This window comes from Enterococcus sp. AZ194 (genome assembly GCF_051713825.1).
Classification (GTDB): domain Bacteria; phylum Bacillota; class Bacilli; order Lactobacillales; family Enterococcaceae; genus Enterococcus_K.
This window is the reverse complement of sequence record NZ_JBIOQR010000001.1, coordinates 1,805,001-1,920,343: the sequence shown is the minus strand read 5'-3', so window position 1 is coordinate 1,920,343 and position 115,343 is coordinate 1,805,001. Positions and strand designations below refer to the sequence as shown.

Here is a 115,343-nt window from a genome sequence, read left to right as displayed (position 1 = left end):
GTCAGTGCCGCGGTAGCAATGATTTTGGCGAATGCCTTACAGTTATTATATGCGCCTTCAGCGGGAATCATTGCTGTATTAAGTGTCACAAATTCAAAAAAATCCTCTTTACAGACGGGGATTTATCGCTTATTGTCATTGACGTTGGCGACGGTTTTAGCTTTTATCTGTTTCTCTTTGTTAGGTTATCAAGCGATTGCGTTCGGTGTCTTTCTACTGTTATTTATTCCTCTTGCGGTCTCATTTGGGCTGTCTGATGGAATTGTTGTGAGTTCCGTATTAGTCACACATTATTTAGTAGAAGGTTCAATGCATTGGTCATTGATTGTTAATGAATACTTATTGATGATCATTGGTGTGGGTCTGGCTTTGTTAGCTAATTTGTACATGCCTAATTCTGAAAATCGTTTGAAAGAAGATCAGCTAGTCATCGAAACGATGTTTAAAAAATTGCTGGCGGAAATGGCTTTGTATTTGAATCAAGAAGTAACAGAACAAAAACTTTTAGAAAATTGTCAAGGTCTGTTTGCTTTCATTAGAGAAGGACAGCTGCGTGCGCAAACCTATCAAGAGAACCAATGGGTGGTTCGTAATGTCTACTATGGGTCGTATTTTGCGATGCGTCGGACACAGATTAGTGTCTTGAACGATATGATTGAAAGTTTGGATAGAATTGAGTTGTTTGGTATTCAAGTGGAGAAAATGGTGGCTTTACTCGAATACACTTCAGAGACTTTTGCTGAAGAAAATGATGGACAAGAGCTACTGGAGAGGATTTTTGAAGTGTATGAAGAGTATCGGGAAATGCCTCTTCCAGAAAGTCGCGAAGAATTTGAGAATCGGGCAGAACTCTTCCAGTTTTTGCAGTCTTTTAAAAGCTTTATCGAAATTAAAGCAGAATTTGCTCAAAAGCTGCCAAATGGAAATGTCTAATTACAGGATAGGTTATCTGTTTTGACAATAAAAGCAGTAACTATGAAAGAATTGAAGGCTTCGTTTTGTAGGAAGTCCTATTCATAAGATACATAAAAGAGGTTGGAACAGAAGTGTTTAACTCCGAGAACCGGGTAGGTACTGTGCAACATCAACTCATACTTCGTTGTGTTTTACAGCAATAAGAACCTTCAACTCTAGCATGTCTCATGCGTAGAAGTTGTTGAGAGCGGAACGCAGTCCTTCAATTCTTAAGGTGTTTCACCTTTAGAAATTGATGAGATCGGAGTGTAGATGGAATTCACGGAAATGACAAGAAACACGAAAGCCTTTCTTTCGATGTTGATTGATTCCTACGTGGTGCTCTTCAAATTTTTGTGACCAGGTAGGTACTGTTCTACATCTATTTACTTTGTAAATAGTGTTTCACAGCAATTTCAGCTTATTTTTCGAACCTTCAACTCTAGCATGTCTCATGCGTAGAAGTTGTTGAGAGCGGAACGCAGTGAAGATGGAGTTGCTTCTGTACCCACCGTTTATTCGGGAAATAAGAGCATGGGACATAACTTTTTGAGTTATGATATGCTACCCCTATACAGGACACTGAAACATAATAAGTCCAGTATGGGGGTATTTATTATGACTAAAAGATTGATGAAGCTAAAAGTAGAAGAGCGTGTGAAACTAGTAGAAAGCTGTCTAAACAATGAACTAAGTCTTTCAGAGGCAGCGAGAGAAGGAAATGTTTCTTTGCCTACCATTGTCAGATGGTTGAGACTTTATGAAAATGATGGAGGAACAGCCCTATTGACTGCGCCCAAGAATAGGCACTATTCAGTAGCGTTAAAATTATCCGCCACCATAGATTATCTCAATGGAAAAGGAAGTTACGAGGAATTAGCCAAAACATACAAACTTAGGAGTAGTAGCCAACTAAAAAAATGGGTACAGGTGTATAATACTCATGGAACCTTCAAATCAGAAAGTGGTGGAAGTTACATGAGAAAAGCAAGAGAAACCTCGACAGAAGAACGTTTAACCATCGTCTTAGACTGTCTAACACAAAACAAAAATTATGGTGCAATGGCTTTGAAATACCAAGTTTCTTATCAACAAGTGAGAAATTGGGTCAAAAGATATGAGGAGAAAGGTGCTGCTGGATTAGAAGATCGCAGAGGTCGCCGGATTGGCACACAACCTAGTCGAACACCGGAAGAAGAATTACGAAACCGTCTCGCACAATCAGAAAGTAAAAACCGACAACTTCAAATGGAAAATGACTTGTTAAAAAAAGTAAGAGAATTAGAAAGGAAGTGGGAATAAGCTTTACCCGACACTTATTTGAGTATGAAGCTATCAAAAGCTTACACGAAGAGAAAAATTATCCAATTCAGCCAATGTGTCATTTCTTGCATGTTTCTCGTTCTGCCTACTATAAATGGTTGAAACATCCTGTAAGTCCCAGAGCCTATTTAAACACTGAGCTTGCCCAAGAAATCAGAAAAATATATGACGAACACCCTGACATGGGCTATCGTAGACTAGATGATGAAATTAGTACACGCTATCACCACAAGTTCAACGATAAAAGAATCTTGAGAATTTGCCGAGCTTTAGGGATTCAATCGACGATTAAACATTGGGCGAACAGTATCACACGTAGAGGTAAGAGACCTTACCACACGGCAAAAAATGAGTTAAACCGGGATTTTCATGCCGACAAACCAAATGAAAAATGGTTGACTGATGTTTCTGAATTTAAGTATTACGTTGGTATGGACATACACAAAGTCTATCTTAGCGCTATTCTTGATTTGTATGATCGTCGCATCGTGTCCTTCGTTATTAGTGACCGTAACGATAATCCGTTGGTCATGAACACTTTTGATCAGGCAATTGCACTAGAACCTCATGCGCATCCTTTGATGCACAGTGACCGCGGCTTTCAGTACACTAGCCAACAATTTTGTGTACGTTTAAAAAATACAGGAATGAAGCAGAGTATGTCTCGCGTAGCCCATTGTATCGACAACGGACCAATGGAAGGATTCTGGGGCATGATTAAACGAGAAAAGTATTACGGGCGGAAGTTCACCAACCGTGAAAGCCTAGTATCTATGATTTCTGATTATATAGATTACTACAACAACAGAAGATTACAACGTAAATTATCTGTTATGACACCAATGGCTTATCATCAACACTATCTGGAGGTGCGTCTCATAAGCGAAATGGGCTTCGTTTCACTTGTGAGACGGACAGGCAAGTTAAGCGGTAGCGCGACTAGTCTTAGAAATAGAAATCAAAAAAGTCTGCCAAAAAAATGACAGACAATTGATAAAAATTTTATTATTTTTCACTGTCCACTTGACGGGGAGCACACCATTACGTCCCATGCTCTTTTTGTTTGCAGCTGTCAAAGTCATGATAGCGTTTTGTTTTAGTTTGCTTGAGTCGCCCAAGCGTTTTGCATGGCATCTAATAGTTGAATCACATCAATAGTCAATGGTAGGGATGTGTTGGGTTTTGTCCCTTCAATAAAAGCAACCATGTTTTGAATTTCATAATTCATCGCTTCTTGTGTGTCACCTGATTCAATAAATTCTTTCGTCCCATCGTTATAAAGAATCTCAGCTTTATCCGCTCGTGGATACTCAGGAACGGTGATATAACCATTTTCAAAAGCAACGATCCCGGTTTTGGGCATTTTTGCTTGGAAGGTTAAAGTGACTGAGGCCATCTCATTTTTGTGGTTTCTTAGGATTGTCACAGATTGTTCATCAACACCTGTTTCAAAAGGAAGCACATTGGAAGCAATCACTTTTGGCTGAGCGTTTAAAAAGTAGCGAGCAAATGAGACAGCATAGGTGCCAATATCAAGTAACGCGCCACCTGCCAGATCAGGGTTAAAGAAACGGTTTTTTGGATCAGGTTCTTTATAACTGCCAAAAGGTGCCTGAACCATTTTTAATTTGCCTAGTTTGCCAGAATCAGCCAATTTACGAAGTTGGTGATACAAGGGCATATTAAAAATAGTCATAGCTTCAGCTAAAATGAGGTCTTTTTGTTCAGCTAGTTTGACTGCGCTGAGTAGTTCTGCTTGATTCATCGTGATGGCTTTTTCGCACAACACATGTTTGCCCGCTTCTAATGCTGGTAAAATATAGTCAATATGCTGACGGTTGGGCACAGCTATATAAATGATGTCAATCTCAGGATCGGCTAAAAGAGCAGTAAAACTTCCATAAGCCTTTGGAATTTGATATTGTTTCGCAAATTCATCTGCTTTTTCCTGTGTTCTTGAAGCAACAGCTAAAAGTTCACTGTCTGGATTTGAAAATGTTTGTGCAAACTGGTGAGCAATATCGCCTAAGCCCACAATTCCCCAATGATAAGTTTTCAAAATAATCGGCTCCTTTAAAGATAGATTTTTTACAATACACATAAAATCTACATGTAATGTACACGTTTAGTATAGCAGAAAAGAAAATTTTTTTAAAAAAAAGGAAAATAAGATGAAAAAAGATGATTTTTAACCTATTTTTAAGTAAAATACTTTAGGAGGGTGAAGAGAATGCATCGCGTATATATTGATATTATTATTAGTGCAATTATTGAACAATATGGAACAGAAGCTTATTTTTATAAAGAACAACTGCAAATTGAAGAAGAGTATTGGGAAGCCTGGAAAAGAGGGCAACGAACCTTTTCTTCAGAATTGATGCAAAAAGTCAAAAATCTGTTTAGTGATTACGAATGGATGTTGATGAATAAAGTCCTACGACAAACAGCCTTGTTTCCAGAAAAAAGAAATTTAGCTGTGTCAGAGTACAAACGACTAAAAACGAAGATAGCACAAAAGTGGTTACAGGCAAAAATCGGGGAGGTCGAGATGACTCCTTTTCAGACAGAGGTTCAAAAAGAGCGTGGGTTTATTAATTTGAAGGTTAGTATTCATTATGATGAATGGGGCTTTGACGATAGCGTAAGCTTCCGGCTACCGGCCAATATTCAGCAACAAATTGAAGGCTCGCCAATTGGACTATTAGAATGGGTTAATGAGAATTTAGAAGAAACTTATACGAAAGATCAAGAGAATTAACTTGAGAGGATACAACTCGTGAATGAGAATAAACAACTAGCAGCGGCAATCAGCTTCCTCGTGGTTTCATTAGTGATTTTTTTTAGTGTAACCAATCTAAATACTCAAGGGAAAACGACTGACTCGACTGCTACTATGCATCAATCAACGACCAACACAGATACCGCAGCCAAAACAAAAACAACGCCGTCGACTAGTGAAAAAAAAGTGGCATCAAAAACAAGTAGCAGTAATTCAGTAAAAAAAGCAAGTACAGCCACTTCGACAAAAGAAACGCAAGCAACCACAGAGGCATCGACTAAAAAGGCTACATCTAAAAAGGCAACCAGTGAGACATCAACTACAGAAACAACGGATAAAAAGGCAGACCTCCCGAAAGCTTCCAAAACGGATTGGAATCTTGTCCTTGTGGGGCCCAAGAATAAACTACCCTCAGAAATCAAAGACAGTCAATTAGTCTCGCTGTCTAATGGTTTTGAAGTTGATAAACGAATCGCCAAAGAATTTGCCGCCCTTGAAGACGCCGCTAAAAAAGCAGGTTATCCACTAGTAACTATTTCGGCCTTTCGTTCAGTAGCCTATCAAGAAGAAGTTTTTGCTGAAGGCGTCACACAAAATATGAGCAAGCTAGGTATCTCAGAAGAAGAAGCCAAAAAAGAAGCCAAAAAAACGATGACTGAACCAGGTTATAGTGAACATCATACAGGGCTTGCTTTAGATGTTGTGGATGAACAGTGGAATAAAAACTATGTTGGTGGGGTTTTAGATGAACGTTTTGGCGATCAGCCTGGCGCTAAGTGGTTAGCTGAAAATGCCTCTAAGTTTGGGTTTATTATTCGCTATCCAAAAAATCAAGAAAAGATTACCTCGATTACGTATGAACCTTGGCATATTCGGTATGTAGGTAAAGAAAATGCAGAATACATTAGCAAAAACCAATTGACATTAGAAGAGTATCTTGGCTTATTAAAATAAATTCATGTCACAAACTTAGGAGTTAGAACAATCAAACCTAAACAAATGATTCCCTCAGGAAAAACAATCACTGGCATTCTCGCTGTAGGTATCTTACTATTTGTTACTTTTCTCAGTCTTACTGGAGGGTTTGCTGAGAAAAAAACGACAGCTACAAGTGAAACCAAAGAAGAGCAGACAAAAGTAGCAACAACTGATACAGAGAACCCAAAAAGAGACCTCCCGAATGTTTCTGTTAAAGATTGGTCACTCGTCTTAGTTGGACCAGAAAACAAATTAACAAATGAAGTCAATGAAAACAATTTAGAAGCTTTAACGGACGGGCATCAAGTTGATAAGAGAATTGTCACAAGTTTTGAGGCCTTAGAAGAAGCGGCCCAAAAAGCGAAACATCCATTAGTCGTGATTTCGGCCTTTCGTTCGGTAGCGTATCAACAAACTGTTTTTGACCGAAACGTGACGAGTGAGATGTCAAAAGAAGGAATAAGTGAAGAGGAAGCAATTGCTGAAACCAAAAAGACGGTGACTGAACCAGGCTACAGCGAACATCATACAGGCTTAGCAGTCGATGTTGTCGACGAATCATGGTATAATAACTATCCAGATGAAGTGTTGGAAGAAGGCTTCGGTAAAGAGGCAGGTGCTAAATGGTTAGCCGAAAATGCACCCAAATATGGGTTTATTATTCGCTATCCTAAGGGAAAAGAAGCAATTACAAAGATTGATTATGAACCATGGCATTTAAGATATGTTGGGGAAGAAAGTGCAAAGTATATAACAGAACACCACTTAACACTGGAAGAATATCTTAAGTTGTTTTGAGAATAGGAGCAGTATGAGCGTACGAAAAAAATATAAAAAGAAAAAACAAACGCTAAGCTTTCCTAAGTTATTACTGGGATTGCTCTTGATTGGGGCGGCGTTTGTCTTTTCGATAAAGAGTTTAGCAGATCCATTACTAAAGAACGATACACCAGAAGCTTCTGAAAATGTGACGATGAGCCACGAAGAGTTTATTGACAAATTGGTACCTCATGCTCAAGTCTTACAAGAGGGATATGGTGTTTTACCAAGTATTATATTAGCTCAAGCCATTCTTGAGTCCAATTGGGGGCAAAGTTCCTTAGCGAGTCAATACAATAATTTGTTCGGAATGAAATCTTTTGGTAATGAGAAAAAGGTTAATTTGGAAACAAAAGAATTTGTCAACGAGGAATGGATTGTCATTCAAGGAGACTTTAAAGTTTATGATTCGTGGGAGCAGTCAATGGATGACCATACCATGCTTTTTGTAAACGGGGTGACTTGGAATCCTCAACAATATGAAAAGGTTCTTTTGGCAAAGGATTATAAGCAAGCGGCAATTGCCTTACAAGAAGGTGGTTACGCAACAGACCCGACCTATGCCCACAAAGTCACAGAAGTTATCGAGACCTATAACTTAGATCAATATGATCGCCGTTAATTTTAGCCCATTTTTTTGAGAGGAGTAATGACGATGACAACAACAGATGGATTTGTTCCAGAAATTACGACTGAGTTAAGAAAAGATATTGTTCGTGTGCCAGAAGTGATCTCAAAAGCCAGTGGTATTCGTGTCTTTGGTAAGAAGATTCGTTCTATTATATTTACAACGGATATTGCGATTGTTTGTAACAATAATGCCAATGCGGTGATTGCTGTGTACCCATTTACCCCGCACCCAGCGATTACAAAAGGGATTATTGAATCGGCCAATATTCCGGTGTTTTCTGGAGTTGGTGGTGGCTTAACGCAAGGAGCTAGATCTGCTTACATGAGTATGTTTGCCGAAGCACAAGGCTCAATCGGTGTCGTGTTAAATGCACCAACACCGATTGAAACAGTTCGACAGGTCTGTGAAGTAGTGGATATTCCGGTGATTAGCACGGTAACGTCAATCTATACATTGATTGATGAAAAATTAGAAGCAGGTGTCTCAATCATTAACATTAGTGCAGGTAAAAAAACAGCTGAAACCGTCGCTTATTTTAGGGGGAAATATCCAGACTTACCTATTATTGCAACTGGTGGACCAACAGATGAAGGAATTTTAGCAACCATTGGAGCAGGGGCCAATGCAATCACTTATACGCCACCTAGTAATGGGCAGCTGTTCAGCAAAAAAATGGAAAAATATCGGGCCGAGGAACAAAAGGAAACCGAATAATTTTTCAGATTATCAAAAAAACATTAAGTTTTTTTAGAAAGCAAGGGCTTACACCTCTTGCTTTTTTTTGCAATTAAATAGATAATAGACATATCATTTTTTTAGAAGTTTCACTTATATATCGTCGAAATAAGGTCGACAGTCTCTACCCAATACCGTAAATATTGGACTATAAGTAAAAAAACGTGTTATTTGTGCACCTTTTTTGCTTACGCAAGAGAGGTTTTTTTGCTTAAATTAAGCAGAGATTGAACAAGTAAAGGATAAAAAAACATTCTTTATTTGAAGGGCTTTATGAGGCCGATAATTAAATTGATAGGAGAGAATGAAATGAAAGAGCTAGTGGAACGTATCAAGGAAGACGGACATATTTTGGGTGAAGGAGTTTTAAAGGTTGATAGTTTTGTTACCCATCAGGTGGATCCGATGTTGATGGAACAAATGGGACAGCGTTTTGCAGAAGTCTTTAAAGAGGCTGGTATCACAAAGGTTGTAACCATTGAAGCTTCAGGAATTGCCCCAGCAGTATTCGCAGCCAAAGAACTTAACGTTCCTATGATCTTTGCACGAAAAGCCAAAAGCTTAACGATGGATGAAGAGTTGTTAACATCGTCCGTGTACTCATTTACCAAACAAGTGACGAGTACAGTTTCTATTTCCAGAAAATTTTTATCCAAGGAAGATAAAGTTTTAATTATTGATGATTTCTTAGCAAATGGTCAAGCTGCAAAAGGGTTGATTGAGCTTTGCCAACAAGCGGGCGCTGAAGTTGAGGGGATTGGCATCATTATTGAAAAGTCATTCCAAGATGGCCGCAAATTAATCGAAGATATGGGGCTTAGAGTTGTATCATTAGCACGAATTGCTTCATTAACAAATGGACAAGTAGAATTTCTTGAGGAGGACGCATAGTTTGGAAAAGGAAACACAAAATGGTCGAGCGGCCGTATTAGGATTACAGCATTTATTAGCAATGTACGCAGGAGCAGTTGCCGTACCGTTACTTATTGGGACAGGTTTAAACTTTAATGAGCAACAAATGACGTATCTTATTTCCATCGACATTTTTATGTGTGGAATTGCAACATTACTACAACTAGCCGTTAACAAGTTTTTTGGGATTGGTTTACCAGTTGTATTAGGGTGTGCAATTCAAGCGGTGGCACCGTTAATCTTAATTGGAAATAATAGCGGCATTGGCGCAATTTACGGCTCAGTTATTGCATCAGGTATTTTTGTGGTCTTGATTGCAGGAGTCTTTTCGAAAATCAAAAAATTATTTCCTCCTTTAGTAACTGGAACCGTGATTACTGTCATTGGTTTGACGCTGATTCCAGTAGCGGTAGAAAAAATGGGTGGCGGCTTAAAAACGGATCCAGAATTTGGTTCTCCTACGAATCTATTATTAGCTTTTGTAACGATTGGTTTAATCATCGGGATTCAAATCTTTGCAAAAGGTTTTATTCGTTCAATTGCCGTTTTAATTGGTTTAGTAGGTGGAACAGCACTTGCTGCGGTCTTGGGTCAGGTTGATTTGGCTGCAATCGGTCATGCACCTGTATTCCATGTTCCTCAACCTTTCTATTTTGGAATGCCAACCTTTGATATTTGGTCAATTCTTTTAATGGTGATTATCTCGATTGTCAGCATGGTAGAATCAACGGGTGTTTATTTTGCATTGGGTGATATTACTGGGAAAAAAATTGGCGAGGACGACTTGAAACGTGGTTATCGTGCAGAAGGTCTAGCTGTTGTTTTAGGGGGGATTTTTAACACATTCCCTTATACAGGTTTCTCACAAAACGTTGGTTTGGTTCAACTCTCAGGTATTAAAACACGCAAACCGATTTATTTTACAGCCTTTTTCTTAATTGCCTTAGGTCTGTTTCCTAAAGTAGGAGCATTAGCACAAATTATTCCTGAATCTGTCTTAGGTGGCGGAATGCTTGTGATGTTTGGGATGGTTGCAGTCCAAGGAATGCGGATGCTTTCAAAAGTCGATTTCAACAACGATAAAAACTTGTTAATTATTGCTGTCTCTATCGGCTTTGGGCTTGGCTTTAACGTGCTGCCAGGTTTGTTTAGTCAAATGCCTGAAACCTTGCAAATGTTTACAGGTAACGGAATCGTGATGAGTAGTTTGACCGCGATTGTGCTGAATTTATTATTCAATGGTCTAAAATCAGAAGAAGAAATTTAAGTGATACAATCAATTTTATAAAAGAAGAAACGTTGCTTTTAGTGGCGTTTCTTTTTTATAGGTATTTTAGAGAAAGGTTAAAAACTTGTAAATTAGTCACTATGTTCCTTTCTTAAGATAAACAGTTAATAATACACGTTATAATTGCGTGGATTATTAGCATAAGAGACAGGAAAGTAAAGGGACGAAGTATAATAGAAATTTTGAGTCTGTTTACTTTGTGATGGAGATCAGAGAATTGCAAGAGAACACAAAGGATTGTGCGAAATATAAGAAGATGTATCAGAATCGTCTAAAAAAATATTCAAAAAATGATATGTAACTTGCTGTTTTTGTGATGGACAGTAAGGAGGAAATTGCAGCTAGTTAGGCAAAAATAAGTGGGTTTTAGGGAACATTTTTGCATGTGCATATCGAATTGATGGCAGCAGGATTAGGAATTGTAAAAATGAGATAGTGGGGTTACATAGGATAACAAGTATATTAGATTAATTAGGGGGCTTTATTTGGAATATGGAAACGAACTCATTCGGCAACGGATAGACATTGAATTGGACGAATCTTTGAGCTTTATTTTTATTTTATGTCTATGTATCATAAGAAACATTAGTTGAGATAAAACACGAATGATAACTAATAAATAGATAATAATATTCGAAAATTCTTTGACACAGAAATCAGCACTTGATAAAATGAAGTCGAATAAAAGAGAGAGAGGCAAATCAATGACCATTTTAGTTTCGGTAATTATGGGAAGTCAGTCTGACTGGGAAACAATGAAGTACGCATGTGAAAGTTTGGATGAGTTAGCGATTCCTTACGAAAAAAAAGTTGTTTCAGCTCATCGAACGCCTGATTTGATGTTTGAATTTGCAGAAAATGCGCGTGCTCGTGGCATTAAAGTGATTATCGCTGGAGCAGGTGGAGCCGCGCATTTGCCAGGGATGGTTGCTGCTAAAACGACCTTGCCAGTTATTGGTGTTCCGGTTCAATCACGAACATTAAACGGCTTAGACTCATTGTTGTCGATTGTTCAAATGCCAGGGGGGATTCCTGTGGCGACGACAGCAATCGGAAAAGCTGGGGCAATTAACGCGGGATTACTTGCGGCGCAGATGCTTTCCATGTATGATTTAAAGGTAGCGGAAAGACTTGAAGAAAAAAGAAGAGTCATAACGGAAACTGTAATGGAAAGTAGTGATCAACTTGGTTAAACCTTTATTACCCGGTTCGGCAATTGGCATCGTTGGCGGCGGACAATTAGGACGAATGATGGCACTTAGTGCAAAAGAAATGGGCTTTCGAGTGGGGGTTTTGGACCCGACAGAAGATTGTCCGGCTTCACAAGTTGCTGATTGGCAAATTGTTGCAGAATATGATGATAGCTTAGCCTTAGAGGAAATGACAAAACGAGTAGATGTGATTACCTACGAGTTTGAAAATGTGAGTGTAGAAGCTTTAAATGCGATTCTACCAATGACATCAATTCCTCAAGGAACAGATTTACTAGCAATTACACAGGATCGATTAATGGAAAAATCTTTCTTAGAATCGAATAACATTGTGATTGCCCCTTATGCTACGATTATTAGCCCAACTGATATTCAAGAGGCTATTGAAAGTATTGGGTATCCTTGTGTCTTAAAAACAACACGTGGAGGCTATGATGGCAAAGGACAGTATGTCTTATATGGGATGCAGGATCTAGCTCCTTCGATGAACCTTTTACGTGAAGGAACCTGTGTGCTTGAGGCGTGGATTCCGTATGAAAAAGAATTATCGGTCTTGGTTGCAGGTGATGGTGAAGGAGAGTACACTGTTTTCCCAGTTGTTGAAAACAGGCATCGAGAGAATATTCTTCATGAAACGATTGCTCCTGCCGATGTGTTAACTGAAGTGGCAGAAGAAGCGCAGCGAATTGCCAAAGTGATTGCCGAAGCGATTGGATTAGCTGGGACATTAGCTGTGGAGATGTTTTTAACGGAGAGTGGGAGTATCTATGTCAATGAGATGGCACCAAGGCCGCATAACTCAGGACATTATACGATTGAAGCTTGTTCAGTTAGCCAATTTGATGCACATATTCGTGGGATTGCGGGATGGCCGTTACCGAAAGTGCGTTTGTTAAGTGAGGCAGTTATGGTGAATATTTTAGGGGATGAGTTACTCAAAACCTACAATTTGGTGGCAGAAAAACCTCAATGGCAATTCCATTATTATGGTAAGGCAGAAGCAAAATCAGGACGGAAAATGGGGCACATTACCATTTTGACTGAAAATATAGAAGAAACGTTAGCAGAAGTCGAAAAGACAAACATTTGGAATTAAGATGGGAGAATCTATTTATGTTAGATCGTTATACAAGACCAGAAATGGGTCAAATTTGGACAGATCAAAATCGTTACCAAGCATGGTTAGAGGTTGAGATTTTAGCCGACGAGGCATGGGCTGAATTAGGCGAAATTCCTAAAGAGGATGCCAAAAAAATTCGTGAAAATGCTCGCTTTGATGTTGACCGTATTTTGGAGATTGAAGAACAAACACGTCATGATGTTGTAGCATTTACTCGTGCTGTTTCAGAATCTTTGGGCGAAGAGAGAAAGTGGGTTCATTATGGTCTAACGAGTACGGATGTGGTAGATACTGCATATGGGTATTTGATTAAACAGGCGAATGATATTTTGCGAGAAGATTTGCAACGATTTACGGATATTATTGGTGAAAAAGCCAAAGAACACAAACGCACCGTGATGATGGGGCGCACGCATGGTGTTCATGCTGAACCAACAACATTTGGTCTTAAATTGGCCTTATGGTATTCTGAGATGAAACGTAATATGGAGCGTTTCGAACATGCAGCAAAAGGTGTTGAAGCAGGGAAAATTTCGGGAGCAGTGGGAACATTTGCGAATATTCCACCGTTTGTAGAGGCATATGTTTGTGAAAAATTAGGAATTCGAGCGCAGGATATTTCAACGCAAGTTTTACCTAGAGATTTGCATGCAGAATATTTTTCTGCGATGGCGTTGATTGCAACAAGTATTGAAAAATTTGCAACAGAGATTCGTGGGCTACAAAAATCAGAAACGCGTGAAGTTGAGGAATTTTTTGCGAAGGGGCAAAAAGGTTCTTCTGCGATGCCTCACAAACGGAATCCGATTGGTTCTGAGAATATGACTGGTTTGGCTCGAGTGATTCGTGGGCACATGATTACAGCTTATGAGGATGTATCCTTGTGGCATGAACGGGATATTTCTCATTCTTCTGCGGAACGAATTATTTTACCAGATACAACGATTTTATTAAACTATATGTTAAATCGTTTTGGTAACATTGTAAAAAATCTAACAGTCTTCCCTGAAAACATGAAGCGGAATATGGATGCGACATTTGGTTTGATCTATAGTCAACGTGTCTTGTTAAAACTAATTGATCACGGGATGTCTCGTGAAGAAGCCTATGATTTAGTGCAGCCAAAAACGGCTTATGCATGGGATAACCAAACAGCCTTCAGACCGTTACTAGATGCGGATGAAAAGATTACTTCTGTCTTATCAAAAGAAGAGCTGGATGATGCATTTGACTACAATTATCATTTGAAAAATGTTGAGACAATTTTTGAACGTGTTGGGTTAGGGGAATAGATTTCTGACTAGCACAGAAAATTAAGGATACAATTGAATAAGGAATATCAGTCGATTGCTGATGTATTATTAAAGCGTACTAAACGTCATGAGCCTAACAAAAAAAGCTTGAGAAAATTTCTCAAGCTTTTTTTGTTAGGCGTAATTTATTTTTAATTCATCTGTATGAACTAAGTTTTCTTTTCTGAGTGCTTCTATCAGCTCAGAGACGAATCTAAAATCGTACTCATGCAGATTATAAAATACTTGCATACGATAGTGATTCTTAAAAATATGCTGTTCATGTAGTTGATGAATAATCAATTCATTATTTTTTTTATTCATGTAGCGTAAGGTCCGCTTGCGGCATTCAAAGTGCCGGTGGGTGGCGCGCTTTAATTTGCGGAAAGTATAGAAGCTTGCGTGTTCATTTAAGTGATGGACAGCTTCTAAAGCGAGTAAGTCATTATATAAACGTATCTGTTCTTCTGCATCAAGATCTTCTAAAAACTGCTGCACCATTGTTTGTAAACTCGTCATCCAAGTTTCCTCCTCTAGAGCATTATCGCTATTTTTGGATAATAAAAATCCGTTTGTAATTCTATGATTTTACTATAGCACTACTTGGTTCAAATGTAAACGCTTCTTGAATAAGGGGCGTCTCTCTAATTTACTGAATAGTTAGCAAAAGACGAACATTTGTGTTAATTTATTAAATAATTGAACGGAAAATATTGACCGATAAAAAAATGCTTGTTAAACTTGGTACAAACATTGAGGTGAACGTTTTTGATGTTTTATATTTAAAATGTTCGAATAAAGGAGAGGTCAATCGGTGGGAAAACAAGCATTGCTCTATGAAGGAAAAGCGAAAAAGCTTTATAAAACAGGAGAAGAGGGCGTTCTTTGGGTGGAATACCTGAATCAAGCAACTGCTCTAAATGGGGCGAAAAAAGATGAAGTTTTAGGTAAAGGCGAACTAAATAATCAAATTACTTCTAAAATTTTTGAGAAGTTGAAGAAATTCGGGATTCTAAGCCATTTTATCGAAAAAGTGTCAAAAACCGAACAATTAGTTAAAGAAGTTACCATCGTTCCTTTAGAAGTTGTGGTTCGTAATGTAGCGGCAGGAAGTTTTTCTAAACGTCTAGATGTACCTGAGGGCCAACCGCTAAAATTCCCGATTGTCGAATTTTATTACAAAGAAGACCGATTGGATGATCCATTAATTAATGAAGATCATATTCTTGCTTTAGAGATTGCCACAACGGAACAAATTCAAGAAATTAAAACTCTTACTCAACAATTAAATCAGGCTTTATTAACCATTTTTAAAGAGCTATCTATTCGACTCATCGATTTCAAAGTAGAGTTTGGATTGGATAGTCGGGGCAAGATTCTATTAGCAGATGAAATCTCTCCAGATACTTGCCGTTTATGGGATTTAAAAACAAATGAACATTTAGACAAGGATATTTATCGCAGAGATTTAGGAGATATTGTTCCTGTATATAAAGAAGTTTTACGACGATTAGAAGAAAAAGAATAATTTATAATAAAGTTGGCGAAACATTGGCTAGTTCAATGAATCTATCTATTTAATTTTATCAATCAAAGGAATAAACGAAACGACGAATAAAAATAATGAATAGAGAAGGAGTAAGTAAAAATGTATTTTGTAAAAGTGTATGTCACCTATAAGGATTCAGTTTTAGACCCACAAGGAGAGGCTGTCAAAGGAGCGGTTCACCGTATGGGTTATTCTGAGATTGAAGAAATCCGTATTGGGAAATACTTTGAGATGAAAGTTGTCCAGTCTGATCGACCAATTGAAGCGATGATCGAAGAGGTTTGTGATAAATTATTGGCCAATGTCAACATGGAAACCTATCGTTACGAAATTACAACAATGGAGGAAGTCTAAGATGAAATTTGCTGTCATTGTCTTTCCTGGATCAAATTGCGATATGGATATGCTTTGGGCAGTCAAGGAGGTTATGGGCGCTGAGGCAGAATATGTTCGTCACGACGCACAGTCGCTATCGGGCTTTGATGGTGTACTGCTTCCAGGAGGCTTTTCTTATGGTGATTATTTACGTTGTGGGGCGATTGCCCGCTTTTCTAAAATTATGACAGAAGTGATTCGTTTTGCAAAAGAAGGCAAACCAGTATTTGGTACGTGCAATGGTTTTCAAGTATTGACGGAGGCTGGGTTGTTACCGGGGGCTTTGAGAAGAAATGATTCGTTACATTTTGTCTGTAAAACAGTAGCACTAAAGGTGGTCAATAATCAAACAAAATTCACCTCAGAATATCAAAAAGAGGAGATCATTCAAATTCCAGTCGCTCATGGTGAAGGAAATTACTATTGTGATGAAGCGACTTTACAGGAATTAAAAGACAACCACCAAATTGTTTTTACGTATGCAAATGAAAATGTTAACGGCAGTATTGAACAAATAGCTGGAATCACAAATAAAGCGGGGAATGTTTTAGGAATGATGCCTCACCCAGAACGAGCGATGGAAGATTTGCTTGGTTCGTCTGACGGGAAGCGGTTCTTTTCTGCCATTCTAAAAAATTTCGGAAAGGTGACTGCAAGCAAATGATGAAAGTGACTGAGCCAACACCACAAGAGATTAAAGAACAGAAAATCTATGCAGAGTGGGGATTGACAGATGAGGAGTATCGTCTTATCTCCGAGGAAATTTTAGGGAGATTACCCAATTATACAGAGACCGGCTTGTTCTCTGTGATGTGGAGTGAACATTGTTCCTATAAAAATTCTAAGCCTGTTTTAAGGAAGTTTCCGACTTCAGGCCCACAAGTGTTACAAGGGCCTGGAGAAGGTGCCGGTATAGTTGATATTGGCGATGGGCAAGCGGTTGTGTTTAAAGCGGAAAGTCATAACCACCCATCTGCTGTGGAGCCTTATGAGGGAGCCGCGACCGGGGTCGGTGGTATCATTCGTGATATTTTCAGTATGGGGGCCCGTCCGATTGCTATTTTAGATTCTTTACGATTTGGTGAGCTAGATAATGATCATACCAAATATTTACTCGAAGAAGTGGTCGCTGGAATCAGTGGTTATGGAAACTGTATTGGTATTCCAACAGTCGGCGGTGAAGTGGCTTTTGATGCTTGTTATGCAGGAAATCCGTTAGTAAACGCAATGTGTGTCGGTTTGATTGACCATAAAGATATTCAAAAGGGTCAAGCAAAAGGGATTGGCAATGCAATCATGTACGTGGGTGCAAAAACCGGCCGTGATGGGATTCACGGAGCGACGTTTGCTTCAGAAGAGTTTGTCGAAGGTGAGGAACAACAACGTTCTGCGGTTCAAGTTGGTGATCCATTTATGGAAAAACTATTACTTGAGGCTTGTTTGGAATTGATATTGGCGCATTCAGATATCCTAGTAGGGATTCAAGATATGGGCGCAGCAGGTCTGGTTTCTTCTAGTTCAGAGATGGCTTCAAAGGCTGGGTCCGGCTTGCAGCTTTATTTGGATGAGGTGCCTCAACGGGAAACCAATATGACACCTTATGAGATGATGCTGTCAGAATCGCAAGAAAGAATGCTAATTTGTGTAGAAAAAGGACACGAAGAAGAAGTGGTGGCGCTGTTTGACAAATATGATCTAGATGCCGTAACGATTGGCCAAGTAACAGATGATGGGTTATATCGTTTGTATCATCGCGGGGTAGAAGTGGCTAACTTACCAGTTGATGCATTAGCTGAAGATGCGCCGGTCTATAACAAAGCTCGTCAAGAACCAACGAGAATTCAAGAATTTGCTAAGATGAGTGATTTTCAACCGGCTATTTCAAATGGTTCTGAAACACTTTTGGCACTGTTGCAACAACCAACGATTGCTTCCAAAAAAAAGATTTATGAAACCTATGATTCACAGGTTCGAACGAATACTGTGGTTAGACCAGGAAGTGATGCAGCCGTCCTGCGTGTACGTGGGACGAACAAAGCTTTGGCGATGACCACGGATTGTAATGCGCGCTATTTATATTTGAATCCTGAAGTTGGCGGCCAAATTGCAGTAGCGGAAGCGGCAAGAAATATCGTAGCTAGTGGTGGTCGCCCGTTAGCAATTACAGATTGTCTAAACTATGGTTCGCCTGATAAACCAGAGGGCTTTTGGGAGTTGTGGACGTCTGCTGATGGAATTTCAGAAGCGTGTCGTGTCTTAAATACCCCAGTTATTTCTGGAAATGTTTCGATGTATAACGAAACAGATGGCAAAGCAATTTATCCAACACCAGTGATTGGAATGGTCGGACTGATCGATCACTTAGAGGATATTACTACTCAAGACTTTAAAGAGGCTGGTGACATGATTTATCTAGTAGGGGAGACCTATGCGGATTTTAATGGCTCTGAGTTGCAAAAAATGCAGTTGGGCCGTATCGAAGGTCAACTGATGCAGTTTGATTTAGCGGTTGAAAAGGATAATCAAGAAGCGGTCTTAGCGGCAATTAAAGCAGGTTTGGTGAAGAGTGCGCATGACAGTGCAGAAGGCGGTCTTGGCGTAGCTTTGGCAGAATCAGCATTTAAACATAACTTGGGGATTGATGTAAGCCTTGAAATGCCTGTAGAAAATCTATTTTCAGAGACACAATCTCGATTTGTTTTATCAGTCGCTACCGAAAATAAACAAGCCTTTGAACAGTTAATGGGAAACAAGGCTCGTGCAATTGGAATGGTAACCGCAACGAATCAATTAATTATCCAGACTGCAAATGAAACAGTCACTGTTGACACCTCGTTTGCTAAGCAATTGTGGGAGGATGCGATTGAATGTCTTATGAAGTAAAAAGCCTAAATGAAGAATGTGGGATCTTTGGCGTATGGGGGCATCCTGATGCGGCTCGTGTGACTTATTTTGGGCTTCATAGCTTGCAGCATCGTGGCCAAGAGGGAGCCGGTATTGTGGTCAATAACGAGAGCCTTTTGAACGGGTATCGTGGATTGGGTTTGTTATCAGAAGTTTTTAAAGACGAGCGTCAGTTAAATCATTTGGAAGGAACGGCGGCTATAGGGCATGTGCGTTATGCAACGGCTGGAAACGGGAGTGTCGATAATATTCAACCCTTTTTGTTTAAGTTTTATGATACATCTGTCGGGCTTGCGCACAATGGCAATCTAACGAATGCGCGGACCTTACGACGTGAATTAGAAAAGGATGGGGCGATCTTTCATTCGAATTCGGATACAGAGATTTTGATGCATCTTGTTCGCCGAAGTAAAGAGGCGACCTTCATTGACCAGCTAAAAGAAGCGTTGAATACAGTCAAAGGTGGTTTCGCATATCTTTTGATGACCGAAAATGCAATGATTGCGGCGCTTGATCCTAATGGCTTTCGCCCGTTGTCAATTGGTCAAATGAAAAATGGCGCGTATGTTGTTGCTTCTGAGACGTGTGCCTTAGAAGTGATTGGCGCAAAATTCGTACGCGATGTTCAGCCTGGTGAACTGGTGATGATTAACGATCAAGGAGTCAAAATTGAACCATACACGACAGAGACGCAACCAGCTATTTGTTCGATGGAATATATATATTTTGCTCGACCTGATTCAAATATCGCAGGGGTCAATGTACACACAGCTAGAAAAAATATGGGACGCCAATTAGCAAAGGAAGCGCCTGTTGAGGCAGATATGGTTGTGGGCGTTCCGAATTCTTCCTTGTCTGCAGCTAGTGGTTATGCTGAGGCTAGTGGGATTCCTTATGAGATGGGGTTGGTCAAAAATCAATATGTGGCACGAACCTTTATTCAACCAACCCAAGAGTTACGAGAACAAGGGGTACGAATGAAATTATCTGCGGTTCGTGGGGTCGTGGAAGGCAAAAAGGTTATCATGGTTGATGATTCAATTGTACGTGGGACAACGAGTCGACGAATTGTTCAATTGTTAAAAGAGGCGGGTGCAAAAGAAGTACATGTACGAATTGCTGCGCCACCTCTGAAATATCCTTGTTTTTATGGGATTGATATTCAAACGAGAAAAGAGTTAATTGCGGCCAACTATTCAGTGGCTGAAATTAAAGAAGTTATTGGCGCCGATTCACTGAGTTTTCTTAGTGAAGATGGCTTAATTGATGCGATAGGGTTACATTTTGATGCACCGTATTCAGGACTCTGCATGGCCTATTTTAATGGCGACTATCCAACGCCACTCTATGACTATGAAGAAAAGTATCTAGCGTCACTCAAAGAAAAGACGTCCTTTTATTAGGACTGAAATAGGAGCGAAAAAAATACATGAAGAATGCATATGCTAAAGCTGGTGTAGATGTAGAAGCGGGCTATGAAGTAGTCGAACGGATTAAAAAGCATGTGAAACGAACAGAGCGTCTGGGCGTTATGGGTGCGATTGGTGGATTTGGTGGTTGTTTTGATTTAAGTCAATTTAAGGTATCAGAGCCTGTCTTGATTTCGGGAACAGACGGGGTTGGTACAAAATTAATGGTGGCCTTTCAAGAGGATAACCACGCAACGATCGGGATTGATTGCGTGGCGATGTGTGTGAACGATATCGTAGCACAAGGGGCAGAACCTTTGTATTTTCTGGATTATATTGCAACAGGTAAAAATCTACCTGCTCGTTTAGAACAAGTAGTAGCTGGAGTTGCAGAAGGCTGCGTGCAAGCAGGGGCAGCTTTGATTGGTGGAGAAACTGCTGAAATGCCCGGCATGTATGCTGAAAATGAGTATGATTTGGCAGGCTTTGCAGTTGGAATTGCTGAAAAAAGTCAATTAGTCACAGGTGAAAAGATTCAAGCAGAAGACGTTCTGTTGGGTCTGCCCTCTAGTGGCATTCATTCAAATGGGTACTCTTTAGTCCGTAAGATATTTTTTGAAGAACAGGCGTTTACAGGTGCTTCTAAGTTACCGGAGTTGGGCGAAAGTCCTCTAGGAGAAGAGCTATTAGTTCCTACAAAAATTTATGTTCAAGCCTTACTTCCTTTAGTGAAAAAAGAGTTGGTTTCAGGAATCGCTCATATCACAGGTGGAGGGTTTATTGAAAATATTCCGCGGATGGTTTCAAAAGAATATAGTGTTGAAATTGAAGTTGGCAGCTGGCCTGTTTTACCTATTTTTCAGGCGCTACAAACGTATGGTGAAATCCCAGAAGCAGAGATGTATGAAATCTTTAATATGGGTATTGGAATGGTGCTGGCAGTTTCACCAGAAAAGTTAGCTGAGGTCCAACAGGTCTTGGCAGAATCTGGTGAGAAGAGTTATGTTATTGGCCGTGTCACTACAAAACAAAAACAGCCAGTTGTGCTAAAAGGAGTTTAATGATGAGAGCAGCAATCTTGGCTTCTGGAAATGGTAGCAACTTTGAGGCAATTATCACAGCCGTAAAAAAACAGGAAATTGCGATGGAGGTAGCCTTCGTTTTCTCAGATAAGAAAGAGGCATTTGTTCTTGAACGGGCAAAAAATCATCAAGTACCAGCTGTCAGTTTTTCACCAAACGAGTTTTCTTCAAAGGAACTTTATGAAACAGAATTACTTCGATTGCTAGAAAAACATCAAGTAGAATGGGTCATTTTGGCAGGGTATATGCGAATTGTTGGTCCGTGTCTATTGACGGCTTTCCCTCAACGAATTATCAATATCCATCCCTCGTTATTGCCTGATTTTCCAGGCTTACATGGGATTAGAGATGCTTTTTTTGGAAAGGTCGCTCAAACGGGCGTCACGATTCATTATATTGATGCGGGGATTGATACGGGGCCTATTATTGCCCAAGAGGTGGTTGAAATCTTACCGAATGAAACATTAGAAAGTCTAGAAACAAAGATTCATCAAGTCGAGCATCGACTCTATCCAAAAGTTCTTGCTGAAATTTCAGATAACTATAAAGGAGCGGTAAAGTAAGTTATGAAAAGAGCATTGATTAGTGTGTCAGACAAAACAGGAATCGTTGATTTTGCCCGAGGTTTAGTGGCGCAGGGTGTTGAGATTATCTCAACTGGAGGAACAAAAAAAACGCTCGATGAAGCGGGAATTCCCACGCTCTCCATTGATGAAGTGACTGGTTTTCCAGAAATGATGGATGGTCGTGTAAAAACTTTGCATCCCAAAATTCATGGAGGGTTACTTGGTCGACGTGATTTACCTATGCATATGGAAGCGATGAAGGAGCATGGTATCGCACCGATTGATTTTGTTTGTGTTAATTTGTATCCCTTTAAGGAAACTATTTTGAAACCAGATGTGACCGAAGTACAAGCGATTGAAAATATTGATATTGGTGGACCAAGTATGCTTCGTTCAGCTGCTAAAAACTTTGCCTCTGTGACCGTTGTGGTGGATCCAAAAGATTACGAAACGGTTCTTCAGGAGTTAAAAAATGTTGGAGAGACGACACTTGATACACGTAAACGATTTGCTGCAAAGGTCTTTCGTCATACAGCCGCGTATGATGCTTTGATTGCGGAGTATTTAACTGATTTAGTGGATGAAAAAACACCTGAAACACTGACCTTTACTTATAATTTAAAACAAACCTTACGTTACGGTGAAAACAGTCATCAAGAGGCGGCCTTCTATCAGGAGGCCTTACCTAAAGCCTTTTCGATTGCTAGTGCGTATCAGTTACACGGAAAAGAACTTTCTTATAACAATATCAAGGATGCTGATGCTGCGCTTCGGATTATTCGTGAGTTTACAGAGCCAGCAGTGGTCGCTTTGAAGCATATGAACCCTTGTGGTATAGGGACAGGAAAGACGATTTTTGAGGCCTATACTTCAGCTTATGAAGCAGATCCTGTTTCTATTTTTGGTGGGATTATTGTCTTAAATCGGCCAGTTGATTTGGCGACGGCTGAAAAGATGCATCAATTATTTTTGGAAATTGTTATTGCACCCGGTTTTAGTGAAGAAGCCTTTGTGTTGCTTTCAAGTAAAAAGAATCTACGGTTGCTAACCTTGGATTTCTCTGCTCAAAAAGAAGAAAACAAACCAGAGACAGTCTCTGTGATTGGTGGATTACTCATTCAAGATCAAGATGTGATTGAAGAAGTGCCTTCTGAGTGGAAGGTCGTGACCCAAAGACAACCGAGTGAAGAAGAATTAGCGGCCTTAGCCTTTGCTTGGAAAGCCGTAAAACACGTTAAATCCAATGCGATTGTGGTAGCAAATCAACAGCAAACACTGGGCGTTGGTGCGGGCCAAATGAATCGGGTGGGTTCTGTCAAATTGGCTATTGAACAAGCGGGTGAGAGGGTTTCAGAAGCGGTACTTGCTAGTGATGCGTATTTCCCTATGAGCGATTCGGTGGAATATGCAGCAACACATGGCATTCAAGCGATTGTTCAACCGGGAGGAAGTATAAAAGACCAAGAATCAATTGATATGGCTGATAAATATGGACTTGCTATGGTCTTTACTGATATCCGTCATTTTAGACATTAATAGATAAACGGTTGAGTGAAGCTTATTCTTAGGATAAATGAAAGGGTTGTGAACCAATCAATCGTTTATCCAAGTATTCACTCGCCGATTTTTTTGAAAAAAGAGCAGAATCTAGGAGGAACTCATGAAGAAAACGGTTTTAGTAATTGGCAGTGGGGGACGTGAACATACGCTGGCCCAAAAGTTTTTAGAAAGTCCGTTAGTTGAGCGTGTGTTTTGTGCACCGGGGAATGCTGGAATGAAAAAAGATGGGGTTGAATTAGTTGCAATCAACGAATTAGACAATGAGAGGTTAATTCGTTTTGCTAAAGAAAATCAAGTTGATTGGACATTTGTTGGCCCCGAGATTCCTTTGTTGAACGGAGTCGTTAATGCTTTTTCCGATGCGGGATTAAAAGCATTTGGTCCGACTCAAGAAGCAGCACTCATTGAGGGGTCAAAAAAGTTTGCGAAAGAAATAATGGTTACTTATCAAATTCCAACCGCTGATTACCAAACATTTACGCAATTTGAAGAAGCAAAGGCTTATGTGGCAAAAAAAGGCGTCCCGATTGTGATTAAAGCAGATGGATTAGCTGCTGGAAAAGGGGTCGTTGTTGCGTTGTCGATGGAGGAAGCTATTGCTGCACTAAAGGAAATGCTTGAAGAAAATAAATTTGGTGCGAGTGGTGCCCAAGTAGTGATTGAGGAGTTTTTAGATGGACAAGAGTTTTCTTTATTGGCATTTGTTCGTGGGGAAGAAGTTTATCCAATGGTGATTGCTCAAGACCATAAGCGAGCCTTCGACGGGGATAAAGGACCAAACACTGGGGGGATGGGTGCGTATTCTCCTGTCCCTCAAATTCCTCAAGAAATGGTTGATCAGGCAGTAGAAGAGATTTTAGTTCCAGCAGCAAAAGGATTAGTAAAAGAAGGACGTTCATTTACTGGTATCTTGTATGCCGGCTTAATTGCTACCAATGAAGGAGCGAAAGTCATTGAATTTAACGCGCGCTTTGGAGATCCCGAAACACAAGTGGTGCTTCAACGTTTAGAAAGTGATTTAGCTGAGATTGTGGATGACCTACTAAACGCCCGGATTCCAACTATTGAATGGAAACAAGAAGGAGTTAGTTTAGGCGTGGTAGTAGCGGCTAAAGGGTATCCTTCAGCCTATCAAAAAGGGGTCAAAATACCAGAGCAGCTAGTGATAGAAGGGGGCCACGTTTATTATGCGGGTGTGGCTGAACAAGATGGCAAACTAGTTACAAATGGAGGTCGTGTATATTTGGTTGAAGCACAGGGCCAAACACTTCAAGAAGCACAAGAGAAAGTCTATCACCTGTTAGAAAATTGTGAGACTACGGGAACCTTTTACAGAAAGGACATTGGTGACAAGGCAATTCAAGAGTCGGCACGTTAAACTCATTTATTACTCATTTTTAGTCTATATTTTAGCTCATATAATAAAGCCTTTTCAAAAAAGGTGTGGTAAACTAGAGCTTGTAGTAAGAAAATGGAGGGATTTTATGAAGCAAGTAAAATTTGGTTCAACTAATCAAGATGTTTCGTCAGTTATTTTAGGCTGTATGCGTATAAATAATGCGGAAAATCCAGTAGAAGTCCTTGAGACAGCTGTAGAGAATGGGATTAACTTTTTTGACCATGCAGATATTTATGGTGGTGGGGAATGCGAGTCAATTTTCGCTAAGGCGTTAAAAGAAAGTTCAATTCGTCGGGAAGAATTATTTATCCAAACAAAATGTGGGATTGTTCCAGGGAAAATGTTTGATTTCTCAAAGGAACATATCATCCAATCAGTTGAGGATAGTTTGACTAGATTAGGCCTTGAACAAGTGGAGGCGCTATTGTTGCATCGTCCAGATACTTTAGTGGAGCCAGATGAAGTAGCTGCGGCGTTTGACCAGTTAGAAACACAAGGCAAAGTGAAATACTTTGGTGTTAGTAACCAAAGTCCAATGCAAATTGAGTTGTTGAAAAAATCTGTTAAACAACCTTTAGTAGCTAATCAGCTTCAGTTTGGGATTATGCACACAGGAATGATTGATCAAGGGATTCATGTGAATATGACTGATGCTGGAAGTGTGGATCATGATGGCGCGATTTTGGACTATTCTCGTTTACATGATATGACGATTCAAGCATGGTCACCGTATCAATATGGGTTCTTTGAAGGGGTCTTTATTGGAAGCGAAAAATTCCCGGAACTAAACAAAAAGTTAGAGAAGCTTGCCGCTAAATATCAAACAACACCAACAGGGCTAGCTTCTGCTTGGATTCTGCGTCATCCAGCCAATATGCAAGTAATTGCTGGAACGATGAACACAGGACGTATAAAAGAGATTGCTAAAGCAGCCGATATTCAAATCAGTCGCGAGGATTGGTACGATATTTATATGGCAGCAGGCAATATTTTACCATAGGCTAGAGGATAGAGTTGAGAATCGAGTAGTCTTAATAAGGAAACTATATACAAAAATAAGCGCTCAATGGAGATAGACACGAAGATTGTCTATGTTCGTAGAGCGCTTTTTTATGTTTTGTTAAATGGAAACGAATGTTTTTTTGCTCAAAATACGAAATGTTTCGTGAAAATCGTAAAAACTTAACGAAAAATGCTTGATTTTATAGAATATCTGTTGTAAATTACAGATGGTGCCCTGAAAAGCATCGGAAAGATAATTAATGTTCGTGTTTTGCTGAAAATGAACATCAGGAGGAAGTTCTTATGAAAGTTTTTGATTATGAAGATATCCAATTAGTTCCAAACAAATGTATTGTAAATAGTCGTTCAGAATGCGATACAGTTGTGACACTAGGCAAGCATTCATTTAAAATGCCGGTTGTTCCTGCCAATATGCAAACTATTATTGATGAAAGTATTGCAGAATTTTTAGCTGAGAACGGTTATTTCTATATTATGCACCGTTTTGATGAAGCGGCACGCATTCCGTTTATTCAAAAAATGAAAAAACGTCAGTTGATTTCTTCTATTAGTGTGGGTGTAAAAGAAACCGAGTATACGTTTGTTGAAGAATTAGCTAATTTGCAATTAGTGCCAGATTACATAACGATTGATATCGCTCATGGGCACGCCAATTCAGTGATTCAAATGATTCAACATATTAAAAAGCATTTGCCTGAAACGTTTGTAATTGCGGGGAATGTCGGGACACCTGAAGCTGTACGTGAATTAGAAAATGCCGGGGCAGATGCGACCAAGGTGGGGATTGGGCCTGGTAAGGTGTGTATTACCAAAATAAAAACAGGTTTTGGAACAGGTGGATGGCAGTTGGCGGCGCTACGCTGGTGTGCCAAAGCGGCTCGTAAACCAATAATTGCGGATGGCGGAATTCGGACACATGGAGATATTGCCAAATCAGTACGTTTTGGTGCTACGATGGTGATGATTGGCTCTTTATTTGCTGGTCATGAAGAATCTCCTGGTGAAACAAAAGTGGAAGATGGCGTGATGTACAAAGAATATTTTGGCAGTGCGTCTGAATTCCAAAAAGGCGAAAAGAAAAACGTTGAAGGAAAGAAAATCTGGATCCAATATAAGGGTTCATTAAAGGATACCTTAACAGAGATGCAACAAGATCTGCAGTCAGCGATTTCTTATGCTGGCGGACGTGACTTAGAAGCAATCCGTAAAGTGGATTATGTAATTGTTAAAAACTCGATTTTTAACGGAGATACTATCTAATTATTGGCCTATTGTAAGTGGAGAGTGAACTAAGTGTAAAATATATTGCGGTAAGATTTGAAAAAAAGAAAGAAGACCATTATTCTAATTGTTAGGTTTAGCGGCCAATAACAATAAGAGGATGGTCTTCATGGAAACTATTGTAAACGAAATTGCAGAAATTTTAAAGAGTGAATCGCATTTTATTGCAAAAGAAAAAGCATTAGTCATTTATCTTGCCAATTTGATCCGAGAAATCATCACAATGGCCTTTGAACAAATAGATGATGATTTAATTGGAGAATACAAAAAACAAGGGTATCAAATAGAAAAAAAGAACGATCGGAAATTATTGACAGTATTCGGCGAAATTCAATTCCGTAGAAGGCGATACATCAAGGAAGGCGAGTCTTCAGTTTATGCGTTAGATGTCTTTTTAGGATTGAAAAGCCATGATAGGTACAGTCATTTACTCAAACGAAATGTTGCGGAGCTTGCCAGCAAAATGACGTATCGGAATAGTGAGAAAGCCATAGAACTCTTGACTTCCTTCACCATGAGTCATCGAAAAATAAACCGGTTGGTCTTACAGGTGGGTGAAGAAATTAAAAGCCAACAAACGGCGGAAGAACGCTATGATGAAAGAAAAGATAAAAAGAGAAGACCTTCAGCGATTTACATTGAAGGAGACGGTATTCAAATTAAAGGTCAGAAAAAAAACCAATTAGAAATTTATCGATTTCAAGTATGTGAAGGTTCAAGACCAGTCGGGAAAAATCGAAGACAGTTGAAAAATTATCATGAGTTTGTAAGCCTTAGCCGTAAGCAAGCACTAAAAGAAACACAAGAGTACCTAGCAAACACGTATCGCCTTGAAAAAACCATTGTCATCAGTAATAGTGATGGTGGTTCAGGCTTTGAAAAAAATGTATTTGAAGAGCTAGCGGGAAATTGTAGACGGCATGAATTCTTTTTAGACGCGTACCATGTTAATCGAAAAATTAAAGAAAGACTCTCTAACTTCAAAGATTTACAGCCGTATCTAATGGAGGCTATTTGGCAAGCTTATAGTTGGGACAAGGTCGTTGTAGCGTTAGATACGGTGGCGAGCCTGTTAGTGGACGAGCAAGACACAGAAAAAAACCGAGAATCTCTGCGTCTATTAGAAAACTACTTAACTAGAAACTGGAAGTGGCTACAACCTTTTGAACAACGAAATTTAGCTGGGATTCAAAAATGCATAGGCACCTGTGAAAGCAATCATAGAGTGTACAGCTATCGAATGAAACGACAAGGACGCTATTGGACAAAGAGTGGAGCTGAAGCCATGGTGCGAGTGATATCAAGTATAAAAAACAAAGAAATTGAACAATGCTTGATGACAGATTATGCACCAGCAGAACCGGAAGACGCGTTGAAGAAACGCTGCCAACAAGCATTAAGAAATACGACTAGTAAGCGTTGGAATCGTTTTGAAGAGCATGTAGGCATTCAATACGGACATGTAACAGGAAAAGAAAAAACATCAACGGGCATGGGAAAACTGATTCGCGGATTATGTAGTTAAAAAAATTCATAATGCCCTACCAAATGGCAATTGTGTCAAGTAAATTATTTTTAGCAAAAATGATTTACTTGACACAATTCAACCAAGCGAAGCGCGGTAGGAAAGTGAAATAATATAAATAGAGCCGTACCTATCACTCTAAAATAATGGTTACCGCAAAATACTTGACACATACGAGAGTGAATTAGGGCTAGCCGTAAGTTTACAAATATGGTAAACTAATTGAAACGACGAATGAAGGAGGGAACGATGATGGTGAGCATGCAAAAAATAACAACTAAAGAACATATCGAGATGTATTATCTCAATTTTTGTCATGCAATCGTTTTTACTTTTGCGACTAAAGGGACAAGTGTGTCCAAATTTAGCAAAAATAAAATAAATCGATGACCATTTCAAAGTTCTATTCTTTTATGAATAATTGAAATAATAACAAGAGGTCACGGAATATTTGTGGTCTCTTGTTTTTCTTTGGAATGGGTCCAAGGAGAGAATGTTCATGCTTATTCAAGTCAATCAGGTAACCAAAAATTATGGTGGTATGCCAGTATTAGAAAATAGTTCATTAGAGATTCATGAAGGTCGTAAAGTAGGTTTAATCGGCAATAATGGTTCTGGAAAATCAACGCTGCTCAAGATTATGGTGGGACGTGTTGGCGTCGATTCAGGAAGTGTCAGTCGGAAAAAGAATTTAGTGATTTCTTATGTGCAACAACTTCCAAAAGAATCAAGTCAGTCGGTCTATTCCTATCTATTAGAGAGTTTCCCAGAAATCCAAGAGATTAGAGACTCTTTACGTTATTTTGAAACATTATTTGCAGAACAAGAGGTCACAGAAAAACAGCTGTTACGATATGGTCAAGTTCAAGAGCAGTATGAAGCTATTGGCGGATACACACTGGAGGATCGTCTAGACACGATGCTCAAAGGAATGAACTTTCAACAAAAGAAAACGGCTGCGTTATCGACTTTAAGTGGGGGCGAAAAAGTTCTTGTGGAAATGATTCGTATCTTGTTAACAGAGGCGGATGTTTATCTGTTGGATGAACCAACGAACCACTTAGACAAGGAAGCGATGAATTGGCTGGAAAGTTTTATTCGAAATAGTAAAAAGACATTTATCATCGTTTCGCATGATCGTTATTTCTTGGACGAGGTTGTGCAAGAAATTATTGAGATTGAGGATGGTCAGCTTCGTTTGTATCGAGGCAATTATAGTTTTTATAAAAAGGAAAAACAGTTACAAGAGGAGAAGCTTGCGAAAGACTATGCCTTACAACAAAAAGAAATCCAGAAGATGATGGCTGCTATTCGTCGTTTCCGTCAATGGGGAAATGAGGCAGATAATGAGAAGTTCTTCAAAAAAGCGAAAGAGCTTGAACATCGTTTGGCAAAAATGCAACGAGTGAAACGACCAGCTACAGAAAGAAGAACGATTCATGGCACGCTGATAGAAAGTGCGCGATCAGGTAAAGAAGTGGTCAAAGTTGAAAACCTTTGGAAATTTTATGGCGAACAAGTACTATTTGAAGAAGCCAGTTGTACGATTTATTTTAAAGACCGTTTGAATTTAGATGGCAAAAATGGCTCAGGGAAAACAAGCTTTATCCAAATGCTTTTAGGACAAGAAGAGGCGGATGAAGGCAGTATAAAGGTGGGGGATTCCGTTACAATTGGGTACTTACCGCAAAAAATTGTGTATAAAGAGGATAACCAACGTTTACTTGATTATTTTAGTGAGGTTGAAGGAACCCAAGAGATGTTGCGAAGAATTCTGGCGAAGTATAACTTTTTTGGTGAAGATGTGTTCAAACGATTGAAGGATTTATCCGGTGGGGAACGTGTTCGTTTAGAGTTAGCCAAGCTGATGCAGCAATCATTTAACTTTTTGATATTGGATGAGCCGACGAATCATTTAGATATCGATAGTCGAGAAGAGATTGAAGAGATTATTCAAAATTATGGCGGAACGATCTTACTGGTTTCACATGATCGGTATTTTGTTCAAAAGATTGCTGAAAAACGGTTGCAGATTGAAAATCATCAGTTTGTGGTATCAGAGATTAGTGAAGTGAAAAAATAGGAACTTAGAAGAAGGAGCCGAAAGTTTAAATTTCTGGGGCCTTCTTTTTTTTTAGATAAACGTAATCAAAAACCTACCTTAGGATTTTGTAGTAAGGCAACCTTATGATAGATTTTTTAGATCAGATTGAAAATCTATAATTCAGTTGTTCATTTGGTTAGGGGAAGTCTCTTGTTATCCAGGGAGCTTAAAAAAGATAGAAACCATTTGTTGAGACAGATTAAAATAGGCCAAGCAGCTAGGATAAATGAGAATTATTTCTAGTGAGTAATAATTTTAAAAATTTACTTTACCTGTCGTAGTAATAGTGGTAAACTGATTACAACGACAGACGTAGTAAAAAAGGAGGGGCAAAATGATCTCAAGTGACGGTATTCGTGGCTATAATGACACGATTCTTTTGTCCATCTTAACTGAAGGGGATTCCTATGGTTATGCGATTTCAAAACGGATTCGGGAAATATCAAAAGAAAAATACGTCATTAAAGAAACGACGTTATATTCAGCCTTTACGCGCCTGCAGAAAAATGGCTATATTGATTCATTTCCAGGTGAAGTGACGCATGGCAAAAAAAGAACGTATTATCGTATTACAGATGCAGGGGAAGAATATTTAACAGAAAAAAAAGCAGAATGGTTGTTAACAAAAGATGTTGTTGATCGATTTATTATAGGAGGAGAATAAGATGGATACAATTAAAACCTATCTGGACGGGTTATTTTTAGCAATTCCAGAAACAAAAAAAAGCCAACAATTGAAGACAGACTTGTTGGCCAACATGGAAGACCGGTATTTAGAATTAATCGAAGAAGGTAAAAGTGAAAATGAAGCAGTCGGAACAACAATATCAGAATTTGGTTCGATTGATGAATTATTAGAGGAGTTACATGTCGAGACAAAAGGGCAAGCCTATCAACAGTCTAACGAACAGCCACGTGAGGAAGCTTTTTTTGCTGGGGAACCGATTGATGTAGAGGATGCACATCATTATTTAGAGGTTCGAAAACGTGCAGCTTTAATGATTAGTAGCGGCGTAGGCTTGATTATGGTGGGTCTGGGTGCGTTGATTTTATGCAGCAGTATGTATGAAGAAATTTTAGGTGTTCTCCTGATGTTTCTTTCAATTGCGATTGCAGTAGGATTATTTATCACAGGAGGGATAACCTTCAGCAAGATTAATAAGGAATTGGATGATCGAGTAATTGCGCAAGAGACCGTTCATTTTGTCCAACAAGAAAAAGCTACTTATCAACGCTCGTTTGTTTTTTGTCTAGTCGTCGGGATTGCTTTGTGTATTCTTTCTGTAGCTCCAGCAATTGTTTATAGCCTGTATCCATATATTGAAAGTTACGGCGCTAGTATAATGTTCTTCATGATTGGCTTAGGTGTAGTCTTACTCATCTATGGCGGTATAAACCAAGGTGGGTTTACCAAGTTTCTGACAGATCGAATTTTTATTGCAGATGAGGATGAATTAGGACCTCAAGCAAAAAAGCATAGACATCATTCACCGACTTATGCTTTTATTGCAGGGATATATTGGCCAATTATTACGGTTGTCTTTTTTTTATGGGGCTTTTCTGGTATTGCAGGTGGTTGGGCGACTTCGTGGTTGATTTTTGTACTTGCTAGTGGCGTGTTTAATGCCATTAGAGGTGCGCTTGGCGTCAGAGATAGATAACTTGGTCAGTGCAGAAAACAAATTAGTTTATCAAAAATGAATATCTAGTATAAAAGTAGTGATTAGTTCCTCGTATTTTTGAAGGATTGATCGCTATTTTTTATTCATTCATGGTAAAATAAAAGGGCATAGATGAGTAGAAAGAAAGTAGGGAATTTTTTGAAAAAAATTAACGTTTTATCTGTATTTGGAACAAGGCCTGAAGCGATTAAAATGGCGCCCTTAGTAAAAGCATTGACTGCTGATTCACGATTTGATGCAAAAATTGCTGTGACAGCGCAACATCGAGAAATGCTTGACCAAGTCATGACGGTTTTTGATTTGGTTCCTGATTATGACTTAAATATTATGAAGAGTGGTCAAACACTGACGGATATCACGAGTCGAGTGTTGACCGAACTGAAACCAGTTTTAGAGCAGGGGAAACCTGATATCGTTCTTGTTCACGGTGATACAACAACGGCTTATGCAGCAGCAATGGCCGCTTTTTATCAACAAGTAGCTGTCGGACACGTGGAGGCAGGCTTACGTACGTGGAATAAGTGGTCGCCGTTTCCAGAAGAAATGAACCGTCAGCTAATTGATGTGTTGAGTGATCTATATTTCGCGCCAACAAAAACAAGCGAAGAAAATTTGTTAAAAGAAAATCATCCACAAGAAGCCATTTTTATTACTGGGAACACGGCAATTGATGCGATGAAATATACCGTGTCACAAGAGTATGAGCATCCTGAGTTACCAAAAGCGCTTGAAGGAAAAAAATTGATTTTGGTGACGATGCATCGAAGAGAAAATTTAGGGGAACCGATGCGTTCAGTTTTTCGAAGTATTAGAAGAATCGTTGAAGAACAGGAGGATGTTGAGGTTGTTTTCCCTATGCATAAGAATCCTCAAGTCCGAAAAGAAGTGCAAGAAATTCTGGGAGATTTGAAGAGGGTTCATCTGATTGAACCTTTAGATGTTGTCGATTTTCATAATTTTGCCGCACGTAGTTACTTAATTTTGACTGACTCAGGTGGGGTCCAAGAAGAGGCACCTTCGTTAGGTGTGCCGGTTCTTGTTTTACGAGATACGACAGAACGGCCAGAAGGGGTTACGGCAGGCACGCTAAAAATGATTGGTACGGATGAAAAAGTGGTCTATGAAGAAACTACCAAACTGTTAGAGCCTATCGCTCATGAAGCAATGGCAAAGGCGGCCAATCCGTATGGTGATGGTGAGGCTAGCCAGAGAATCTTAGATGCGATTGCCTATTATTTTGACAAAAATCAACCTAAGCCAGAAGCTTTTCAATAAATTGTATCATTGACAGAGAAAAAGTGTCAGATAAGCAGATTGATAAAAAAGAACAAGCAGCAATCCCTAAACTGGGTTATTGCTGCTTGTTCTTTTTTATTTAATAATAGACAGCCAGATACTTAGATATCTTCTTTAATTTCTGTTAACTTGATAGCATAAGTAGGTAAGCTACTTTTAGTTATTTTTTGTAGGTTTTGGATTAGTAACAAGATCCAGCTAAAGGCTAAAAAGAAGGCGATGAGTTCAAAAGCGGTTAAAGAAAGATAACCAATCGTTTGAAAAAGAATGTTTGCTACAAAAAGAACTGCGCCGATAATGTAGGAGACTGCGAGAAATTCTTTAGTTACTTTCGGCATCAACCAACGAATGCTGACGATTAAAATTAAAATCAGATAGACTAAAAAGTTAGCTGCTTGATTATGTAGGAAATGCAACTGACCCGTCCCATTGTTTGGGAAGAACCCAACGCCACCTAAATCTATCGCTGTTAAAGTTAATAAGGTACGCAAAATGGATAGACGAATATTTTTAGGAAGAGACTTTTGCAAGGAAACAAACAGATAATCAACTAAGGCTAACATTAATAAAGCAGAAATAATCAAGGTTAGATTGAATTGCCAACTACTATTTGCTTTGTCTGTTCCCAAAAAGCTAAAGTTAATTTGCCACCATTGCAGCTGACTATTTGAAATCATTGCTAAAAGGACACCGCCGACAATCACCGTCACCAGTAAGGTAGTAATCATTTGAGGTGAAATAGATAGAACGAAATAAATCATCAAATAATTGATTGTACTTAAAAAAACCATCGCAATGATTGTGGCGGTGAAGAGATCGAATTTCGCACCCTCAAAAAGGACCCCAACAATCCAAAAGAACCCCACAACCACTAAAATCAATATAATAGCAAAAGAAATTAGCAAGGTAGGAAAATTTCGCCAATAAATATCTCTTAACCCTCGATATTCGTTTTTCTTTCCACGAATAAAAAAGGTGGTGAATGAAAGGATTCCGCTGACTAATCCTAAGATAATAACTAAAGAAGCGATTGAAGTGTCTCCGGTCAACGGAATTTGCGACGTTTGTTGTATAAAAAAATAGAGACAAAAAATGAGACTAGCAATCACTGATGGAATGAGAAACCAACGCAAAGAGATAGTTTGAGTTTCAGCTATTGGTTTTTTTCTTTTGATGACTATTTTTTGATTTTCGACTTTAAGCTCGAGTGTTTCCTGTGATTCTAATGATAGGTTACTGACGACTTCTTCAGGCAGTCGAACAGTATAAGATTTATTTTCCAATGTTAAAATTACTCCTTTGAATTTTTAAGTCCAGAACTTGGCTAGCTATTTTTGTATGAAAGAAAATGCAACGAAATTATATTTGTTAATTTTCTCAAATTGTGTATAAGAATGCAAGGCTTGTTCTGGTTTTTGAGTTAATTGATAAAAAAGACACGGAGTTTAGATTATGAGAAAAATTTGTGGATAAATTGTTTTGTTGAGGCTACTGAAAAATCACCAACGAGGTTGGGACAGAAGTGTTTCACTCCGAGAACCGGGTAGGTACTGTGCAACATCAACTCATATTTCGTTGTGTTTTACAGCAATAAGAACCTTCAACTCTAGCATGTCCCATGCATAGAAGTTGTTGAGAGCGGAACAACGTCCTTCAATTCTTAAGGTGCTCCACCTTTAGAGATTGATGAGATCGGAGTCTTTTTGCGCAGTGCAGACCTTCAACTCTAGCATGTCTTATGCGTAGAAGTTGTTGAGAGCGGAACGCAGTCCATCAGTTCTAAAGGTGGAACACCTTTAGAATTGATGGGGCGGAGTGAAGATGGAGTTGCTTCCGTACCCACCGTTTATTCGGATAAAGAGAGGCTGGGACAGAACTCCACAAGTTGTCCCAGCCTCCTCATTTTCTTATATAAAGTTAGGGAGAGTTTTATAGATTCGTACTTTTTTTTGTGTATGAAAAAGCTTAGCCTAGTGATCTATAGAACAGAAGTATGAAAAACGGCGTTCATTCCTTTTCTTAGAGGGAAATAGACGAGTGACACAATCAGCATCGTAATACAGACGTTAATTAATGTAGCAGGTAATTTTGTAAGAGCGCCTGTAAAAGCAATCGTAAAATTAGCACCGAGAAACAAATTCATGATGGTGTTCTTAAGTTGCGTCATGATGATTTTTGTGATGCCCGTTCCAGCGCCAATCACCAGTAACTGCCAAATTGCCGTGGGATTCTTTTTGAAGAGGACAAATAATAGGTAAGCCACGCCGCCAACGATTAAACTTTCAATTAAGAAATAAGGTGCTTCTGTGAGATAACCGTTTAAGCAATCGAAAATGGCAAAACCGAGACCTGCCGCAAATGCTCCTTTATAGCCAATCAAAAGAACTGCTAGAAGTAATACTGCATTGCCAAGATGAACAAAGGCCCCAGGGAAGGGGATTCGAATGGTTGTTCCGACCATCGTTAGGGCGGCAAATAGTGCAATTTGAACTGTAGTTTGAATTGAAGGTTGTTTTTGCATAAGAGAGTCCTTTCTACTGCATCCGGTCTTCTGCATGATTATAGGCACCATGCCAAACATGCCCGAGATACGGGTTGATTTTGAGTCCTTGTTGGATTGCTGCATTAACAAAGGCTTTCGCCAATACAACGGCTTTTTTGACTGTCAAACCTTTTGCTAACCCTGCTGTAATGGCGGCCGCAAAGGTACACCCAGCGCCGTGATTATAATCAGTCGCGATAAGTTCGCTTTCTAGGATATTAAAGGTTTGCCCATCGTAATAGACATCCACAGCTTTATCTAAGCCTAAGCGATGGCCGCCTTTTACAACAACCTGTTTAGGGCCAAGTAGAGAAATTTTTTTGGCTGCTTGTTTCATTTGGTCAATGGAAGTGAGGTCACCTAATTCAGATAAAATACCTGCTTCAACTAGATTTGGCGTGGTAATCGTGGCTTTAGGTAATAAAAGTCGAGTCATCGCTGCGACATTTTCTGGCTGTAATAGTTCACTGGTTCCTTTACAAGCTATCACTGGATCTATCACAATTTGATCCATGTTATAGGTATCAATTGTTTGGCGTGTCGCTTCGATCGCACCAACTGTTCCTAACATTCCGGTCTTCATCGCATCAAGTTTGCCACCAGCAAAAATGGTTTTTAATTGTTTTTCGACCAAAGTTGGCTCTATCGGGGTAACTGTATGTGACCAACCCTCATCTGGATCCATTGTTACAATACTCGTTACTGCAGAAAAACCGAAAGTACCGTATTCTTGAAATGTTTTCAAATCAGCTTGAAGTCCAGCACCACCACTGGAATCAGAGCCAGCAACGGTTAATACTTTTTTTATCATACGAATTTCCTCCATTTGCGAATTAAGAATATCCTTAGTATACACGAATCAGTCATTGACAAAAACAGCCAATTGGATTATTTTTAACTCATCCAATTTCGAAAAGAAGGGGGCGATGTTAGATGTGGCAACTAGTGCAAAAAAATAGTAAACCAGCCTATGTTCAAATTATGGAACAAGTCACCGAACAAATAAAACAAGGGACGTTACGAGGAGGTGAGCGACTACCTTCAGAGCGCAAATTAGCTGAATTATTTGGTGTCAATCGTTCAACGGTTGTTCGTTCCTTAGAGGAGTTGACTAGCCTAGGCGTTTTAATACGAAAACAAGGGAGTGGGACCTTTGTAAATGAAGAAAAGTGGGGAGTCTATTCAGAGCCACGCATCGATTGGCGTAATTATTTTTCGCAAAATCTCTTGTTTGAAACCGATTCGTTTGTCAATGAATTCAATGAAAGAAAAAAGCAAAAACAATTGGTGGATGTTTTTTCTGGGGAGCTACCGACTGCTTTAATTCCTTCGTTCGAATTCCCACCATTTTCATGGAGTGAAATATTAGCTGAAGAACATCAACAAGATGAATTCGGTTATCTCCCTTTACGAACAGCGATTGGTCAACTCATGACAGGCATTTATGGAGAGACACCTACATCTGAAGAAACATTCATCACAGCCGGGGGGCAACAAGGCGTATTTTTGATTTTACAGACGTTACTTTCTTCAGGAGAAGCGGTTGCTGTTGAAGCGCCCTCGTTTTTCTACCAATTACCCATGTTTCAAGCAGCCGGCGTTCGACTTTTTGGTGTACCAATGGATGAAGAAGGAATGAAGATTGATTTATTAGAGGAAATGATTCTTGCAAAAAAAATCAAAATGGTCATGGTTAATCCGAACTTCCAAAATCCGACTGGCACAGTTATGAGTCTCGATAGAAGAAAAGCCTTAATTGCTCTCTGTCGCAAGTATCAAATTCCGATTGTTGAAGATGATGTCTTTGCAGAACTTTCTTATGGGGAACCCGCACTCCCTCCCTTAAAAAAACTTGATCCAGAGAATGTCCTCTATATTGGTTCGTTTTCTAAAATTTTGGGAAATACGACTCGAATTGGCTGGGTGTGTGCACCTAGTCATGTGCTTACTTCTCTCGTGCAAGCTCGAAAGACGATGGATTTTTCTGTCAGTATTATTCCTCAAGTTCTAGCATACTGGGCACTGTCGGATAAAAGTTATCAAAAAAAATTAACACACTTAGGAAAGACGCTTCAGAAACAAGCAGCTCATTTTCAAGAATGGTTGGATCAGCAAAGCTTTTGGCAAGGGCAAGCTCCTAGAGGTGGGTATTATTCTTGGCTGACATGGGCAGGAAAGCCTTTAACAAAATCGGTTGCTAAGCAGATGTTACAAATAGGGATTGCAGCAGGTCCAGCATATCTTTATGGCAGTCAAGAAAACGGACTCCGAATTAATGTTAGCCGTATTCATCCGAAGAATTTTCCTGCGTTTACTAAAAAGATGAACGAGTTAGAGAAGTTGTTGAGAGAAGAGTAGGGAAGTGGTCGGATTCGAATTTTTTTTGATGTATATAGATTATATAGAATAAGGATGAAGATTTTATTTAATGCAAAAACAATCAGCAGCTATAGTTAGCCGCGGTTCTTGTTTATTTTTACCATCTTCCCAATTTATTCTTTCTAAAGGATCGTTTAATATCCTAGATTTCAAATCATGGTATTTTACGCCCGATTTATGGGAGATGGAGAGAGGATGGTTTTGGAAGGCGCTGATCTTTGAAACGCCATTTGTTTTCTTGTGAATATTGCCTTTATTGGTATTTCTAGTGTTGGGTGTTTATTATATTCTACGAGCGTTAAAAAATGATTATCCTCGTTCAAAAAGTAAGCAGTCCATTTCGTGAAGTTTGCGACAGTTGATTTTATCAAGATACATAAAGTCGCACAAAAAAAATAGAGTCATGTCAAAGTGAATACAAATTTTTAGAAGGCTTACTTGAAAATAGTAAAGTAAATTCATTTTGCGGAGAAGTTCTGTTAGAAAAATTAATTTTTTGGATCCGCGAAAAAAAGTTTAGGTATGCTTTGACTTTTTTAAAGTTATCTATTATAGTAATCAATGAAAAGAATAATTGTTAGGTGAGGCTCCTATACGGACACAGGCTACTGCCGCGAAAAGATCGAGAGATTTTTAGTTGGTTGAACAGGAATAATCGTGAAGGTTATTCATAATGTAGCTGATAGTGAAGACTATCTACGCCCTATAGTGCTAAAGCTCAACGATGGACATGGTTGTTTATTTTGCGCGTGCTCATTTGTTGAGTAGGCGTTTTTTTGCGTGTTGTGTGTGATGTATAAGAAAATCGAGAAAACAGAAAGGATGAAGGACAAATGGATCACCCCAGTCCCCAGAGGGAAAAATTAAATAGCTGCTAGAGGGACCATTATGTCAAAGGTCTTCTAGCAGGCATAGGAGGATTTTGACATGATGAATAAAAAAAGTATTGAAATGAAAGCTGCTCGAAAAGATCAAGAATTGAAAAAACTAGCGCAATTGTCACAACGGGAGCTGTTGATGGCATTACGGACGTCACTAAATGGTTTGTCAGAAGAGGATGCCAAAGAACGGTTAGAAGAATTCGGTCCCAATGAAGTGAGTGCGCAAAAGCCAAAGCCAGCATTGTTCATTTTCTTAGGAGGATTTAAAGATCCTTTTGTATATGTTTTAGTTTTGCTTATGGTGATTTCGTTGGTAACAAATGACCTAGAGGCGTCTCTTGTGATGGGAACCATGATTTTAGCAAGTGTTATCATCACCTTTGTTCAAGAATATCGTTCGCAGAAAGCCAGTTTGGCATTAAAGGAGTTAATTGAAACGACATGTGAGGTAACTAGGAACGGAATCAGTAAAGAAGTCCCTATGGAAGTGGTGGTACCAGGGGATATTATCACTTTGGGCACCGGGGATATGATTCCAGCAGACGCGATATTGATTTGGACAAAAGATTTATTTGTAAACCAATCGTCATTGACTGGTGAAGCAATGCCTGTTGAAAAATTTGTTGAATCAGGGATCGATGAGCACCAAATGGCTGTTTCCGCGATTGAATTGCAGGATTTGGTGTTTATGGGGACAGATGTCTTAAGTGGACAAGGTAAAGCGATTATCTTAAAAACGGGTGCACAAACTTTTTTTGGTGACATTGCTAAAAATGCGACGAGCCAACGTGGGAAAACGGCTTTTGATAGTGGTTTGACACAGGTTAGTAAATTATTATTACGAATGGTGTTTATCTTATTTCCGATTGTCCTCCTCATTAATGGGCTGACTAAAGGTGACTGGCCAAATGCGTTCTTTTTTGCTATTGCAGTAGCGGTCGGTTTAACTCCTGAAATGTTACCAATGATTGTGACAAGTAACCTTGCAAAGGGGGCAATGAGTCTTGCTAAACACAAGATTATCGTCAAAGAGTTACCTTCTATTCAAAACCTTGGTAGTATGGACGTGTTATGTACGGATAAAACCGGCACAATTACAGAAGATCAAGTGGTCTTGGTGGAGCATTTGAATCTATTAGGTGAAGAGGATTATCAAGTATTAGATATGGCCTTCTTAAATTCTCAGTATCAAACGGGTTGGAAAAATTTAATGGATATTGCGGTGATTACTTATTATAAGAAGAAAAAGAAAAAACCGACCTTTACAAGACTCAACAAAATAGATGAAATCCCTTTTGATTTTTCTCGGCGACGTTTAACTGTTGTGATGGAAGTGGATGGGCATCAAATGATGATTACAAAAGGAGCCATAGAAGAAATGGCGACAGTTTGTCGGTACGCAGAGATAGATGGAGAAGTTGTTCCTTTAACTGATGAGCTCAAGAAAAAAATGGCAGATGTTAGTCTTCGCATGAACGAGCAAGGAATGCGTGTGTTAGCTGTTGCCATGAAAAGAGATGCACATAGAGAAGCCGTGTATACAATTGAAGATGAATCTGACATGGTTTTATTAGGATATATGGGTTTTCTGGATCCAGCGAAAAAATCGGCCAAAACAGCGATTCATTCCCTTCATGAGCATGGCGTAAACGTAAAGGTTCTAACTGGAGATAATGAAGTGGTTGCTAAAAAAGTTTGTAGCGATGTGGGTGTTGAAGTGGGGCACATTGTGTTGGGACCTCAAGTTGATGGATTAACTGAGGAAGAATTGAGAGAAGAAGTTGAGAAAACAAATTTATTTGCCAAACTAACTCCACTACAAAAATCACGGATTATCGCGGCCCTTCAATCAAATGGTCATACAGTTGGTTTTATGGGAGATGGAATCAATGATGCGCCAGCACTAAGAAAAGCGGATGTCGGTATTTCGGTTGATACAGCTGCTGATATAACCAAAGATGCGAGTTCAATTATCCTATTGGAAAAAAGCTTAAATGTGTTAGAAGAGGGCGTGCTTGAAGGGCGAAAAGTTTTCAGTAATATGATGAAATACATCAAGATGACAATCAGCTCAAACTTCGGCAATGTTTTTTCTATCTTAGTTGCAAGTGCCTTTTTACCTTTTTTACCTATGTTATCTATCCAATTACTTGTTCAAAATTTGATTTATGACATGGCACAACTCACTTTACCCTGGGATAAAGTAGACGAAGAAGAATTGGTAAAACCAGTCAAATGGGAAACAAAAAAATTATTAAGATTTACGATTTTTATGGGATCTGTCAGTAGTGTGTTTGATATTCTGACCTTCTTAGTGATGTGGTTTGTTTTCTCGGCGAACACAATTAAACAACAAGCACTCTTTCAAACAGGATGGTTTATGGTTGGATTAATCACTCAAACACTCGTTGTTCAGGTGATTCGGACACGTAAACGGCCATTTATTCAAAGTAGTGCCTCGTTACCAGTCTTACTTTCTGGCGTTGCTGTAATCATTTCCGGTTTGTTGATTGTTTTGACGCCTATCCGTCAGTTCTTTGATTTTGTCTCTTTGCCAACGAGCTATTGGCCATGGTTGATTGGCATTGTCATTATCTACTTATTAACGGCTCAATGGGTGAAAAAAATTTATATCCATTTAACAAATGATTGGATTTGATAAAAAATAAAAATAATTTTTTGTAACAGGGCACGTAATCGAAGGTGCTCTGTTACTTTTTTTATTTGAAATATGGAAGAAAAAATAAGCGTTGTCATTTTTTTGAGCGAATATTCACATTGTCCAGTGAAATGCATTATTTTTTGAAAAAAGTATAACAACAGCGTGACATCAGCTGACCTGTATTATTTTTTCTAATGAAAATAAATTTTAAATTGATGAAAAAATGGTGAATCGCTTTCTCTATTTGTGATTCTATTCACTAATGTAGTCATAGCTTGAATTCAAAGGTTTTAATTTATTTTCGATTATCGGGCATATTATTTGTGTTTATTTTCGATAAATGATAATTTATAAATGTAGCCGGGAGAATAATGATACAGTTTGAGTATCTGTTTCAACCGCAAAGGAAAAAAAGTTCTATTATAGAGAGGAATGTGTGACAAAATGGCAGAGAAACAAAAACCACTTGATTTCAACCTATTACTAGATGAAATCAACGCAGAATTTCCAACATATCAAGCACTTGATATTGAGGGGAACGTAGTAAATCCTGAGTTAGTACCAGATTTATCAGATGAGGAATTAGTTGAACTTATGACTCGTATGGTTTGGTCGCGTGTGCTTGACCAACGCTCAACAGCATTAAATCGTCAAGGTCGTTTAGGATTCTTCGCACCAACAGCAGGTCAAGAAGCAAGTCAATTAGCAAGTCAATTTGCAATGGAAAAAGAAGATTACTTATTACCAGGATATCGGGATGTTCCGCAATTGGTTCAACATGGTTTACCATTAACAGAAGCATTTTTATGGTCACGCGGACATGCTGCAGGGAACTACTATGCTGAAGATTTAAAAGCATTGCCACCTCAAATTATTATTGGTGCGCAATATATCCAAGCAGCTGGTGTTGCTCTAGGTATGAAAAAACGCAACAAAAAAAATGTTGTCTTTACTTATACCGGTGATGGTGGTTCATCACAAGGGGACTTCTATGAAGCGATTAACTTTGCTGGAGCCTATAAAGCGAATGGCGTATTCTTTATTCAAAATAATGGTTTCGCGATTTCAACACCTCGTGAAAAACAAACAGCAGCAAAAACTTTAGCTCAAAAAGCTGTTTCAGCAGGAATTCCTGGGATTCAAGTAGACGGAATGGATCCATTGGCAGTGTATATGGTATCTAAAAAAGCACGTGAATGGGCAGCTAACGGAAATGGTCCTGTTTTAATTGAAACATTAACTTATCGTTATGGTCCACATACACTTTCTGGGGATGATCCAACTCGTTACCGTTCAAAAGAATTAGATAATGAGTGGCAACAAAAAGATCCATTAGTTCGTTTCCGTAAATATTTGGAAGCAAAAGGACTATGGTCTGAAGAAAAAGAAGAAGCAGTTATTGAACAAACAAAAGAAGAAATTAAAAAAGCGATTGGTGAAGCTGACCGTGTACCAAAACAAAAAGTTTCTGATTTCTTGAAAAATATGTTTGAAGTACAACCACAAGCGATTAAAGAACAAATTGCATTCTATGAAGCGAAGGAGTCGAAATAATCATGGCACAAAAAACAATGATTCAGGCGATTACAGATGCCTTAGCTCTTGAAATAGAAAAAGACGAAAATGTCTTAGTTTTCGGAGAAGATGTTGGTAAAAACGGCGGAGTATTCCGTGCAACAGAAGGCTTACAAGAAAAATTTGGAGAAGATCGTGTATTCGATACTCCTCTAGCAGAATCTGGGATTGGTGGTTTGGCTTTTGGTTTAGCTCTTGAGGGCTACCGCCCAGTTCCTGAAATCCAATTCTTTGGTTTCGTATTTGAAGTAATGGATGAAGTTGTCGGACAAATGGCGCGTACTCGTTATCGTATGGGTGGTACTAGAAACATGCCAATTACTATTCGTTCACCATTTGGTGGTGGTGTGCATACACCTGAACTTCACTCAGATAATTTAGAAGGACTTATGGCGCAATCTCCAGGTTTACGTGTAGTGATTCCTTCAAATCCATATGATGCAAAAGGTTTGTTGATTTCTTCTATTAGAAGTAATGATCCAGTTGTCTTTTTAGAACACATGAAACTTTATCGTTCTTTCCGTGAGGAAGTGCCAGATGAAGCGTATGAAGTGCCTTTAGATAAAGCAGCTGTTACTCGTGAAGGAACAGATGTTTCAATTATCACTTATGGTGCGATGGTTCGTGAAGCAATCAAAGCAGCTGATAATTTAGCAAAAGAAAATATTTCAGCTGAAATCATTGATCTACGTACAGTTGCTCCGTTAGACATTGACACAATTATTCAATCAGTTGAAAAAACAGGGCGTGTGGTCGTTGTTCAAGAAGCTCAAAAACAAGCAGGTGTCGGTGCGCAAGTAGTTTCTGAAATTTCTGAACGTGCAGTACTTTCTTTAGAAGCACCAATTGGCCGTGTATCAGCTCCTGATACAATCTTCCCATTTGGTCAAGCAGAAAACACTTGGTTACCAAATGCTTCTGATATTGAAGCGAAAGCGAAAGAAATTGCTACATTCTAAGGATTAATTAAGAAGGGAAGATATAAACGATGCCATTTCAATTTAAATTACCAGACATTGGTGAAGGAATCGCGGAAGGCGAAATCGTCAAATGGTTTGTAAAACCTGGCGATACTATCAATGAAGATGATACATTACTAGAAGTACAAAACGACAAGTCAGTAGAGGAAATTCCTTCTCCTGTGACAGGAACAGTGAAATCAATCGTCGTGCCAGAAGGGACAGTAGCCAATGTTGGTGATGTCTTAGTCGAAATTGATGCACCAGGACACGAAGGAAACGATGCAGCTCCTGCTGCTCCTGCTGCTCCTGCACAAGAATCAGCCTCTGCACTGTCAGCCCCTGTTTCAGGCGGTGGTGTTTTCCAATTCAAATTACCGGATATTGGTGAAGGAATTGCAGAAGGTGAAATTGTTAAATGGTTTGTTAAAGCCGGAGATACAATTAATGAAGACGATACATTATTAGAAGTACAAAACGATAAATCAGTAGAAGAAATTCCTTCTCCTGTGACAGGAACAGTTAAAAATGTCGTTGTTCCTGAGGGTACAGTAGCCAATGTTGGCGATGTCTTAGTTGAAATTGACGCACCAGGACACAATGATGCTGTTTCAGCAGCTGCCCCGGTTGCGCCTGCTACACCAGCCGCCGCGCCTACAGCATCAACACCTGCGGGAAATGCTAGCGTAGTTGCTGCAGCTGATCCAAACAAACGTGTGTTAGCAATGCCTTCTGTGCGTCAATATGCACGTGAAAAAGATGTTGATATTACACAAGTAGCACCTACTGGAAACGGTGGTCGTGTAGTGAAATCTGATATTGATAGCTTCTTAGCAGGTGGCGGACAAGTTGCAGCCGCAGTAGCACCAGAAGTAGCATCAGTAGAAGCTGCTACTGTAGCCAATGAACCAGTAGCTACACCAGCACCAGCGAAAGCCTTTAAATCAAATCTTGGTGAATTAGAAACACGTGAAGCGATGACGCCAACTCGTAAAGCAATTGCTAAAGCTATGGTTAATAGCAAGCATACAGCACCTCATGTGACTCTACATGACGAAGTTGAAGTATCTAAACTTTGGGATCACCGTAAGAAATTTAAAGATGTCGCTGCTGAAAATGGTACAAAATTAACGTTCTTACCATATGTTGTCAAAGCTTTAACAGCAACTGTTCAAAAATTCCCAGTGTTAAACGCATCAATCGATGACAAAGCACAAGAGATTGTTTACAAAAACTATTTCAATATCGGAATTGCAACAGATACAGATCATGGTTTATATGTACCAAACGTAAAAGATGCAAATACTAAAAGTATGTTTGCGATTGCTGATGAAATCAATGAGAAAGCTGCATTGGCTATTGAAGGAAAATTAGCAGCTCAAGACATGCGTGATGGTTCTATCACAATCAGTAATATCGGTTCTGTTGGCGGTGGCTGGTTCACACCAGTAATCAACTACCCTGAAGTAGCTATTTTAGGTGTAGGAACCATTGCACAACAACCAGTTGTCAATGCAGAAGGTGAAATTGTTGTTGGTCGTGTAATGAAACTTTCATTGAGCTTCGACCACCGTATTGTTGATGGCGCGACTGCCCAAAAAGCAATGAACAACATCAAACGTCTTTTAGCAGATCCAGAATTATTATTGATGGAAGGATGATTAACAAATGGTAGTAGGAGATTTCGCCATTGAATTAGATACAGTTGTAATTGGTGCGGGACCTGGTGGCTATGTAGCTGCCATCCGCGCTGCTGAAATGGGACAAAAAGTAGCGATTATTGAACGTGAATACATCGGAGGCGTTTGTTTGAACGTGGGTTGTATTCCTTCTAAGGCGCTAATTTCAGCAGGACATCATTATCAAGAATCATTAGACTCTTCATTGTTTGGTGTGACTGCAAAAGGTGTCGAGCTTGATTTTGCAAAAACGCAAGAATGGAAAGATAATAAAGTTGTTCATACTTTGACTTCAGGTGTGGGCATGTTACTTAAAAAACATAAAGTGGAAATTATTGAAGGAGAAGCGTTCTTTGTTGATGAAAATACATTACGTGTGATTCATCCAGATTCAGCGCAAACTTATTCATTCAATAATGCAATTGTAGCAACTGGTTCACGTCCAATTGAAATCCCAGGCTTCAAATTTGGTGGCCGTGTGCTTGATTCAACAGGTGGCTTAAACTTGAAAGAAGTTCCTAAAAAATTCGTTATCATTGGTGGCGGTGTAATTGGTGCTGAATTAGGTGGAGCTTATGCAAATCTAGGTGCTGAAGTAACGATTTTGGAAGGAAGCCCATCTATTTTACCAACATATGAAAAAGATATGGTTAAATTAGTTTTAGATGACTTCAAGAAGAAAAACGTTACAGTTGTGACTTCTGCTATGGCAAAAGAAGCAGTTGATAACGGCGACAGTGTAACAATTAAATATGAAGTCAACGGAAAAGAAGAATCTGTTGAAGCGGATTATGTAATGGTTACAGTTGGTCGTCGTCCAAATACTGATGATTTAGGTTTAGAACAAGCAGGTGTTGAAGTTGGCGAACGTGGGTTGATCACTGTAGACAACCAAGGTCGTACAAATGTGAAAAACATCTTTGCCATTGGTGATATTGTTCCTGGAGCTGCTTTAGCGCATAAAGCAAGTTATGAAGCGAAAATTGCTGCAGAAGCTATTTCAGGTAAAAAAGTGGCTGTTGATTATAAAGCAATGCCAGCCGTAGCATTTACTGATCCTGAATTAGCTAGTGTTGGTATGACAATTGCTGAAGCCAAAGAAGCTGGGATTGAAGCAAAAGCATTCAAATTCCCATTTGCTGGAAATGGTCGAGCAATTTCGTTAGGCAAAACAGAAGGTTTCCTTCGTTTAGTTACAACAGTTGGTGACAATGTTGTTATTGGTGCTCAAATCGGTGGCGTAGGTGCCAGTGATATGATTTCTGAACTATCTTTAGCGATTGAGTCAGGAATGAACGCAGAAGATATCGCATTGACAATCCACCCTCATCCATCTCTTGGAGAAATTACTATGGATGCTTCTGAATTGGCGTTAGGTTTGCCAATTCACATTTAATAGCATTATTTTGTCACACTAGAAAAGCCGAGCCGCCATGCTCGGCTTTTTGTTGTGGTGTGCTCAGCATGCGCATGAACTAGGTGGTGAAAGTCTACTACAGGTTTGGCAGTAGGAACTGTTAGTGAGAGACTAGGGCGTCCATTGTGAAGTGGAATCTAAAGGAAGTCGAACGTACACTCCTGAACTGACAAACAGAAACTGGATAAAAGGCTGAATTAGTTCGGCAAGTGGCTCTTTGTCAAATGGGACCGATGATAGAAATTTTGATGGTTGAAGATTGAAAGGGTACCTGTTCAATCTTCGGCTTTTTTCGTTTAGAGCTGTATAGCTGAAGGGGATGCTTTGGCATAAATGGTGTTGGAATCTATTTGAACCAGTAAGTCATTTCGTTTCCTTCTATTATATGCGTGCTGAGAGCGTCTAATATGTTACAATAAATAAGAAGCATCATAATGAAGGAGCGTTTATATGTCAGAATATCAATATCCATTAGACTTAGATTGGACCACAGATGAAATGGTCGTTGTAATGAACATGTGGGAAGAGTTAGAGCGTGCAAATGAGCAAGGAATCGCTGTCGAAAAGTTTCTACAAACTTATGGCCAGTTTAAAGAGGTCGTGAAAAGTATCGGGGAGGAAAAACGCTTGGGTAAAGAATTTGAAAAAGTGTCAGGTTACTCCTTATATCGGACTGTACAAGAGGCCAAACAATTGAAAACAGGTCGTTTGAAGATGAAAGGAAGAGTTTAATGGACGAACAAATTCAAGAAATTAAACAGTGGCTAGTTGAAGCAGGCGATAGGATAAAAAAACATTTGAACGAGGAGCTAACAGTTGACGAAAAGAGTGGTCGAACAGATTTGGTCACTAATATGGACCGAGAAACGCAAAAATTTTTAATTGAAAAGATTCAACAGACGTATCCTGACGTTCAAATTTTAGCTGAAGAGAGTGGTTACAACCATATTGAAACGATGCAAGGCACTGTCTTTATCATCGATCCGATTGATGGTACTTTAAACTTTGTCTTAGAAAAAGAAAATTTTTGTATCATGTTAGGAATTTATGAAGACGGGCTTTCTAAGCTAGGCTTCATTTATGATGTGATGCAAGGTGAATTATACTGGGGTGGGCGCAAGCTAGGGGTTTATTGTAATGATAAAAAGCTAACAAAACCAGAAGATAAGGCCTTAGGTGAAGGGCTAGTTGGTATGAATGCGTACATGTATCTACATAACCAGTATCGCGCACAAGAGATTGGGCGATTGAGTATGGGAATTCGAATGAGTGGTTGTGCGGGGGTAGAGCTGATTGCTATCTTAAAAGGGGCGCATGTGGGCTATATAACCAATCTGTCTCCTTGGGACTATGCGGCAGGCTGTGCATTGTTAGAGGCATTTGGTTTTTGCTATAGTCGCTTAGATGGTCAAGCGTTAACTTTTAGTGGTCGTGAGCATTTTATTGCGGGAACACCCAAAGCTTATAAACAGATTAGTGAATTGTTGCATTTTGGTTAATATTTTCTTTTTTTAAATAGAAAAACAGCTCTTTTTTCAAAGAAATATTGACTTTTTTACGTTTTTCAGTAATTTTGAAAACTTTTTACTATATTTCATGAAAGAATTTTGTTATAATAAAAAGTCGAGTCAAATGCCTTGTCACATTCGGGAAGAAAAAAGGAGTTAGTTTACATTGAAATATAGAGATGATATCCGTAACGTAGCAATTATCGCCCACGTCGATCATGGGAAAACAACCTTAGTGGACGAATTATTAAAACAGTCTGATACTTTAGATGGACACACACAATTACAAGAACGCGCAATGGACTCAAACGCAATTGAAAAAGAGCGTGGGATTACAATTTTAGCCAAAAACACAGCAGTTGATTACAAAACAACTCGAATTAATATCATGGATACACCTGGTCACGCGGACTTTGGTGGAGAAGTAGAACGTATCATGAAGATGGTTGATGGTGTTCTTTTAGTTGTCGATGCATATGAAGGAACCATGCCACAAACTCGTTTTGTATTGAAAAAAGCCTTAGAACAACATTTAACACCGATTGTTGTTGTAAATAAAATTGACAAACCTTCAGCACGTCCAGAGCACGTGGTGGATGAAGTGTTGGAACTATTTATCGAATTAGGTGCAGACGATGAACAATTGGACTTCCCAGTTATTTATGCTTCTGCTTTGAATGGAACATCTAGCTTGTCTGACAATCCATCAGATCAAGAAGCAAGTATGGCCCCAATTTTTGATACAATTCTTGAACATATTCCAGCACCTGTTGATAACAGTGATGAACCGTTGCAATTCCAAGTATCTTTACTTGATTACAATGACTATGTTGGTCGTATTGGGATTGGCCGTATCTTTAGAGGAGCAGTTAAAGTTGGCGATAATGTTGCTTTAATGAAATTAGATGGTACTGTGAAGAAATTCCGAGTAACCAAATTGTTCGGTTTCTTCGGTTTGAAACGTCTAGAAATCCAAGAAGCAAAAGCTGGTGATTTGATTGCTGTATCTGGGATGGAAGATATCTTCGTTGGAGAAACCGTCACACCATTTGATCATCAAGATGCCTTACCTATCTTGCATATCGATGAACCAACATTACAAATGACTTTCTTAGTGAATAACTCACCATTTGCTGGTCGCGAAGGAAAATATGTGACAGCTCGTAAAATTGAAGAACGTTTGATGGCTGAATTGCAAACAGACGTTTCTCTAAATATCGAACCGACTGATTCACCAGATGCTTGGACTGTATCAGGTCGTGGAGAGCTTCATTTATCAATTCTGATTGAAAATATGCGTCGTGAAGGATTCGAGCTGCAAGTTTCACGTCCTGAAGTAATCGAACGTATCATTGATGGCGTAAAATGTGAACCATTTGAACGTGTTCAAATTGATACACCAGAAGAATATATGGGAAGCGTTATTGAATCATTAAGCCTGCGTAAAGGTGAAATGCAAGATATGATCCATACAGGAAACGGACAAATTCGTTTGATTTTCTTGGCACCAGCTCGTGGATTAATCGGTTATACAACTGAATTCTTATCTATGACTCGTGGTTATGGTATTATGCACCACACATTTGATCAATACCTACCAATGATTAAAGGCCAAATTGGCGGACGTCATCAAGGCGCGTTAGTTTCTATCGATACAGGGAAAGCAACAACATACTCAATTATGAGTATTGAAGAACGCGGAACGGTGTTTGTTGAACCAACAACTGATGTGTACGAAGGTATGATTATCGGTGAAAATAACAGAGATAATGATTTAACAGTTAACATTACTAAAGCAAAACAAATGACTAACGTTCGTTCTGCAAACAAAGACCAAACGTCTGTGATTAAGAAACCGAAAAAATTAACTCTTGAAGAATCTTTAGAATTCTTGAATGATGATGAATATTGTGAAGTAACACCAGAAAGCATCCGTTTACGTAAACAGATTCTAAATAAGAGTGAACGTGAAAAATCTTCTAAAAAGAAAAAAGTAGTGGAATAAAAACAGATTTCATTAATTTATGGAATGAATTGAGATTGGGACAGAAGTGTTTAACTCCGAGAACCGGGTAGGTACTGTGCAACATCAACTCATGGTTCGCTGTGTTTTACAGCACCGATTAGGTACTGTGCAACATCAACTCATGCTTCGTTGTGTTTTACAGCACCGATTAGGTACTGTGCAACATCAACTCATGCTTCGTTGTGTTTTACAGCAATAAGAGGGAATCCACGAAAATGACAAGAAACACGAAAGCCTTTCTTTCGATGTTGATTGATTCCTACGTGGTGCTCTTCAAATTTTTGTGACCAGGTAGGTACTGTTCTACATCTATTTACTTTGTAAATAGTGTTTCACAGCACCGGGTAGGTACTGTTCTACATCTATTTACTTTGTAAATAGTGTTTCACAGCAATTTCAGCTTATTTTTTGAACCTTCAACTCTAGCATGTCCTATGCGTAGAAGTTGTTGAGAGCGGAACAACGTCCTTCAATTCTTAAGGTGTTCCACCTTTAGAGATTGATGAGATCGAAGTGGTTTTACGGAGTGCAGATGGAGTTGCTTCTGTGACCACCGTTTATTCGGGAAATAGGAGCATGGGCATAACTTTTTGAGTTATGTCCCATGCTCTTTTTTTTTTGCGTAATTTAATTATGAGAAGAGATATAAAGAGCCAATATTGGGTTCTTACTTTTTGATGCATTTCTAACCTAATAATCATTTCTGATGAGGGGCCAACAATAAAAAATACTAGATAGCAGAATAGGGGAACGGACATTCTGTGGAATAAAGTCTGTGGAAAAGATAGGTAAAATTATCAGAAAAAGCCTGATAAAAAAGCATTTCAATTTTTGATGGAAATTTTAGAGAGGTAAAAAGTTTCATAAGTTATCAGTGTTTCACAAAGAGATGTTGCGAGCCGATAAGAAAAAATGCTAGAATGAAAAGGTTGACTGGGGGAGAAAATTAGATGGAAATGATGAATCAAGTCTTAAAGGATGTCTTTGGTTACACAGAGTTTCGCAATGGCCAAAGAGAAGTCATTCAGTATATAGAAGAACAAAAGGATGTATTGGGTATTATGCCCACAGGAAGCGGTAAGTCGATTTGTTATCAGCTTCCAGCAAGTGCCTTTGCTCGTTTGACAATTGTAGTTTCACCACTAATTTCTTTAATGAAGGACCAAGTAGATGCGGCGAATCAGCTGGGAATTTCAGCTACGTATATTAATAGCTCATTGGACTATTCAGGTGTTACAAAAAGGATTCAAGGCTTACGTCAAGGAGCGTATAAACTATTATATATCGCGCCAGAGCGTTTGGTGATGCCAGATTTTCAAGACTTACTAGATGAATTACCCATTGATTTGATTGCTGTTGATGAAGCCCACTGTATCTCACATTGGGGACATGATTTTCGACCTAGTTATCTAGAGATGGCGGATTACTTGAATCACTTAGACAAAAGACCGACAATTGTTGCCTTGACTGCTACCGCAACGCCACTGGTTGCCCAAGACATTAAACAATTACTGTCAATTCCAGAAAGTAATCAGGTGGCTACTGGCTTTGCACGTGAGAATATTAGTTTTCAAGTGATTGCCGATCAGAAAAAAGAGATTTACTTGCTCGAATATTTGAGGTTAAATCAAGGGCAGTCAGGAATCATTTATGCCAATACAAGAAAAGAAGTTGAAAAAATATATCACTTATTAAAGGTTGAAGGATTGTCAGTTGGGTACTATCATGCGGGACTAAAAGATGAGGAACGATCAAAGTTTCAAGAAGACTTTTTGTATGATCGAATTCAAACGATTGTTGCGACAAATGCGTTTGGGATGGGGATTAATAAAAGTAATGTTCGTTTTGTGATACACGCGCAAATTCCAGGGACCATGGAAGCCTATTATCAAGAAGCGGGGCGGGCTGGCCGAGATGGTTTGCCAAGTGACGCTATCTTACTTTTTGCACCGCAGGATTTACAAGTTCATCAGTATTTTATTGAGCAGTCACAACGTTCTCACGAATTGAAACAAAATGAATATACAAAGCTTAGAGAAATGAGTCAATATTCTAATACAGAAGGATGTTTGCAACAGTTTATTTTGCGCTATTTTGGTCAAGAGAGTCAGCCATGTGGACGCTGTAGTAATTGTCTTGATAGTCGCTCAAAAGTTGAGATTACGAAAGAAGCACAAATGGTTCTTTCTTGTGTTAAACGAATGGATGAACGATTTGGAAAAGGGTTGGTTGCCAAAGTATTAACTGGTTCAAAAGATCAAAAAATTGATCAATTCGGCTTTGAACGATTGTCTACGTACGGCTTGATGAAGGGACGACCACAGAAGGAAGTAACGAGCTTAATTGATTTTTTGACAGCAGATGGACTATTGGCACCATCAAAAGGCCAGTTTCCTACACTCCTAGTTACAAAAAAAGGGGTTCAGGTTCTGAAAGGGCAACAGACTGTCTTTCGAAAAGAGCAACGACAGGCGAGTAAATTGGAACAAAATAATGAACTGTTTGAACAATTAAGAGGAATTCGAACAACCATTGCTGAAGAAACCAATGTTCCACCATATGTTGTATTCTCGGATGCGACGTTAAAAGAGATGAGCACACAGATTCCTACTTCAAGATTGGATCTTCTTCAAATTAAAGGGGTTGGCCAAAATAAATTGGATAAATACGGCGAACAATTTTTAGCTTGTTTACAAGCCTATCAACAAACTGAGAAATCAGAATAGGGAGAAATGAGAGAGAAGACACCCTAGCTGAATTAAAATGAATTTTTGGTGAGGAAACGAGAAAAATTTTCTTTGAGAAGACGGTCAACGATAAGTGAAATATGAAAAGTTTATCGTTCATATATTTTTAATAAACGATTAAAAACTTCTGTTTTCTCATTTAAATACCGATAAATTATGCTATAATAATAAAATTAAGATGGGGGGTTAGGCGCAAATGGAATCTATTTCTCCAGAATTTGCACTAAGTTTATTAAATCAAGATGCGGATCGAATCAAAATGTTAATCCGCAATCAAAAAAATAGTTTATGTATCTCACAATGTAAGGCATTTGAAGAGGTTGTTGACACTCAAATGTATGGTTTTTCTAGACAGGTTACTTTTGCTGTTCGTTTGGGTATGATATCAAAGGATGATGGACACCAATTAATGAGTGATTTGGAGCAAGAGCTGAATCGTTTATATACAGAAGTTTATGCAGAAACGCAAGAAAATAACGAACAGGGCAAGGAGGTTTAACACTTGCCAGAAAAGATAAAAAAACGTCATTTGATGGATTACAGTATTTTTATTCCCTATCTAATATTAAGCGTAATAGGGTTAATTATGGTTTATAGCTCAACCTTCTATTTACAATTGTCAAGGGGGCTGAATCCAGCGAGTATGGTTATTAGCCAAACAGCTTTTTGGGTTCTTAGTTTAATTGTGATTGGTATTATGTATAAGATGAAGACCGATGTGTTCAAAAATGAATCATTAGTCCGTTTAGCAATCGTTGTAACAGGGGTATTGCTTGCTATTGCCTATTTATTTTTTGATGCAATAAATGGAGCAAAAGGATGGATTAGTTTAAAATACTTTTCTATTCAGCCTGCGGAGCTTCTAAAAATTGTTTTAGTTTGGTACTTAGCGCTTATTTTATCAAAGAGACAAGAGACGATTGCGACTGATTTTGTCCAAACTGTCAAACGACCGATGTGGTTAGTCATGGCACTAATTGCTGGGGTAGCGATTATGCCTGACTTTGGGAATGCGGCCGTTTTAACTTTACTAGTTATTATTTTACTTTTGGCTAGTGGCGTAAATTATACCTGGGCCTTTAAAATTGGTGGTGGTGGGATAGCCCTAAGTTTTCTGGCTATTCAAGCAATGAATCTTTTTGGCAAAGCGATATTGCCAGCTAAATATCAATATATTTATAACCGTTTTGCTATCTACCAAAATCCATTTGCTGATGAATATGGGCTCGGTCATCAGATGGTTAACGGCTATTACGCAATGTTTAATGGTGGTTTATTTGGTCGAGGCTTGGGTAATAGTATTGAGAAAAAAGGCTTTTTAAAAGAAGCGCAGACGGATTATATTTTTGCAATCGTAGTGGAAGAGCTAGGCTTGATTGTAGCTATGATGGTTTTAGGCTTACTTATTTTTATGATTGCTCGAATTTTTTTAGTCGGGATTCGTTCACGCGATGCCTTTAATTCACTGATTTGTTATGGTGTAGGGAGTATGCTTCTGATTCAAATATTTGTCAATTTAGGTGGAATAACCGGGATTATTCCATTGACTGGGATTACCTTTCCGTTTATCAGTCAGGGTGGGTCAAGCTTATTGGTTCTGTCTATTGGGATTGGTTTAGTCTTAAATGTTAGTGCAAATGAAAAGCGTAAACAGCTACAACCGTATTATAATGAACAAATGAACGAAAAATGAAGAAAATGGTAGGAGTGGTTAGATGAAAAAAGTTTTAGTAGCGAACCGTGGAGAAATTGCTATTCGAGTATTTCGGGCGTGTACAGAGTTAAATATCAAAACTGTTGCGGTCTATGCCGCAGAAGATGAATATTCAGTTCACCGCTTCAAAGCAGACGAAGCTTATTTAGTTGGGAAAGGGAAAAAACCAATTGATGCCTATCTTGATATTGAAGGAATTATCAAAATTGCAAAAAAAGCCGAAGTTGATGCGATTCATCCAGGGTATGGTTTTTTATCTGAGAATTTAGAGTTTGCTCGTCGTTGTGAAGAAGAGGGGTTAATTTTTGTCGGACCAACTCAACATCATTTAGATATTTTTGGCGATAAAATTAAAGCAAAAGAAGCAGCTGTAGCGGCCGGGATTGCCTCTATTCCAGGTACAGATGGCCCTGTTGACTCAATCGATGAAGTGTTAGCATTTGCTGACTCTCATGATTATCCGATTATGATTAAAGCGGCTTTAGGTGGCGGTGGACGTGGTATGCGTGTCGCTCATGATGAAAAAGAGGCACGTGATGGTTATGAACGCGCAAAAAGCGAAGCGAAAGCAGCTTTTGGTAGTGATGAAGTTTATGTCGAAAAATATATTGGCAATCCCAAACATATTGAAGTTCAGATACTTGGTGACACACACGGGAATGTGGTCCATTTATTTGAGCGTGATTGTTCCGTGCAACGACGTCATCAAAAGGTAGTAGAGGTGGCACCCTGTGTCTCTATGAATGATGAGCAACGTGAAAAAATCTGTCAAGCAGCTGTCCAATTAATGAAACATGTAGGGTATGTGAATGCTGGAACAGTTGAATTTTTAGTTGAAGGCGATAAGTTTTATTTTATTGAAGTCAACCCTCGTGTCCAAGTAGAACATACGATTACTGAGATGATTACAGACATTGATATTGTGACTAGTCAATTATTGATTGCTCAAGGAAAAGATTTGCACAAAGAAATTGGCTTACCTCAACAAAAAGATATTGAGTTAAAAGGGGCAGCTATTCAATGCCGGATCACTACTGAAGACCCTATGAATCACTTTATGCCAGACACAGGTAAGATTGATACGTATCGTTCACCTGGTGGTTTTGGTGTCCGTTTGGATGTAGGTAATGCTTATTCAGGTGCGGTAGTAACGCCTTACTTTGATTCTTTATTAGTAAAGGTTTGTACTCACGGAATTAGTTTTGAAAAAGCCATTCAAAAAATGCAACGTTGTTTAACAGAATTTCGGATTCGTGGAGTTAAAACAAATATTGCGTTCTTACAAAATGTGATTAGTCACCCAGCCTTCCAATCAGGGGAGTCTAAAACAACATTTATTGATAATACGCCTCAACTATTTGAATTTCCAAGAGTTCGAGATCGCGGAAACAAAACAATGAAATACATTGGTGAGATTACTGTTAATGGGTTCCCTGGAATTGAAAAAGCCAAGAAACGTTTTTATGAAGAACCAAGAATTCCAGAAGATATTGAGCGTCGTCAAGGTTTTGTAACTGCCAAAGAAGTTTTAGAATCTAAAGGGGCAGACGCAGTTGTTGATTGGATTAGAAATCAAGAAGATTTGCTTTTGACGGATACAACCTTTAGAGATGCACATCAAAGCTTATTAGCAACACGTGTTCGGACACAAGATTTTAAAGGAATTGCTCGTTTAACCGGAGAAGGATTACCAGAACTATTCTCCGCAGAGATGTGGGGCGGTGCAACGTTTGATGTTGCCTATCGTTTCTTAAATGAAGATCCGTGGCAGCGTTTGAGAAAACTTCGTCGTTTGATGCCAAATACCTTGTTCCAAATGCTCTTTAGAGGTTCGAATGCGGTTGGTTATTCAAACTATCCAGATAATGTGATTGTGGAGTTTATTAATGAAGCAGCTGCTCAAGGAATTGATGTTTTCCGTATTTTTGATAGTTTAAACTGGATTCCGCAAATGGAAAAAAGTATCCAAGCAGTTCGAGATACGGGGAAAATTGCAGAGGCAGCTATCTGTTATACAGGGGATATTAATGATCCATCTAGAGCAAAATATAACGTTCAATATTACAAAGACATGGCCAAAGAGTTGGAACAGCTAGGCGCACATATCATTGCGATTAAAGATATGGCTGGATTATTAAAACCACAAGCAGCTTATCGTTTGATTAGTGAACTAAAAGAAACAACTGATTTACCGATTCATCTGCATACTCACGATACAAGTGGTAATGGGATTATTACGTATTCAGCGGCCACTAAAGCCGGTGTTGATATTGTTGATGTGGCAACCAGTGCAATGAGCGGAAATACCAGCCAACCAAGTATGAGTAGCTTATATTATGCATTGGTGAATGGTGCTCGTGTGCCGGATGTAAATATTGATAATGTTCAAAAAATCAATCATTATTGGGAAGACGTTCGTATGTACTACAAACCATTTGAAAATGGCTTAAATGCTCCTCAAACAGAAGTTTATATGCATGAGATGCCTGGTGGACAGTATTCAAACTTACAACAACAAGCAAAAGCAGTTGGGCTTGGAGCTAAATGGGACGAAATCAAAAAAATGTACCACACAGTTAATTTGATGTTTGGTGATATTGTCAAAGTCACACCTTCTTCCAAAGTTGTTGGTGATATGGCATTATTTATGGTCCAAAATGAATTAACAGAAGAAGATATTTTTGAAAAAGGGGAAAGTCTCAGCTTCCCTGAATCTGTGGTTACCTTCTTCCAAGGCGAATTAGGACAACCTGTTGGCGGTTTCCCTGAAAAGTTACAACGAATTATCTTGAAAGGTAGACCAGCCTTTACCAATCGTCCAGGTGACTTAGCAGAACCAGTGGACTTTGAAAAGGTGAAAACAGAGTTAGCCGAATTAATTGGTTTTGAACCGAAAAAAGAAGATGTCTTAAGTTATCTCATGTATCCTCAAGTATTTTTAGATTATCAAAAAGCGTATGAGCGGTTTGGTGATGTTACTTTATTAGACACGCCAACATTCTTCCAAGGGATTCGTTTGGGTGAATCGATTAATGTACAAATCGAGCGTGGTAAGATATTAATTTTACGTTTAGATGAGATTGGTGAGCCAGATATTGAAGGAAATCGCGTGCTCTTCTTTAACTTGAATGGACAACGCCGAGAAATTGTTGTAAAAGATAATTCAATCATTAGCTCTGTACAAACGAAACGAAAAGCAGAACCAACAAACAAAGAACAAATTGGTGCGACTATGTCAGGCTCTGTGCTTCAAGTTCTTGTGAATAAGGGAGACCGTGTGCAACGCGGGGATACCTTACTTGTTACAGAAGCTATGAAGATGGAAACCTCTGTAGAAGCTCGTTTTGATGGGGTTGTTGAACACGTATACGTGACAGAAGGAGAACCTATTCAATCTGGAGATTTATTGATTGAAGTAAAAGAAAAATAAGAATTCAATGTAGGTGAAATGAGACATGAAACGTGTCGGATTATTTATGAGTATCTTTGTAGCAGTGTTATTGATCTTCTATTTTGAACCAGTTGTGTTTAAAAATAAGGCAGAAAAACCTGTACAAACGAAAAGTGAGACAGTAACTCCCCTTCACAATACTACGTTGAAATATGAAGAACTGCCCGCAAAGGGCTTTTCTTCGTATATAAATAAAAAAGCAAGTGAACTAGAAAAGTTGCTTGGTCGACCAGAAAAAACATATCAAACCGGATTTAACTATGAAATCCGGCAATACAAAGTAGAAAATAAAAAGGCTCGAGTAGAAGCCAATATCTCGGCTGGCAAAGTTGTCGCCATTAAAGCTATTGGGGATACAAAAGAAAATATTACACCATTTACTTATCAGATGACGATGGGAAAACTGTCAGAATTAACCATGATTTACCCCAATTTTAGTTTCGAGTATGAGGGAGAACCTGTTAATATCGAATTGATGGAAGAAGATATGAATTATCGCCCATTAATTGCGTTCGATAATCAAACATTTGCGATTCTTTTCTTTGATCAAAATGATGGTGAACTATTTGGCGTGACTTACTTGAACCAAGAAGAGTTGCTGACCTTGAGACCTTATCAAATCGACACGATGACACCCTCACCTCTAATTAATCAAGAGGACAAAAAGAAGTGGGACGAGATAGATAAAATCAAAGCAACAGAAAGTATTAAAACCATCAACTTTTTACGCGAACTCGATTATTTACCTGCATATCAGTCTTCTTTTGGGCAACAACTACTAGCGCAAAAGGTCCAGACTGACTTTTTAGAGCATGCGGATGAAGTGCTGGATCAACAAAGGCTCGAGTATTGGCGACAAACGCAAGAAGGAGAAAGTGATCAATTTACATTTTCGCTTAGTGGTGATGAGTTGGCTCAGCTAGTTAAACGAACAGCTGATGAGCCACAGACGGGTATTTTATCAGAGCCGATTATTGATCCAACTTTTTCTTTGTTATATTGGTACAGTGATCCATTCCTTCATACCAGATTTATGCATGAAGAAACTGAACTTTTGGGGATTTCCTTTTCAAAAGAAAATATGGTAGTCTTAATGCAAAGGATAGATGAAAATGAAACAAAGGATAGTGGGTTGAAATGATCATAAATGACCAGTTATTTGCTTTGGAAGACCAATGTGAAAAAATTGTCGAAAAGTTATGTCAAAGTCAGACATATAAACACTATTGTGAAACCAAACAAGTGATGTATGAGTGTCCAGAAGTTAGTCAGCTACAAACAGACTTTTTGAAGAATAAAGAGGCGTTTGAACGAATAGCGGATTATGGATTTCATGCACCAGGCTATAGAGAAACACAAAGAACGTTACGAAAAAGCAAGAGAGCATTAGACATAAATGAACAAGTAGCTGCATTTCGAGTAGCTGAAACGCAACTACAAGATATTTTAGATATGATTAGTCTGACTGTTGCAAAAACTGTTTCAGAAGAAATTAAAGTAGATGCTGGAAATCCATTTTTTATCACAGGTGGACATTCTGGTTGTGGAGGAAGTTGTCATGCAAGCTGAAGAAACTGAATTTATTGTACAAAAACGACGAGGAATGATTGTCTGGGTATACAGTTTGAAGCAATTGAAAAATTTAAAGCGTTTTGGTTTAGTTCACTATGTTTCTAGAAAAATGAAGTATGTCGTTCTTTATTTAAATGAAGAAGCATTTGAGCAATCTGAAGAGAAAATCAAAAAACTTCATTTTGTTAGAAAAGTGGAACGTTCGTATCGCCCAGATATTGAGATGAACTTTGCAGACCGAATTGGAACTAGAGCTGCTTATCAAGTGATTGAAGAGGAAGAAGAAGATTTAACACCTGATATTCGATTAGCAGAAAATGTGTAAGTGAGAAACCAGTCTCGATACTTGGAAGATAGCCGAATTTTTGTGCTGAAAGTAAATATTTATAAAAATGTCTAAAAAATGATGAAAAATGTCTGATTTGTTCAAACATTTTTCATCATTTTCTTTGTGCTTTTTGGTATACTTAACTGACGATAATGGAAAGAAGGGGTAATTTTATGCGAGTTGTTTCCGGTGAGTATCGTGGACGGCGCTTAAAGAGTCTTGATGGCGAGAATACACGACCGACAACAGATAAAGTAAAGGAATCTATGTTTAACATGATTGGTCCATATTTTGATGGAGGTCTAGCCTTAGATTTGTTTTCAGGCAGCGGAGGTTTGGCCATTGAAGCTGTTTCTCGAGGAGTCGAGCTCGCAGTCTGTGTTGAAAGAAATTTCCAAGCGATGAAGGTTATCAAAGAAAATATTGAAATAACAAAGGAGGCAGATCGTTTCTTGACGGTCAAGATGGATGCTGATAAAGCACTAGTCTGGCTAAAGGAACAAGGCTACACCTTTGATTATGTTTTTTTAGATCCTCCTTATGCGCAACAAAAGATAGAAGAACAGCTAGCTAAAATGCTCCAGCTAGGGTTGTTAAATTCTGGCTGCAAAGTGATTTGTGAAGCAGAAAAAGCAGTGAATCTTTCAGAATCAATTGGGACACTTAGTCAGATTCGCCATCAAACTTATGGAATTACTGCGGTGACTATTTTTAGAAATGAGGATGAAGCATGAAAAAGATTGCATTGTTTCCTGGAAGTTTTGACCCATTAACCAACGGGCACCTTGATACTATTACTCGTGGTGCAGCACTTTTTGACGAGGTAGTTGTTGGTGTTTTTGTAAATACAAGTAAAAAAAGCTTCTTTACACCAAAAGAAAAGGTGCAATTAATCGAAGCTTCCGTTTCTGATTTGAAGAATGTACGTGTTATTTTACAAGAACATGATTTAACTGTTGATGTAGCGAATGCTTTAGGGGCTAAATTTCTTTTACGAGGTATTCGAAGTGTGAAAGATTATGAATATGAAAAAGATATTGCACAGATGAACCAACATCTTAGTCCAGATTTAGAGACAGTTTTCTTATTAGCCTCACCTGAATATAGCCATATTAGCTCGAGTATTTTAAAAGAAGTTATTCAATTTGGTGGCGATGTCGAAAAGTACCTGCCACCAGTCATTAACCAAGCCATTGTTGAAAAGCGTGATCAAAATGAATAAACAAGAAAAAAGAGCACCGATTCGCTCGCTAGTTGCCTTTTTAGTTATGTTATTACTTGCGGCAATGATTGTTGTGCCTATTCCTTACTATATCGAAGCACCTGGATCAACGATTGATTTGAAGGAATTAATTTCTGTAAATGGCAAGAAGGACGAAAAGGAAGGCTCCTTCTCGTTGACTGCTGTAGGAATAAGGCAAGCAACCGTCTTTACAGCCCTTAAATCAAAAATTTCTCCATTTCAAGATTTAGTCAGTAAAGAAGAACTGTATGGCACCTCAACGGATGAGGAATACAATCAAATGCAGCTTTACTACATGCAATCTTCACAAAATGCGGCAATTGAACAGGCCTTAAAGCTTGCTAATAAACCCTACGAGATGGTTTATAAAGGGGTATATGTTTTATCTGTGGAAGAAAACTCAAGCTTTTACGGGAAAATTGCTGTTGGTGATACAGTAACAAAAGCAGATGGCAAAAAATTTGAAAACAGCCAAGAGTTTATGAAGTATGTCAAGAGTCAGAAGGTCGGTCAGGATATGGAGGTGACTTATCTTCACGAAGGCAAAGAAAAAACAGCCACAGGAAAGTTAATTGAACTGGCTGCTGATAAAAAAGCAGGAATTGGGATTGGCTTAGTCGATCACACAGAGATTTCTTCAGATACAAAAGTAAAAATTGATTCTGGTTCAATTGGTGGGCCTTCAGCAGGATTGATGTTTACCCTAGAGATTTATGAACAGGTGATGGGGCAAAACTTACGTCACGGCAAAGCTATTGCAGGGACCGGAACAATGAATTCAAAAGGAATTGTTGGTCGAATTGGTGGAATTGATAAAAAGGTTGCTACAGCAAATGAGAATGGTATCGAGATCTTTTTTGCACCAGATGATGAAATTACCGATGAGATGAAAAAGGCTGAACCAGACATCAAGTCTAATTATGAGGAAGCGAAAGCGGCCGCAGAAAAATTAGGTACCTCAATGAAAATTGTTCCAGTCAAAACAGTTCAAGATGCCCTTGACTATCTAGCAAAAATAAAATAGATTCATCAAAATAGAAGGGTAGTAATACGGCTCACTTAAACAAGCAAATTTGTTTGAGTGAGCTTTTTTGTTCGACATCAAAAGGAGCTAATCCTTAGTCTCCATTCTTTTTGTTTGTTATTTTAATAAACGTAATTAAAATTTGTTGACAATTTTTGTAAACATATTATAATGAACAAGAGGTGAAGTGATGGAATTTTTACAAATGAGTTTAAATGAATTAAAGCAAGGATATCGAATTGATCAGGCGAATGTTTGTTGCAATTATTGCCAAGAGTTTTTCTCTTTTGACTCGGAACAAAAAGCATTAGCAGTTAGCCAAATAAATGAGCATCTAAATCGTGTACACGGTGGTCCAAACCAGGCTCTAGTCTCATTTGCGAGCAAATATAATACATTAACAGAGAAACAAAAAGAGTTATTATTTAGCTTTAGCTCAGAGAAAAAAGATCAAGAGATAGCAGACTTGTTTAAAGTTAGTCCATCAACGATTAGACATCAAAAATTTACGTTTCGCGAAAAAGCCAAGCAGGCAAAGGTTTATCTGGCTCAGTTTGAGGCCGTTTTTTCAGAAAAGCAAGCACCAGAAGATAGTTTGATTCCAGTACCAGAAGCAACAGGAGTGATTGATGATCGATTTGTTTTAACTGAAAAAGAGTACGCAGAGATTGTACGGAAATATTTTGATTTTTCAACAGGCGAGGTTGTCTTAACTGTTTTCCCGAAAGGACAAAAAAATGTCATTGGGATTTTAAATCGAATTGTTGAGGAGTTTTCAATGAGAAAACGGTATTCAGGGAAAGACATCGATAGGCAACTAGAAAAAATTTATTTTGATTATTTATTGATAAAACGATATTTAATTGATTATGGATTTTTTACTCGAACACCAGATGGCTCAGAGTATCAACGAATTTATTAAGGAGTGTGTTGCTTTTATGAATCAAGAAAGAAAAAAACAATTAATGGAAGAATATAAAGCTCAACCAACTTATTATGGGATTATTCAGATAAAAAATGAGAAAAATGGCAAGATATTTATTGAGGCTGTACCAAATATCAAAAATCGTTGGCATTTTTATAAACTAAATTTGGACAATAATTTTTATCGAAATACTCCTTTGCAGGAGGATTGGTTGAAGGATAAAGAAGAAAGTTTTTCTTATGAAGTCTTATGGAAAAAGAAGACAGATGATGTCGAAAATATGAAAAAAGAATTAAAAAAGTGTAAAAAAGAATGGTTGGACAAACTTCAACCCTACGGAGAAAAAGGCTATAACAAGCCTATAAAGGAGTGAGAAATTTACGACAATGAACGCGAATCAACGATATATAGAGATCAATCAATCCTCATGGAAACGACAGGATTATTTTTATTATTTTACTAAAATGAACCCAACTGCTTATTCTGTGACTGTCCAAATGGATGTGACCAAACTCTATCAATTTATAAAACAAAACGATTATAAGTTCTTCCCGAGTTATCTATTTATTGTATCCAAGATAGTTTCTGCTCATTCAGAGTTCAAATTAGCAACAATGGGTGAACAATTAGTTGAATATGAAGTTCTTCATCCCTCTTATTCGTTGTTTCATGATGACGATCAATCTATTTCAATGATGTGGACGAATTTTGAAACAAGCTTTCCTAAGTTTTATGAAAACTATTTGGAAGACCAAAAACTTTATGGTGATAAAAAAGGGGCAGTTGTTAAAGAGGAAACACCACCAATGAATACTTATATGGTGGGAATGATTCCCTGGTTAGAGTTTACGAATTACACACCGCTGCCACTAGAGAATCTAGCAAATTTCTTTCCAATTGTTCAAGGAGGAAAGATGCAGGTGATAAAAGGCAACCGATTCCTTCCATTATCGTTTACTATTCACCATGCAGCTGCTGACGGGTATCATGTGAGTAAATTTTTTGAGGAGCTACAAGCAGCATTTAATAGACCTGAATTGTGGTTGAAATAAGAATGAAAAAGAGAGCTAAAAGGTAAGATTTGAGACTCTGCAAATAAAATAGAAGTATAAAAACGGCAACACCTACTGCTTAGTGCCACAAAACAGTAGGTGTTGCCGATTTTTATTTACGTGAGTAAAGAGAGTTGGGAGGCTTGGTATAGTTGTCGACCAACTGTTGGTAAATTAAAAGCAGTATTTGTAAATAAAGGAATGATAAAACTACCAATTAAAATCGCTACAGCTGCCAGAATGATTAAGGCAATTAGCACCTTTAATTGTAAATTAACGTTACTGAATAAAAAATCAAAGGTTGATTTGCGTTTGACATTATCTGTAATCATAATTGATTTTAACTGTTCAATTGAGTTCATTTTTTCTTTTAATAGCTCGGTATCTTTTTCATCAAGTGTTTCGGTAAAAATATTGTTTCCTGCTTGGAAATCAAATGTGTACCAATGGATTTTTACTCGTTTTGGCGAAAACCTTTTCTCCCAGTCAAAATAACTAGCAGTATGCTGTTTTAAACGGATAGAGTCAATACTTTCATAAGGATAACTGAAGTAGGTTTGATCTTCTAAAAATTCGACGATAGTCATAAAAATCATCCGCTCTTCTGTAAAAATCATCAACCGATTGCCACGAACATCATTAAAGGCTTTTACATAGTTTCTAGCTTCTTCTGTTTTTGCGTAAGCCATGCCCATCATCCCTACATTTGCAATGGAAGAGTTAGGTCCTGGTGAAAAGGGGAGATAGCCTTTAATTTCCTCGCCGTTGTTCAGTAAGGGTTCGACCCTTTTTAGTAAGTCTTGGATAAAAATATAAAACTTGACTTGACCAAACAGTTTCTTTTTTGCGCTTTCAGATAAGTCTTCAGAAGAGGCAGACAATTGTTCATCCAAATGATAAAAAATATTCTTAAAATGTGTGCTCATGCTGTTTCGCCCCCTAAAGCTTGTTTGATTTTTTTCCTTCCGCGAGAGAGACGCGCATAAATTGTCTCTTTTGTCAGCCCAAATTTTTTAGCGATTTCATCCGGAGATTCTTGATAGTAGTAATAATTTAAAAAGATGAGTTGATCTTCCAGGTTCAAAGAAGAGACCAAATCTAAAAAATGTTCTTTCTCAAGAGGATTAAGTATCTTTGATTTTTCAGGCAGGTGTTCTACTGGCTCCATCCGATTGGCGCGAATAATTTCTCTTTTTTTATCGATACTGCATCGTTTAGTAATTGTCAAAAGCCATGTTTTTAGAGAACTCTTTGTCGCATCGAAACGATGAACATTTTGCCATACCTTATAAAAAACCTCATTTTCAACATCTTTTGAATAGCTTCGCTCAGTTGTAGTAGTCAAAATTGCTCGAATGGTCATAACGATGGCGTACCCGTACACATCAATTAAATTTTCCAACCCTACATAATCTTTTTTTTTAAGTAAATGAATAATCATTTCATCAGTCATCTTCTCACCATCCTTTTATTATATTATACGATGAAAGGGGAAAATTTCTGACACGAAACTCAATTTTTTGCGTATCTCTTTTTAGAGGAGTAAAAAAATGAAAAAAGAATGGATTAAGAACTATCGTTTATTGGTCTTTTGGGGGATTGTCAGCCTTGTGCTTGTCAGTGTGGTGTGCTGTTTGGTTCTGCTACGTCAACAAGCGGCAGCAAACTCAGAGAAGGTGGTGGGCGAGTTATTCAGTCAAGAGACAACCTCAACCACTTCATCAACAGAAATAATCGCAGAAGGCTCCCTATATGTGGATGTGAAAGGTGCGGTGCAATCGCCAGGGATGTATGAAATTTCGGAAGGGGATAGATTACAGGATGTAATTCAGTTAGCAGGTGGTTTTTCAAAGGAAGCAGATGACCGACAAATGAATCTATCTGAAAAAGTCACAGACCAAGAATTAATCTATGTCCCAAAGAAAGGAGAGAAGCTTGCAAAAGAGACAGCAAGTGAAGACGAGAAGAAACAGGCAGAGAATTCCTCTGAAAGTGGTGTGAAAAAAGGCTCTGAAAAAGTTAACTTAAATACAGCCGACGCTGCACAGTTACAAGAGTTATCTGGAATTGGCGCAAAGAAAGCAGAAGAAATTATTAAGTATCGTGAAGAAAATGGCAGCTTTAAAACAATCAATGATTTAACAAAAATTTCAGGAATTGGTGAAAAGACAGTTGAAAAATTAAAAAACTCGATTACAATATAGTAAACGTTAGGAAAAGGAGAGCTGAGATGGAGAGAATTCCTTGGGACCAATATTTCATGGCGCAAGCTGTGTTATTATCGTTGCGGAGCACTTGTACGAGATTAGAGGTGGGCGCAACCTTAGTCAGAGATAAACGAATTATTGCTGGAGGCTATAATGGCTCAGTATCTGGCGATGTCCATTGTGTAGATGAAGATTGTTATATTGTAGATGGACATTGTTTACGAACGATACACGCTGAGATGAATGCATTATTACAATGTGCAAAATTTGGCATTCCAACAGATGGTTCAGAGATTTATGTTACACATTTTCCATGCCTTGCTTGTACAAAAGCCATTTTGCAAGCAGGAGTCAAAACAATCCATTATCTTCACGATTATCATAATAATGAGTATGCGATTAGCTTGATTGAACAAGTAGGTGCTAGTGTTCATCAAGTAAAATTAGACGAAAAATATTTCTCTAAGCTTCAATTAGGAGAAGCTTTGCTTTGAAAGCTTGTAAAGAGTATGGGCTTTCTTTGCAGAACTGTTGGATTTTTCCAGCGGGAGTCGCTAGTTTTTCAGGTGTTTTTGTATTAACCACGAGTGTTAGAGTACGCATATTTAGTATTTTTGTTATTCTCATTTTAAGCTGTAAAAGAGACGTAAAACTTGTTATAGTGTGTCTCTTTTGTGGCTTTTTTTCATGTGTGATAGCGATTCAACGAGTAAATAACCAAGTCAAACTAGATTACGGTACAGTCAATTATCTGATTAAACTGTATCCAGATACAGTAAAGGTTGCTGGCGATTTAGTCAGTTTTGAGGCGATGTGTGAGAATCAGAAGCTAAAAGTTAGTTACTTCCTAAAATCAGCTCAAGAAAAGAAAGAATGGGTTGAACATGGTAAAGAATATACGGGACTACAAATATCCGGCGAATTGACTGAAGGGGAGCCACAAAGGAATTTGAATGGATTTGATGAACGTCGGTTTTATCAAATTACGGGAGTTTTTGGAAATCTACAGCTTGTTACGTATCAGAAAAAAACAATAAAACGAAGCATAAATGATTGGTTTCATTATTTTCGAGCGGGTGGGATTCGACAAGTAAAGAGTGGCTTAACGGAGAAAGTAGCAAGTTATGTAAATGCCCTGTTGTTTAATTACAAAGACGAACAATTTCAAGAAATCCAAGCAATATTTTCTGCAAGTGGTTTGCTTCATTTGTTTAGTCTGTCGGGGATGCATGTTCAAGTTTATTTAGGCTGCCTGTATTTTTTATTGCGACGGGCTGGCTTAATTTCAGGTCAAAGTTTTTTTGTCTTGTTTCTCGCGAGTTTTCTCTTATTGGTCATCTCTGGATTTGGTTTAAGTGTATTGCGGGCAGTTGGGACGTACAACTTAAAATTTTTTCTAAAAAAACAAAATAGCAGACAATCTAATTTGGATTGCTGGAGCCTAACTTGTTTGTTTTTATTAGTATTCCAACCTTATTTATTTTTTCAAACAGCAGGGCAGCTGACAATGGGTGTAACCTTAATTATGACGATTATGGAGGATTTACCCAGCTCGTCACTTGCACTCAAAAAAATCCTTTCTTCAATGGGAATAGGGCTCTTAAGTTTACCGATTGTCTTAGGCACATTCTATGAAATTCCAATTTTATCTGGTTTTTTGACGTATTTTTTGAGTCCAGTTTTTCAGTGGTATATTTTGCCAGGGATGGTCTTTTGTTTTTTTGCAAGTTTTGTTCAACCTTTATTTCACTTTCCATTGATACTGTTTGAGAAAAGTTTGAATTTGCTTGAAGGACTCATTCAGCTTGTGGGAAACGAGACCATTCGTAGTGGTAAGCTTCAGTTGTGGCAAATTGTACCGTTATTGATTTGTGGGTTATCTACCTGGTATTTTTTTTGCCGAAAAAGAAGGCTATTGTGTACCTTATGTTTTATTCTATTTTTAACGCCAGTTGTTGCCAAATTTTGTAATCCTCAAGGGATAATTGCCTTTATTGATGTTGGACAGGGGGATAGTATCTATTTTCAAGCACCTTTTCATAAAGAAATAATTTTGTTAGATACTGGTGGTAAACTGGCCTTTAAAAAAGAAGCTTGGCAAGAGCGGCGACAAAAGAACCCCTCTGACTATCAGCTAATCCCTTTTTTAAAGAGTCAGGGTGTTTCGGCTATCGATAAGCTAATTTTGACTCACGGGGATGAGGATCATATGGGTGAATGGCTAGTGGTTGCTCAAAATTTTAAAGTGAAAGAGCTTGTTATTCCAATCGGAATTCAAATAAAACCGAAGATACAACAAGGTGTTCAGATTTTCAAAAAGGCTGGGACTAAGATTACAGAATTAAAACGCGGACAGAGTATTGATGGGGCATTTCACTTTTCGGTGCTATCACCAGAAGTAGCAACAGATGGCGGGAATGAAAATTCGCTTGTTTTAGGTTTGGTGCAGAATCAACATCGTTTTTTGTTTACAGGTGACTTAGGGAAAACAGGAGAACAGGATTTATTAACAAGTTATCCTAATCTTAAAGTAGATGTGCTGAAAGTTGGGCATCATGGAAGTAAAAATTCTTCAGGTGAAGCCTTTATTCAACAAATTCAACCAAAAGTGAGTGTGATTTCTTGTGGTAAAAACAATCGTTTTGGGCATCCTAATGATGAAGTTTTAAACATCTTAGAAGAGGCTAAATCAACTATTTTTAGGACTGATTTACAAGGGATGATTTATTATCAATGGTGGGCAAATGCTAAAAAGGAAGATTTTAATTACTTAATAAAGCAAGACTAGATTTTCTGATACACACATGATAGGATTATGAGGAAAGTGAGGTAAAAGAATGAACGTGCAAACCGCTTTACAAACCCTCAAACAGCAGGAATTTAAGCCTGTTTATTTAGTGTTAGGAACGGAAGATTACTTACAAAAGCAGATACGCCAAGCTTTTTTGGATAAATTTAAAGTTGAAGCAGATGATGATCTGAATTTTATGAACTTTGATATGGAAACCACTTCTTTAGAGGACGTGATAGGGGAAGCTGAGACTGTTCCTTTTTTTGGTGACTATCGCTTAATTTTTGTGGAGACACCTTATTTTTTAACTGCTGAAAAGAAAACAAGTTCAATCGAACAGAATACGGACTTATTAGTGGACTACTTAAAAAATCCAGTGGAATCAACAGTGTTAGTCTTTTTTGCTAATTACGAAAAATTAGATGAACGAAAAAAAGTCACAAAACAATTGAAAAAAACGGCGGAACTGATTGAAGTAAAACCTTTATCAGAGCAAGAAACTAGAAGGTATATCCAACAGCAGGTGGAACAAGCTAGCGTTCGGATGGATAAAGAGGCTTTTGAATTATTTTTACGTTTAACAGATATGGAACTTTCGAAAATGATGAGGGAGCTTGAAAAAATCTTATTATTTTCGGGGAGTGAAACGGTTGTTACTGTTGAGACGGTCAGTTCTTTAGTGCCTAAGAGTTTGGAGCACAATATTTTTGATATGACAAATTATGTATTGAAAGGACAGGCAGACTTGGCGTTACGCCTTTATGATGACTTGCATTTGCAAGGGGAAGAAACGATAAAGATAAATGCAATTTTGCTTAGCCAGCTACGCTTATTGTTACAATCAAAAATTTTAATGAAGATTGGGTATCAACAAGCCAATATTGCAGAAACATTAAGCATCCATCCGTATCGAGTGAAGTTGGCGATGCAACAGGTTCGTTCGTTTGATGAGAAAACAGTCGTGAACTTATTTGATGAATTAGTAGAGATGGATTATCAGATTAAAAGTGGGAAAATGGATAAGGAGCTTTTATTCCAATTATTTGTTCTTAAAACAGCTAATTATATGAAACGTTAAGTGCGTATAAAAGGAAATTGAGTTAGAGAACAAACGGTCATTAGGTTGACGAGGTTTAAGTAACAATCTATTAGAATAATATGTAAGGAGGTGGATGAAGCGTTACGCGCGATTCCACCTTCTGTTTGAAAAAAGAGTATAAAAAAATCGGCTAACAGTAGCCGATTCCTTTATTATTTAGCGATTTTTTTGCTTAAACGTGATTTGTCGCGATTAGCTTTGTTTTTATGGATTAATCCTTTTGACTCAGCCATATCGATTGCTTTAGAAGCTTCTTTATATAACGCATCTACGTTGTCGGCACCAGCAACAACTGCATCTTCAAATTTTTTGATAGCAGTACGCATAGAGCTTGTTTGAGATGAATTTTTAGCATTTGCAGATTCGCTAGTGCGAACGCGTTTGATTGCAGATTCAATGTTTGGCATTTTATTTCACCTCCGAATTCTTAAGTTCTTATGTACTTGAGTACATAATTCAACAGTAATTATTATACATAAAGCGTGCGATGTTTGCAATAAAAGATGACAAGTTTTTTCCCTTAACACGAAATAAATAAGAATCAATGAATTTTAGAATCTTTTTTGTGATAATTTTTTAGAATAAAATGAAAAGGAATTCATAAAAATTAAAAATATGATATGATGAAATTGAAAAATGAATGGGGAGGAGTTTTTTTGTGAGTATAGCTTTAGTAGTGACAATTACACTTGTCATGGGTGTAATTTTTGTCAATGGCTGGACGGATGCACCAAATGCAATTGCTACCGCTGTCTCAACAAGAGTCTTACGACCGAATATTGCCATTGGTATGGCTGTGGTAATGAACTTTTTGGGTGCTTTAGTGATGACCATTTTTAACGCACAAGTGGCAGAAACAATTTCAAATATTGTACGATTTGAAGGTGAATCGGCTCAAGTAGCATTAGCCTCAGCTTTATTCTCAATTGTTGTTTGGTCTGTAGCTGCTTGGTACTTTGGGATTCCAACTAGTGAATCACATGCACTGATTGCAGGACTTACAGGGTCAGCGATGGCCTTAGGAGGACTAGAGGCTGTTAACGGCGGTGAATGGTCAAAAGTTTTAATCGGACTGGTTGTATCAACTATTATGGGCTTTGGTGGAGGCTACCTGATTACGAAGTTACTCGTGATTTTATTCAAATCAACGCCTAGAAAAAAAGCAAATAAATTTTTTACGGTGGGGCAAGCGATTGCTGCGGGAGCAAATGCCTTTTTGCATGGTGCACAAGATGGTCAAAAATTTATGGGGGTTTTTATGTTAGGCTTATTTTATAACGACCTAGCTGAAAAAACGGGAAATGGTTTTGTTATTCCAATTTGGGTAATGGTATTATGTTCCTTAACAATGGGCTTTGGGACATCTGTAGGTGGAATGAAGATTATTAAATCTGTCGGAATGGATATGGTCAAACTAGAGAAATATCAAGGGTTTTCTGCAGATGTAAGTGCTGCAATTTGTTTGTTTTTATCTTCTATTTTTGGAGTTCCTGTTTCAACGACTCATACCAAAACAACCGCTATTATGGGTGTTGGGGCCTCTCGACGTTTATCTAGTGTTGATTGGCGAATTGTAAAAGAGATGCTGTTTGCTTGGGTAATGACATTTCCAGGATGTGGACTGATTGCATTTATTATGGCAAAACTATTTATTGCGGTATTTTAGGAGGAATAATGATGGCAAGAAAAAAACAATACGATTACTTTGTTGCACTTGAACATATTGCAAAAAATGCTCATAAAGCAAGTATGTACTTATTACATTTGGTAGAAAACTATACGGAAGCAGATGCAATTGAGCAAGCTAAAAAAATTCATGAACTTGAAAAAGAGGGAGATTATTTAGTTCGAGAAATTATGAATGAATTATATGATGCCTTTATCACACCGATTGATCGAGAAGATATCGTGGAGGTTACAGATAAACTAGATGATATTTTAGATGGAATTAATGGACTATGCTATTTATTTGGAAACCTGGCGATTACTGAGATGCGTCCAGATACAGATAATTTCGTTCATTTAGTAGTAGAAGCGACAGAAGGGGTACTTAGCGCAACAAAAGAGTTCTCTAAATTTAAAAACTCTAAAACGTTAAAAAAAATGATTCAAGAAGTAAATGATGTGGAAGCTAAAGCGGATCATCTTTATAGTCAATTACTTAGAATGTTGTTCAAAAACGAAACAAACCCAATCGAAATTATCAAATGGAAAAACGTGTATGATCAGCTAGAGCTTACGATGAATCGTAGCGAGCAGGTAGTAGACTTGATTGATGGATTGGTTATTAAAAATACCTAATAATACCCGTTAATTGAAAAGGAAGTAATAGAGATAAAGGAAACGAGGCTGGGACGTAACTTATAAAGTTGTCCCAGCCTCTCTTTATCCGAATAAACGGTGGGTACAGAAGCAACTCCATCTTCACTCCGCCCCATCAATTTCTAAAGGTGGAACACCTTTAGAACTGATGGACTGCGTTCCGCTCTCAACAACTTCTACGCATGGGACATGCTAGAGTTGAAGGTCTGCACTGCGCAAAAAGACTCCGATCTCATCAATCTCTAAAGGTGAAACACCTTAAGAATTGAAGGACGTTGTTCTGCTCTCAACAACTTCTATGCATGGGACATGCTAGAGTTGAAGGTCTGCACTCCGTAAAACACAACGAAGCATGAGTTGATGTTGCACAGTACCTACCCGGTTCTCGGAGTTAAACACTTCTGTTCCAGCCTCTTTTCACGTTAAAAAAAGTTTTTAGTATGTTAGAAGAATATCTCCATAATAAAATTTCTAGCACTTTTCGTATGTTTAAAGTGTAGAGCGGGATACCTTAAGAATTGAAGGATTACATTCCGTTTTCAGCAACTTCTACGCAAGGCACGTACTAGAAGTTGAAGGTTGTTATGCTACACAGTACCTACTTTGGCTCTCAGAGTGAAACACTTCTGTCCAACCTCAATTCATGATTCCTCTTTAAAGAGTGAAGAACTGACTATTTCCCATGTGCCGCTGCTGCTACTTGTTTTTTGTTTCTTCCCACCGTATCTACATAGTATCCTCGACACTAAAACTTTCAGTCGCCCTATCTATACCTTAAATTTGTATGATTTGGATAGGAAGGATAAAGCACAAGAGAATCTATAAAATCGCATACGTTATTTTATGTTATATGATTTTCATGAAATCTTGACAAAAAAAGTCGAAAAACTTATTATATAGGTAATAATTATATCCTTTGTCTTTTGTCTATAAAAGAAAAATGGTTATTTTATTTTTCTTTGTTTCTTGGGAGTGCCAATTCTAATAGTCAGGATCGTTGTATCGTCCTTAAAATTTTATGGAGTGCTAATATGGATAGACAAAGTATAAGAATCAATGGGGATTTAAAAAGGGTATATTATAAAAGGAGGTGGCCCAAAATTAATAAGTATATTGGGATGATTAAAAGAGCAAAAAAAGAAATGAAGAAGTCTATTATCATTACTAAGCTAATAGATAATGATGAAAAAGCTTATTATGAAATTGAAGTACATAAGTAATTCATCCTCAAATATTGAATGAAGTGTAAGTTGAGATGCTTTTGACTGTGCAAAATAGCAAGTCATACAAGTCATATAAATGTAGACAGTTGTCCATCTAGTTACATACTGCTACTTTTAAAATAAATATAGTTATGTATTGATTATGATTTGATACAGATTTATATACATAATAGAACTGTCTTTGGGGATCAAATTACGTAAGGTGTTACTAAGAGGGAAACGAAGGTGTTTAGATGCTATACAGGAAAATTATTTGTCGCTAAATATTATTGTGATGAATAATTCTAAAAAATTTTATTAAGCGATGAAGTTTATTTTTTTCTTCTATGGTACGGAAGCTTTCTAACGTTTCTTTCGTTTATGGCGATAGGAGGAAAATAAATGGACAGATTGAGAAAAGTCCTGACGGTTATTGGTTTAATAGGAATATTGGCAAATATATTCCCAGTCACTGCTTTTTCTGTGACAAACAACGAAAACGGGATTCAGTTTAATGACGTAAAGCTTGTTACGAATGAAGGAAACGAAATTACTGAAACAAACACCGTGAAAAAAGATGAGGAGATCAACCTACAGATTGACTGGGCGCTTGTAACAGCTAACAAGGTGAGTCAAAATGTAACCATCACCAAACAATTACCGACCAACCTAGTCATTCCTGATCAATCAGGAACGTTAGCTGGTGAGGTTGGCACCTACATGGTTAAAAGTAATCAGTTGATCTTTACACTTTCTGGCTATACTAAGGAAACAACAGAGGCTACAGATGAAGTCTTAGGCGAAAAAGCGTCTCAGATAAAAGACTATAGTGGCACTATTGAACTCACTGCACGAACGATTAACGCAGAGAATGTGACGGAAGAAATCGTTCAGTTTGAAGATCAAGTGACACGCACACTGTTTTATGAAAAACAGATGGCGAGTTCAGAGACATTAGCTACGTCTGAAACAGAGACAAAGGAGACGTCTGAAAAAGGTAAAGAAGCAACAAAACAAGGAATTGCCCCTTTTTCAACGGACTTATCTTCAACCGTTTCTATCGATGGCTTGAGAGTGTATAAAAGACCGATTGGACAAGATACATGGACCCTTGTTCCTGAAGGTGGCTCAATCATGATGGGGGATGCAGTGAAGTTTGAAGTAGAGTGGTCCATCCCTAACTTAACCGCTCAAGCAGGCGATACGTTAAAAATTCCGTTATCACCAAGTAACTTTGGTTGGAAAAACACCAATCCTCAAGATTTGATTACCGAGGGGATTGTGATTGGTACATGGCACATTCAAGACAATCATTTTGTGGTTGTTTTCAATGATAAGATTGAATCAAAAGATTTACTAAAAAATGGGACGGTTGAAGCCATTGGAGGCGCCAATAAGGTCGGAGATAATTCATCTATCGTAATCAACAATTCAGATATAATGCATGTTGATATCGTTCCCGCGCCTGTAGTTGAAATTCCTGATAAGCCATGGCCAGTTGGTTCAGATGCTATGAAAACAGGGAATGTTTCAGGTGGCAATCTGAATCAAATGGGTTGGTCAGCGGATTTAAACTTCCAATCGATGAGAGAATATTATGAAACAGGAAATTTCCCAGTCAAAAATAATTTTTTATTCATCGACGAACTGTCAGAGGGGACCAAGTTTGCAGAGGGGTCATTGTCTCTAACTTCTAGTATCAAAGCGATGTTTGATAATCAAGATGGCACATTCACCATGGGACAAATTCAAGTAGGAACAGGAGTCCCGATTACCCATCCAGGATTCTCGAAGCTTGAACAAAACCCGGGCGAATCAAAAGCAGATTTTAAAACTAGAGTTGCCGGTTCGCCACAGCTAACTTATGGGGTCTATAAAGATACAAACAGCATAGAAACAGTCATAGTTAATTTTGGCTCCATCCCGTCAGCATCTAGTCAAATTAAATACAAAAAAGATGTGGCAATGACTGGAATTGATAAACTGTACAATGAGGGCAAATTAACCGTGGCTGGTCGCCAACGATTGCTTGACTTTTTAGAAGATATTGATTATCAAGCACCGGCCTTTCGTTTGTTGTTCCGTGTCGATGTAACAGGTGGAACGAACCTTTATAAAAATAAGGCGAGTATCGAATGGGACAGTGGTTCAACGACCTCTAATGAAGCAGGTGTTAAATATGAAGATGTAAACGCGGGGGTTCAAACAGGTGAAAAAGGCAGTATCCGCGTTCTTAAAAAAGATGATTTGGGCGAAGTCCTTTCAGGAATTGAGTTTAAGCTACAGGTCAAAGATGGTTCAGGCAACTTTGTCGATTACACACCGATCGATGGAGGCGAAGCGATTCGTACAACGGATGCTTCTGGATTACTGGAATACAAAAAATTAGATCCAGGGACTTACCGTTTGGTTGAGCTAGTTGATTTTACAGATCCAGAGAGTGAATATTATGGAGCGACCATCAAAATCACCAAACCAGATGGCAGTACAACAACCACAGATGAGTTTGAAATTAAAGCTTCTGACTCAAAAGGATTTGTCGCAAATGTTGTCAATACAAGACAGCTCCAAAAGAAAGTCACCAAGGTTTGGAATGATGGCAATAACCAAGATGGACTTCGTCCAACCAGTGTACAGGTTCAATTGTATGCCGATGGTGTCGCAAAAGGTTCACCTATTACACTAAATGAAGGCAACAATTGGTCGCATATATGGAAAGAGCTACCTGCAGCAAATCAGGGAACGGCGATTCAGTATACGATTCAAGAAGTTGGGACGGTGACGGGGTATACGACAGTTGTTGATGACACAGATCCGACTGATGTGAAGGTTACCAATAGCCATGCACCAGAGAAAATTGAAGTAAGTGGTTCGAAAACGTGGGAAGATGCCAACAACCAAGATGGGCTTCGCCCAGCAAGTATCACGGTGAACCTATTGGCAGATGGCGTGAAGGTAGACAGCAAGACGGTTACGGCAGCAGATAACTGGGCCTATACATTTACGAATTTAGATAAGTTCATAAATGGTCAAGAGATTGTTTATACGATTTCTGAGGAAACTGTGACGGACTACACAACTACCTATAACGGCTTTGATATCATCAATAGCTACACGCCGAAAGTGACTGAAGTCCATGGTTCAAAAACATGGGCCGATGCCAACAACCAAGATGGATTACGTCCAGCGAGTATCACGGTGAACCTATTGGCAGATGGTGTGAAGGTAGACAGCAAGACGGTTACAGCGGCAGATAATTGGGCCTATACATTTACGAATTTAGATAAATTCGTAAATGGACAAGAGATTGTCTATACGATTACCGAAGAGACTGTTCCAAATTACACCACGACGTATAACGGGCTTGATATTACGAATAGTTATACGCCAGGCCAAACAAGTCTCTCTGTACTAAAAGTCTGGGATGATGCTAATAATCAAGACGGTCTACGTCCAACAAGTATTGCGGTTCAATTGTATGCGGACGGTCTAGCGAAAGGTGCACCAGTTATCTTATCTACTGGTAATAACTGGAGTCATACGTGGACAGGTCTCGATGAGAAAAAAGCGGGCCAAACGATTGTTTACACGGTTCAAGAAGTGGGCAGTGTGACTGGTTATACAACGGCAGTTGAGGCAAGTGATCCAGCTAATGTGGTGATTACCAATAGTCATATACCAGAACAAACAGAAGTAAATGGAACGAAAACGTGGAATGACGCAAACAACCAAGATGGATTACGTCCAGCAAGTATCACGGTGAATCTATTGGCAGATGGTGTGAAGGTCGCTAGTCAAGTGGTGACAGCCACAGACAATTGGACATATACGTTTACGAATTTAGATAAATTTGCGAATGGACAAGAAATTGTCTACACGATTTCTGAAGAAGCAGTCACCAATTATACGACGACATATAACGATTTTGACATTACAAATAGCTATACACCAGGCAAAACAGGCATTTCCGTAACCAAAGTTTGGGAGGATGGCAACAATCAAGACGGTCTTCGTCCAGCAAGTATCCAAGTTCAATTGTATGCAGATGGTACAGAACAAGGTGCACCCGTTACTTTGAATGCTGGCAACAATTGGCGTCATACATGGACTGGTTTAGATGAGAAACAAGCAGGTCAAACGATTGTTTACACCGTTCAAGAAGTAGGCAGTGTGACTGGCTATACGACTGTTGTAAACGATAGTGATCCAGCGAATGTGGTGATTACGAATAATCATCTGCCAGAGAAAGTGGATATTGCAGGTTCAAAAACATGGGAGGATGCCAACAATCAAGATGGACTTCGACCAACAAGTATTACTGTGAACTTATTGGCGGATGGTGTGAAGGTTGATAGCAAAGTGGTTACAGCTACAGATAGCTGGGATTATGCGTTCAATAACTTGCCAAAATTTGCGAATGGACAAGAGATTGTCTATACAATCAGTGAAGAGGCTGTGGCGGGGTATACGACAACCTACAACGGCTTTGATATTACGAATAGTTATACTCCAGGGAAAACAGGTATTTCTGTAACCAAGGTTTGGGACGATGTCAATGATCAAGACGGTCTTCGTCCAGCAAGTATCCAAGTTCAATTGTATGCAGATGGTGCAGAACAAGGTGCACCCGTTACTTTGAATGCTGGCAACAATTGGCGTCATACATGGACAGGTCTTGATGAGAAAAAAGCGGGCCAAACGATTGTTTATACCGTTCAAGAAGTGGGGACTGTGACAGATTATATAACAACTGTCGATGATAGTGACCCAGACAACATAGTGATTACAAATACTCATGTGCCAGAAAAAACCGAAGTATTGGGAAGTAAACAATGGAATGATGCCAATGACCAAGATGGTCTTCGTCCAACAAGCATTACAGTTAATTTATTGGCAGATGGTGTGAAGGTTGATAGTCGAGTAGTGACTGCGACAGACAATTGGGACTATGTATTTACGAATTTAGATAAATTTGCGAATGGTCAAGAAATTGTTTATACAATTACCGAAGATGCTGTAACAGACTACACCACAACGTATAATGGCTTTGATATCATGAATAGCTACACACCAGGGAAAACAGGTATTTCTGTAACCAAAGTATGGGCTGATGCCAATAATCAAGAGGGGCTACGTCCAACAAGTATTGCGGTTCAATTGTATGCAGATGGTGCAGAACAAGGTGCACCCGTTACTTTGAATGCTGGCAACAATTGGCGTCATACATGGACAGACTTAGCAGAAAGAATCAATGGAGAACTTGTTCACTATACAGTAAAAGAAATCGATGTTGCCACGGGATACACAGCGACTGTGGATGCAAGTGACCCAGTCAATGTTGTGATTACGAATCACCATACGCCAAAAGTTGACGAGGAATTTATCCAGATTATCGGGCAAAAGACATGGGCAGATGACGAGAATAAAGCAGGGGCTCGTCCAGCAGAGATTACAGTCAATCTGTTGGCGGACGGGGTGAACGTTGCTAGTCGTAAAGTAACAGAAAAAACTAAGTGGACCTATAGCTTCGACAATCTGAAAAAAGTTGATGGGGACGGACGTAAGATTGTTTATACTATCAGCGAAGAGGCGGTTGAAAACTATACGCCAACATATAACGGCTTTGACATCACCAATACCTATACACCAGAAACCACTAGTGTCAAGGTCACCAAGGTTTGGGATGACAACAACGATCAAGACAAACTTCGTGCGAAAAGCATTGAAGTCCAATTATTGGCAAACAACCAGCCAATAGGAGAGGTTGTAACCTTGTCTAAAGAAACGAACTGGCAAGCAATGTGGACCGATTTGCCTAAAGAAACAGACGGCAAAGCAATGACTTATTCTGTGAAGGAAATCAGCGAAGTCAAAGGGTATGAGTCAAGTGTGACAAACGAGGATACCACAAACATCACTGTCACCAACAAACATGTCCCTAAAACACCTGAGGAACCAAAAACGGAGGAGAAAACCAAAGCACCGAAGAAAAAAGCTAAAGAATTACCCAATGCAGGTGCCAAAGAATCTTACCTATTAAGTTATTTGGGTGCAAGTCTTCTTGCTTTAGTCGTGTTATTAAAAAAAAGAGTAAGTAAAAAAGGGTAAATAAAAACACAAGTGGGCAGGGAAAACTTCCTTATAACAAAAAGACAAGCTTCGCTCAGGAGGCTTGTCTTTTGTTAAATTTATTTAGTTTATCCTTCATTACGTACCACTTGATCTTGATATAGAGGACAGTCAGTACAATCAGGAGACAGATTTTTTTTTGAATTAGATTGAAGAGGGATAGTTTTTAATAAACGTAAACCATTTAGGATAACTAGAATGGTACTCCCCTCATGACCAATTACACCAATGGGTAAGCTAATGAATTGAAAAAAATTTGATAAGATAAGTAAGATAATGACGCTGATTGAAAAAATAATATTTTGTGTAACTATCCGTTTTAATTTGAGAGAGAGCATATGACTCATTTGAAGCTTCTCTAAATCATTATTAATCAGCACGATATCAGCAACGTCCATCGCGATATCTGTTCCTTCACCCATAGCAATTCCTATTGAGGCCGTGGCAAGTGCTGGGGCATCATTAATTCCATCACCAACCATCGCGTTCACAGCATACTCTTCTTTTTCCGTAGCAATTCGAGTGGTTTTTTCTTGAGGCAGACAATCTGCATAATAAGTAGTAATCCCTGTTTCTGTAGCAATAGCGCGAGCCGTTCCTTCGTGGTCTCCGGTCATCATAGTCGTATGGACTCCTTGGGCGTTGAAGTAGGCAATTACAGAGGCAGCTTCAGGTTTGGCTACATCCAGTAGGCCGAAGAAGGCAACTAGTTTGTCATCTTTGGCTAAGAAAATCACGGTCTTTCCTTCGTTTTCTAGCTGTTTGATGGTTTGTTTTGTTTCAGTTGAGACGTAAGTAACATCTGGGTTATAGGCATGCTTGCCGATTTTCCAAATATGGTTCTGATAGGTAGCTTGTAAACCAAAACCAACCACTTCCTCAATTTCAAGTGAAGCCAAGTCTTGAGGTAAGTCCACTCGGAAATGTTGAATGAGCGCTTCTGCTAAAGGATGGTTACTTTTTCTTTCCATCGCTACCAACATTGAAATGACTTCGTCTTCCTTTTCAAGAAACAAACTATTGGTTACGATTGGTTTTCCCTTAGTTAAAGTGCCTGTTTTATCAAAAGCAATAGCTTTTAGTTGGGCAAGATTTTCCAAAAAGCTTCCCCCTTTAAAGAGCACGCCATTTCTTGCACCATTGGAAATAGCTGCAAGAGTAGCTGGTGTAGCAGAGGCTACCAAGGCACAAGGAGAGGCGACAACTAATAAGACCATTCCCCGATAAAAACTTTCATCCCAAGTCCAGTTCAAGAAGTAGAATGGGATGAAAATCATAAGTGGGACAATCAGTAGAACGATTTTTACATAAATATTTTCGATTTTTTCTATGAAAGAGGCCGTTTTGGTTGGCACAGATTGCGCTTCTTCGACTAATTGTATAATTTTTGCGAAGAGGGTATCTTCACTCGTTTTAGTAACCTCAATTGTTAAGGCATTGCCTGTGTTTAACGTCCCACCGAACACTTCTGCTCCAATTGTTTTTTCAACTGGAACAGATTCTCCGCTAATCGCAGCTTCATTGATGCTACTGTGACCGCTAAGAATCACACCATCAATAGGAATGGTAGCCCCTTTAGGAACAAGAACGCTATCAAAGAGGGCCAATTCAGACACTTCAACTTCAGCTGTTTGTCCGTCAGCGAGAATTTTTTGTGCTACAGTTGGTTTCAATTGCATCAAAGAAGTGATTTCTTTACGACTTTTATTTGTTGTATATTCTTCTAAAGTACCGCTTAAGCAAAAGATAAAGGTCAACATAGCGCCTTCAAACCAATTACCTATGAGACACGCGCCAATTGCCGCAAGTGCCATTAATAAGTCAACGTTTAATGTTCGCTCAGAAAATAGTTCAGATAATCCTTCATACGTTTGTTTCCAGCCACCAGAGAGTATCGCGAAACTATAAACGAAAGGGTAGATCAGAATATCATTTTTTTCCAAGATAAAAGCTAGAATCATTAAAAGCAAACAGAAGAGCGTTGATAAAAATGCTTGTTTTTCAGATTTACTCATGAGAATTCCTCCTTCTAAGATAAGCATATCATATCATTCTTCTAATTGATAATATAAATCTCTAATTGAGAACGATAGTGATTATCAATTGAAATATCTAAGTGAGATAGAATTTTTAATGATAATTATTATCAATAAAAAGGGTAAAAAAAGAAGCACAGAATTTATCCTGTACTTCTACAAATATTATAAGGTAATCAACCAATAGCCAATAAGGATGACTCCTAAAATAATTCGGTACCAACCAAAGACGGTGAAGTCATTTCGTTTCAAATAATTTAATAAGAATTTAATGGCAATGATCGAAACAACAAAGGCGACGATCATCCCTAACAATAATAAAAAGGTTTGTTGGAAGTCGAAAGAATTTCCAGCCTTGATGAACTTCAAAATTTTAATCCCACTTGCCCCAAACATCACAGGGATTCCTAAGAAAAATGAAAACTCTGTAGCGACAAAACGAGAAGCACCAATGAGGATTGCTCCTAGGATTGTTGCACCCGAACGAGAGGTTCCAGGAATCAACGAAAGAACTTGGAAGAACCCTACGACCAATGCCGCTTTATAAGTAAAATCATTCAATGAAGTACATTTGGGTGTCGCATTTTTATTTCTTTTTTCAACAACGATAAAGGCAACCCCATAAACAATCAACATGATAGAAACAGGTAAAAACTTGTGGAAGTGCTCATCCAAGAAATCATCTAGTAGAAGTCCTAAGATGCCTGCTGGAACACAAGCAACGACAACTTTAAACCACAATGTCCACGTGTTGTTCTTCTCAATCGTTGTTTTTTTAGTGGAGAAGGGGTTTAACTTATCAAAATATAAGACAACCACGGCTAAGATTGCTCCTAACTGGATGACCACATTAAACATTGTGGTAAAATCTTTACTGACATCCATTTTAATGAATTCATCGACTAAAATGAGGTGTCCAGTACTACTTATAGGTAACCACTCAGTGATACCTTCAACAATTCCTAAAACAATTGCTTTCCAAATATTTGCTAGTAACATAGTTTCATTCCTTTCAGACAAAAAAATACAAGTTTAGTATACCTGTTATTATAAGGAAAACCAAACTTTTTATGAAGTAGACTTAGGTTTTTATGAAAAACTTGAAGTTTGTAAGAAGATATAAAAGAAAAATTGTCTAAAAAAGACAGTCTCTAAACGTGCTAGATAAGGTTTATTTTAGACAATTTTGATAGAAATTTAGTTTAGAATGGTGTTAGACTTTTTTTTGCCATTTTCGATATAGTCTACATTATTTATGTCTTGGATGGAGAATTTTCCTTCTTTGTAAGTGATTTTTGTAACACTTCCGTTTTGTAGGCCGGCACGAATAGGTTGTTTTTCATCAATCAAGTTTAATAAAAAGGCAATAGTTAAGCCATGTGAGACAATTAAAACATTCCCACCACCTGCTTTTTCTCTTCGATGAGCAATATCTTCAAAGCCTGACCATACACGGTTACGTAAGACCTCATAAGGTTCGGCCCAATTTGCAGTATCAACTGCTTGAATCGCTTCTGCAATCTGTCTAAAGGTAACATCTGTTTCAATCATGTCATCATAGTTTTGGAAATTAAGTACTCGAGGCACCACACCCCACATCTCCATATCATAACCGCCTTCTAGAGAGCCAAAACACCATTCTCGAATTCGATTATCAATTGAATAGGGGATGTCGCGTCCATGTGCATGCTCACCAAGAATAATACGGCTCGTTTCAATTGCTCGGCCGCTATCACTAGAATAGGCTTCTGCGAAAGGCACTTCTCTAAGACCAAGGCCTAAATAGTGAATGCCTTCTTGACCAGCTTTGGTTAAAGGGGTATCACACCAGCCTTGCACACGTTCAATCGTATTAAACATAGTTTTTCCATGTCGGACTACATATAAAGTCGTTTCGGTCATTTACTACACTCCTTATAAATTTTTAGTTGAAAAAAGGATTCGTTAGTCGTTCGTGTTCGATGGTTGTCGCATCTCCATGTCCAGGATAGACTGCAAACTCATTTGGAAGAGGGAAGAGCTGCGTTTTAATGCTAGTTAGTAGCTGTTCGAGGTTCCCTGTAGGAAGGTCTGTTCGTCCAATGCTCCCTCTAAATAAAGCATCGCCAGAAACAACAAAGTCATCAAAAATAAAACTGACACTGCCAATCGAGTGTCCAGGTGTTGGGACAACGGTAAAACGCATATCACCAAGAAGATACTCCTTCATTTCAAATTCATATTCAGCTGGTTGAACAATGATTGTCTGGATATCATCATGACGACCTAAACCAGATAGGTTCATCATCGGATTACTAAGCCATGCTTGCTCTAATGGGCTCACATAAACGGGAATCTTATAGTGCTGACGGATTTCCTCCACAGCACCAATGTGGTCATAGTGAGTATGTGTCAATAAAATGGCGACAGGCTGTTGACCTATACGAGTAATCTCAGTAATAATTTGTTTTGCATCTTCACCAGGATCAACAATCAATAATGCTTTATCATTAGAAATTAGATAACAGTTCTCTTGAATCGGTCCGGTTTTCATTCGAGTAATCTTCATAAATGTCCTCCTCAAAACGTATCTGTTGATTTTCTTTACTAGTATAGTATACCTCAATAATTGAGCAGGAACAAAAAAAGACAGGAGTTTTCTGAATAATCAGATTCTATGAAAATATAGAGTGAATTCTAAACGTAAGACTATCAGGTTTTCATGAGTTTCTAAGAAAACTAGTCTATATTGAACTTATCCAAAGAAATCCTAATTCTTTATCCTTTTCCCTGTTTATCCGCAGGGAATTTTTTTGTTTTATTGAGAAGTAAGTCAAAAGTAAGGAAAAGATCTGTTTATCTCAAGGAAAAACTTCCTTCTTTAAAAACGTGGCGTTCTGATTTATAATTAGGTTTTAGTATATACGAACATTCGTTTGTTGATAAGGAGGGTCCCATGAAACAGTCGAAAATTTCAGTCAGACAGCTTGTCGAGTTTATCTTAAAAAAAGGCAGTATCGATTCTAGCCAAAATAATAGTACGCACACAGCACTTGAAGGGGCAAGAATTCATCGCAAGCTACAAAAAGAAGCCGGTGACTCTTATCAAAAAGAAGTCTTTTTAAAAACTGAGGTTGTCTTTGAAGAGCTGACCTTGAATATTGAAGGTCGAGCAGATGGTGTTTTCGAAAAAGAGGGACAATGGATAATCGACGAAATAAAAACCTCCGAGCCTCGGTTTGAAGAGTTAGAGCCTTATCAAATTGACTTGTTCTTTTATCAAGCGATGGTTTACGGGTATATCTATCTGAGTCAAAACGAGTTAGAAGAAATAACCATTCAACTGACATATTTTCAAACAATCGAAGAAATTATAACAAGAACCACTCGCCATTTTTCTGCCCATGAATTAGAAGAGTTTTTTAACCAGTTGGTGGCAGATTATAAGGAATGGGTGATTTTTAAAGAAAACTGGCGGATACTCAGAAATACTTCGCTAAAGGCTTTGAAGTTTCCCTATGGTGACTATCGAACGGGACAACGTGAGCTTGCTGTAGCTGCCTATAAGACCATCCGAACCAAACAAAAGCTGTTTGTTGAGGCGCCGACAGGAACTGGAAAAACCATTTCAACCCTTTTTCCTACGTTGAAAGCTATAGGGGAGGAAGAAGGTGAGCGGGTCTTTTATTTAACCGCCAAAACAATCACTCGACAAGTTGCCGAAGATGCCTTGGTAGCCTTGAGTGAGGCAGGTGCAAAGACAAAAAGTGTCACCTTAACAGCGAAGGACAAAATCTGCTTTTTGACCGAGCGAAACTGTACACCAGAGCATTGTATTTATGCAAATGGGTACTATGATCGATTGAATGAAGGTTTATGGGACTTATTAAATCATGAAAACCAAATGAATAGGGAAGTTATAGAAAGATACGCTAAAAAACATACATTATGTCCCTTTGAGCTTTCTTTAGATGTTAGTTTGTGGTGTGATATTATTATTGGCGACTATAACTATCTGTTTGATCCCACTGTTTATTTACGTCGATTTTTTGAACAAGAGGAAAATGAGGAGAATATTTTTTTGATTGATGAGGCCCACAACCTAGTGAATCGTTCTCGAGAGATGTATTCAGCGACCATTGAAAAAAATCGTTGTTCAGAGGTGATTTTTGAGTTGGGGTCTGAACATAAGAAGCTGCAACGCGTATTAAAAAAAGTCTCTAAAGAGTTTTTGTCTATTGAAAAGATTGCCGAAGAAGATGGTTGGTCGTATCACCATCAGAAACAACCAGCAGAGAGTTTAATTAATCAGCTATATAAACTAAGTGAAAAGATGCAAGAATGGTTGGCCGAATTTCCAGAAGATCCTGCCCAACCCAAAGTACTATCTTACTATTTTGACGTTCTGAGATTTCTAAAAATGAGTGAGTTTTATGATGATCATTATGAGACAACAATTGAACGTAAACTCGGGGACTTAATTGTGAGACAATTCTGTATTGATCCATCAGACTTTTTAGAGTCTTCTCTTTCTAAAGGGGTGGCAAGTTTATTATTTTCTGCTAGCTTCTCACCCCTGTCTTATTATCAAACTGTTTTAGGTGGGAAGGAGAGTTTGGCGTATCGATTACCGAGTCCTTTTCCAATGAACAATCAGCGGATTATTGTGGCAAACTATATAGAAACGACTTATCAAAAACGACAAGCAAGTGAGCCAGATGTGGTTCAAGCAATTGGTGATTTAGTACAAGCGAAAACCGGAAATTACTTGGTCTTTTTTCCTTCCTATCACTATCTGGATAATGTGGCAGAAGGGTTTAAACAAGAATATCCGGGAATTCAGACGCTAATTCAAGATACCCATATGAACGAAGAAGAACGAGAAGCATTTTTGGAGAAATTTGAAAAAGACCCTAAAAAAACTTTGGTGGGGTTTTGTGTGTTGGGCGGAATTTTTTCAGAGGGAATTGATTTGAAAGGAAGCCGACTGATAGGGACTGCAATTGTTGGGGTAGGCTTGCCTCAAATGAATCACGAACAGGAGTTAATTAAAGAATATTATGATGAAGAGGAGAAAAATGGCTTTTCATTTGCTTATCAGCTTCCGGGAATGAATAAGGTTTTACAAGCAGCAGGTCGCGTTATTCGAGATGTATCTGATGTGGGTGTGGTGTTATTACTTGATAGACGGTTTAAGACACCGCGTTATCAAGAGTTGTTTCCGCCTCACTGGCAGCATTACAAAACAGCCTTTAACTCACTTCAATTAAAAGAGGAAATCAAAAATTTTTGGCAGACAACGGACAAAAAGAACGGGCTAACGAATTAAATTGAAATTTTTTTCATCAACTTAAAAAACTAGGTACGTCTTAGCTCGTTAAAGCGAGTACGTACCTAGTTTTTTTGTTTTGAAAGGCGTTCCTATCGATAATTTGTAAATTGTAGTTCGATAGGCAAGTCCATTTTTCTCAAGGTTTGAATGACTTCTTGTAAATCATCTCTATTTTTTCCAGTGACGCGAATCTGATCATCTTGTATTTGTGATTTTACTTTTAATTTCGCATTTTTAATGGCCGTATTAATTTTTTTGGCATTCTCTTTGTCAATTCCAGAGATCAATTCTGCTGTTTGACGGGCTTTTCCACCTAAAGCTTTAACAGTCTCTGAAAAATGGATATTTTTGATTGGCACGCCACGTTTCATCAATTTGTTAAATAAGATATCTTTTATTTGATCTAACTTGAAATCATCATCGCCAACGACGGTTACTTTATTAGTATCCAATGTAATCTCAACTGTCGAACCTTTAAAATCAAAGCGATTGTTTAACTCTTTTAATGCGATTTGGATGGCATTCTTAACCTCTTCAATAGACACTTCAGATACGATATCAAAACTTGCTTCTTTTGCCATAAATTTCTCCTCCAATTTGTTTCAATTTCATTAGCTAAAGCATACCATGAAAGGACTTGTACGACCAGTCGATTTTCGAATGATAAAATTCTTCTCATTTAAGGGATAATGATTTCATTTTTAAAGAGGATTTGTTATTCTAGCTATGGATTTATTTAAGGAGTGTGAAAGGTGAGTAAACTAATAGGAACCTATCAGGAGCATCAGATACTTACAAAAATTGGCGTTATTTTATTAACGGGTATTACTGCGGCAATTGGCCTGAATTACTTTTTGATTCCTGCCCATGTATTCTCTGCAGGAATGAATGGGATGGCCCAGATTATTGCCTCACTTTTAAAGACCTACTTTTCTATTGAGGTAGATACAGGAATGTTTATTTTCTTACTCAATATTCCCGTTTTTGTATTAGGTTATATCAAATTAGGCAAATCATCAACTTTATTAAGCTTTCTAACCGTTTTATGTATTTCTGTAATGACTGTGATTGTTCCTAATGGGCAAGTTACTGACAATATTTTAATGAATGCAATTGTTGGCGGCGTTTTTGTTGGGATTGGTGCAGGTCTTTCATTAAAATATGGTTTTACTACAGGTGGAATGGATATTCTATCAGTGATTTTGTCTCAAGTTACTGGAAAAACTGTGGGTAAATATATGTTTTTGTTAAACGGATTAATTGTCATGTTGGCAGGTTTTTTATTTAATTGGGAGAGTGCCTTATTCACCATTATTTCAATCTATTGTATGACCCAAGTAGTGGATATGATTCATACGAGTCATCAAAAAGTAACCGCAATGATTGTCACTGTCAGACCAGAAGAAGTAGCTCATGCGATTTCAAAGAGGTTGGTACGGGGAATGACGTTGCTACCTTCAATCGGAGGTTATGCAAAAGTGGAAGGGAAAATGATTATGATGGTTGTGACACGTTATGAGCTTTATGATCTGGAACAAACCGTTTTGACCCTTGACGAAAATGCCTTTATTAATATTTTACCGACACATTCTGTGATCGGGCGGTTTGCTAATGAGAGCGAACAGAAGACTTATCGAGCAACTGGCCGTTTTCCTGAAAAAAAAATTAAATAAAAGTGGAAAATAAAGAAAAAGAATTCTTCGAAGGTGAAGAATTCTTTTTTACTGCAAATATGTTGTCTATAAAGCTTTTAGGAAATAATTATAATCGAATTTCAAAATTTTTTTTGTTTTTTTCGATTATTAATTTTGAAAATATGGAAGGTTTCATTTTACCTAACTTTTTGTTCTTGACTTATAGGGTTTTCTTTCATTAGAATGAGAGTAGAGCAATAAATCCAAATAAAAAAAGGCACTTCATACAAGGATTGGCGTCGTTGTATGAAGCCTTGAGTAATCAGACACACTGATCATCAAGTTTGCCCTAGCCAATGCGCACACTGACCTCCTATATTGTACCTAAGAAGAGACAATATTTCTACTCTTTTTTTAGGATTACCGATAAGTAGAGGAGAAAGAGACGCTTATTTAAGCTAAGACAACGGTATCGACCAGTGAAAAAGCTGGTCGATGCCTTTTTTGCTGTGAAACACAGCTTTTGAAAAAAGCTGATGTTGAACAGCGATGTGCAAAAAAGATGAAGCGTAAGAGACGCCTGTTTCTAATAGCGGTGTTGTCTCTTACATGGAATTGTTTGTCTTAACTTTATAAGCTAGAAAAGTAGGGTTACCTCTCATTTATACTCCTTCCAAGTTAGTAAATGAGAGTCCTACTGGCTTGATGGATTTATTGCTCGTTTTTTGATAAAAAACCGATGTCATCGAGAAGGGAGACTGATGAGAAAATTTTTTAATAGATTCACTAGATTTTCAGATTCACTATAAATTTTATCTGTAAGTAAGAATCAAAAAAATGTAAAAGGTTTATCAAAAAAAGCAACGGAACCAACGATAAAACAAGTTTAGTCAAGTTGAAAGGCAGGAATGATAAGAGGACTCAGGCTTTGTCAACCAGAGATTGTCTTTGAAACTTCTTGTCTTTTTTAGTGGCACTATTTTTCTCTCATCGCCCTAATAAATGGTCTTTTCAAAATAAAAATCATCTTACCTAGTTACGATTCCACAAATGTTTATAAATATTTTTTTAATGCAGCAACGATTCCCTCTTCATCATTTGATAAAGTAATGTCATCTGCAATAGCCTTTAATTCGTCTACTGCATTGCCCATTGCGATGCCCATTCCCGCATATTCAATAATTGTGCGATCATTTTGCCCATCACCAAATGCGATGATTTCTTCTGGTGTGATTAACAGTTTTTTTGCGACCTCACTGACAGCTTTCGCTTTATCAATGCCTTTCATTGTAAACTCAAAATAAACTGGTGCGGAGAAAGCGGCTGTTAAGGTAGTTATAAAAGGTGCTTGAATCGCTTGATAGTGCTGTTGAAGATACTCTATTTCACCAGCAATTAAAATTTTATAGAGTGGGAAATCCACAAATTCAGCCAAATCAGGAACTTCGCACAAGCGGAATTGTCCGCCTCTTGATTCATATTGGATAATGTTGAAAGGACCGTCTGGAAGCTGAAGTTGGTTATTAAACACATCATTAACATACATATAGGTTTCATCATTAATCATCGGAATCAACTCGAATTCTTTTAAATGAGTTAAGATTTGTTTAGCTAAGTCAGTAGGAATTGGCTGGCTAAAAATGGGTTGTTTGGTCTGGCAATCTAAAGCCATCACTCCGTTGTAGGAAACAATGTATCCTTCGTATGTATCCATGCACAATTCTTCTGCTAAATGCAACATGCCTGGTGTAGGGCGTCCAGAAGCCAGAATAACTTTGATGCCGTCTTTTTGTGCGCGAATCAAGGCTTCTCTAGTTCCTTGAGAAATTTTCCTTTCTGAAGTTAATAAGGTACCATCAATATCTAATACAATTGCTTTTATTGTCATGAATGTACTCCTATCCATATTTTGTTCAGTAATCAGTGATTGACCTATCCGCCTGACAGTCAGGAATGAGTGCGTCTATAGTCAGTCAAAAGTCCTTTATCAAAATAGAAATTTTTTTCTTCTTATAGAATTATCCTAACATCAGTTATTCTAATAATAAAGTTGTTTTGTTAAAGAGGCCGTCACTTTAGGAAGAAAATTGAGCACTGTTTATCCTTTCAAAATTAATTACGCTATTTTTTAATAGAATTTTTTTTGAATAAATTTAATGGCTTCAGGAAATTTTTACGAAAAGTTCTGGTTAACAGAGACGAATCAGAAAAGGAAAATAAGAAAATGCTGAGTGAAATCTAGTCAAGTTTTCATTAGTATGCTATTATTGCTAAATAATTAGGAGTGAGGAGTGAAGTTATGCTATTCGGGACAGCAAAATGGAATCAAAAAGACCACTTAGAAATCGGTGGTGTCGATACAATTGAGTTGGCAAAAAAATATGGGACGCCATTATTTGTTTATGACGTTCAACACATTCGAGAGATGGCACGAGGCTTCAAGCAAACATTTAAAGAAGCGGGTGTTAAAAATAAAGTCGTATATGCGAGTAAAGCATTTAGCTGTCTTGCAGTGTATAAGGTGTTACAAGAGGAATCCTTAGCTTGTGATGTCGTTTCAGGTGGAGAGTTGTACACAGCTCTTAAAGGGGGCATGGACCCTAAAGATATCGAGTTTCATGGGAACAATAAAACAAGAAGTGAACTACAGATGGCTGTTGATGAAGGCGTAGGCACAATCATTGTTGATAACTTCTATGAGATTCAACTTTTAAGTGAAATTCTTCATGCTAAACAAAAAAGACAAGAAGTTTTATTCCGTGTGACACCAGGGATTAGTGCGGAAACACATGACTATATTTTGACTGGTCAAGCGGATTCAAAATTTGGTTTTGATGTAGCGAGTGGCCAAGCTAAACAAGCGTTAAAACAACTTTTAGCGGATGAGGTGTTTGTCGTTAAAGGCGTTCATTGTCATATTGGTTCACAGATTTTTTCACCAGAAGGATTTGTGGCAGCGACAGATATTATTTTTGATCTATTAGCTACTTGGAAAAAAGAGTTAGATTATACAGCAACGGTATTTAATGTGGGTGGTGGGTTTGGCATTCAGTACACGGAGTCAGATACACCTGTGTCACCAGCAGAGTTTGTCCAAACGATTATCCAACAAGTGAAAGAAAATTGTCAAAAAATTGCCTACCCGTTTCCTGAAATATGGATTGAGCCAGGACGTAGTATTGTGGCTGAAGCGGGCGTGACATTATATAGCGTGGGTTCTCAAAAGGATGTCCCTTCTATTCGCAAATTTGTTTCAGTTGATGGTGGAATGGGAGATAACATTCGTCCGGCCTTATATGATGCGAGATATGATGCGTTGGTCGCTAATCGTAAAATAGAGGCAAACGAAGAAAAAGAGTCAATTAATATTGTTGGAAAATATTGCGAGTCTGGCGATGTTCTTATTCGAGACATCGCGTTTCCAACTGTCACAGAGGAAGACATTATTGCCCTGACAAGTACGGGAGCGTACGGTTATTCTATGGCTAGTAACTATAATCGGAATCCTAGACCAGCAGTTGTTTTTGTTGAAGGTGGTAAAGAAACGTTAGTCGTGAGACGTGAAACTTACGAAGATTTGATTGATTTAGATGTCCCAGTTGATTAATAATAATTATTCTAAAGTAAATTAGTCGCTAAAAGAGAACAAGCAGAAGTAGCATGAACAGAATTTATTTTCTTTCTTGCAGAAGGCTTGTTCTTTTGGCTCTTTGAAAGAAAATAAAACAAACAAATAATTGAAGAGTGAGTAGCAAACGCTCAAGTAACGAGAATCATTCCGAGGATATTCTCATTTACAAATAACCAAAAAAAGAGTATTATAGGTAGGAATCTTGACGAGGAGTGTGAAAAGATGAGCGAAACCAATCAAGAGTGGAGTCCAGAAGAAATTGAGTCCATCAAAGAACGCATCTTAATGGCATTAGAAACCGTGATTGATCCTGAATTAGGGATTGATATTGTAAACTTAGGTTTAATTTATGAAATCGAGTTTGAACAAACAGGGGAGACTGTAGTGAAAATGACTTTAACTACTATGGGCTGCCCGTTAGCAGATATTTTGACAGAACAAATTCACGAAGCAATGAAAGAAGTCCCAGAAGTCACAAAAGCAGAAGTGAAGCTTGTGTGGTATCCAGCTTGGACGACTGATAAGATGAGTCGTTATGCACGGATTGCTTTGGGGATTCGATAGAGACGTTTTTTATAATAATTGGCTCTCAATTAGAGAGTTTATTGTTAAAAAGATGTTCAATTTAATATAGTAAAAAATAAAAAGCTCTTTCGTTAACTAATCGGTTAGCGGAGGCGTTTTTTTGGTTTGAGAATTATCCCAATATTTGAATAGTAATATGACACAATTGTCATTATAATTATAAAAAGTGGTGATTATGATGGTGTATTTCTGTGATAAGGTGTCTAATTTAATCAGGATTGTCAAGGGCGGTTTAGAAATGTAGGAAAAAGGCGGTTTTATTATCCTTATTTTTGTAGATTTTCTTGATGATCTCTCAATCGATATGATTTTCCAGTAATTTTGAATATATGAGAATGATGAACCAATCGATCTAGTATAGCTGCTGTGGCTGTTGGATTTCCCCAGCCAGACAGGCTAGAATTAGTCGTAAAGATAGTCGAAAGGTGTTCGTATCGAGCGTTAATCAATCGAAACAATAAATTTGCCTCCTGTCGCTGAATTGGAAGATAACCAATTTCATCAATAATTAACAGTTCATAGTTTGCATACCTCACTATTGAACTATATGATGGCAGAATATGATACAATCGAGTAGATAGTTCGAGATTGAGTTACTAAAAATAATTTTCTTGAGATGATCTATATAGGTAAATCTGATTTGAAAAAAATAAAAATTATATATCAGACTGGAAAATACTGACACATTATTCACTACTCTCAAAATCAACTTCATCAGAAGGAATTTTTAGGTTTTTAAAGTTTAGTGTAGCATAGTCGATTTTAAACAGTGACATATAATTGTTTTGATAGTGAGTAAGCATCTTCATCCCCGCATTTGTTATATAAAGTTTTAGTATATCACTTCGTTTTTCTCTGTAAGACAAAAGGCCAGTGGAAAATAACTTTTTCATTGTTTCATCCCAACCTTCTGAAGCAATGTTTACAAATCTTTCTGTTCCAGAATAGATTTCATTTTATAACACCATTCCTTGGATGTTATCGAAAAAAATGCCGAATGTATTATCGATATAGGATGTTAGACCACGGGCTTTCTTTTTCATTACCAGTAATACTAAGAATTCTGAATAGGTAAATTTAGCCCATGGTGAAATTTTTAAGCAGTTTATAATTTGTTCGATTAATGAATCAGTCTCTTTTCCATAAAAAATAAAGGTTTTATTACTGTAAAAGCTAACTTTTGCTTTATGTGTGCTTATTCTAATCTGACAGTAAGATTGAAATTCTTCATTTAAAAAAGTGACATAGAGGGAGGAATTACTTGGAATTTTAGCTGATATAATAGAATAATGAGTTTATTTTTATTTCATATTTTATTATGGAAATAAGTGATTCAATAATCAATAGATACCAAAACTATCAGTAGACATATTTCTTATAAACTAATTTATCATAGAAGAGTTACAAGCTCTAGTCTAAAAAGTCCTTTTGTTAGAGTGTACAGTAGATAGGGATATAAATAGAAAATACTACCAAATGAGGTAGAGTGAATTTAATCTCTGAGAACAGGTATTAGGAGAGTAAAGGCAGAAAGGAAGTGTTTTATGAAAAAGATAGTTATAGGTGGCGTGATTCTCGCGAGTGTAATGTTATTAGTAGCATGCTCAAATAGCGAGGCGTCGACTCAAGAAACGACACAAGCTGCTGATGACAAAATTGTAAAGATTAATAAAAATTTAAGTAGCCAGTTAGTCGGCAAATGGTTTTTACATACTGATGGAGAAGCGAAAGAATATGAAATTTCTGAGAGTGAAGGGTATGTGTATTTTGATGGCGAAAAACTGAAGGTCACAGAGACTACAGGTAATCATATTCATACTCAAACAGAAGAAAAGCAACCTCTGGATTATGTTTTTAGGCTGGAGGAAAATAAAGTGACTGTGTTGCCTTCATATGAAGTTTCAGAAGGTAGCGTGGGTGGAAGCTTAGCGCCTATTGAATTGAATAGAGACGCTGTAAAGCAAGTGAACATAAATAAAACGAGTTCAACAATGGCTGAATTTACTGATCTGATTGGCGAATGGAAATCAGAGGAGGAACAAAAAACTTATTACATTCGTCTATCTCTTGAGAATGAGACGGAACAAACCCTAAGATATGTAGACAATTTGGATGGAAAAGACAGTCAATTACTAAAGGTTGAGGAGGTCTCTAATCAAGTCATGACTGCGTTGACGGAAGATGAATCTAGCCGTTATTTCTTTGATTTTTCTGAAAAGAATATACTGACTGCTGCATCTGGCATTAATCCCAGCTACTATTCTAAAAAAGGAGAAGATGTGCCAGAAGGGATGTCCAAACCGATTCGCTACAAAAAAATTGACTGAGGATTTGATAGGGTGTTAATCTGGACAATAAGTGAGGGTGAGTTGAGTCATTTAAATAACTAGATTAGATGTGTTACTAATTTTTATCGTGTAATCGCCTCTTTTATTAACTTTATTTAAAGGTTGATAAAAGAGGTTTTTTGAAGAGAGAAGAATGAGACGAAAAGGAGTATAATTAAGACAGAATTCACTATAATGAAAAGAGGAGTTCTCAAAAAAACTTATTCAGAAGTCACTTAGTTAGGAGATTGGAGAAGGTGAAATGGAAAAAGAAACAAAAATTCCTTTGTTAAAAAAAAGCTACCCACTAGTTGTTGGTAGTGTGTCAGGGCTGATTGTGTTGGCGTCTGTGGTAGCAATTATTGGCTCACTACTCCAAGGGCTGACTAATCCAGTCTTTGTCTTTGTTTTTTTCATTTTGTTTGGTGTGACGGGGGTGTTTTACTCATACCAAACCTTTTTGATGGTCTATAAAGAACAAGAAAGTAAGCAGTTAAGAATGACCGTTAATTGTTTCGCAATCATAACATTTACTTATATGGCCTTCTTAAGCGCTTATTTATATGTTTTTGAAAATGAAGCGGGCGCATTAAAGCTAATCATTATTGGGGTGTTAGCGATGGTTGGTTCTATAATAAACTTCAGATTAGCGAAAAAGGCATGAGTTTAAGTGTAGTGTGTCAATTTTTGTACGCGCCTATTCACTTATTTGAAAAAAGCTTTTTTATCTATTGCCATCAAAAACTGATCCAAGAGTGGGTTATTCGTTACCTAGACGAGTAGTCCATTTTTTTTGTAAAACACTTGATTATGTACCTATATGACAAAGGTTGCGTTATAATGAAGGGGCGTTAAGAGAATAAAAATGGATAAGGTTTAAATAAAAAAGTTTTCATTAGATGGGAAGTGTATCAAATGAATTTTACAACAGTTTTTATTGATCGAGATGGAACGATTGGTGGAAGTGGCCATTATTGTGCAATAGAAGAATTTGTATTATATGAGAAAGTAAGGGAAGCTATCCAGCTGTTGAAAAAGTCGGGTTGTCAGGTTTTTGCCCTCACAAATCAAACAAAAATAGCTGAAGGAAAAATGAACAGGACTGCACTTGAACAGTCATTAAAAACAATTGGATTTGATGAAGTATTCATTTGTCCGCATCAAGAAAATAGCTGGTGTACGTGTCGCAAACCAAAGACAGGTTTACTTGAAGAGGCAGAGAACCTGTATCAATTTGATCGAACAAAAGCGGTTGTGATTGGGGATAGCTATAGGGCAGATATGAATTGTGCCAACGATTTTGGTGTTCTTGGGATTCATGTTGCGACTGGACGTGGTGCCGAGCATAAGGATTCATTTACAGGGAATTGCTTAGAGAAAAGAAAGAGAATGTCTACGATGCAGTTAAATGGCTCCTTGCTCAAAATATGCAAGAGGAGGAGTAACAAGTGAATAAAGTGAAAATCCGAAAAATGCGGTCGCATGATATAGAAACAATCGATGCTGCCTTTATCCAACAGGGTTGGCCATCTAGAAAAGAAACGCTTGCCAATTATTTTATGGAGCAAGAATCATCGCAACGGTCGGTTTTTGTTGCAGAAATTAATCAAGAAGTTGCGGGGTATGTAACGCTGATTGATTTGGCGAAACAAGGACCATTTAAAAATAAATTTCCAGAGATTGTTGATTTTAATGTGTTTGAAAAGTATCAAAGACAAGGGATTGGCAACCAATTATTGGCTGTCGCAGAGTCGCAGGCACAAAGACTAGCTGAGGTAATAACTTTAGGTGTTGGACTTCATGCGGGGTATGGCGCAGCACAAAGACTTTATTGTCAACGTGGGTATGTTCCAGATGGCTCAGGGGTTTGGTTCAACAACAAACCGTTAGAGATGCAGGCACCTTGTGTTAATAATGATGAGTTAGTTTTATATATGTCAAAAAGAAGAGTAGAAGGGATTTAAGTAGGTGATGGAGAAAGCAATTTTTACAAATATGTGTATGATTGAAAATGAATTTGGGCAGGTGCTTGTTCAAGAGAGAATGAAGAAAGATTGGCCAGGTGTGGCGTTTCCAGGCGGACATGTTGAAAAAAATGAATCATTTGTTGATTCTGTGATTAGAGAGGTCCGAGAAGAAACGGGACTAGCCATTAAACGGCCTGTACTGTGTGGCGTCAAACAATTTCAAACGCAAAATGATGAACGTTATGTGGTGTTTTTATATAAAGCGACTGAATTTGAAGGAACATTGAGCGCTTCTGATGAGGGGCCTGTGTTTTGGATAGACAAGAAAGAGTTGGGCAATTATTCTTTAGTACCTGATTTTATGGAAATGGTTGAAGTCTTTAGTAATCCAGAGTTTTCTGAGTTTTTTTATTCAGAAAGTAGTGGGGATTTGACAGTCCATTTAAAATAAGCATGGGTATGAAAAATCTGTTTGGAGAAATGAGGGAGTATGGTGCATCCAGTTACGTGTTCTTGTTTATGTAAGAAGGTGTCGTTTACAGCAGTGTTAAAAGATTGGTCTATTGAAGTTTGTCATTGCGCGATGTGTCGAAAAATGATGGGGAGTAGTGGCTTTCTTGGGATGAAATGTGTGGGTGAATTGACGATGTCTTCTAAAGAAGCGCTAGGGAGTTACTCTTCATCTGAGAAAGGGCAAAGAGGTTTTTGTAAACATTGTGGGACGAGTCTCTATTATTATTTTCTTTCTGAAAAGACTTATTTTGTTCCAGCCGGTGTAGTGGATAATCTGCCAGAAAATAAGGTCACCATCACAACAGAAATTTATTACGATAACAAACCGTGTTATTATGATTATGTTGGTCAAACAAAAAAATATCTAGAGACAGATTTTGCCTAAGCGGACTAGAGTTAGTCTGTCACTAGGATTCAATAGAAAGGGAGAGGACGCGATGAATGAGGAAGAATTAAAACAAGTGATTGCCACAAACAATCGTTTGAGAGAGATACTAAACATTGTCAATGAGCTGAATCTAACTGATTGCTGGTTGTGTGCGGGGACGATTCGGAATTTTATTTGGAATTATTTATCAGGAGAAAATGAGCTGGATCAATCCAATGATGTTGATGTGGTATTTTATGACCCAAGTATTAGTTACGAAGAAACCGTTCGACTTGAAGCTAAGCTCAAAACAAAATATCCAGAGTTTCAATGGGAGTTAAAAAATGAGGTGTACATGCATAGTCATAATCCAGGCACAACGCCATATACAAGTAGCATGGATGCTTTATCTAAATTTCCTGAAACCTGCACGGCTATTGCTGTTGCTTTAAGAGACGATAAGATAAATCTACTCGCTCCGTACGGAATTTCAGATATGGTTAATTTTGTTGTTCGAGCAACACCTTTTTTCAAAGAGTCGACAGCCAGAATGGCTATTTATAGACAACGAGTGGCTAAAAAAAATTGGCAGAAAAGATGGTCAAAAATTCAGGTGTTGGACTTGGAGAATCGTGATATTAGTTAAAAACGAGCTCGTGAATCGCGTTTGTGGTTACATGAGTTGTGGATATCAAATAAAAGAACATAGGCTTAGAAGGCAGCATAAAATGTCAATGTAAGCCTATTTTTGTTTGCGCATTTATCAAAAAAACTTTGATAAGAACGTATGTTTGTATTATAATCTTACTTAATAAAGCATAAATAAAGGACTGTGGTAAACAGCTGCATAATAAATGAAGTGATAGGAGAAATCAGCTAATTAGATAGATCTGCGAGGAGTGAGGTTGAGTGAAAACACCATTAACAATTGAGATGGAAGTCTCTTTATATGAATATTGTTTGGAATTGGGTGCAATAGTTGTTGAAGAAGTAACGATGCCTGATGATAAAGGAATTGTGGATACTCTAAGTTGCTTTATTCAACCAGATGGTATAAGAGAATGGCGATGCTACGAATTAAAGGTTTCAAAAGCAGATTTCCGTTCAAAAGCAAAGCTGTCATTTATTGGTCATTATAATTATTATGTGTTGCCTAAGGAATTGTATGAACAAGTCAAAGAAGAAATCCCGAGTGAGATTGGGGTCTTAGTTTATCGTCCTTATGCTAGTGAAGAAGTGGTGGATTCAAAAGGGACATTTCGTGTGGTCAAAAAGCCACAAAAAAAAGAGTTAGAAGTGGAGGAAGCAGCTTTAACCAACAGATTTTTTGCTTCATTGTTTAGAGAGGTCAGAAAGGCCAAACAAATGGAGAAGGGAACACGTTATTTTTCCACAGAAGAGTTATACAAGGAACTAAAAAAACGAACCACCTACCTTGATGTGGCTGGTGACTCAAGCGGATATGAAGTCTTTAAGGAAGAGATAGAAACTCAAGCAGTGTTGGAGTTGACAGAAGAATTAACGGCGCTGAAAAAAGATTATGAGTTTTTAAAAAACCGACAAACTGTCCGCAGACGTGCGACAGAGCCTTTGGAGTGAGAAAAATGTACTATCCTTATATAAGAGGAAAACAATTTGATTTGTTGGCCTTAAACGAAGCGATAAACCGTGGCTTCCTCTCAAGAAAGATTCAGCCGATTATTGAGCCGGTGCGGGATTCAGCGACAATCAAAAAAACGATTCATTTATTTCAAAAAAAAGACCGACCACTCTATGTGATTGAAAATCCTCAAGTCGGTCAATATAAGCTGTTTGAAGAGCCTATTCACACGTGGCAGTTTCAAGAGGGAAATGCAGTACAGCCAGCTCGAATTGTCACAAGCGAAAACGCATTGGAATCCTTAGAGAGGTTGGCGCCATTGTACTTATTTGACGACAATCAACCACTGCGTGCACCTAGTGAGTTACAAAAATTTGCTGAGTTGGATGGAAAGAAACTGATTCCCGACCAGAGCCGATTTCGTATTTGGTTCCCAGAAAATAAAATCATTTTAACAGATGCGTTTCATCACCCTGAGAGAAGTAGTGATTATTACACAAAGTCTGATGATTTTTATTCGGATAATCATTTATATTTTAAAGAAGATGGTTATTCTGGATTTTCAGATTATACAATTGATGAGCGTATTTATCAGGATAAAGGATTTCCAAGTCCAGTGATCACCTTACATATTACCTACTTTGATGCATATGGTAACATACGCATCAAGCATTTTTATTCAGACAGTAATGATACGTGGGGAAATCAAGCAGGAAAGTTTTTTGAAGCGCTAGAAAAACTGGCATCTTGGATACAAAAGAATGCAGATCAGCTGCTTCTTACAGAAGGACTACGAGAGTTACTTGCGTATCGTGTCACGCAAAAGTTCCCTGGTTTAGGTAGCATAAAAAAATGGAGTCTACTGCATCATTTAGAGCTAATTAGTGCGTATTTGGATAAAGGGGATTGTTGGAAAGAAGACTCAGTGAAACGCTAAGACTAGTTTAATAGATAACTTTAATTGCTACCGCTCACTAGAAATATTTGCTATAATTTTGAGAAATATAAAGAGGAGATACGGAGGAGTCAGATGGAAATAAAGATAAGAAAATCTGAAAAAAAAGATTGTGAAGCGATTATGCGAATTATCGAGCAAGCAACAAAATTTTTGGGTGAACAAGGCTCGCCACAATGGCAAAATGGTTATGGACCGACACAAAAAATGATTCTTAAAGATATTGAGAAAGATGAGAGTTATGTCTTGTTAGCTGATCAGAAGATTGTCGGAACGGCCGCACTCGTTTCTGGTGTGGATCCAGTCTACACAGCAATCAAGGAAGGAGCTTGGAAGGAGTCGAACACCACTTACTTATCGATTCATCGAGTTGCAATTGATGGGAATATTCGTGGAAAGGGCTTGGCCAAACAGTTATTGAGCTTACTTATCTCAGAAGCAATTGAAAAGGGAATCCGAGATATCCGAATTGATACTTTTCCTGAAAATACACTTATGGAAAAAGCTATCTTTAGTAGTGGCTTTGCTTATCAAGGAGAGATAGAATTTCCTATCCCACACGGGGAAAGAAAAGCCTATCAATTTATTCACCAATAGAGATTGAAGAGATCGAAGTGGTTTTTACGTAGTCCTTCAATTCTTAAGGTGTTTCACCTTTAGAGATTGATGAGATCGGAGTCTTTTTGCGTAGTCCTTCAATTCTTAAGGTGTTTCACCTTTAGAGATTGATGAGATCGGAGTCTTTTTGCGCAGTCCTTCAATTCTTAAGGTATCTCACCTTTAGAGATTGATGAGATCGGAGTCTTTTTGCGCAGTCCTTCAATTCTTAAGGTGTTTCACCTTTAGAGATTGATGAGATCGAAGTGGTTTTTACGTAGTCCTTCAATTCTTAAGGTGTTTCACCTTTAGAGATTGATGAGATCGGAGTCTTTTTGCGCAGTCCTTCAATTCTTAAGGTGTCTCACCTTTAGAGATTGATGAGATCGGAGTCTTTTTGCGCAGTCCTTCAATTCTTAAGGTGTTTCACCTTTAGAGATTGATGAGATCGAAGTGGTTTTTACGTAGTGCAGAGTTAAACACTTCTGTCCCAACCTCACTCTCATTTTTTAAGTCTAGCGTTTCTTTGTGTGATGATCGTTTGAAACTCTTTAGTTAGTGCCTCGACTGACTGTTCTGCATCTAAAAAGATGGCTTCAGGAATGGCTAAGAGGTCATCTTTTTCTTTTAAATCCTTCTCAAATAGCTCTCTACGTTTGGCCATTTCTTCAGAGGACTCGCCTCGTAAACGGAGTCGTTCGGTCATGGTTTTCTTTGAAATAGTTAAGAATACAGGAATCATTCGCTCACCATAAAGGTTACGTAGACGCCAGAAACCAGCAGAAGTAAGGACATCATAACAATCGCCAACACGCATTTTTTCTTCCAATGTTTCTTTAGTCACACCGTAATAATGATGACCATAAGAATCGTACTCAGCAAATTTATTTTCTTTAATCATTTGCTTAAACTGATTTTCTGAGACAAAATAATAGTCCCGTTTATCACGTTCCCCGATACGAATCGAGCGAGTTGTATAAGAGATCACTTTTTGTGATTTGTTAAAGAGAGCATTTGCGAGAGTTGTTTTACCTGAACCACTTGGGCCGATAAATAGATAACATAAGGTAGTCAAAAAAATTTCTCCCATCTTGTAGTTGTTTTCTTGTTAATTAGTATAACGCATTTTCTCCATAGGACCAAAAAGACAATTTAAAGCAGGCGATTGTTGTGAATTGAATAAAGCAAGGTCGTCCTTGGTCAAACAATTATTCTGTTAATAGAAAAAAAGATTTACAAAACCTACGTTAATAAGCTACTATTAAAGTATCTAAAAATTTTTTAAATGAAGGTAGGGGATGACTTTTATTTGAGGTTTTTAGAGAAATTAATGATCTTTTTTGGACATATGTATAGCTTGAAAGTTTATAGGGGTGTAACCTTTCAGTGTTCTATTGTATAGTTTGTCAATTTAGATGGCACAAATCGGATCATTTTATAATGGGGAGGGGAAATATATGTATTTATGGGATTTAGATATAAATACCTATTTTATTGAGAAAAAAGAACGGGAGATTACTTCTGAGAGAGAACAATTTTTAGTTAACAAATTCAAACGGATATCAAAAAAAGTAACGCAGCTTATGTCAGCCATCACGCCCAGTAACTGTGTGGACAGCTTAAAAATGATTATCAAAGAAGAAGGAAAATTAAACCTCTGTTTGTTCTACTTGACTGAGGATGAATTTGATACTGAGGATAGCCAGTTACTAGAGCTTGATCGTCGAATTGAAAAAGATTATATGGATTATCTTGCCTTTATTGATTCGAAAACGCAATTTGATTGTGATCAGTTTCTGCTACTAAACAACATCATTGCAGAAAAAAACAATGAAAAAGAAGCACAATTAATACAATAGTACGTTTCTAATCAGCGAAAGTGATTTTTTTCGAAGCTAACTCATCATTACATAAACAAATCTAAAGAACGATATACGAAGGATAGAAGGTAGCTTTGTTCATATTTGAATAACTGCTTTCTATTTTTTTCTCGCAAGTGGAATTCGTTTGCGTATTCTAATTTGAGGAGGATGTGTTAGCGAAATATAGGTGCTAAAAGAACATGGCCAAAAAAGATAGGGCGTTTGTTGAATAAATTAAAGCATATTTTTGCTGGTTAGAGCTGCCAATTTATATAAAGTCATTGATATTTATTTGTTTTGCAAAAAAAAAAATGTGATTTTTGGCAAAAAAACTATTTTTGGTAGGATAAATTGTGTTATTATATATAAAGGAGAACCGTATTTAAAAGGAGGACTATTTTAAATGACCAAGCGTAATAGCATGAGATTCAAACAATCCATAGCTGTTTTTAGTGCAGTAGCCATTGTCTTTACTCAATCTGCACCAGCATTTGCCAATGTTGATAACCTAACAGATAATATAAATCAAAGTAGCACAGAACAAAACGAAACAAATGTTTCAGAAGCAGAACAAGCGACAGATGTACCAGTTGACACGCCAATTGATGTTCCAACGAGTACTGAAGCGCCAGATCCTGCGCCTGTTGAACCTACTGAGCCAAGTTCACAAGAACCAGAAGCGCCAGTTGAGGATACTTCAACAGCACCAAGTGACTCAGAGGCACCTAGTGAAAGCTCTAGTACGTCAGATTCGTCTACAACTGAGACCGAAACAGGAGGAACAACAGATTCTTCTTCTTCAGATTCGAGCTCGACATCAAGCTCTAGCTCAACATCAAGCTCTAGCTCAACATCTAGTTCAAGTTCAACATCTAGTTCAAGTTCTAGCTCAACTGGCTCAAGCTCAACTTCTAATTCAAGCTCAAGTAGCTCAAGCTCAACAGGAACAACGGACACGACTAGACCAAGCTCGTCAGATAATACTCATTCAACTCCTTCTAATGGAGCGGATCAACCAGCCTCAAATCCAGTGGCTGGCTCAGAAGGAAATTCAATATTAGATAGCTCTTTACAAGTGGATAGCCTAACAAATTCAGATTTGAATGGTTATGAATTGCCTTTGTTGAACTCATTAGAGAACACAAAGATGGCGGCAGTGATTGCTGAATCTCTAAAACAATTAAATAAACCATATGAAAAAGATGCTAAAGGACCAGACTCTTTTGATAATGTTGCATTCACAGACTATATTTACAATGAATTATTTACAACTTCAATTGGTCAAACATTTGAAGAGCAAGTAGAGTTTGGAACAAAGATTGCAGCAGCAACAGCTAAACCAGGGGACTTACTTTTTTGGGAAAAAGATGGAGAGATTACAAAAGTAGGAATCTATCTTGGTGAACAAAAAGTGATTTTCGTGGATGCAGACTCTGCCAAAGAAGAAGATAAAAAAGTGAAGATTGGCACTGTTGTTATTACGAATGAAGAAACAAAAGGTGAGGCTCTGCCTGCATATGCAGTTGATGTGCTAAAAAATCTAAAACTAAATAGCTATGGCGAAAAAGTTGTCAAAACTTATGCAGCAACTTTAACGTTTGCGAAAAATCCATCAACCGAAAACTTTGTTGAAGTCATCGGTGAAGATGCTAGAAAATTAGGCCTTCAATATGATGTTTTTGCCTCTGTTATGATTGCTCAAGCTATTTTAGAAAGTGGTTCAGGTAGCAGCGGTTTAGCGAGTGCACCACACTACAATTTATTTGGAATCAAAGGTTCATTTAATGGCCAATCTGCTGTATATACCACAAATGAAGATGATGGAAACGGGAATTTATATGAGATTAAATCAGCATTTAGAAGCTACTCAAGCTACCGTGATTCTTTATCTGATTATGTGAAGTTAATTCGTGGTGGGATTTCTGGAAATAGCCAATTCTATAAAGGTGTTTGGCGTTCAGAAGCGAAAAATTATCTACAAGCGACAGCCGCTCTAACAGGAAAATATGCGACAGATACACAATACAGCAACAAATTGAACTCAATTATTGCAGCTTATAATTTAACTCGTTTTGATGAGCCAGATGAGAACGCAAAATCAGGAACGCAAACAAGTATGATTATTCAAGCGCGTGATCAAATTCCAACAGCTTATAGAGAAAAAATGATTTATCCAGATTTTGATGGTGTAAATTACAACAAATCAGGTTCATACCCAGTGGGTCAATGTACTTGGTATGTTTACAATCGTTTCGCGCAATTAGGAAAAACGGTTGATGACTTTATGGGTAATGGTGGAGAATGGGGCGCTAAAGGGGCTGCATTGGGCTACAAAGTAACAAGTGAACCAACTGTAGGATATGCGGTTAGCTTCCACCCAGGTGTTGCTGGTTCAAGTGAAATATATGGCCACGTAGCGTTTGTTGAAGCAATTTTAGCAGATGGAATCTTGATTTCGGAAGGTAATGTTGTGAGTCCTGATGTAGTTTCGTATCGTGTAATTCCAATGTCACTTGCTAAATCTAGTCAAGTTGACTACATTGCACCAAAATAACTTTAAAAAAATACTAGGAGTCACTTTTTCACTAGATGATCCTAATAAATAGGAAAAGTCTGTCATTTTTTGACAGACTTTTCTCATTATTGGATGGTTTCTTTTGGAGAGAGATGAACTACTTTTGGATCTGTCGAAAAGGCGTGTTGATTGAGTAGTTGATTTGTCAGGAAAAACATAAAAAAATGACGAATAATGGTTGTTTCAAGAAGCAACAATTGCTATTATTAAAACGTAAAGGACGGTGCCGAATGAATAAACGTTTGAAAAAGAAAAAGGCTTATAAAAAGTATATTCGAGATATTTTCATCGGATACGAAACAATGTTGGAGAACCCTTCATTAGATGAGCTAATATTTCAGTATTTGAATGAAGAAACAATTCTAAAAAGAGACGATAAAAGACAAATTCGTTTTATTACACATGATAGAGACTAGTTTTCTAGTCTTTTTTTTGTTTCATGAAATTTTTTAATTAAATTTCAAAAAAAGGTTTGACATTATTTGTTGAATCATGTAAATTATAAATCAATAAGAAATATAAATTTCCAGTGAGAAGGAAAGTACATTTTATTAATTTTAAAGAGAGACTCTGGGTGGTGCGAAGAGTTATTGCGATAAGATGGAAAATGGCCTTTGAGGATGATTGTCGATAAGTAGGCAGTTTCGGATAGCTCTCCGTTATCAAGAGCACCAATTAAAAAGTTGGGTTTAAGGAAAGCCATGGCTTTCAAAAAAAGGTGGTACCGCGAGCAATCGTCCTTTTATCAGTTGATACTGATAAAAGGATTTTTTTTATATAAAAATACGTAGATACGGAAAGTATTTAGTCCAAAGAATTCTAAAGAGAGCCCTGGTAGCTGAAAAAGGGTAGTTCTTACACTAAAGAAAATGGCCGTTGAGTATTCATCCCAAACAATTTTGTTGTAAGGCGATGACGACTGCATTCGTTAACATGCTAGAGTATGAAGTACTTGAAGAGGGACTTTCTGTGAAGGAGGTCTAAAAAGAGGTGGTAACACGCAAAAGCGTCCTCAAGCTGATGAATAATCGTCAGCTTGAGGACGCTTTTTGTTTGCATAACTAAAGAGAGAATAAGGAGTGGGACAGATGATTGAACTAACTAATATTGATATTGTTTTTCATCAAAAGAAACAGAAAATTGAAGCTGTTAAAAATGTTTCTCTAAAAGTAGCTAAACAAGATGTTTTTGGGATTGTTGGTTATTCTGGGGCAGGGAAAAGTTCGTTAGTCCGAGTAATCAATTATTTGCAAAAGCCAACAAATGGTAAAGTGGTGATTGATGGCGTTGATTTGGGGCAATTAACACCAAAAGAATTAAGAAATAAACGGAAGAAGATTGGTATGATCTTTCAACATTTTAATTTAATGAATGCTCGAACTATTTTTGATAATGTTGATTTTTCATTAAAATACTCCGGAAAATCAAAACAAGAGCGGACAGAAAAAGTCACTCAATTATTGGAGTTAGTTGGTTTATCTGATAAAAAAGAAGCTTATCCTAGTCAATTGTCAGGTGGGCAAAAACAACGCGTTGCCATTGCTAGAGCGTTAGCAAATGATCCGGAAATTCTATTGTGTGATGAAGCAACAAGTGCTCTTGATCCCAAAACGACTATTCAGATTTTAGATTTATTGCGCAAATTAAATCAAGAGTTAGGTTTAACAATTGTGCTGATTACTCATGAGATGCAAGTTGTAAAAGAAATTTGTAACAAAGTGGCGGTAATGGAAGAGGGACAAATTATTGAACAGAATGATAGTATCTCAATCTTTAGTCATCCAAAAGAAGAATTGACAAAAGATTTTATCCGAACTGCAACACACGTTGATCAAGCACTAGAGACGATTTTGAGTCATCCGACGTTAGCAAATCTTGGGTCAAATGAGTTGTTGATTGAGTTTTCATATGTGGGCGAACAAACCAGTGAACCTTTACTTTCTAAGTTATATAGTCAATATCAAGTAACGACTAATATCCTTTATGGAAATGTGGAAATTATCCAAAACACGCCAATAGGTAGTCTAATTGTCATCTTAAAAGGGGAAGCCCATCAGCGGATGAAGGCTTTGGATTATTTGCATAGTCAACGAGTTAAAACAACCATTATCAAACGAAGTGAATCAAATGAATCAATTCATGAGTGAACTAGGAAAGATGGGATAAATTCTTGCTAAAATTGAGGGGATAAGTATAAAAATATGGAAATTTATCGTATTTGAACGAGTCACGATGTTCTGCTCAGCTCTTTCACAAAAGAAGACGCACTCAAATAAGCGTAAGGCTTAAAAAAATTTTTTTAAGTAAAAATGCTAACCAGCGTATTTATATTGTGCTTTGAGGTGGATCACCATCATGGCCGCTGTTAACCACAGCGTGAGACGACTGCGTGTTCGAACGCCACTCGCTTCAATCCCGCAGTCTCGTAGGAGTTGCTTATTGATTCTTTCGATGTTTGTTCGTTGCTTCATGATTGTACGCCATTGTTTTGAATCTCGCGGAACCTCCGTAAAGAATCTGGGGTTATCATCGGTCTTTGTATAAACCGTTCGTCCATAAGGTGAGGAAGAACAAGGTTTCTCTAACGGACATTTGATGCACTTCTTCATTTTTGCTGGACAACGGAATTTTGCTCGACTGCGCTTTGTTTCACGCCCGTCGTACGTCATTTCGAGGCCACCCTCACAAATAGGAATACCGTTTGAATTGATTTCGACTTGTTTGTATGTAAACGTGCCTTCCTTTCGATTATTCAATGCGATAAAGGCTGGAATTTTCCATTCCTTCAGTAAATGATAGGTTTCATAGTTGTCAGATGCGGAATCAGATAAAAAACCTTTCATCTTGAATTCTGGACAAAGGTCACGAAACTCCGCTAGACCAATAAGCGCAGACACGCTATCGTGACGCTTGGCACTGACCATTCGTAAATACAGGGGTAAATCAAGTTTTCGTTCGGCATTATAAGTGGAGAGTAGATAGGCATTGTAGCCATAAAAGTAGCGTTCTTTTGAACTTTCCCAGCCCCATGTGGCATTAGGATCTGAATAACGTTTTGGGCAGTCGCACTGGAAGATTCCTTGTTTCCGACAATCGCAAACAACCGTGCCATAAGCAGATGCCCCAGTATAGACGCAGGTACCGTCTCCTGATACGTATAGCTCTGGATCAAGTAAGCCGTAACTAACAGAGGTATCGATACTAACAAGCTTAAAGAGCTTTTGTAAGAAGCGGTCGGGTCGATACAAGGTGAAGGTTCCTTTGCGTGCAATGTCGGCCATGCGTTGCGTCCAAGTTTTCTTAGACTCAGGCATCTTTTCGTTTTTCTTATATTTTTCTGTTGGCTTTTGCGCGCGTTTCTTTCTTAAAATCGATTTTTCATTCGTCGGCATTAAGCGACGACTAAGCTCATAAAAAGAAGGTAGTGTTGGAATCGACTCTTTATCGATACCAATGATTACGCGATACACGATGCGATTATTTAGTCGATACAAAGCGGTCTCCCAAGAAATTTTCTCATAGGCACATAGAATCATTGTGCGCAAAATTTCGATTTGAACGAGGGCTGGACGCCCAGTATGAGAATAAAGTGAAGCAAGCAGTTCATGTGCTGCATCAAAATTTAGGTGTCGAAACAGTTCAATCGTCTCCTGGTATTCACCCTTTGCTTCTGGAGTGACGTGAGGGAGTAATCTTTCTTGTGTGGAGAGATAGTCTAGGTGTGTTTGAAGTTGTTTTAACATAAAAAGTCCTACTTTCAGTGAGATACAGGGGTTTAGGTCTGTTCTCGCTGATTATGTAGGCGATTAAAAAAAGTCAAGCAATACCCCTTGGATTTCAAAGAAACATTTGAGGGGAGTTAAAAAAAGTGGGGGGGAATTCTTTTCGTTGAGAATTTGGAACCCACGAACAATGAGCATCTAGAGTTTCCTAGATGACTTTTCATGTATTAGGAGGGAAAACGAATGGATCAGTTTATTAAAACGTATTTACCTAATGTGAGTGAAATTCCTGATGAGTTCATAAAAGCTACAGGAGAAACGTTATTTATGACAGCTTGGACGTCATTAATAGCAGGTGTCTTAGGGATTTTACTAGGAGTTACACTTGTTGCGATTGGCCCACGAGGAATACTAGAAAATCGCTGGATTTACAATATATTGGATAAAATTATCAACACCATTCGTTCCATTCCATTCATCATTATGTTGCCGCTTTTTGCAGCGTTAACTCTCTTTTTAGTTGGAACGAGGATTGGAGCTGTCGCCGCATTAGTTCCGTTAGTTATCGGCATTATTCCATTTTACGCACGGCAGATTGAAAATGCCTTACTTGAAGTTGATCATGGCATTATTGAAGCCGCTCAAGCAATGGGAACCAGCCCATTAGGAATCATTTTCCGTATTTACCTTGTCGAAGGATTTTCTAGCATCGTGAGAGTTTCAGCTGTGACAATTATCAACGTGATTGGATTAACTGCCATGGCTGGAGCAGTTGGTGCGGGTGGACTTGGGAACCTTGCAATATCAAGAGGGTATAATCGTTTTCAAACGGATGTCACATTAGTTGCGACACTACTCATTTTATTATTAGTCTTTATTAGTCAATTTATTAGCAATTTAATTATTCGAAAAACAACACATTAAAATAAGATTAGGAGAGAATTGATATGAAAAAATTAGGAAAAGTTATTGTGGCAGCACTCGCGGTGTTTATTTTTACAGGATGCGGTAGTACATCTAAATCTGAAGCAAAAGAAGAAAATTCTAACAAAGTGGTTAAACTAGGTATTATTGGAGCAGATACAGATGTTTGGGATAGTGTAAAGGAGCGTCTGTCAAAAGAAGGAATCGAGCTAGAGTATGTTCAGTTCAGTGATTACAACCAACCAAACGCAGCATTAGCAGATGGTTCGATTGATTTGAACTCATTTCAGCATCAATTTTTCTTAGATAATTATAACGAAGAGCACGGTACAGATCTTGTTTCAATTGGAAATACAGTCAATGCGCCTTTAGGAATTTATTCCAACAAAATAAAAGATTTGGCCAAACTAAAACAAGGAGCCGGAGTTTCAATACCCAATGATGTCACCAATGGCGGACGTGCACTACGCTTGTTAGAAACAGCAGGAGTAATTACGCTTGCCTCTGATAGTGGACAAGCACCGACTGTTTCAGATATTACAGAAAATAAAAAAGAGTTGAAAATAAATGAGTTAGATGCTTCACAGACAGCAAGAAGTTTAGATGATGTTGATATTGCAGTTATAAATAGTGGCGTGGCAGTTGACTCAGGACTCGTACCAAAAGAAGATGCTATCTATTTAGAACCAGTTAATGATGATGCTAGACCTTATGTCAATATCATTGTTGCTCGTAAAGAAGATCAGGAAAATAAAACTTACCAAAAAGTAGTTGAGACGTATCAAACAGAGGAAACAGAGAAAGTAATTGAAGAAACTTCAAAAGGCTCAAGCATTCCTGCATGGAAAGAATTTGGGGAGAAATAGGAGGAATTATATATGACAACAGAAACGAAAGTAGATCAACTAATTATTGAAGAGGAGTTGTCTGCAGTTGAAGCTGAAGTGATTGCTTTACGTAGACATTTTCATCAGTATCCTGAAGCGAGTCTGAAGGAGTACAAAACAATAGCCAAAATTAAAGAAGAACTTGATAAAATTGGCTTAAGTTATGAGTCAGTTGGCGAAACAGGAGCTATTGCGACGCTCAAAGGAAAAAAAGGAACAGGAAAAACATTAGTTCTGCGAGCAGATATTGATGCGTTAGAATTAGAAGACAAGACAACAAAGGAATACACATCAAAAAATGCTGGTTTAAACCATGCATGTGGGCACGATGGTCATGCAGCGGCCTTGTTGGGGGCCACAAAAGTGTTAAGTAATTTGGCAGACCATTTTTACGGCACGATTAAATTTGCTTTTCAACAAGCAGAAGAAATTGGTGCGGGTGCGAAACAATTTGTTCAAGGGGGCTTTCTAGAAGATGTGGACCAAGTGTTTGGTCTACATTTGGATTCTAGCGTTGAAGTAGGGAAGTTGGTAGCCACGCCAGGCGCCACCAATGCTTCTTGCGATATTTTCAAAATTGAAATTGATGGATTGAGTAGTCATGTAGCACAACCACAATCTGGAAGAGATGCATTGGTTGCGGCTGCAGCTGTTGTGACAGAGCTTCAAACAATTGTCGCGCGCGAAGTTAATCCATTAGATCCTGTTGTTGTCGGAATTGGTGTGCTTAGAGCTGGGACGCGTTATAACATTGTTGCCAATCATGCAGTCATTGAAGGAACGGTTAGGAGTTTCAGTTTTGAAACAAGAGAGTTCGTCTTAAAGCGAGTTGAAGAAATTGCAAGAGAAATAGCGAATGCTCATCGAACAGAAGTGTCAACCTTTGAAAGGTATGATGCAGCAGCTCCGCTTATTAATGAAAAATCTGCTACGCTACTGGCACAACAAGTAGCTTCGGAAATTGTTGGTATTGAGAATGTTATAACGGATAATCCTAAGAGCTTGGGGGCAGATGATTTTGCTGACTTTTTAGTAGAAGCACCTGGGATTTATGGGCGAGTTGGAACGCGAAATCTTAACAATAAAGAGACACAATATGGTCATCACCATGAAAAATTTGACATTGATGAGCGAGGCCTTGCTTTAGCTACTGCTTACCATGTAGGCTATGCATTCTCGTATTTGAATGGACGAGCTGAAGAATCGTAGAGGAAAATAAGCTATACGGTTGAAATAAAAAGCAATTGCTCTTTGTTAAGAGACTGTTTGATAGTTAATTAAAATATATTATATAGAACAAAGTGAATAAATGCTGGATGATAATTAGAACTATAGAAACTTCATTTTAGTCGGTTATGAGATGAGAGTAAGAGGGTTTGAGGCTAGTTTTAGCTCACTCTCTCTTATCTTTTTTATGAGGTAGAAATAAAGATGAAATATTTTTGTAAAAATAATGAAAATTGTTCTTGACGTATGGAGAAATAGCTGTTATTCTAATTGAGTTGCTGAAACAGGTAATTAACTTTCTGAAAAGCAGTTGAAAAACTTTTGTAAAAAAAGGTTGACATTCACTTGTCTAACTGATAGGATATAAAAGTTGCTGAAACAGCAATTGTAGACCTTTGAAAACTGAACAAAGTAAGACAAACCAAATGTGTAGTGTGTACTTGATTAGTCAAGTCACAAACATTTAACAAGCAAGCAATATGCTAGCAAACAAATTGAGCTTAACAATCTTATGATTGTTCTAACTTTTATTATGAGAGTTTGATCCTGGCTCAGGACGAACGCTGGCGGCGTGCCTAATACATGCAAGTCGAACGCTTTTTCTTTCACCGGAGCTTGCTCCACCGAAAGAAAAAGAGTGGCGGACGGGTGAGTAACACGTGGGTAACCTGCCCATCAGAAGGGGATAACACTTGGAAACAGGTGCTAATACCGTATAACAATTGGAACCGCATGGTTCTAATTTGAAAGACGCTTTCGGGTGTCACTGATGGATGGACCCGCGGTGCATTAGCTAGTTGGTGAGGTAACGGCTCACCAAGGCCACGATGCATAGCCGACCTGAGAGGGTGATCGGCCACACTGGGACTGAGACACGGCCCAGACTCCTACGGGAGGCAGCAGTAGGGAATCTTCGGCAATGGACGAAAGTCTGACCGAGCAACGCCGCGTGAGTGAAGAAGGTTTTCGGATCGTAAAACTCTGTTGTTAGAGAAGAACAAGGATGAGAGTAACTGTTCATCCCTTGACGGTATCTAACCAGAAAGCCACGGCTAACTACGTGCCAGCAGCCGCGGTAATACGTAGGTGGCAAGCGTTGTCCGGATTTATTGGGCGTAAAGCGAGCGCAGGCGGTTTCTTAAGTCTGATGTGAAAGCCCCCGGCTCAACCGGGGAGGGTCATTGGAAACTGGGAGACTTGAGTGCAGAAGAGGAGAGTGGAATTCCATGTGTAGCGGTGAAATGCGTAGATATATGGAGGAACACCAGTGGCGAAGGCGACTCTCTGGTCTGTAACTGACGCTGAGGCTCGAAAGCGTGGGGAGCAAACAGGATTAGATACCCTGGTAGTCCACGCCGTAAACGATGAGTGCTAAGTGTTGGAGGGTTTCCG

98 protein-coding genes, 1 rRNA gene, 1 pseudogene, 2 riboswitches and 2 other annotated features (2 of these 104 cut by a window edge) are annotated in these 115,343 nt (G+C 38.1%); of the genes and pseudogenes, 82 read left to right on the top strand and 18 right to left on the bottom strand.

Features of this window, described 5'->3' with window-relative positions:
* The 3 genes from IGI37_RS08895 to IGI37_RS08885 all read left to right on the top strand — a co-directional run.
* A protein-coding gene (locus IGI37_RS08895; RefSeq protein WP_438761272.1) for an aromatic acid exporter family protein crosses the window boundary here: on the top strand, positions 1-933 show its 3' portion. It extends 33 nt beyond the left edge of the window; the window shows 933 of its 966 coding nt (coding positions 34-966); the start codon falls outside the window, past its left edge; it ends in the stop codon at positions 931-933.
* A gap of 639 nt (positions 934-1,572) precedes the next feature.
* Entirely contained in the window at positions 1,573-2,256 is a 684-nt protein-coding gene (locus IGI37_RS08890) for a helix-turn-helix domain-containing protein (protein ID WP_438759894.1), read from the top strand.
* A complete protein-coding gene (locus IGI37_RS08885; protein WP_438761270.1) occupies positions 2,247-3,260 on the top strand; it encodes an IS3 family transposase in 1,014 nt (337 codons plus the stop codon). The genes IGI37_RS08890 and IGI37_RS08885 overlap by 10 nt, the downstream gene beginning before the upstream one ends.
* A 113-nt stretch (positions 3,261-3,373) precedes the next feature.
* Here IGI37_RS08885 and IGI37_RS08880 read toward each other — a convergent pair whose 3' ends face one another.
* Positions 3,374-4,336 carry a Gfo/Idh/MocA family protein gene (locus IGI37_RS08880; protein ID WP_438761268.1) on the bottom strand — a complete coding sequence of 321 codons (963 nt, stop codon included), beginning with the start codon at positions 4,334-4,336 and terminating at the stop codon, positions 3,374-3,376.
* A 171-nt stretch (positions 4,337-4,507) separates the two neighbouring features.
* Between IGI37_RS08880 and IGI37_RS08875 the strand changes: the two genes are divergently transcribed.
* The 10 genes from IGI37_RS08875 (at position 4,508) to purB (ending at position 14,042) form a co-directional block, all read left to right on the top strand.
* Complete coding sequence (locus tag IGI37_RS08875; protein ID WP_438761266.1) at positions 4,508-5,035, top strand: hypothetical protein; 528 nt, start codon at positions 4,508-4,510, stop codon at positions 5,033-5,035.
* An 18-nt stretch (positions 5,036-5,053) separates the two neighbouring features.
* Positions 5,054-6,010, top strand: a complete 957-nt coding sequence (locus tag IGI37_RS08870; protein WP_438761264.1) for a M15 family metallopeptidase — start codon at positions 5,054-5,056, stop codon at positions 6,008-6,010.
* A 45-nt stretch (positions 6,011-6,055) separates the two neighbouring features.
* Positions 6,056-6,832, top strand: coding sequence for a M15 family metallopeptidase (locus IGI37_RS08865; protein WP_438761262.1), 777 nt, complete (start codon positions 6,056-6,058; stop codon positions 6,830-6,832).
* 13 nt (positions 6,833-6,845) lie between these two features.
* On the top strand, positions 6,846-7,475 hold the full coding sequence (locus IGI37_RS08860; protein WP_438761260.1) for a glycoside hydrolase family 73 protein: 630 nt from the start codon (positions 6,846-6,848) through the stop codon (positions 7,473-7,475).
* 33 nt (positions 7,476-7,508) lie between these two features.
* Positions 7,509-8,198, top strand: a complete 690-nt coding sequence (locus IGI37_RS08855; protein WP_438761258.1) for a hydrolase — start codon at positions 7,509-7,511, stop codon at positions 8,196-8,198.
* 94 nt (positions 8,199-8,292) lie between these two features.
* A riboswitch (purine riboswitch) is annotated at positions 8,293-8,390 on the top strand.
* A gap of 138 nt (positions 8,391-8,528) precedes the next feature.
* A complete protein-coding gene (locus IGI37_RS08850) occupies positions 8,529-9,110 on the top strand; it encodes a xanthine phosphoribosyltransferase (protein ID WP_438761257.1) in 582 nt (193 codons plus the stop codon).
* A 1-nt stretch (position 9,111) separates the two neighbouring features.
* On the top strand, positions 9,112-10,398 hold the full coding sequence (locus IGI37_RS08845; RefSeq protein ID WP_438761255.1) for a nucleobase:cation symporter-2 family protein: 1,287 nt from the start codon (positions 9,112-9,114) through the stop codon (positions 10,396-10,398).
* 725 nt (positions 10,399-11,123) lie between these two features.
* The gene (gene purE / locus IGI37_RS08840) at positions 11,124-11,612 is read left to right on the top strand and encodes a 5-(carboxyamino)imidazole ribonucleotide mutase (protein WP_438761253.1); all 489 of its coding nucleotides are present in this window, start codon (positions 11,124-11,126) and stop codon (positions 11,610-11,612) included.
* Positions 11,605-12,726, top strand: a complete 1,122-nt coding sequence (purK, locus tag IGI37_RS08835) for a 5-(carboxyamino)imidazole ribonucleotide synthase (RefSeq protein ID WP_438761252.1) — start codon at positions 11,605-11,607, stop codon at positions 12,724-12,726. Before purE ends, purK begins: the two co-directional genes overlap by 8 nt.
* 17 nt (positions 12,727-12,743) lie before the next feature.
* On the top strand, positions 12,744-14,042 hold the full coding sequence (purB, locus tag IGI37_RS08830; protein WP_438761250.1) for an adenylosuccinate lyase: 1,299 nt from the start codon (positions 12,744-12,746) through the stop codon (positions 14,040-14,042).
* Between the two features lie 135 nt (positions 14,043-14,177).
* Here purB and IGI37_RS08825 read toward each other — a convergent pair whose 3' ends face one another.
* Positions 14,178-14,561 (bottom strand): hypothetical protein, encoded by a 384-nt coding sequence (locus IGI37_RS08825; protein WP_438761248.1) that lies wholly within the window; start codon positions 14,559-14,561, stop codon positions 14,178-14,180.
* 295 nt (positions 14,562-14,856) lie between these two features.
* Between IGI37_RS08825 and purC the strand changes: the two genes are divergently transcribed.
* From purC to wecB, 17 genes are all read left to right on the top strand, one after another.
* Complete coding sequence (gene purC / locus IGI37_RS08820; protein WP_438761246.1) at positions 14,857-15,570, top strand: phosphoribosylaminoimidazolesuccinocarboxamide synthase; 714 nt, start codon at positions 14,857-14,859, stop codon at positions 15,568-15,570.
* A gap of 120 nt (positions 15,571-15,690) precedes the next feature.
* The gene (gene purS, locus IGI37_RS08815; RefSeq protein ID WP_438761245.1) at positions 15,691-15,945 is read left to right on the top strand and encodes a phosphoribosylformylglycinamidine synthase subunit PurS; all 255 of its coding nucleotides are present in this window, start codon (positions 15,691-15,693) and stop codon (positions 15,943-15,945) included.
* 1 nt (position 15,946) lies between these two features.
* Positions 15,947-16,630: a phosphoribosylformylglycinamidine synthase subunit PurQ gene (gene purQ / locus IGI37_RS08810; RefSeq protein WP_438761243.1), complete on the top strand. Its 684-nt coding sequence runs from the start codon at positions 15,947-15,949 to the stop codon at positions 16,628-16,630.
* On the top strand, positions 16,627-18,849 hold the full coding sequence (purL, locus tag IGI37_RS08805) for a phosphoribosylformylglycinamidine synthase subunit PurL (protein WP_438761241.1): 2,223 nt from the start codon (positions 16,627-16,629) through the stop codon (positions 18,847-18,849). Before purQ ends, purL begins: the two co-directional genes overlap by 4 nt.
* Positions 18,834-20,273 (top strand): amidophosphoribosyltransferase, encoded by a 1,440-nt coding sequence (gene purF / locus IGI37_RS08800; protein ID WP_438761240.1) that lies wholly within the window; start codon positions 18,834-18,836, stop codon positions 20,271-20,273. Before purL ends, purF begins: the two co-directional genes overlap by 16 nt.
* 26 nt (positions 20,274-20,299) lie before the next feature.
* Entirely contained in the window at positions 20,300-21,340 is a 1,041-nt protein-coding gene (purM, locus tag IGI37_RS08795) for a phosphoribosylformylglycinamidine cyclo-ligase (RefSeq protein ID WP_438761238.1), read from the top strand.
* 2 nt (positions 21,341-21,342) lie between these two features.
* Positions 21,343-21,924 carry a phosphoribosylglycinamide formyltransferase gene (gene purN / locus IGI37_RS08790; RefSeq protein ID WP_438761237.1) on the top strand — a complete coding sequence of 194 codons (582 nt, stop codon included), beginning with the start codon at positions 21,343-21,345 and terminating at the stop codon, positions 21,922-21,924.
* A 3-nt stretch (positions 21,925-21,927) separates the two neighbouring features.
* Positions 21,928-23,463, top strand: a complete 1,536-nt coding sequence (gene purH, locus IGI37_RS08785) for a bifunctional phosphoribosylaminoimidazolecarboxamide formyltransferase/IMP cyclohydrolase (protein ID WP_438761235.1) — start codon at positions 21,928-21,930, stop codon at positions 23,461-23,463.
* A 124-nt stretch (positions 23,464-23,587) separates the two neighbouring features.
* The gene (gene purD / locus IGI37_RS08780) at positions 23,588-24,865 is read left to right on the top strand and encodes a phosphoribosylamine--glycine ligase (protein ID WP_438761233.1); all 1,278 of its coding nucleotides are present in this window, start codon (positions 23,588-23,590) and stop codon (positions 24,863-24,865) included.
* A gap of 106 nt (positions 24,866-24,971) precedes the next feature.
* Entirely contained in the window at positions 24,972-25,886 is a 915-nt protein-coding gene (locus tag IGI37_RS08775; protein WP_438761231.1) for an aldo/keto reductase, read from the top strand.
* 305 nt (positions 25,887-26,191) lie between these two features.
* A complete protein-coding gene (gene guaC / locus IGI37_RS08770; protein ID WP_438761229.1) occupies positions 26,192-27,169 on the top strand; it encodes a GMP reductase in 978 nt (325 codons plus the stop codon).
* A 130-nt stretch (positions 27,170-27,299) separates the two neighbouring features.
* Positions 27,300-28,715: an ISLre2 family transposase gene (locus tag IGI37_RS08765; RefSeq protein ID WP_438761228.1), complete on the top strand. Its 1,416-nt coding sequence runs from the start codon at positions 27,300-27,302 to the stop codon at positions 28,713-28,715.
* 234 nt (positions 28,716-28,949) lie between these two features.
* Positions 28,950-29,105: an RAxF-45 family protein gene (locus IGI37_RS08760; protein WP_438763620.1), complete on the top strand. Its 156-nt coding sequence runs from the start codon at positions 28,950-28,952 to the stop codon at positions 29,103-29,105.
* A 109-nt stretch (positions 29,106-29,214) separates the two neighbouring features.
* A complete protein-coding gene (gene abc-f / locus IGI37_RS08755) occupies positions 29,215-30,798 on the top strand; it encodes a ribosomal protection-like ABC-F family protein (protein ID WP_438761226.1) in 1,584 nt (527 codons plus the stop codon).
* Positions 30,799-31,153: 355 nt separating this feature from the next.
* Positions 31,154-31,483, top strand: coding sequence for a PadR family transcriptional regulator (locus IGI37_RS08750; RefSeq protein ID WP_438761224.1), 330 nt, complete (start codon positions 31,154-31,156; stop codon positions 31,481-31,483).
* Position 31,484: 1 nt separating this feature from the next.
* Complete coding sequence (locus IGI37_RS08745; RefSeq protein ID WP_438761223.1) at positions 31,485-32,480, top strand: permease prefix domain 1-containing protein; 996 nt, start codon at positions 31,485-31,487, stop codon at positions 32,478-32,480.
* 132 nt (positions 32,481-32,612) lie between these two features.
* On the top strand, positions 32,613-33,776 hold the full coding sequence (gene wecB, locus IGI37_RS08740; protein ID WP_438761221.1) for a non-hydrolyzing UDP-N-acetylglucosamine 2-epimerase: 1,164 nt from the start codon (positions 32,613-32,615) through the stop codon (positions 33,774-33,776).
* Between the two features lie 122 nt (positions 33,777-33,898).
* Here the strand turns inward: wecB and IGI37_RS08735 are convergent, their stop codons facing one another.
* The 3 genes from IGI37_RS08735 to thiD all read right to left on the bottom strand — a co-directional run bounded on the left by IGI37_RS08735 (position 33,899) and on the right by thiD (position 37,150).
* Positions 33,899-35,080 (bottom strand): DUF998 domain-containing protein, encoded by a 1,182-nt coding sequence (locus IGI37_RS08735; protein WP_438761219.1) that lies wholly within the window; start codon positions 35,078-35,080, stop codon positions 33,899-33,901.
* A 695-nt stretch (positions 35,081-35,775) separates the two neighbouring features.
* Positions 35,776-36,318: an ECF transporter S component gene (locus IGI37_RS08730; RefSeq protein WP_438761217.1), complete on the bottom strand. Its 543-nt coding sequence runs from the start codon at positions 36,316-36,318 to the stop codon at positions 35,776-35,778.
* Between the two features lie 13 nt (positions 36,319-36,331).
* The gene (gene thiD / locus IGI37_RS08725) at positions 36,332-37,150 is read right to left on the bottom strand and encodes a bifunctional hydroxymethylpyrimidine kinase/phosphomethylpyrimidine kinase (RefSeq protein WP_438761216.1); all 819 of its coding nucleotides are present in this window, start codon (positions 37,148-37,150) and stop codon (positions 36,332-36,334) included.
* Positions 37,151-37,272: 122 nt separating this feature from the next.
* Between thiD and IGI37_RS08720 the strand changes: the two genes are divergently transcribed.
* The 22 genes from IGI37_RS08720 (at position 37,273) to IGI37_RS08615 (ending at position 65,481) form a co-directional block, all read left to right on the top strand.
* Positions 37,273-38,697: a PLP-dependent aminotransferase family protein gene (locus IGI37_RS08720; RefSeq protein ID WP_438761214.1), complete on the top strand. Its 1,425-nt coding sequence runs from the start codon at positions 37,273-37,275 to the stop codon at positions 38,695-38,697.
* A gap of 587 nt (positions 38,698-39,284) precedes the next feature.
* Positions 39,285-39,454: riboswitch (M-box (ykoK) riboswitch) on the top strand.
* A 191-nt stretch (positions 39,455-39,645) separates the two neighbouring features.
* Positions 39,646-42,258: a magnesium-translocating P-type ATPase gene (gene mgtA / locus IGI37_RS08715; protein ID WP_438761213.1), complete on the top strand. Its 2,613-nt coding sequence runs from the start codon at positions 39,646-39,648 to the stop codon at positions 42,256-42,258.
* Positions 42,259-42,705: 447 nt separating this feature from the next.
* Positions 42,706-43,815 carry a pyruvate dehydrogenase (acetyl-transferring) E1 component subunit alpha gene (gene pdhA, locus IGI37_RS08710; protein WP_438761211.1) on the top strand — a complete coding sequence of 370 codons (1,110 nt, stop codon included), beginning with the start codon at positions 42,706-42,708 and terminating at the stop codon, positions 43,813-43,815.
* Between the two features lie 2 nt (positions 43,816-43,817).
* Positions 43,818-44,795, top strand: a complete 978-nt coding sequence (locus tag IGI37_RS08705) for an alpha-ketoacid dehydrogenase subunit beta (protein WP_438761210.1) — start codon at positions 43,818-43,820, stop codon at positions 44,793-44,795.
* A 29-nt stretch (positions 44,796-44,824) separates the two neighbouring features.
* Positions 44,825-46,456 (top strand): dihydrolipoyllysine-residue acetyltransferase, encoded by a 1,632-nt coding sequence (locus tag IGI37_RS08700; protein WP_438761208.1) that lies wholly within the window; start codon positions 44,825-44,827, stop codon positions 46,454-46,456.
* Positions 46,457-46,463: 7 nt separating this feature from the next.
* On the top strand, positions 46,464-47,870 hold the full coding sequence (gene lpdA, locus IGI37_RS08695) for a dihydrolipoyl dehydrogenase (protein ID WP_438761207.1): 1,407 nt from the start codon (positions 46,464-46,466) through the stop codon (positions 47,868-47,870).
* Positions 47,871-48,341: 471 nt separating this feature from the next.
* Complete coding sequence (locus tag IGI37_RS08690) at positions 48,342-48,623, top strand: UPF0223 family protein (protein WP_438761205.1); 282 nt, start codon at positions 48,342-48,344, stop codon at positions 48,621-48,623.
* Positions 48,623-49,390 (top strand): inositol monophosphatase family protein, encoded by a 768-nt coding sequence (locus tag IGI37_RS08685; RefSeq protein ID WP_438761203.1) that lies wholly within the window; start codon positions 48,623-48,625, stop codon positions 49,388-49,390. The genes IGI37_RS08690 and IGI37_RS08685 overlap by 1 nt, the downstream gene beginning before the upstream one ends.
* 175 nt (positions 49,391-49,565) lie before the next feature.
* Entirely contained in the window at positions 49,566-51,404 is a 1,839-nt protein-coding gene (gene typA / locus IGI37_RS08680; RefSeq protein WP_438761202.1) for a translational GTPase TypA, read from the top strand.
* Between the two features lie 971 nt (positions 51,405-52,375).
* Positions 52,376-54,151, top strand: coding sequence for a DNA helicase RecQ (gene recQ, locus IGI37_RS08675; RefSeq protein ID WP_438761201.1), 1,776 nt, complete (start codon positions 52,376-52,378; stop codon positions 54,149-54,151).
* Positions 54,152-54,368: 217 nt separating this feature from the next.
* A complete protein-coding gene (locus IGI37_RS08670; RefSeq protein WP_438761200.1) occupies positions 54,369-54,671 on the top strand; it encodes a DUF1507 family protein in 303 nt (100 codons plus the stop codon).
* 3 nt (positions 54,672-54,674) lie between these two features.
* A complete protein-coding gene (locus tag IGI37_RS08665) occupies positions 54,675-55,865 on the top strand; it encodes an FtsW/RodA/SpoVE family cell cycle protein (protein WP_438761199.1) in 1,191 nt (396 codons plus the stop codon).
* A 22-nt stretch (positions 55,866-55,887) separates the two neighbouring features.
* On the top strand, positions 55,888-59,316 hold the full coding sequence (locus IGI37_RS08660) for a pyruvate carboxylase (RefSeq protein ID WP_438761198.1): 3,429 nt from the start codon (positions 55,888-55,890) through the stop codon (positions 59,314-59,316).
* Positions 59,317-59,341: 25 nt separating this feature from the next.
* Positions 59,342-60,478: a CAP-associated domain-containing protein gene (locus IGI37_RS08655; RefSeq protein ID WP_438761197.1), complete on the top strand. Its 1,137-nt coding sequence runs from the start codon at positions 59,342-59,344 to the stop codon at positions 60,476-60,478.
* A complete protein-coding gene (locus IGI37_RS08650; protein WP_438761196.1) occupies positions 60,475-60,906 on the top strand; it encodes a YlbF family regulator in 432 nt (143 codons plus the stop codon). The genes IGI37_RS08655 and IGI37_RS08650 overlap by 4 nt, the downstream gene beginning before the upstream one ends.
* The gene (locus tag IGI37_RS08645; protein ID WP_438761195.1) at positions 60,896-61,234 is read left to right on the top strand and encodes a YlbG family protein; all 339 of its coding nucleotides are present in this window, start codon (positions 60,896-60,898) and stop codon (positions 61,232-61,234) included. Before IGI37_RS08650 ends, IGI37_RS08645 begins: the two co-directional genes overlap by 11 nt.
* 176 nt (positions 61,235-61,410) lie before the next feature.
* Positions 61,411-61,971: a 16S rRNA (guanine(966)-N(2))-methyltransferase RsmD gene (gene rsmD, locus IGI37_RS08640; protein ID WP_438761194.1), complete on the top strand. Its 561-nt coding sequence runs from the start codon at positions 61,411-61,413 to the stop codon at positions 61,969-61,971.
* A complete protein-coding gene (gene coaD / locus IGI37_RS08635) occupies positions 61,968-62,459 on the top strand; it encodes a pantetheine-phosphate adenylyltransferase (RefSeq protein WP_438761193.1) in 492 nt (163 codons plus the stop codon). Before rsmD ends, coaD begins: the two co-directional genes overlap by 4 nt.
* Positions 62,452-63,504 (top strand): SepM family pheromone-processing serine protease, encoded by a 1,053-nt coding sequence (locus tag IGI37_RS08630; protein WP_438761192.1) that lies wholly within the window; start codon positions 62,452-62,454, stop codon positions 63,502-63,504. The genes coaD and IGI37_RS08630 overlap by 8 nt, the downstream gene beginning before the upstream one ends.
* A gap of 190 nt (positions 63,505-63,694) precedes the next feature.
* Complete coding sequence (locus tag IGI37_RS08625; RefSeq protein WP_438761191.1) at positions 63,695-64,426, top strand: DUF2087 domain-containing protein; 732 nt, start codon at positions 63,695-63,697, stop codon at positions 64,424-64,426.
* Positions 64,427-64,442: 16 nt separating this feature from the next.
* Positions 64,443-64,802: a GIY-YIG nuclease family protein gene (locus IGI37_RS08620; RefSeq protein ID WP_438761190.1), complete on the top strand. Its 360-nt coding sequence runs from the start codon at positions 64,443-64,445 to the stop codon at positions 64,800-64,802.
* 13 nt (positions 64,803-64,815) lie between these two features.
* The gene (locus tag IGI37_RS08615; protein WP_438761189.1) at positions 64,816-65,481 is read left to right on the top strand and encodes a chloramphenicol acetyltransferase; all 666 of its coding nucleotides are present in this window, start codon (positions 64,816-64,818) and stop codon (positions 65,479-65,481) included.
* 116 nt (positions 65,482-65,597) lie between these two features.
* Here the strand turns inward: IGI37_RS08615 and IGI37_RS08610 are convergent, their stop codons facing one another.
* Positions 65,598-66,407 (bottom strand): hypothetical protein, encoded by an 810-nt coding sequence (locus tag IGI37_RS08610; RefSeq protein WP_438761188.1) that lies wholly within the window; start codon positions 66,405-66,407, stop codon positions 65,598-65,600.
* Positions 66,404-66,934: a sigma-70 family RNA polymerase sigma factor gene (locus tag IGI37_RS08605; RefSeq protein WP_438761187.1), complete on the bottom strand. Its 531-nt coding sequence runs from the start codon at positions 66,932-66,934 to the stop codon at positions 66,404-66,406. Before IGI37_RS08605 ends, IGI37_RS08610 begins: the two co-directional genes overlap by 4 nt.
* A gap of 97 nt (positions 66,935-67,031) precedes the next feature.
* Here IGI37_RS08605 and IGI37_RS08600 point away from each other — a divergent pair, with 97 nt between their 5' ends.
* The 4 genes from IGI37_RS08600 to holA all read left to right on the top strand — a co-directional run bounded on the left by IGI37_RS08600 (position 67,032) and on the right by holA (position 71,557).
* Positions 67,032-67,685 carry a helix-hairpin-helix domain-containing protein gene (locus IGI37_RS08600; protein ID WP_438761186.1) on the top strand — a complete coding sequence of 218 codons (654 nt, stop codon included), beginning with the start codon at positions 67,032-67,034 and terminating at the stop codon, positions 67,683-67,685.
* A gap of 26 nt (positions 67,686-67,711) precedes the next feature.
* Positions 67,712-68,182 (top strand): ComE operon protein 2, encoded by a 471-nt coding sequence (locus IGI37_RS08595; protein WP_438761185.1) that lies wholly within the window; start codon positions 67,712-67,714, stop codon positions 68,180-68,182.
* A gap of 197 nt (positions 68,183-68,379) precedes the next feature.
* Entirely contained in the window at positions 68,380-70,476 is a 2,097-nt protein-coding gene (locus tag IGI37_RS08590; RefSeq protein WP_438761184.1) for a DNA internalization-related competence protein ComEC/Rec2, read from the top strand.
* Positions 70,477-70,525: 49 nt separating this feature from the next.
* Entirely contained in the window at positions 70,526-71,557 is a 1,032-nt protein-coding gene (holA, locus tag IGI37_RS08585) for a DNA polymerase III subunit delta (RefSeq protein WP_438761183.1), read from the top strand.
* Positions 71,558-71,730: 173 nt separating this feature from the next.
* On the opposite strand, the gene rpsT is transcribed toward holA, so the two are convergent.
* On the bottom strand, positions 71,731-71,985 hold the full coding sequence (gene rpsT / locus IGI37_RS08580; RefSeq protein WP_438761182.1) for a 30S ribosomal protein S20: 255 nt from the start codon (positions 71,983-71,985) through the stop codon (positions 71,731-71,733).
* 233 nt (positions 71,986-72,218) lie between these two features.
* On the opposite strand from rpsT, the gene IGI37_RS08575 reads away from it, so the two are divergent.
* From IGI37_RS08575 to IGI37_RS08560, 4 genes are all read left to right on the top strand, one after another.
* Positions 72,219-73,244 carry an inorganic phosphate transporter gene (locus tag IGI37_RS08575; protein ID WP_438761181.1) on the top strand — a complete coding sequence of 342 codons (1,026 nt, stop codon included), beginning with the start codon at positions 72,219-72,221 and terminating at the stop codon, positions 73,242-73,244.
* A gap of 11 nt (positions 73,245-73,255) precedes the next feature.
* Complete coding sequence (locus IGI37_RS08570; protein WP_438761180.1) at positions 73,256-73,879, top strand: DUF47 domain-containing protein; 624 nt, start codon at positions 73,256-73,258, stop codon at positions 73,877-73,879.
* Positions 73,880-74,931: 1,052 nt separating this feature from the next.
* Positions 74,932-75,120, top strand: coding sequence for a hypothetical protein (locus IGI37_RS08565; protein ID WP_438761179.1), 189 nt, complete (start codon positions 74,932-74,934; stop codon positions 75,118-75,120).
* A gap of 384 nt (positions 75,121-75,504) precedes the next feature.
* A complete protein-coding gene (locus IGI37_RS08560; RefSeq protein ID WP_438761178.1) occupies positions 75,505-81,210 on the top strand; it encodes a Cna B-type domain-containing protein in 5,706 nt (1,901 codons plus the stop codon).
* Between the two features lie 89 nt (positions 81,211-81,299).
* Here IGI37_RS08560 and IGI37_RS08555 read toward each other — a convergent pair whose 3' ends face one another.
* The 4 genes from IGI37_RS08555 to IGI37_RS08540 form a co-directional block, all read right to left on the bottom strand.
* Positions 81,300-83,246, bottom strand: coding sequence for a heavy metal translocating P-type ATPase (locus IGI37_RS08555; protein ID WP_438761177.1), 1,947 nt, complete (start codon positions 83,244-83,246; stop codon positions 81,300-81,302).
* 186 nt (positions 83,247-83,432) lie between these two features.
* Complete coding sequence (locus tag IGI37_RS08550; protein ID WP_438761176.1) at positions 83,433-84,266, bottom strand: undecaprenyl-diphosphate phosphatase; 834 nt, start codon at positions 84,264-84,266, stop codon at positions 83,433-83,435.
* 198 nt (positions 84,267-84,464) lie between these two features.
* A complete protein-coding gene (locus tag IGI37_RS08545; protein ID WP_438761175.1) occupies positions 84,465-85,169 on the bottom strand; it encodes a histidine phosphatase family protein in 705 nt (234 codons plus the stop codon).
* A gap of 22 nt (positions 85,170-85,191) precedes the next feature.
* On the bottom strand, positions 85,192-85,815 hold the full coding sequence (locus IGI37_RS08540) for an MBL fold metallo-hydrolase (protein WP_438761174.1): 624 nt from the start codon (positions 85,813-85,815) through the stop codon (positions 85,192-85,194).
* Positions 85,816-86,202: 387 nt separating this feature from the next.
* Here IGI37_RS08540 and IGI37_RS08535 point away from each other — a divergent pair, with 387 nt between their 5' ends.
* Positions 86,203-88,575, top strand: coding sequence for a helicase C-terminal domain-containing protein (locus IGI37_RS08535; RefSeq protein WP_438761173.1), 2,373 nt, complete (start codon positions 86,203-86,205; stop codon positions 88,573-88,575).
* Positions 88,576-88,667: 92 nt separating this feature from the next.
* Here IGI37_RS08535 and IGI37_RS08530 read toward each other — a convergent pair whose 3' ends face one another.
* Positions 88,668-89,159: a YajQ family cyclic di-GMP-binding protein gene (locus IGI37_RS08530; RefSeq protein WP_438761172.1), complete on the bottom strand. Its 492-nt coding sequence runs from the start codon at positions 89,157-89,159 to the stop codon at positions 88,668-88,670.
* A gap of 171 nt (positions 89,160-89,330) precedes the next feature.
* Here IGI37_RS08530 and IGI37_RS08525 point away from each other — a divergent pair, with 171 nt between their 5' ends.
* On the top strand, positions 89,331-90,251 hold the full coding sequence (locus IGI37_RS08525) for a YitT family protein (RefSeq protein WP_438761171.1): 921 nt from the start codon (positions 89,331-89,333) through the stop codon (positions 90,249-90,251).
* A gap of 1,015 nt (positions 90,252-91,266) precedes the next feature.
* Here the strand turns inward: IGI37_RS08525 and IGI37_RS08520 are convergent.
* A complete protein-coding gene (locus IGI37_RS08520; protein ID WP_438761170.1) occupies positions 91,267-92,100 on the bottom strand; it encodes a Cof-type HAD-IIB family hydrolase in 834 nt (277 codons plus the stop codon).
* Between the two features lie 411 nt (positions 92,101-92,511).
* Here IGI37_RS08520 and lysA point away from each other — a divergent pair, with 411 nt between their 5' ends.
* Complete coding sequence (gene lysA / locus IGI37_RS08515) at positions 92,512-93,819, top strand: diaminopimelate decarboxylase (protein WP_438761169.1); 1,308 nt, start codon at positions 92,512-92,514, stop codon at positions 93,817-93,819.
* 246 nt (positions 93,820-94,065) lie between these two features.
* A complete protein-coding gene (locus IGI37_RS08510; protein WP_438761168.1) occupies positions 94,066-94,407 on the top strand; it encodes a metal-sulfur cluster assembly factor in 342 nt (113 codons plus the stop codon).
* Positions 94,408-94,694: 287 nt separating this feature from the next.
* Here IGI37_RS08510 and IGI37_RS08505 read toward each other — a convergent pair.
* A pseudogene (locus tag IGI37_RS08505) lies at positions 94,695-94,961 on the bottom strand (ATP-binding protein); the annotation flags it as partial.
* Positions 94,962-95,114: 153 nt separating this feature from the next.
* Positions 95,115-95,321 (bottom strand): hypothetical protein, encoded by a 207-nt coding sequence (locus IGI37_RS08500; protein WP_438761167.1) that lies wholly within the window; start codon positions 95,319-95,321, stop codon positions 95,115-95,117.
* Between the two features lie 651 nt (positions 95,322-95,972).
* On the opposite strand from IGI37_RS08500, the gene IGI37_RS08495 reads away from it, so the two are divergent.
* The 10 genes from IGI37_RS08495 to IGI37_RS08450 all read left to right on the top strand — a co-directional run bounded on the left by IGI37_RS08495 (position 95,973) and on the right by IGI37_RS08450 (position 102,754).
* Positions 95,973-96,755, top strand: coding sequence for a hypothetical protein (locus IGI37_RS08495; RefSeq protein ID WP_438761166.1), 783 nt, complete (start codon positions 95,973-95,975; stop codon positions 96,753-96,755).
* Between the two features lie 262 nt (positions 96,756-97,017).
* Complete coding sequence (locus tag IGI37_RS08490; RefSeq protein WP_438761165.1) at positions 97,018-97,419, top strand: hypothetical protein; 402 nt, start codon at positions 97,018-97,020, stop codon at positions 97,417-97,419.
* 251 nt (positions 97,420-97,670) lie between these two features.
* Entirely contained in the window at positions 97,671-98,207 is a 537-nt protein-coding gene (locus tag IGI37_RS08485; RefSeq protein WP_438761164.1) for an HAD-IIIA family hydrolase, read from the top strand.
* Between the two features lie 20 nt (positions 98,208-98,227).
* Complete coding sequence (locus IGI37_RS08480; RefSeq protein ID WP_438763619.1) at positions 98,228-98,719, top strand: GNAT family N-acetyltransferase; 492 nt, start codon at positions 98,228-98,230, stop codon at positions 98,717-98,719.
* 7 nt (positions 98,720-98,726) lie between these two features.
* Entirely contained in the window at positions 98,727-99,173 is a 447-nt protein-coding gene (locus IGI37_RS08475; RefSeq protein WP_438761163.1) for an 8-oxo-dGTP diphosphatase, read from the top strand.
* A 42-nt stretch (positions 99,174-99,215) separates the two neighbouring features.
* Positions 99,216-99,620, top strand: a complete 405-nt coding sequence (locus IGI37_RS08470; protein ID WP_438761162.1) for a GFA family protein — start codon at positions 99,216-99,218, stop codon at positions 99,618-99,620.
* A 52-nt stretch (positions 99,621-99,672) separates the two neighbouring features.
* Positions 99,673-100,248 (top strand): nucleotidyltransferase family protein, encoded by a 576-nt coding sequence (locus IGI37_RS08465; protein WP_438761161.1) that lies wholly within the window; start codon positions 99,673-99,675, stop codon positions 100,246-100,248.
* A gap of 263 nt (positions 100,249-100,511) precedes the next feature.
* Positions 100,512-101,201, top strand: a complete 690-nt coding sequence (locus tag IGI37_RS08460; RefSeq protein WP_438761160.1) for a hypothetical protein — start codon at positions 100,512-100,514, stop codon at positions 101,199-101,201.
* A gap of 5 nt (positions 101,202-101,206) precedes the next feature.
* Entirely contained in the window at positions 101,207-102,139 is a 933-nt protein-coding gene (locus IGI37_RS08455; RefSeq protein WP_438761159.1) for a sce7725 family protein, read from the top strand.
* A 93-nt stretch (positions 102,140-102,232) separates the two neighbouring features.
* Positions 102,233-102,754, top strand: coding sequence for a GNAT family N-acetyltransferase (locus IGI37_RS08450; protein ID WP_438761158.1), 522 nt, complete (start codon positions 102,233-102,235; stop codon positions 102,752-102,754).
* Positions 102,755-103,256: 502 nt separating this feature from the next.
* Here the strand turns inward: IGI37_RS08450 and IGI37_RS08445 are convergent.
* The gene (locus tag IGI37_RS08445; RefSeq protein ID WP_438761157.1) at positions 103,257-103,829 is read right to left on the bottom strand and encodes a guanylate kinase; all 573 of its coding nucleotides are present in this window, start codon (positions 103,827-103,829) and stop codon (positions 103,257-103,259) included.
* Positions 103,830-104,211: 382 nt separating this feature from the next.
* On the opposite strand from IGI37_RS08445, the gene IGI37_RS08440 reads away from it, so the two are divergent.
* The 4 genes from IGI37_RS08440 to IGI37_RS08425 all read left to right on the top strand — a co-directional run bounded on the left by IGI37_RS08440 (position 104,212) and on the right by IGI37_RS08425 (position 109,338).
* Positions 104,212-104,613, top strand: a complete 402-nt coding sequence (locus IGI37_RS08440) for a hypothetical protein (protein WP_438761156.1) — start codon at positions 104,212-104,214, stop codon at positions 104,611-104,613.
* A gap of 406 nt (positions 104,614-105,019) precedes the next feature.
* Positions 105,020-107,170 (top strand): glucosaminidase domain-containing protein, encoded by a 2,151-nt coding sequence (locus IGI37_RS08435; protein ID WP_438761155.1) that lies wholly within the window; start codon positions 105,020-105,022, stop codon positions 107,168-107,170.
* A 251-nt stretch (positions 107,171-107,421) separates the two neighbouring features.
* Positions 107,422-107,607 (top strand): hypothetical protein, encoded by a 186-nt coding sequence (locus IGI37_RS08430; RefSeq protein ID WP_438761154.1) that lies wholly within the window; start codon positions 107,422-107,424, stop codon positions 107,605-107,607.
* A 104-nt stretch (positions 107,608-107,711) separates the two neighbouring features.
* Positions 107,712-107,936, top strand: a binding site (T-box leader).
* 34 nt (positions 107,937-107,970) lie between these two features.
* Positions 107,971-108,208 (top strand) — a binding site (T-box leader).
* Positions 108,209-108,279: 71 nt separating this feature from the next.
* Positions 108,280-109,338: a methionine ABC transporter ATP-binding protein gene (locus IGI37_RS08425; RefSeq protein ID WP_438761153.1), complete on the top strand. Its 1,059-nt coding sequence runs from the start codon at positions 108,280-108,282 to the stop codon at positions 109,336-109,338.
* Between the two features lie 165 nt (positions 109,339-109,503).
* On the opposite strand, the gene IGI37_RS08420 is transcribed toward IGI37_RS08425, so the two are convergent.
* Positions 109,504-110,934: a transposase gene (locus IGI37_RS08420; protein ID WP_438761152.1), complete on the bottom strand. Its 1,431-nt coding sequence runs from the start codon at positions 110,932-110,934 to the stop codon at positions 109,504-109,506.
* Positions 110,935-111,156: 222 nt separating this feature from the next.
* Between IGI37_RS08420 and IGI37_RS08415 the strand changes: the two genes are divergently transcribed.
* The 4 genes from IGI37_RS08415 to IGI37_RS08400 all read left to right on the top strand — a co-directional run.
* Positions 111,157-111,837, top strand: a complete 681-nt coding sequence (locus IGI37_RS08415) for a methionine ABC transporter permease (RefSeq protein ID WP_438761151.1) — start codon at positions 111,157-111,159, stop codon at positions 111,835-111,837.
* A 23-nt stretch (positions 111,838-111,860) separates the two neighbouring features.
* The gene (locus tag IGI37_RS08410) at positions 111,861-112,703 is read left to right on the top strand and encodes a MetQ/NlpA family ABC transporter substrate-binding protein (RefSeq protein WP_438761150.1); all 843 of its coding nucleotides are present in this window, start codon (positions 111,861-111,863) and stop codon (positions 112,701-112,703) included.
* Between the two features lie 12 nt (positions 112,704-112,715).
* Entirely contained in the window at positions 112,716-113,933 is a 1,218-nt protein-coding gene (locus IGI37_RS08405; protein WP_438761149.1) for an amidohydrolase, read from the top strand.
* Positions 113,934-114,479: 546 nt separating this feature from the next.
* Positions 114,480-115,343 (top strand): 16S ribosomal RNA (locus tag IGI37_RS08400) (it continues 696 nt past the right edge of the window).

Excerpts from the sequence above, each read along its gene's own strand:
- purE (WP_438761253.1), top strand. The coding sequence starts at position 11,124 with ATGACCATTTTAGTTTCGGTAATTATGGGAAGTCAGTCTGACTGGGAA.
- IGI37_RS08685 (WP_438761203.1), top strand. The coding sequence starts at position 48,623 with ATGGACGAACAAATTCAAGAAATTAAACAGTGGCTAGTTGAAGCAGGC.
- IGI37_RS08530 (WP_438761172.1), bottom strand. The coding sequence starts at position 89,159 with ATGGCAAAAGAAGCAAGTTTTGATATCGTATCTGAAGTGTCTATTGAA.
- IGI37_RS08410 (WP_438761150.1), top strand. The coding sequence starts at position 111,861 with ATGAAAAAATTAGGAAAAGTTATTGTGGCAGCACTCGCGGTGTTTATT.
- purD (WP_438761233.1), top strand. The coding sequence starts at position 23,588 with ATGAAGAAAACGGTTTTAGTAATTGGCAGTGGGGGACGTGAACATACG.
- IGI37_RS08455 (WP_438761159.1), top strand. The coding sequence starts at position 101,207 with ATGTACTATCCTTATATAAGAGGAAAACAATTTGATTTGTTGGCCTTA.
- IGI37_RS08605 (WP_438761187.1), bottom strand. The coding sequence starts at position 66,934 with ATGACTGATGAAATGATTATTCATTTACTTAAAAAAAAAGATTATGTA.
- guaC (WP_438761229.1), top strand. The coding sequence starts at position 26,192 with ATGAAAGTTTTTGATTATGAAGATATCCAATTAGTTCCAAACAAATGT.
- IGI37_RS08645 (WP_438761195.1), top strand. The coding sequence starts at position 60,896 with ATGCAAGCTGAAGAAACTGAATTTATTGTACAAAAACGACGAGGAATG.
- IGI37_RS08435 (WP_438761155.1), top strand. The coding sequence starts at position 105,020 with ATGACCAAGCGTAATAGCATGAGATTCAAACAATCCATAGCTGTTTTT.
- IGI37_RS08420 (WP_438761152.1), bottom strand. The coding sequence starts at position 110,934 with ATGTTAAAACAACTTCAAACACACCTAGACTATCTCTCCACACAAGAA.
- IGI37_RS08430 (WP_438761154.1), top strand. The coding sequence starts at position 107,422 with ATGAATAAACGTTTGAAAAAGAAAAAGGCTTATAAAAAGTATATTCGA.
- IGI37_RS08650 (WP_438761196.1), top strand. The coding sequence starts at position 60,475 with ATGATCATAAATGACCAGTTATTTGCTTTGGAAGACCAATGTGAAAAA.
- IGI37_RS08500 (WP_438761167.1), bottom strand. The coding sequence starts at position 95,321 with ATGAAAAAGTTATTTTCCACTGGCCTTTTGTCTTACAGAGAAAAACGA.
- IGI37_RS08480 (WP_438763619.1), top strand. The coding sequence starts at position 98,228 with ATGCGGTCGCATGATATAGAAACAATCGATGCTGCCTTTATCCAACAG.
- IGI37_RS08860 (WP_438761260.1), top strand. The coding sequence starts at position 6,846 with ATGAGCGTACGAAAAAAATATAAAAAGAAAAAACAAACGCTAAGCTTT.
- IGI37_RS08620 (WP_438761190.1), top strand. The coding sequence starts at position 64,443 with ATGAATCAAGAAAGAAAAAAACAATTAATGGAAGAATATAAAGCTCAA.
- IGI37_RS08660 (WP_438761198.1), top strand. The coding sequence starts at position 55,888 with ATGAAAAAAGTTTTAGTAGCGAACCGTGGAGAAATTGCTATTCGAGTA.
- IGI37_RS08405 (WP_438761149.1), top strand. The coding sequence starts at position 112,716 with ATGACAACAGAAACGAAAGTAGATCAACTAATTATTGAAGAGGAGTTG.
- purF (WP_438761240.1), top strand. The coding sequence starts at position 18,834 with ATGTCTTATGAAGTAAAAAGCCTAAATGAAGAATGTGGGATCTTTGGC.
- IGI37_RS08875 (WP_438761266.1), top strand. The coding sequence starts at position 4,508 with ATGCATCGCGTATATATTGATATTATTATTAGTGCAATTATTGAACAA.
- purB (WP_438761250.1), top strand. The coding sequence starts at position 12,744 with ATGTTAGATCGTTATACAAGACCAGAAATGGGTCAAATTTGGACAGAT.
- IGI37_RS08705 (WP_438761210.1), top strand. The coding sequence starts at position 43,818 with ATGGCACAAAAAACAATGATTCAGGCGATTACAGATGCCTTAGCTCTT.
- IGI37_RS08415 (WP_438761151.1), top strand. The coding sequence starts at position 111,157 with ATGGATCAGTTTATTAAAACGTATTTACCTAATGTGAGTGAAATTCCT.
- IGI37_RS08475 (WP_438761163.1), top strand. The coding sequence starts at position 98,727 with ATGGAGAAAGCAATTTTTACAAATATGTGTATGATTGAAAATGAATTT.
- lpdA (WP_438761207.1), top strand. The coding sequence starts at position 46,464 with ATGGTAGTAGGAGATTTCGCCATTGAATTAGATACAGTTGTAATTGGT.
- purL (WP_438761241.1), top strand. The coding sequence starts at position 16,627 with ATGATGAAAGTGACTGAGCCAACACCACAAGAGATTAAAGAACAGAAA.
- IGI37_RS08560 (WP_438761178.1), top strand. The coding sequence starts at position 75,505 with ATGGACAGATTGAGAAAAGTCCTGACGGTTATTGGTTTAATAGGAATA.
- purS (WP_438761245.1), top strand. The coding sequence starts at position 15,691 with ATGTATTTTGTAAAAGTGTATGTCACCTATAAGGATTCAGTTTTAGAC.
- IGI37_RS08625 (WP_438761191.1), top strand. The coding sequence starts at position 63,695 with ATGGAATTTTTACAAATGAGTTTAAATGAATTAAAGCAAGGATATCGA.
- coaD (WP_438761193.1), top strand. The coding sequence starts at position 61,968 with ATGAAAAAGATTGCATTGTTTCCTGGAAGTTTTGACCCATTAACCAAC.
- IGI37_RS08575 (WP_438761181.1), top strand. The coding sequence starts at position 72,219 with ATGGGGAGGAGTTTTTTTGTGAGTATAGCTTTAGTAGTGACAATTACA.
- IGI37_RS08745 (WP_438761223.1), top strand. The coding sequence starts at position 31,485 with ATGGATACAATTAAAACCTATCTGGACGGGTTATTTTTAGCAATTCCA.
- IGI37_RS08550 (WP_438761176.1), bottom strand. The coding sequence starts at position 84,266 with ATGTTACTAGCAAATATTTGGAAAGCAATTGTTTTAGGAATTGTTGAA.
- IGI37_RS08760 (WP_438763620.1), top strand. The coding sequence starts at position 28,950 with ATGAAGGAGGGAACGATGATGGTGAGCATGCAAAAAATAACAACTAAA.
- IGI37_RS08570 (WP_438761180.1), top strand. The coding sequence starts at position 73,256 with ATGGCAAGAAAAAAACAATACGATTACTTTGTTGCACTTGAACATATT.
- holA (WP_438761183.1), top strand. The coding sequence starts at position 70,526 with ATGAACGTGCAAACCGCTTTACAAACCCTCAAACAGCAGGAATTTAAG.
- IGI37_RS08540 (WP_438761174.1), bottom strand. The coding sequence starts at position 85,815 with ATGAAGATTACTCGAATGAAAACCGGACCGATTCAAGAGAACTGTTAT.
- IGI37_RS08610 (WP_438761188.1), bottom strand. The coding sequence starts at position 66,407 with ATGAGCACACATTTTAAGAATATTTTTTATCATTTGGATGAACAATTG.
- IGI37_RS08690 (WP_438761205.1), top strand. The coding sequence starts at position 48,342 with ATGTCAGAATATCAATATCCATTAGACTTAGATTGGACCACAGATGAA.
- purN (WP_438761237.1), top strand. The coding sequence starts at position 21,343 with ATGAGAGCAGCAATCTTGGCTTCTGGAAATGGTAGCAACTTTGAGGCA.
- IGI37_RS08700 (WP_438761208.1), top strand. The coding sequence starts at position 44,825 with ATGCCATTTCAATTTAAATTACCAGACATTGGTGAAGGAATCGCGGAA.
- IGI37_RS08555 (WP_438761177.1), bottom strand. The coding sequence starts at position 83,246 with ATGAGTAAATCTGAAAAACAAGCATTTTTATCAACGCTCTTCTGTTTG.
- IGI37_RS08490 (WP_438761165.1), top strand. The coding sequence starts at position 97,018 with ATGGAAAAAGAAACAAAAATTCCTTTGTTAAAAAAAAGCTACCCACTA.
- recQ (WP_438761201.1), top strand. The coding sequence starts at position 52,376 with ATGGAAATGATGAATCAAGTCTTAAAGGATGTCTTTGGTTACACAGAG.
- IGI37_RS08765 (WP_438761228.1), top strand. The coding sequence starts at position 27,300 with ATGGAAACTATTGTAAACGAAATTGCAGAAATTTTAAAGAGTGAATCG.
- IGI37_RS08670 (WP_438761200.1), top strand. The coding sequence starts at position 54,369 with ATGGAATCTATTTCTCCAGAATTTGCACTAAGTTTATTAAATCAAGAT.
- IGI37_RS08565 (WP_438761179.1), top strand. The coding sequence starts at position 74,932 with ATGGATAGACAAAGTATAAGAATCAATGGGGATTTAAAAAGGGTATAT.
- IGI37_RS08615 (WP_438761189.1), top strand. The coding sequence starts at position 64,816 with ATGAACGCGAATCAACGATATATAGAGATCAATCAATCCTCATGGAAA.
- IGI37_RS08750 (WP_438761224.1), top strand. The coding sequence starts at position 31,154 with ATGATCTCAAGTGACGGTATTCGTGGCTATAATGACACGATTCTTTTG.
- IGI37_RS08510 (WP_438761168.1), top strand. The coding sequence starts at position 94,066 with ATGAGCGAAACCAATCAAGAGTGGAGTCCAGAAGAAATTGAGTCCATC.
- IGI37_RS08730 (WP_438761217.1), bottom strand. The coding sequence starts at position 36,318 with ATGCAAAAACAACCTTCAATTCAAACTACAGTTCAAATTGCACTATTT.
- IGI37_RS08595 (WP_438761185.1), top strand. The coding sequence starts at position 67,712 with ATGGAGAGAATTCCTTGGGACCAATATTTCATGGCGCAAGCTGTGTTA.
- IGI37_RS08450 (WP_438761158.1), top strand. The coding sequence starts at position 102,233 with ATGGAAATAAAGATAAGAAAATCTGAAAAAAAAGATTGTGAAGCGATT.
- wecB (WP_438761221.1), top strand. The coding sequence starts at position 32,613 with ATGAGTAGAAAGAAAGTAGGGAATTTTTTGAAAAAAATTAACGTTTTA.
- IGI37_RS08855 (WP_438761258.1), top strand. The coding sequence starts at position 7,509 with ATGACAACAACAGATGGATTTGTTCCAGAAATTACGACTGAGTTAAGA.
- IGI37_RS08775 (WP_438761231.1), top strand. The coding sequence starts at position 24,972 with ATGAAGCAAGTAAAATTTGGTTCAACTAATCAAGATGTTTCGTCAGTT.
- IGI37_RS08440 (WP_438761156.1), top strand. The coding sequence starts at position 104,212 with ATGTATTTATGGGATTTAGATATAAATACCTATTTTATTGAGAAAAAA.
- IGI37_RS08600 (WP_438761186.1), top strand. The coding sequence starts at position 67,032 with ATGAAAAAAGAATGGATTAAGAACTATCGTTTATTGGTCTTTTGGGGG.
- rpsT (WP_438761182.1), bottom strand. The coding sequence starts at position 71,985 with ATGCCAAACATTGAATCTGCAATCAAACGCGTTCGCACTAGCGAATCT.
- IGI37_RS08720 (WP_438761214.1), top strand. The coding sequence starts at position 37,273 with ATGTGGCAACTAGTGCAAAAAAATAGTAAACCAGCCTATGTTCAAATT.
- purH (WP_438761235.1), top strand. The coding sequence starts at position 21,928 with ATGAAAAGAGCATTGATTAGTGTGTCAGACAAAACAGGAATCGTTGAT.
- IGI37_RS08495 (WP_438761166.1), top strand. The coding sequence starts at position 95,973 with ATGAAAAAGATAGTTATAGGTGGCGTGATTCTCGCGAGTGTAATGTTA.
- purQ (WP_438761243.1), top strand. The coding sequence starts at position 15,947 with ATGAAATTTGCTGTCATTGTCTTTCCTGGATCAAATTGCGATATGGAT.
- IGI37_RS08465 (WP_438761161.1), top strand. The coding sequence starts at position 99,673 with ATGAATGAGGAAGAATTAAAACAAGTGATTGCCACAAACAATCGTTTG.
- IGI37_RS08825 (WP_438761248.1), bottom strand. The coding sequence starts at position 14,561 with ATGACGAGTTTACAAACAATGGTGCAGCAGTTTTTAGAAGATCTTGAT.
- IGI37_RS08865 (WP_438761262.1), top strand. The coding sequence starts at position 6,056 with ATGATTCCCTCAGGAAAAACAATCACTGGCATTCTCGCTGTAGGTATC.
- mgtA (WP_438761213.1), top strand. The coding sequence starts at position 39,646 with ATGATGAATAAAAAAAGTATTGAAATGAAAGCTGCTCGAAAAGATCAA.
- lysA (WP_438761169.1), top strand. The coding sequence starts at position 92,512 with ATGCTATTCGGGACAGCAAAATGGAATCAAAAAGACCACTTAGAAATC.
- IGI37_RS08890 (WP_438759894.1), top strand. The coding sequence starts at position 1,573 with ATGACTAAAAGATTGATGAAGCTAAAAGTAGAAGAGCGTGTGAAACTA.
- IGI37_RS08535 (WP_438761173.1), top strand. The coding sequence starts at position 86,203 with ATGAAACAGTCGAAAATTTCAGTCAGACAGCTTGTCGAGTTTATCTTA.
- IGI37_RS08425 (WP_438761153.1), top strand. The coding sequence starts at position 108,280 with ATGATTGAACTAACTAATATTGATATTGTTTTTCATCAAAAGAAACAG.
- purM (WP_438761238.1), top strand. The coding sequence starts at position 20,300 with ATGAAGAATGCATATGCTAAAGCTGGTGTAGATGTAGAAGCGGGCTAT.
- IGI37_RS08545 (WP_438761175.1), bottom strand. The coding sequence starts at position 85,169 with ATGACCGAAACGACTTTATATGTAGTCCGACATGGAAAAACTATGTTT.
- abc-f (WP_438761226.1), top strand. The coding sequence starts at position 29,215 with ATGCTTATTCAAGTCAATCAGGTAACCAAAAATTATGGTGGTATGCCA.
- rsmD (WP_438761194.1), top strand. The coding sequence starts at position 61,411 with ATGCGAGTTGTTTCCGGTGAGTATCGTGGACGGCGCTTAAAGAGTCTT.
- IGI37_RS08520 (WP_438761170.1), bottom strand. The coding sequence starts at position 92,100 with ATGACAATAAAAGCAATTGTATTAGATATTGATGGTACCTTATTAACT.
- IGI37_RS08655 (WP_438761197.1), top strand. The coding sequence starts at position 59,342 with ATGAAACGTGTCGGATTATTTATGAGTATCTTTGTAGCAGTGTTATTG.
- pdhA (WP_438761211.1), top strand. The coding sequence starts at position 42,706 with ATGGCAGAGAAACAAAAACCACTTGATTTCAACCTATTACTAGATGAA.
- IGI37_RS08630 (WP_438761192.1), top strand. The coding sequence starts at position 62,452 with ATGAATAAACAAGAAAAAAGAGCACCGATTCGCTCGCTAGTTGCCTTT.
- IGI37_RS08485 (WP_438761164.1), top strand. The coding sequence starts at position 97,671 with ATGAATTTTACAACAGTTTTTATTGATCGAGATGGAACGATTGGTGGA.
- thiD (WP_438761216.1), bottom strand. The coding sequence starts at position 37,150 with ATGATAAAAAAAGTATTAACCGTTGCTGGCTCTGATTCCAGTGGTGGT.
- IGI37_RS08850 (WP_438761257.1), top strand. The coding sequence starts at position 8,529 with ATGAAAGAGCTAGTGGAACGTATCAAGGAAGACGGACATATTTTGGGT.